Annotated in this window: 103 protein-coding genes, 2 tRNA genes and 3 rRNA genes (2 of these 108 only partly in view); 43 read left to right on the top strand and 65 right to left on the bottom strand. The window is 63.2% G+C overall.

The features are described 5' to 3' along the window. Nucleotides 1-802, bottom strand: partial view of an iron-containing redox enzyme family protein gene (locus QEN71_RS21515; RefSeq protein ID WP_201660467.1) — the 5' portion only. Its footprint begins 185 nt before the window's first position; 802 of the gene's 987 nt are visible here — the first part of the coding sequence; the start codon lies at nucleotides 800-802; its stop codon lies beyond the left edge, outside the window. Nucleotides 803-851: 49 nt separating this feature from the next. Continuing rightward, a complete protein-coding gene (locus QEN71_RS21510) occupies nucleotides 852-998 on the bottom strand; it encodes a hypothetical protein (RefSeq protein ID WP_201660470.1) in 147 nt (48 codons plus the stop codon). A gap of 752 nt (nucleotides 999-1,750) precedes the next feature. Here QEN71_RS21510 and QEN71_RS21505 point away from each other — a divergent pair. Continuing rightward, nucleotides 1,751-3,157: an aminotransferase-like domain-containing protein gene (locus QEN71_RS21505; protein ID WP_201660473.1), complete on the top strand. Its 1,407-nt coding sequence runs from the start codon at nucleotides 1,751-1,753 to the stop codon at nucleotides 3,155-3,157. A 48-nt stretch (nucleotides 3,158-3,205) separates the two neighbouring features. Here QEN71_RS21505 and QEN71_RS21500 read toward each other — a convergent pair whose 3' ends face one another. The 8 genes from QEN71_RS21500 to QEN71_RS21465 all read right to left on the bottom strand — a co-directional run bounded on the left by QEN71_RS21500 (nucleotide 3,206) and on the right by QEN71_RS21465 (nucleotide 10,766). Next, nucleotides 3,206-3,910, bottom strand: coding sequence for a carbonic anhydrase (locus QEN71_RS21500; RefSeq protein WP_201660476.1), 705 nt, complete (start codon nucleotides 3,908-3,910; stop codon nucleotides 3,206-3,208). 443 nt (nucleotides 3,911-4,353) lie between these two features. Next, a complete protein-coding gene (locus QEN71_RS21495; RefSeq protein ID WP_201660479.1) occupies nucleotides 4,354-4,821 on the bottom strand; it encodes a Fur family transcriptional regulator in 468 nt (155 codons plus the stop codon). 132 nt (nucleotides 4,822-4,953) lie between these two features. Further along, complete coding sequence (locus tag QEN71_RS21490) at nucleotides 4,954-5,997, bottom strand: lysylphosphatidylglycerol synthase domain-containing protein (protein WP_201660481.1); 1,044 nt, start codon at nucleotides 5,995-5,997, stop codon at nucleotides 4,954-4,956. A 14-nt stretch (nucleotides 5,998-6,011) separates the two neighbouring features. Further along, nucleotides 6,012-6,872 (bottom strand): hopanoid biosynthesis-associated protein HpnK, encoded by an 861-nt coding sequence (gene hpnK, locus QEN71_RS21485; protein ID WP_201660484.1) that lies wholly within the window; start codon nucleotides 6,870-6,872, stop codon nucleotides 6,012-6,014. Beyond that, nucleotides 6,869-8,293 carry a hopanoid biosynthesis associated radical SAM protein HpnJ gene (gene hpnJ, locus QEN71_RS21480; RefSeq protein ID WP_201660488.1) on the bottom strand — a complete coding sequence of 475 codons (1,425 nt, stop codon included), beginning with the start codon at nucleotides 8,291-8,293 and terminating at the stop codon, nucleotides 6,869-6,871. Before hpnJ ends, hpnK begins: the two co-directional genes overlap by 4 nt. Nucleotides 8,294-8,361: 68 nt before the next feature. After that, nucleotides 8,362-9,582 carry a bacteriohopanetetrol glucosamine biosynthesis glycosyltransferase HpnI gene (gene hpnI / locus QEN71_RS21475; RefSeq protein ID WP_201660491.1) on the bottom strand — a complete coding sequence of 407 codons (1,221 nt, stop codon included), beginning with the start codon at nucleotides 9,580-9,582 and terminating at the stop codon, nucleotides 8,362-8,364. Nucleotides 9,583-9,665: 83 nt separating this feature from the next. Next, complete coding sequence (locus tag QEN71_RS21470; RefSeq protein WP_201660494.1) at nucleotides 9,666-10,025, bottom strand: hypothetical protein; 360 nt, start codon at nucleotides 10,023-10,025, stop codon at nucleotides 9,666-9,668. A gap of 201 nt (nucleotides 10,026-10,226) precedes the next feature. Then, on the bottom strand, nucleotides 10,227-10,766 hold the full coding sequence (locus QEN71_RS21465) for a cytochrome b (protein ID WP_201660497.1): 540 nt from the start codon (nucleotides 10,764-10,766) through the stop codon (nucleotides 10,227-10,229). Nucleotides 10,767-10,971: 205 nt separating this feature from the next. On the opposite strand from QEN71_RS21465, the gene QEN71_RS21460 reads away from it, so the two are divergent. The 3 genes from QEN71_RS21460 to QEN71_RS21450 all read left to right on the top strand — a co-directional run bounded on the left by QEN71_RS21460 (nucleotide 10,972) and on the right by QEN71_RS21450 (nucleotide 13,525). Then, entirely contained in the window at nucleotides 10,972-11,631 is a 660-nt protein-coding gene (locus QEN71_RS21460) for a response regulator (protein ID WP_201660500.1), read from the top strand. Between the two features lie 2 nt (nucleotides 11,632-11,633). Beyond that, nucleotides 11,634-13,070, top strand: a complete 1,437-nt coding sequence (locus tag QEN71_RS21455; protein WP_201660581.1) for an ATP-binding protein — start codon at nucleotides 11,634-11,636, stop codon at nucleotides 13,068-13,070. A 248-nt stretch (nucleotides 13,071-13,318) separates the two neighbouring features. Beyond that, nucleotides 13,319-13,525, top strand: coding sequence for a hypothetical protein (locus QEN71_RS21450; protein WP_201660503.1), 207 nt, complete (start codon nucleotides 13,319-13,321; stop codon nucleotides 13,523-13,525). An 88-nt stretch (nucleotides 13,526-13,613) separates the two neighbouring features. On the opposite strand, the gene QEN71_RS21445 is transcribed toward QEN71_RS21450, so the two are convergent. From QEN71_RS21445 to QEN71_RS21435, 3 genes are all read right to left on the bottom strand, one after another. Further along, entirely contained in the window at nucleotides 13,614-13,880 is a 267-nt protein-coding gene (locus QEN71_RS21445; RefSeq protein ID WP_201660505.1) for a hypothetical protein, read from the bottom strand. A 76-nt stretch (nucleotides 13,881-13,956) separates the two neighbouring features. Further along, nucleotides 13,957-14,415, bottom strand: coding sequence for an SET domain-containing protein (locus QEN71_RS21440; RefSeq protein ID WP_201660508.1), 459 nt, complete (start codon nucleotides 14,413-14,415; stop codon nucleotides 13,957-13,959). Between the two features lie 111 nt (nucleotides 14,416-14,526). Continuing rightward, entirely contained in the window at nucleotides 14,527-15,423 is an 897-nt protein-coding gene (locus QEN71_RS21435) for a nitrilase-related carbon-nitrogen hydrolase (RefSeq protein WP_201660510.1), read from the bottom strand. A gap of 98 nt (nucleotides 15,424-15,521) precedes the next feature. Here QEN71_RS21435 and QEN71_RS21430 point away from each other — a divergent pair, with 98 nt between their 5' ends. Beyond that, nucleotides 15,522-16,433 carry a LysR family transcriptional regulator gene (locus tag QEN71_RS21430; RefSeq protein ID WP_201660513.1) on the top strand — a complete coding sequence of 304 codons (912 nt, stop codon included), beginning with the start codon at nucleotides 15,522-15,524 and terminating at the stop codon, nucleotides 16,431-16,433. Here the strand turns inward: QEN71_RS21430 and QEN71_RS21425 are convergent. The 11 genes from QEN71_RS21425 to QEN71_RS21375 form a co-directional block, all read right to left on the bottom strand. After that, nucleotides 16,423-17,733 carry a sensor histidine kinase gene (locus QEN71_RS21425; protein WP_201660516.1) on the bottom strand — a complete coding sequence of 437 codons (1,311 nt, stop codon included), beginning with the start codon at nucleotides 17,731-17,733 and terminating at the stop codon, nucleotides 16,423-16,425. The two genes, QEN71_RS21430 and QEN71_RS21425, sit on opposite strands and share 11 nt — an antisense overlap. Before the next feature lie 41 nt (nucleotides 17,734-17,774). Next, nucleotides 17,775-18,521: a response regulator gene (locus QEN71_RS21420; RefSeq protein ID WP_201660518.1), complete on the bottom strand. Its 747-nt coding sequence runs from the start codon at nucleotides 18,519-18,521 to the stop codon at nucleotides 17,775-17,777. Between the two features lie 35 nt (nucleotides 18,522-18,556). After that, nucleotides 18,557-18,928 carry a GFA family protein gene (locus tag QEN71_RS21415; RefSeq protein WP_201660521.1) on the bottom strand — a complete coding sequence of 124 codons (372 nt, stop codon included), beginning with the start codon at nucleotides 18,926-18,928 and terminating at the stop codon, nucleotides 18,557-18,559. A 154-nt stretch (nucleotides 18,929-19,082) separates the two neighbouring features. Next, a complete protein-coding gene (locus tag QEN71_RS21410) occupies nucleotides 19,083-20,309 on the bottom strand; it encodes a hypothetical protein (RefSeq protein ID WP_201660524.1) in 1,227 nt (408 codons plus the stop codon). A 9-nt stretch (nucleotides 20,310-20,318) separates the two neighbouring features. Continuing rightward, complete coding sequence (glmS, locus tag QEN71_RS21405; protein ID WP_201660526.1) at nucleotides 20,319-22,148, bottom strand: glutamine--fructose-6-phosphate transaminase (isomerizing); 1,830 nt, start codon at nucleotides 22,146-22,148, stop codon at nucleotides 20,319-20,321. A gap of 46 nt (nucleotides 22,149-22,194) precedes the next feature. Further along, nucleotides 22,195-22,650, bottom strand: coding sequence for a hypothetical protein (locus tag QEN71_RS21400; protein ID WP_201660529.1), 456 nt, complete (start codon nucleotides 22,648-22,650; stop codon nucleotides 22,195-22,197). Nucleotides 22,651-22,722: 72 nt separating this feature from the next. After that, a complete protein-coding gene (gene pgaC, locus QEN71_RS21395; protein WP_223959055.1) occupies nucleotides 22,723-24,024 on the bottom strand; it encodes a poly-beta-1,6-N-acetyl-D-glucosamine synthase in 1,302 nt (433 codons plus the stop codon). 67 nt (nucleotides 24,025-24,091) lie between these two features. Beyond that, nucleotides 24,092-26,134 (bottom strand): poly-beta-1,6-N-acetyl-D-glucosamine N-deacetylase PgaB, encoded by a 2,043-nt coding sequence (gene pgaB, locus QEN71_RS21390; RefSeq protein ID WP_201660535.1) that lies wholly within the window; start codon nucleotides 26,132-26,134, stop codon nucleotides 24,092-24,094. A 6-nt stretch (nucleotides 26,135-26,140) separates the two neighbouring features. Then, on the bottom strand, nucleotides 26,141-28,186 hold the full coding sequence (gene pgaA / locus QEN71_RS21385; protein WP_201660538.1) for a poly-beta-1,6 N-acetyl-D-glucosamine export porin PgaA: 2,046 nt from the start codon (nucleotides 28,184-28,186) through the stop codon (nucleotides 26,141-26,143). 868 nt (nucleotides 28,187-29,054) lie between these two features. Continuing rightward, nucleotides 29,055-30,392 carry a TldD/PmbA family protein gene (locus QEN71_RS21380; RefSeq protein WP_201660540.1) on the bottom strand — a complete coding sequence of 446 codons (1,338 nt, stop codon included), beginning with the start codon at nucleotides 30,390-30,392 and terminating at the stop codon, nucleotides 29,055-29,057. Then, nucleotides 30,389-31,825, bottom strand: coding sequence for a TldD/PmbA family protein (locus QEN71_RS21375; protein ID WP_201660543.1), 1,437 nt, complete (start codon nucleotides 31,823-31,825; stop codon nucleotides 30,389-30,391). Before QEN71_RS21375 ends, QEN71_RS21380 begins: the two co-directional genes overlap by 4 nt. A 387-nt stretch (nucleotides 31,826-32,212) precedes the next feature. Here QEN71_RS21375 and QEN71_RS21370 point away from each other — a divergent pair, with 387 nt between their 5' ends. Then, nucleotides 32,213-32,656: a hypothetical protein gene (locus tag QEN71_RS21370; RefSeq protein ID WP_201660546.1), complete on the top strand. Its 444-nt coding sequence runs from the start codon at nucleotides 32,213-32,215 to the stop codon at nucleotides 32,654-32,656. Nucleotides 32,657-32,698: 42 nt separating this feature from the next. Here QEN71_RS21370 and QEN71_RS21365 read toward each other — a convergent pair whose 3' ends face one another. Continuing rightward, nucleotides 32,699-33,469, bottom strand: a complete 771-nt coding sequence (locus QEN71_RS21365) for an EAL domain-containing protein (protein WP_223959060.1) — start codon at nucleotides 33,467-33,469, stop codon at nucleotides 32,699-32,701. A 481-nt stretch (nucleotides 33,470-33,950) separates the two neighbouring features. Here QEN71_RS21365 and QEN71_RS21360 point away from each other — a divergent pair, with 481 nt between their 5' ends. After that, complete coding sequence (locus QEN71_RS21360; protein WP_201660552.1) at nucleotides 33,951-34,274, top strand: DUF1330 domain-containing protein; 324 nt, start codon at nucleotides 33,951-33,953, stop codon at nucleotides 34,272-34,274. Nucleotides 34,275-34,356: 82 nt separating this feature from the next. Here the strand turns inward: QEN71_RS21360 and QEN71_RS21355 are convergent, their stop codons facing one another. After that, nucleotides 34,357-34,695 carry a DUF4148 domain-containing protein gene (locus QEN71_RS21355; RefSeq protein ID WP_201660555.1) on the bottom strand — a complete coding sequence of 113 codons (339 nt, stop codon included), beginning with the start codon at nucleotides 34,693-34,695 and terminating at the stop codon, nucleotides 34,357-34,359. Nucleotides 34,696-34,914: 219 nt separating this feature from the next. Between QEN71_RS21355 and QEN71_RS21350 the strand changes: the two genes are divergently transcribed. Genes QEN71_RS21350 through QEN71_RS21340 form a run of 3 tightly spaced genes read left to right on the top strand, consistent with a single transcriptional unit; the run spans nucleotide 34,915 to nucleotide 37,153 of the window. Further along, nucleotides 34,915-35,985, top strand: coding sequence for a catalase family peroxidase (locus QEN71_RS21350; protein ID WP_201660558.1), 1,071 nt, complete (start codon nucleotides 34,915-34,917; stop codon nucleotides 35,983-35,985). Between the two features lie 12 nt (nucleotides 35,986-35,997). Beyond that, nucleotides 35,998-36,537, top strand: coding sequence for a cytochrome b (locus tag QEN71_RS21345; RefSeq protein WP_201660560.1), 540 nt, complete (start codon nucleotides 35,998-36,000; stop codon nucleotides 36,535-36,537). Nucleotides 36,538-36,577: 40 nt separating this feature from the next. Further along, a complete protein-coding gene (locus QEN71_RS21340) occupies nucleotides 36,578-37,153 on the top strand; it encodes a DUF1349 domain-containing protein (RefSeq protein WP_201660563.1) in 576 nt (191 codons plus the stop codon). Between the two features lie 52 nt (nucleotides 37,154-37,205). On the opposite strand, the gene xylB is transcribed toward QEN71_RS21340, so the two are convergent. Beyond that, nucleotides 37,206-38,672: a xylulokinase gene (gene xylB, locus QEN71_RS21335; protein ID WP_201660567.1), complete on the bottom strand. Its 1,467-nt coding sequence runs from the start codon at nucleotides 38,670-38,672 to the stop codon at nucleotides 37,206-37,208. Nucleotides 38,673-39,025: 353 nt separating this feature from the next. On the opposite strand from xylB, the gene QEN71_RS21330 reads away from it, so the two are divergent. Then, nucleotides 39,026-40,345 (top strand): MFS transporter, encoded by a 1,320-nt coding sequence (locus QEN71_RS21330; protein WP_201660570.1) that lies wholly within the window; start codon nucleotides 39,026-39,028, stop codon nucleotides 40,343-40,345. Nucleotides 40,346-40,582: 237 nt separating this feature from the next. Here QEN71_RS21330 and rrf read toward each other — a convergent pair. From rrf to phnS, 13 genes are all read right to left on the bottom strand, one after another. After that, nucleotides 40,583-40,696: ribosomal RNA gene (rrf, locus tag QEN71_RS21325) — 5S ribosomal RNA — on the bottom strand. 206 nt (nucleotides 40,697-40,902) lie between these two features. Then, nucleotides 40,903-43,783, bottom strand: a 23S ribosomal RNA gene (locus tag QEN71_RS21320). 305 nt (nucleotides 43,784-44,088) lie between these two features. Next, nucleotides 44,089-44,164: transfer RNA gene (locus QEN71_RS21315), tRNA-Ala, on the bottom strand. Nucleotides 44,165-44,223: 59 nt separating this feature from the next. Continuing rightward, a tRNA-Ile gene (locus QEN71_RS21310) sits at nucleotides 44,224-44,300 on the bottom strand. Between the two features lie 64 nt (nucleotides 44,301-44,364). Further along, nucleotides 44,365-45,895, bottom strand: a 16S ribosomal RNA gene (locus QEN71_RS21305). Together the 16S, 23S and 5S rRNA genes with 2 tRNA genes alongside form the textbook arrangement of a ribosomal RNA operon. Before the next feature lie 488 nt (nucleotides 45,896-46,383). After that, nucleotides 46,384-46,944, bottom strand: coding sequence for a phosphonate degradation HD-domain oxygenase (locus tag QEN71_RS21300; protein WP_201657222.1), 561 nt, complete (start codon nucleotides 46,942-46,944; stop codon nucleotides 46,384-46,386). Between the two features lie 4 nt (nucleotides 46,945-46,948). Then, nucleotides 46,949-48,406: a phosphonoacetaldehyde dehydrogenase gene (gene phnY / locus QEN71_RS21295; protein WP_201657219.1), complete on the bottom strand. Its 1,458-nt coding sequence runs from the start codon at nucleotides 48,404-48,406 to the stop codon at nucleotides 46,949-46,951. Beyond that, complete coding sequence (gene phnA, locus QEN71_RS21290; protein WP_201657216.1) at nucleotides 48,403-49,674, bottom strand: phosphonoacetate hydrolase; 1,272 nt, start codon at nucleotides 49,672-49,674, stop codon at nucleotides 48,403-48,405. Before phnA ends, phnY begins: the two co-directional genes overlap by 4 nt. Nucleotides 49,675-49,717: 43 nt before the next feature. Beyond that, nucleotides 49,718-50,479, bottom strand: coding sequence for a phosphonate utilization associated transcriptional regulator (locus QEN71_RS21285; RefSeq protein WP_201657213.1), 762 nt, complete (start codon nucleotides 50,477-50,479; stop codon nucleotides 49,718-49,720). 79 nt (nucleotides 50,480-50,558) lie between these two features. Then, nucleotides 50,559-51,419: a 2-aminoethylphosphonate ABC transport system, membrane component PhnV gene (gene phnV / locus QEN71_RS21280; protein ID WP_201657210.1), complete on the bottom strand. Its 861-nt coding sequence runs from the start codon at nucleotides 51,417-51,419 to the stop codon at nucleotides 50,559-50,561. After that, the gene (locus QEN71_RS21275) at nucleotides 51,419-52,342 is read right to left on the bottom strand and encodes a 2-aminoethylphosphonate ABC transporter permease subunit (RefSeq protein ID WP_201657207.1); all 924 of its coding nucleotides are present in this window, start codon (nucleotides 52,340-52,342) and stop codon (nucleotides 51,419-51,421) included. Before QEN71_RS21275 ends, phnV begins: the two co-directional genes overlap by 1 nt. Continuing rightward, entirely contained in the window at nucleotides 52,320-53,423 is a 1,104-nt protein-coding gene (gene phnT / locus QEN71_RS21270) for a 2-aminoethylphosphonate ABC transport system ATP-binding subunit PhnT (RefSeq protein WP_201657205.1), read from the bottom strand. Before phnT ends, QEN71_RS21275 begins: the two co-directional genes overlap by 23 nt. 121 nt (nucleotides 53,424-53,544) lie before the next feature. Next, nucleotides 53,545-54,642, bottom strand: a complete 1,098-nt coding sequence (phnS, locus tag QEN71_RS21265; RefSeq protein ID WP_201657202.1) for a 2-aminoethylphosphonate ABC transporter substrate-binding protein — start codon at nucleotides 54,640-54,642, stop codon at nucleotides 53,545-53,547. 361 nt (nucleotides 54,643-55,003) lie between these two features. Between phnS and QEN71_RS21260 the strand changes: the two genes are divergently transcribed. Continuing rightward, nucleotides 55,004-56,113, top strand: a complete 1,110-nt coding sequence (locus tag QEN71_RS21260; RefSeq protein ID WP_201657248.1) for a 2-aminoethylphosphonate--pyruvate transaminase — start codon at nucleotides 55,004-55,006, stop codon at nucleotides 56,111-56,113. A gap of 15 nt (nucleotides 56,114-56,128) precedes the next feature. Here the strand turns inward: QEN71_RS21260 and QEN71_RS21255 are convergent, their stop codons facing one another. After that, nucleotides 56,129-56,884: a DeoR/GlpR family DNA-binding transcription regulator gene (locus tag QEN71_RS21255; RefSeq protein WP_201657199.1), complete on the bottom strand. Its 756-nt coding sequence runs from the start codon at nucleotides 56,882-56,884 to the stop codon at nucleotides 56,129-56,131. Between the two features lie 295 nt (nucleotides 56,885-57,179). On the opposite strand from QEN71_RS21255, the gene QEN71_RS21250 reads away from it, so the two are divergent. Both QEN71_RS21250 and QEN71_RS21245 read left to right on the top strand, forming a co-directional pair. After that, nucleotides 57,180-58,736 carry an ABC1 kinase family protein gene (locus QEN71_RS21250; protein WP_201657196.1) on the top strand — a complete coding sequence of 519 codons (1,557 nt, stop codon included), beginning with the start codon at nucleotides 57,180-57,182 and terminating at the stop codon, nucleotides 58,734-58,736. A gap of 94 nt (nucleotides 58,737-58,830) precedes the next feature. Next, nucleotides 58,831-59,712: a DMT family transporter gene (locus QEN71_RS21245; protein WP_201657193.1), complete on the top strand. Its 882-nt coding sequence runs from the start codon at nucleotides 58,831-58,833 to the stop codon at nucleotides 59,710-59,712. A gap of 18 nt (nucleotides 59,713-59,730) precedes the next feature. On the opposite strand, the gene QEN71_RS21240 is transcribed toward QEN71_RS21245, so the two are convergent. Then, nucleotides 59,731-60,801 carry a L,D-transpeptidase gene (locus tag QEN71_RS21240; protein ID WP_233472039.1) on the bottom strand — a complete coding sequence of 357 codons (1,071 nt, stop codon included), beginning with the start codon at nucleotides 60,799-60,801 and terminating at the stop codon, nucleotides 59,731-59,733. 293 nt (nucleotides 60,802-61,094) lie between these two features. Here QEN71_RS21240 and nadE point away from each other — a divergent pair, with 293 nt between their 5' ends. After that, on the top strand, nucleotides 61,095-61,931 hold the full coding sequence (nadE, locus tag QEN71_RS21235) for an ammonia-dependent NAD(+) synthetase (RefSeq protein WP_201657190.1): 837 nt from the start codon (nucleotides 61,095-61,097) through the stop codon (nucleotides 61,929-61,931). A 27-nt stretch (nucleotides 61,932-61,958) separates the two neighbouring features. On the opposite strand, the gene QEN71_RS21230 is transcribed toward nadE, so the two are convergent. The 5 genes from QEN71_RS21230 to QEN71_RS21210 all read right to left on the bottom strand — a co-directional run bounded on the left by QEN71_RS21230 (nucleotide 61,959) and on the right by QEN71_RS21210 (nucleotide 67,041). Then, nucleotides 61,959-62,234 carry an RNA-binding protein gene (locus QEN71_RS21230; protein WP_201657242.1) on the bottom strand — a complete coding sequence of 92 codons (276 nt, stop codon included), beginning with the start codon at nucleotides 62,232-62,234 and terminating at the stop codon, nucleotides 61,959-61,961. 154 nt (nucleotides 62,235-62,388) lie between these two features. Beyond that, nucleotides 62,389-62,733, bottom strand: a complete 345-nt coding sequence (locus tag QEN71_RS21225; protein ID WP_201657187.1) for a hypothetical protein — start codon at nucleotides 62,731-62,733, stop codon at nucleotides 62,389-62,391. Nucleotides 62,734-62,840: 107 nt separating this feature from the next. Continuing rightward, nucleotides 62,841-63,458: a hypothetical protein gene (locus QEN71_RS21220; RefSeq protein WP_201657184.1), complete on the bottom strand. Its 618-nt coding sequence runs from the start codon at nucleotides 63,456-63,458 to the stop codon at nucleotides 62,841-62,843. Nucleotides 63,459-63,692: 234 nt separating this feature from the next. After that, nucleotides 63,693-65,357, bottom strand: a complete 1,665-nt coding sequence (locus QEN71_RS21215) for a S10 family peptidase (protein WP_201657181.1) — start codon at nucleotides 65,355-65,357, stop codon at nucleotides 63,693-63,695. Nucleotides 65,358-65,478: 121 nt separating this feature from the next. Continuing rightward, the gene (locus tag QEN71_RS21210) at nucleotides 65,479-67,041 is read right to left on the bottom strand and encodes a S53 family peptidase (protein ID WP_201657178.1); all 1,563 of its coding nucleotides are present in this window, start codon (nucleotides 67,039-67,041) and stop codon (nucleotides 65,479-65,481) included. Between QEN71_RS21210 and QEN71_RS21205 the strand changes: the two genes are divergently transcribed. After that, the gene (locus tag QEN71_RS21205; RefSeq protein ID WP_290468218.1) at nucleotides 67,040-67,228 is read left to right on the top strand and encodes a hypothetical protein; all 189 of its coding nucleotides are present in this window, start codon (nucleotides 67,040-67,042) and stop codon (nucleotides 67,226-67,228) included. The genes QEN71_RS21210 and QEN71_RS21205 overlap by 2 nt on opposite strands. A gap of 129 nt (nucleotides 67,229-67,357) precedes the next feature. After that, on the top strand, nucleotides 67,358-67,870 hold the full coding sequence (locus QEN71_RS21200; protein WP_201657175.1) for a DUF1993 domain-containing protein: 513 nt from the start codon (nucleotides 67,358-67,360) through the stop codon (nucleotides 67,868-67,870). A gap of 67 nt (nucleotides 67,871-67,937) precedes the next feature. On the opposite strand, the gene QEN71_RS21195 is transcribed toward QEN71_RS21200, so the two are convergent. Continuing rightward, a complete protein-coding gene (locus QEN71_RS21195) occupies nucleotides 67,938-68,258 on the bottom strand; it encodes a YnfA family protein (RefSeq protein ID WP_201657172.1) in 321 nt (106 codons plus the stop codon). A gap of 176 nt (nucleotides 68,259-68,434) precedes the next feature. Here QEN71_RS21195 and QEN71_RS21190 point away from each other — a divergent pair, with 176 nt between their 5' ends. Then, entirely contained in the window at nucleotides 68,435-68,608 is a 174-nt protein-coding gene (locus QEN71_RS21190) for a DUF1289 domain-containing protein (protein ID WP_201657169.1), read from the top strand. 37 nt (nucleotides 68,609-68,645) lie between these two features. Here QEN71_RS21190 and QEN71_RS21185 read toward each other — a convergent pair whose 3' ends face one another. Further along, nucleotides 68,646-69,275, bottom strand: a complete 630-nt coding sequence (locus tag QEN71_RS21185; protein WP_201657166.1) for a LysE family translocator — start codon at nucleotides 69,273-69,275, stop codon at nucleotides 68,646-68,648. A gap of 134 nt (nucleotides 69,276-69,409) precedes the next feature. Here QEN71_RS21185 and QEN71_RS21180 point away from each other — a divergent pair, with 134 nt between their 5' ends. The 9 genes from QEN71_RS21180 (at nucleotide 69,410) to QEN71_RS21140 (ending at nucleotide 77,566) form a co-directional block, all read left to right on the top strand. Then, nucleotides 69,410-69,874, top strand: coding sequence for an Lrp/AsnC family transcriptional regulator (locus QEN71_RS21180; RefSeq protein WP_201657163.1), 465 nt, complete (start codon nucleotides 69,410-69,412; stop codon nucleotides 69,872-69,874). A 98-nt stretch (nucleotides 69,875-69,972) separates the two neighbouring features. Then, nucleotides 69,973-70,206, top strand: coding sequence for a hypothetical protein (locus QEN71_RS21175; protein ID WP_201657159.1), 234 nt, complete (start codon nucleotides 69,973-69,975; stop codon nucleotides 70,204-70,206). 234 nt (nucleotides 70,207-70,440) lie between these two features. Continuing rightward, nucleotides 70,441-71,115 (top strand): histidine phosphatase family protein, encoded by a 675-nt coding sequence (locus tag QEN71_RS21170; protein WP_201657156.1) that lies wholly within the window; start codon nucleotides 70,441-70,443, stop codon nucleotides 71,113-71,115. Between the two features lie 24 nt (nucleotides 71,116-71,139). Next, nucleotides 71,140-72,168: a phosphotransferase gene (locus QEN71_RS21165; RefSeq protein ID WP_201657153.1), complete on the top strand. Its 1,029-nt coding sequence runs from the start codon at nucleotides 71,140-71,142 to the stop codon at nucleotides 72,166-72,168. A 40-nt stretch (nucleotides 72,169-72,208) separates the two neighbouring features. Beyond that, entirely contained in the window at nucleotides 72,209-72,973 is a 765-nt protein-coding gene (locus tag QEN71_RS21160; protein ID WP_201657150.1) for an SDR family oxidoreductase, read from the top strand. Between the two features lie 21 nt (nucleotides 72,974-72,994). Next, a complete protein-coding gene (locus QEN71_RS21155; RefSeq protein WP_201657147.1) occupies nucleotides 72,995-74,245 on the top strand; it encodes an acyl-CoA dehydrogenase family protein in 1,251 nt (416 codons plus the stop codon). Between the two features lie 81 nt (nucleotides 74,246-74,326). Next, complete coding sequence (locus QEN71_RS21150; RefSeq protein ID WP_201657144.1) at nucleotides 74,327-75,235, top strand: LysR family transcriptional regulator; 909 nt, start codon at nucleotides 74,327-74,329, stop codon at nucleotides 75,233-75,235. A gap of 177 nt (nucleotides 75,236-75,412) precedes the next feature. Continuing rightward, entirely contained in the window at nucleotides 75,413-76,720 is a 1,308-nt protein-coding gene (locus QEN71_RS21145; protein WP_233472038.1) for a sensor histidine kinase, read from the top strand. Nucleotides 76,721-76,810: 90 nt separating this feature from the next. After that, entirely contained in the window at nucleotides 76,811-77,566 is a 756-nt protein-coding gene (locus QEN71_RS21140; protein WP_201657141.1) for a COG4705 family protein, read from the top strand. Nucleotides 77,567-77,581: 15 nt separating this feature from the next. On the opposite strand, the gene QEN71_RS21135 is transcribed toward QEN71_RS21140, so the two are convergent. After that, the gene (locus QEN71_RS21135; protein ID WP_201657138.1) at nucleotides 77,582-77,833 is read right to left on the bottom strand and encodes a hypothetical protein; all 252 of its coding nucleotides are present in this window, start codon (nucleotides 77,831-77,833) and stop codon (nucleotides 77,582-77,584) included. A gap of 305 nt (nucleotides 77,834-78,138) precedes the next feature. Between QEN71_RS21135 and QEN71_RS21130 the strand changes: the two genes are divergently transcribed. From QEN71_RS21130 to QEN71_RS21110, 5 genes are all read left to right on the top strand, one after another. Then, entirely contained in the window at nucleotides 78,139-80,286 is a 2,148-nt protein-coding gene (locus QEN71_RS21130) for a TonB-dependent receptor family protein (protein WP_201657135.1), read from the top strand. Between the two features lie 35 nt (nucleotides 80,287-80,321). Next, entirely contained in the window at nucleotides 80,322-81,419 is a 1,098-nt protein-coding gene (locus QEN71_RS21125; RefSeq protein WP_201657132.1) for a PepSY-associated TM helix domain-containing protein, read from the top strand. Between the two features lie 309 nt (nucleotides 81,420-81,728). Then, nucleotides 81,729-82,556, top strand: a complete 828-nt coding sequence (locus QEN71_RS21120) for a MetQ/NlpA family lipoprotein (RefSeq protein ID WP_201657129.1) — start codon at nucleotides 81,729-81,731, stop codon at nucleotides 82,554-82,556. A gap of 11 nt (nucleotides 82,557-82,567) precedes the next feature. Then, nucleotides 82,568-83,545, top strand: a complete 978-nt coding sequence (locus tag QEN71_RS21115) for a sulfonate ABC transporter substrate-binding protein (protein ID WP_201657126.1) — start codon at nucleotides 82,568-82,570, stop codon at nucleotides 83,543-83,545. Between the two features lie 83 nt (nucleotides 83,546-83,628). Beyond that, entirely contained in the window at nucleotides 83,629-84,039 is a 411-nt protein-coding gene (locus QEN71_RS21110) for a hypothetical protein (protein ID WP_201657123.1), read from the top strand. A gap of 7 nt (nucleotides 84,040-84,046) precedes the next feature. On the opposite strand, the gene QEN71_RS21105 is transcribed toward QEN71_RS21110, so the two are convergent. Next, on the bottom strand, nucleotides 84,047-85,333 hold the full coding sequence (locus QEN71_RS21105) for a phthiocerol/phthiodiolone dimycocerosyl transferase family protein (RefSeq protein WP_233472037.1): 1,287 nt from the start codon (nucleotides 85,331-85,333) through the stop codon (nucleotides 84,047-84,049). Nucleotides 85,334-85,669: 336 nt separating this feature from the next. Between QEN71_RS21105 and QEN71_RS21100 the strand changes: the two genes are divergently transcribed. Beyond that, the gene (locus QEN71_RS21100) at nucleotides 85,670-86,770 is read left to right on the top strand and encodes a TIGR03118 family protein (RefSeq protein ID WP_307792576.1); all 1,101 of its coding nucleotides are present in this window, start codon (nucleotides 85,670-85,672) and stop codon (nucleotides 86,768-86,770) included. An 81-nt stretch (nucleotides 86,771-86,851) separates the two neighbouring features. Here the strand turns inward: QEN71_RS21100 and ilvD are convergent, their stop codons facing one another. The 6 genes from ilvD to QEN71_RS21070 form a co-directional block, all read right to left on the bottom strand. Then, the gene (gene ilvD, locus QEN71_RS21095; protein WP_201657120.1) at nucleotides 86,852-88,711 is read right to left on the bottom strand and encodes a dihydroxy-acid dehydratase; all 1,860 of its coding nucleotides are present in this window, start codon (nucleotides 88,709-88,711) and stop codon (nucleotides 86,852-86,854) included. 200 nt (nucleotides 88,712-88,911) lie between these two features. Further along, nucleotides 88,912-89,442 carry a cytochrome P460 family protein gene (locus QEN71_RS21090; RefSeq protein ID WP_201657117.1) on the bottom strand — a complete coding sequence of 177 codons (531 nt, stop codon included), beginning with the start codon at nucleotides 89,440-89,442 and terminating at the stop codon, nucleotides 88,912-88,914. A 22-nt stretch (nucleotides 89,443-89,464) separates the two neighbouring features. Continuing rightward, on the bottom strand, nucleotides 89,465-90,490 hold the full coding sequence (locus tag QEN71_RS21085; RefSeq protein WP_201657114.1) for an alpha/beta fold hydrolase: 1,026 nt from the start codon (nucleotides 90,488-90,490) through the stop codon (nucleotides 89,465-89,467). A gap of 234 nt (nucleotides 90,491-90,724) precedes the next feature. Further along, nucleotides 90,725-91,180 carry a cupin domain-containing protein gene (locus QEN71_RS21080; protein WP_201657111.1) on the bottom strand — a complete coding sequence of 152 codons (456 nt, stop codon included), beginning with the start codon at nucleotides 91,178-91,180 and terminating at the stop codon, nucleotides 90,725-90,727. 22 nt (nucleotides 91,181-91,202) lie between these two features. Continuing rightward, nucleotides 91,203-92,156 (bottom strand): AraC family transcriptional regulator, encoded by a 954-nt coding sequence (locus QEN71_RS21075; protein ID WP_201657108.1) that lies wholly within the window; start codon nucleotides 92,154-92,156, stop codon nucleotides 91,203-91,205. Between the two features lie 52 nt (nucleotides 92,157-92,208). Beyond that, a complete protein-coding gene (locus QEN71_RS21070; protein ID WP_201657105.1) occupies nucleotides 92,209-93,678 on the bottom strand; it encodes an aldehyde dehydrogenase in 1,470 nt (489 codons plus the stop codon). A gap of 493 nt (nucleotides 93,679-94,171) precedes the next feature. Between QEN71_RS21070 and QEN71_RS21065 the strand changes: the two genes are divergently transcribed. Then, on the top strand, nucleotides 94,172-94,579 hold the full coding sequence (locus QEN71_RS21065; RefSeq protein WP_201657102.1) for a sigma factor-like helix-turn-helix DNA-binding protein: 408 nt from the start codon (nucleotides 94,172-94,174) through the stop codon (nucleotides 94,577-94,579). Nucleotides 94,580-94,714: 135 nt separating this feature from the next. Beyond that, on the top strand, nucleotides 94,715-95,164 hold the full coding sequence (locus QEN71_RS21060) for a universal stress protein (RefSeq protein ID WP_233472036.1): 450 nt from the start codon (nucleotides 94,715-94,717) through the stop codon (nucleotides 95,162-95,164). A 51-nt stretch (nucleotides 95,165-95,215) separates the two neighbouring features. Here the strand turns inward: QEN71_RS21060 and QEN71_RS21055 are convergent, their stop codons facing one another. From QEN71_RS21055 to QEN71_RS21025, 7 genes are all read right to left on the bottom strand, one after another. Continuing rightward, entirely contained in the window at nucleotides 95,216-96,616 is a 1,401-nt protein-coding gene (locus tag QEN71_RS21055) for an amidase family protein (RefSeq protein ID WP_201657100.1), read from the bottom strand. Nucleotides 96,617-96,655: 39 nt separating this feature from the next. Further along, nucleotides 96,656-97,105, bottom strand: coding sequence for a DUF3331 domain-containing protein (locus QEN71_RS21050; RefSeq protein WP_201657097.1), 450 nt, complete (start codon nucleotides 97,103-97,105; stop codon nucleotides 96,656-96,658). A 106-nt stretch (nucleotides 97,106-97,211) separates the two neighbouring features. Further along, on the bottom strand, nucleotides 97,212-97,601 hold the full coding sequence (locus QEN71_RS21045; protein ID WP_201657094.1) for a BON domain-containing protein: 390 nt from the start codon (nucleotides 97,599-97,601) through the stop codon (nucleotides 97,212-97,214). A 211-nt stretch (nucleotides 97,602-97,812) separates the two neighbouring features. Further along, nucleotides 97,813-98,190, bottom strand: coding sequence for a response regulator transcription factor (locus tag QEN71_RS21040; RefSeq protein ID WP_201657091.1), 378 nt, complete (start codon nucleotides 98,188-98,190; stop codon nucleotides 97,813-97,815). 140 nt (nucleotides 98,191-98,330) lie between these two features. Next, the gene (locus tag QEN71_RS21035; RefSeq protein ID WP_201657088.1) at nucleotides 98,331-98,993 is read right to left on the bottom strand and encodes a response regulator transcription factor; all 663 of its coding nucleotides are present in this window, start codon (nucleotides 98,991-98,993) and stop codon (nucleotides 98,331-98,333) included. Nucleotides 98,994-99,104: 111 nt separating this feature from the next. Next, the gene (locus tag QEN71_RS21030) at nucleotides 99,105-104,201 is read right to left on the bottom strand and encodes a trifunctional serine/threonine-protein kinase/ATP-binding protein/sensor histidine kinase (RefSeq protein WP_201657085.1); all 5,097 of its coding nucleotides are present in this window, start codon (nucleotides 104,199-104,201) and stop codon (nucleotides 99,105-99,107) included. Between the two features lie 141 nt (nucleotides 104,202-104,342). Beyond that, complete coding sequence (locus QEN71_RS21025; protein ID WP_201657082.1) at nucleotides 104,343-105,614, bottom strand: epoxide hydrolase family protein; 1,272 nt, start codon at nucleotides 105,612-105,614, stop codon at nucleotides 104,343-104,345. Between the two features lie 305 nt (nucleotides 105,615-105,919). Between QEN71_RS21025 and QEN71_RS21020 the strand changes: the two genes are divergently transcribed. The 7 genes from QEN71_RS21020 (at nucleotide 105,920) to QEN71_RS20990 (ending at nucleotide 114,110) form a co-directional block, all read left to right on the top strand. Continuing rightward, complete coding sequence (locus QEN71_RS21020; protein ID WP_233472035.1) at nucleotides 105,920-107,575, top strand: FAD-dependent oxidoreductase; 1,656 nt, start codon at nucleotides 105,920-105,922, stop codon at nucleotides 107,573-107,575. 247 nt (nucleotides 107,576-107,822) lie between these two features. Next, nucleotides 107,823-108,866 carry an alpha/beta hydrolase gene (locus QEN71_RS21015; RefSeq protein WP_201657079.1) on the top strand — a complete coding sequence of 348 codons (1,044 nt, stop codon included), beginning with the start codon at nucleotides 107,823-107,825 and terminating at the stop codon, nucleotides 108,864-108,866. Nucleotides 108,867-108,914: 48 nt separating this feature from the next. Then, nucleotides 108,915-109,670, top strand: a complete 756-nt coding sequence (locus QEN71_RS21010) for a response regulator (protein ID WP_201657076.1) — start codon at nucleotides 108,915-108,917, stop codon at nucleotides 109,668-109,670. Nucleotides 109,671-109,855: 185 nt separating this feature from the next. Continuing rightward, nucleotides 109,856-111,613 (top strand): cytochrome c biogenesis protein DipZ, encoded by a 1,758-nt coding sequence (locus tag QEN71_RS21005; RefSeq protein ID WP_201657073.1) that lies wholly within the window; start codon nucleotides 109,856-109,858, stop codon nucleotides 111,611-111,613. Between the two features lie 308 nt (nucleotides 111,614-111,921). Then, on the top strand, nucleotides 111,922-112,251 hold the full coding sequence (locus tag QEN71_RS21000) for a DUF4148 domain-containing protein (RefSeq protein ID WP_201657070.1): 330 nt from the start codon (nucleotides 111,922-111,924) through the stop codon (nucleotides 112,249-112,251). A gap of 94 nt (nucleotides 112,252-112,345) precedes the next feature. Then, nucleotides 112,346-113,125 carry an alpha/beta fold hydrolase gene (locus tag QEN71_RS20995; protein ID WP_201657067.1) on the top strand — a complete coding sequence of 260 codons (780 nt, stop codon included), beginning with the start codon at nucleotides 112,346-112,348 and terminating at the stop codon, nucleotides 113,123-113,125. A 16-nt stretch (nucleotides 113,126-113,141) separates the two neighbouring features. Continuing rightward, nucleotides 113,142-114,110 (top strand): quinone oxidoreductase family protein, encoded by a 969-nt coding sequence (locus tag QEN71_RS20990; RefSeq protein ID WP_201657064.1) that lies wholly within the window; start codon nucleotides 113,142-113,144, stop codon nucleotides 114,108-114,110. A 130-nt stretch (nucleotides 114,111-114,240) separates the two neighbouring features. Here the strand turns inward: QEN71_RS20990 and QEN71_RS20985 are convergent, their stop codons facing one another. After that, nucleotides 114,241-114,609 (bottom strand): energy transducer TonB, encoded by a 369-nt coding sequence (locus QEN71_RS20985; RefSeq protein ID WP_201657061.1) that lies wholly within the window; start codon nucleotides 114,607-114,609, stop codon nucleotides 114,241-114,243. A gap of 174 nt (nucleotides 114,610-114,783) precedes the next feature. Between QEN71_RS20985 and QEN71_RS20980 the strand changes: the two genes are divergently transcribed. Continuing rightward, nucleotides 114,784-114,866 carry the beginning of a CHAP domain-containing protein gene (locus QEN71_RS20980; protein WP_201657058.1) on the top strand. It continues 289 nt past the right edge of the window, so 83 of the gene's 372 nt are visible here — the first part of the coding sequence; its start codon is at nucleotides 114,784-114,786; the stop codon falls past the right edge of the window.

Genomic DNA, 114,866 nt, shown 5'->3' with positions numbered 1-114,866 from the left:
GACCGCCATTCAGGTTGATGTCCGAATGCGCTTTCACAGGCTTGAGCAGCAAGGGATCGACGCCGATCCGGTACGCGGCATCGAGGAAAGAATCCTGCTTGATGTCCTTGCCTTCGAGAATGCCGAGCGTCGAAAAGAAGAACAGCGGATCGCTATGCGCCCAGTACGCGAGCGCATTGCACAGCGCCATGGTCTGCGCCAGCGGCACCGTGCGCGCGAGATCTTCGCGCGTCACGCCGAGCGTGTTCAGCGACTTCAACAGCAGTTCGTCGTGACCGTACTCTTTCGCGTAGAACTCGTTCATCGCGAGCCGCACGCCCGTATTCGCGACATACGACAGCACGGGCGCATCGAAATAACTTTCGCGGAACAGGAAATGGTAGTTCTCCACGATCATTCCGTGGATCACGTTGAGGGGAATGTCGTCGCGTGCACTTGCGGACGCGCACTTTTCCCAGAACACGTTCGTATAGAGCGTGCGATACAGAAGTTCGTTGGCGAGATCTTCGAGTTCGAGCAGCACGTCGAGGCCGCTGCGTGCCAGCGCGGGCCTCACCGCGCGCACCAGTTGCAGTTCCTTCAGACGGTCGAACAGTTTCTGTTCGTACGGCGAGTAGCGGGCCAGGACTTCTTCCGCCTTCACTCCCGAGCGCAGCGCGCTGATGAGGGACGCCGCGTCTTCACCGTCGACGGACGCCGGAAATTCGTATTGATGCTCGTCGTCTTCGATGACGAGCGAAGGCGACGTGCTGAGACACTTTCCCGCCAGCACAAACGCTTGTGGTTCAAAAATGTCGTCCATCACGACAGCCTCCGTTCGTGGCCGGCACGCAACGGTGCCGGCTGGTCGATTACAGGTGAACCGGAATGAGCACGGGCCGGGCTTTGCGCGGCTTGACCACGACCGTGATCTTCTTGTCGTCCTGCCGGTCCGACTGCGACTGGGCTTGCGATTGCTGTTGCGGCTGCATTTGCTGAACCTGCGTTTGGGTCGTCATTTCAATCTCCTTGGGTTAGCGTTCACTCTGCACTGCTTAACAAGCTGCCCACCAAAGTGGCCAGTTCTTTCACACCCGGAGCCAGAAACCCAGAGCCGTGCGGCGGGCAGCATCGCCTCGCCAATGGCGGCGGCCGATGAGCGCAACAGGCTTAACCATGTAGCCCCGTTCTCTGTCGTGGATCTATCACCCGTCACGGCTTCTCTGTCCGTTCCGGTGCAGTCAGACGCATGTGTTGTTTGTTTATCAGCCCGCTACCGCCCGCTGCGGCGCGCGCTGTTTGCCGAATGCGTGCCCGAGTGTCGCACTGACGCCCCAACCAGACGCTTTCGACGCGAAAACGGGCGCTCCCGCAAGGGGAGCGCTTCTGAAGGTCGATCTGGTCTGGGCGGTCCGGTCGGATTCTCGTCTATGGCCGCCGTTCGTTATGTCTCTCAGGTTCCGCCTGCTTCTGCTCTCTCAGGTTCTGCTGGGCCGTATCTTTTTTTGCACGGCCTCGAAAATTCTGTCGGTACAGTTGCGATTTTGCGCAATCGGTTAAAGTGTTCGCTCGTTTTTACCAGTGTTCGGCGAATTGCCCGAATGTTAAACAAGCCACTGATTTAACACGATTTTCGCTCGAAAATTCATGCAAACAAACTAACTCGTTGGGGCTATTGTTCCGGTAAACTGCGATAACTGGAATGAACACTTTCGATCAATTTGCGCGAAGTGTTCGGCGAAGTTGCGCGAACACTTTGAACGGGAGGCGAATGAAGATCACCCTCGACGTCGCAACGGCTACCCCGCTGACGGAACAGATCGTCGGTCAGGTCGAAGCGCTGATCCTCTCGCGCGAATTGCGCGTGGGCATGCGCCTGCCGTCCATCCGCAAATTCGCGGCCGAACACAACATCAGCCGCTTCCCCGTCATCGAGGCCTACGACCGCCTCGCCACGCGCGGCCTGCTTCAGCCGAAGCACGGCTCCGGGTATTACGTCGCCGAACAGTTCGAAAAAGCGCCGCGCGTGACACGCGGGCTCGACGCGATCCGCGCGACGTCCGAGTCCGATCAGATCCTGCGGCAGTTCGAGCGCCCCGACGAGGTGCTGAATCTGTCGATCGGCTTTATCCCGGAAGCGTGGCGCGACGTCGAAGGCATCGCGCAGGCGATCCGCCAGGCGTCGCGCACCGACGCGCGCAGCCTGATCGACTACGCAATCCCGCAGGGCGACCCGGTCTTGCGCGTGCAGATCGAACAGCGCCTCGCCTTCGTCGGCGTGGCCGCGGAGCCGCAGAACATCATGGTGACAAACAGCGCGAGCGAGGCGCTCGACCTCGTCGTGCGAATGCTGCTCAAACCGGGCGACACGGTGTTCGTCGAAGATCCCGGCTATTTCAACCTGTTCGGGCTGCTCAAGCTGCAAGGCATCGAACTGGTCGGCGTGCCGCGCCTGTCGACGGGGCCGGATGTCGACGCCGTCGAAGCGTTGCTGAAACAGCACCGGCCGAAGCTCTTTTTCGTCAACACGGTCTTTCACAACCCGACGGGTACGAACGTCGCGCCGCACGTCGGCTTCCGGCTTCTACAGCTGGCGCAGGAACACGACTTCATGATCGTCGAGGACGACGTGTACGCGGATTTCCAGGCGATTCCGACGCAGCGCCTCGCGTCGCTCGACCGGCTGACGCGTGTGGTGTATATCGGCGGATTTTCGAAGAGTCTGTCGTCGTCGCTGCGGCTCGGTTATATCGCTGCCGAGGCAGGATTGATCAAGCACTTCGTCGAAGTGAAGGCGCTCACGAGTCTGGGCGGGACGCGCTTCAGCGAGCGCGTCGTCGCGGCGCTGCTCGAACGCGGCACGTATCGCAAGCATCTGGAGCGGCTGCGGCGGCGCGTGAACGGCGCCATTTCGACAGCGGTGGAACTGCTCGCCGATATCGGCTGGCAGGTGTTCGACGAGCCTTGCGGCGGCACGCTCGTGTGGGCGCGCGTGCCCGGCGTGCCGAATTCGGATGTGTTCGTCGCCGAGGCGGCGCGCGCCGGCATCACGGTGCAGCCGGGCAGCTACTATCGGCCGCACGGCGAGCCTACGCCGTGGGTTCGGTTCAATACCGCGTATCTCGACAACGAGCGCGCGATGGGATTTCTGCGGCGCGCGGCGGCGATGGGCGAATAAACGCTGCCGCGCCCTTCATCCGTCCTCCATCCGTCCTCCATCCGTCCTCTAGCCGCCCTGCTCCCGCTGCAGCCTCCCGCGCGCTTCGCCGAGGCTTTCGAAGCGGTCGTCGTCCTCGTTGAACACGGAAATGCGGCCGTGCCCAATGTCGTACACCCAGCCGTGCACATCGAGCCGTTTTTGCGCGAGCCGTCCCGCGACGGAGGGATGCGTGCGCAGATGCATCAGTTGCAGCCGGATATTTTCTTCGACGAGCGCCTGCACCTGATGCTCGCTATCGACATTGCGCGCCTGCACGACGCTGCGCGCCGTTTCGGCATTGCGCAGCCATGCGTTGACGGTCGGCATCTCTTCCGCTGTCATCGGCGCGGTGCCGGCGAGGCCGCGCATCGCACCGCAGTCGCTGTGTCCGCAGATCACGATCTGCCGCACGTTGAGCGCGAGCACCGCATATTCGACGACAGCCGACACGCCGCCCAGCATCTCGCCGTAAGCCGGGACGATATTACCGATATTGCGGCACACGAACAGTTCGCCCGGATGCGTTTGCGTAATCATTTCCGGCGACACGCGCGAATCGGCACACGTGATGAACAGCGTATGCGGCGCCTGGCCGGAGGCGAGGCTTTCGAACAAGGCCTGAGTGGCGGGAAACACCTCGTCGCTGAACTGCTCGACGCCGTCCAGCAGATGTAGCAGATCCGACTTCGCGGGATCGCGAGGCCGCCTGGTGTTGAGCATATCGTCCGACATGGAGCTGTCCTCTTCGCAGCGATTTGGGATGATCGACGAGGGAAAGTGTACGACGGGAATGCGTCAGCGGTCAGTCACGCTCACGCCGCGATCCGCTGAACGACGCTGAGCGCGATCGGGAAAACCATAAAAGAAGCCCCGGCCGGACGTGATCGGAGCGGCGCGGGGCTTGATAAAAAGCTCGCCTGTTCTCAAGAGGCAGGATCACGTTACCCGCGTCAAAAAAACGGAGCAATCGAAAAAAACCCCGGGCGCCGGGTGCGGCGACCGGGGGAAGCTCTCTCGCGCGCGAAGGGAACCACCGCGCACGTGAGTTACTTTAGCCGTTCGCGCGTCGGCGATTAAGCAGCCGCGCGGAAACACTCCTTTCCAGCGCGCACAAGTGGGAACACGCGGGAACAAGCGGGAGCAAGCGGGAACAAGCGGGAACAAGCGGGAGCAAGTTACTTGGCGCGCGGCCTCGTCGGATGGGCGCGCGCCGTGCAGTCCGCGCACACGCCCTGCAACGCCAGCGTCTTGCCGACAAAGCGCTTACCGAACTTCTTCGCGATCGCGACACGCCGCCTGTTGATCGTCGGGTCGGAGAACTCTTCGACACGGCCGCACACGACACACACGAGATGATCGTGCACTTCGCCCGTATTTAGTTCGTAGAGGCTGTGATGCTTGCCGAGCGGGACGTTCGCGACGAAGCCTGCGTCGACCAGCTGACCGAGCACGCGATACGTCGTCGACAGATTCATCCGGTCGCCGCCCGCCGCGATCCGCCGATGAATTTCCTCCGCGCTGAAATGCCCGTGCTCCGTGCGCTGCAGATAGTCGAGCACGGCGATCTGCGCGGCCGTGCCGAGCAGACCGGCGCGTTTGAGCGCGTCGAGCGCAGGAACAGGTGAATGTGAACGAGGCGGCATGCGCAGCCGTTGGAGACGAATCGAAGGAACCGGCTTCCAGCCTATGACATCGGCTCGCACATTTCCGGAACCTAGTTGATTGCGATTCGCATTCGTTCAGACGCGCGGCATTGCCTGTAAAAGAACTGGAAATCAGCGCGAGCGACGTCTGTCGTCGGAGTCCGCACGGCGCTGTTCGACGGGTCTGAGCATGGGCTCGTCGCGCCACGCGTCATGCCGGTTGCGCGCGATCTCGGCTGCTTGCCACGACGCAAGCGCGAGACAGCCGAACACGACTTCGCGCATCCGCTTGACGAGCGCCAGCGAGAACGCTGTCTGCTCGTCGACGCCGAAGAGCCGCGCGAGCAACACGACGACGGCCTCCTGCACGCCCAACCCCGAAGGCACGAAAAACGCGGCGTGGCGCGCTGCCTGCGTGAGCGCCTCGACGGCGATCGCGCCGCCAATCGACACAGGATGCCCGAGCATCCACAGCGCCAGATACACCTCCGACGCGCCGATCAGATACCCGGCAAACTGCCAGGCAAACGCACGCAGCAAAAGGAACGGCTCGCACAGCAGCGTATCGATCGCGGCATCGAGCTGCGCGCCGCCGATGCGCTCGACGCCCCAGTGCGCGCTCATCGGTAAACGCGCAGACCAGCGCTCGATCTTGTGGAAGAGCCCGCCTCGCCGCAGCAGCACGAACACGACGACGGGCAGCGGCAACGACAGCAACAGCGCCGCGCCGATCGTGAACAGCAGATCGTCGTGCCCTGTCTGCGCGACGATCATCACGAGCCCGAGCGCGGCGAACACATACTGCACGGCCATCGTCACCAGCACTTCGACGATCACCGATCCCGCGACCACGCTCGTCTCGTCGACCTTCCAGCGCGCGAGCCGCACGCCGACGAACTCGCCGCCGATGCTCGCCACGGGCAACAGGCGGCTCACGGCCTCGCGCACCGTCGCGACCCACCACAAATACGGCAGCGACGCGCGCTTGCGAAGCAGCAGCCACCACGCCTGCGCGTCGAGCAGCAACGGCAGCGCGTGCAGCGGCACGAGCCACAGCAGCGCGAAGCCCGCCGCGCCGATCGCGTGCAGCACGTCGTTCATGCCGCCGTGCAGCGCGAGTGCGATCAGCATCGCGATGCCGGCAGGCAATCCCAGCCATTTGAGCCACTTCATCATCGATAAACGCTTTGTCACATGTATGCGCGTTGTGCGAACACATCCGCAAAACCGCCCGTGATCGCGCCGCTCGCCGCGAGCGCCGAGGCGACACGCTCGGACACCAGCGCGTCGAACTCGTCGGTATGCCGGTAGGTCTGCATCGTGGGCGTAATGGCGCCGACGCCAGCCACTGCGGGATGACAGTAAATCTCGCCGACACCTTGCGGCAGCCGCGCGAGCGCGGCGAGCAGCGCCGCTTCGTCGAGTTTTCCCGTCTGCGACAAACCGATCACGTAGTCGTTGTGCGCGATCCCTGCATTATCCAACTGCTTGCGCACGCGAGCCATCCACGGTCGGATCCACGCGGGCGAGCCCGGTTCGTACGGCAGACGCATTGCGTTCAGGCCATATTCGCTGCCCACTTCGATGATCAGCGCGAGAACGGTAGGATGCAGATGAAAGTGCTTGTGCGTATTCACGTGATCGAGCGCGAGACCCGTGCGCGCGAACGCCTGAAACTGCGCGCGGATCTCCGCCCTCAACTGACGGCGCACTTCGGGCAGCAGGAAAAAACGGAAGCCGTCGCGCACCATCCTGTCGCCGAGCCGTCCATGCCGGTCGACGAGCGCGGGAACGAGATGCGTGGCGAGCATCGGCACGCCGTCGGCCAGCACGAGATGCAGGCCGACGCGCAAGCTCGGATACTGCCGCGCGCGGTGCACGGCATCCGCCGTGGCCGGCGCGGACACCATCAGGCTCGCCGAGGTCAGGATGCCATGCAGATGCGCGCGCTCGACGGCCTCGTTGATGCGTACGTGCAGGCCGAAGTCGTCGGCGGTGACGATCAGTGCCCGTCGCGGTATGGCCTTCGTTTGCGTGACACGTTGCGTCATGCCTCATGAGCCCGCAGGAAGCGGAAAAATTCGACGCCTTCGCGCAGACGGCGCTTCATCATCTCCCAGCTCACCAGCATTTCGCGCACGATTTCCCAGATCTTCGACGGCCGGAAATAGAACTGCCGGTAGAACTGTTCGAGGTGGTGATAGATCTCTTCGCGCGACAGATGCGGATAGCCGATCGCCGCCAGCTGCACGCCTTCCTTGCTGACGAGATTGATCACCTTGTTCTCTTCAAGCCAGCCGTTGTCGACAGCCTGCTTGTAGAGCGTCGTGCCCGGATAAGGCGCGGCGAGCGACACCTGGATGGTGTGCGGATTGATGTCCTTCGCGTACTCGATGGTCTTCGCGATCGTCTCTTTCGTTTCGCCCGGCAGGCCGAGAATGAACGTGCCGTGAATCTTGATGCCGAGCTTGCGGCAGTCTTCGGAAAATCGCCGCGCGATATCCGTGCGCAAGCCCTTCTTGATGTTCAGCAGGATCTGGTCGTCGCCCGATTCATAGCCGACCAGCAGCAGACGCAGCCCGTTTTCCTTCATGATCTTGAGCGTCGCGTACGGCACGTTCGCCTTCGCATTGCACGACCACGTCACGCCGAGCTTGCCGAGACCGCGCGCGATTTCCTCAACGCGTGGCTTGAAGTCGGTGAAGGTGTCGTCGTCGAACATGATCTCCTTCACTTCGGGCATGTTGTCGCGAATCCACTTCACTTCTTCGAGCACGTTCTCGACGGAACGCGTGCGATAGCGATGCCCGCCCACCGTCTGCGGCCACAGGCAGAACGTGCAGCGCGAACGGCAGCCGCGTCCCGTGTAGATCGATACATACGGATGCTTCAGATAGCCGATGAAATAGTTGTCGATCTTCAGATCGCGCTTGTAAACGGGCGCGACGAACGGCAGCTCGTCCATGTTTTCGAGGATCGGGCGCGCTTCGTTATGTTCGATCGAACCGTCGGCGGCGCGATAGCTCAAGCCCTTGATCTGCGCGAACGGCACGCCTTCGGCGATTTCCTTGCACGTGAAGTCGAATTCCTCGCGACAGACGAAGTCGATCGCATCGCTCGCCGTAAGCGAGTTATGCGGATCGACGGCGACCTTCGCGCCGACCATGCCGACCAGCACCTTCGGCGCGCGCGCTTTCAGCTGCTCGGCGAAGAGCGCGTCCGTCGGAAACGATGGCGTGCTCGTGTGGATCACGACCACTTCATATTCCTGCGCGATGGCGAGCGATGCGTCGACGGACAAACCGTCAGCGGGCGCATCGAGCACACGGCTGTCGGGCACCAGCGCAGCGGGCTGCGCGAGCCACGTCGGATACCAGAACGAGCGGATCTCGCGCTTGGCCTGATAACGCGACCCCGCGCCGCCGTCGAAGCCGTCATACGACGGCGCCTGCAAAAATAACGTCTTCTTCATCTTCGCTTTCCACGAGTTTTTGATTGAGCCGAGCGCTTCCGGTTACAGCTTCCGGATACATCGGGCGCTCAGCGGCCGTCGGATACTTCAAGTGCCTTGACCGGCTCGTGCCGGAAAACCGTTGCCGGGCTGTCGGCATCCTCGACGGGTATGCGCACGCCGCGCCACACCACCGTCGAACCGAACGACCCCGCCATCCATTGTGCAAACAGAAACGCATCGCGCACGGGCATCAACGCGAGATCGCGCCGGAACAGGGTGCGCCCGCCGCTCGTCATCGCATGCAGGATGACACGCGCGGCCACGCCCGTCGCGGCAGCAGCCACGAGCGCGATGGACACGGCGGGATGCACGGCCATGCCGCGCAACGCGAAGGCGAGCCACGCGCCGCACACGATCCACGGCAGCGTGATCGTCACGAACAGAAACGCGAAGCCCACGCGATTCACCGAGCGGATCGTGCGTAACCAGCGTGTCTCGCGATCCCATAGCGCGGCCAGCGTACTTTCCGTCACGTCCGTTTCGACGACCACGGGCGACAGCACCGTGTTCAGTCCCAGTTCGCGAACGTGTTCGGCGAGCCAGAAGTCGTCGGCGAGCGTGTTGTTCAGCCGTTCGAAGCCGCCCATGCGTTCGAGCGTCGCGCGCCGCAGCGCGAGCGTTGCGCCGAAGCCGAAGCGCGTGGAACCGAACGTATGCGCAATTCGTACCGACGGCACGAACCATTCGTTGATGAACTGTGCGCCCACGCGCGACCAGAAACCCGCAATGCCTTTCGCGCGATACAAACACGTGACGATGCCCGCCTGCGGATCGGCGAGCGGCGCGCATACGCGTTCCAGATAGTCGCGCTCGACGGCGATGTCGCTGTCGGCGAGCACGAACACGCCATGCCGCGCCCAGTGCGCGAGATTGATCAGGTTGCTCACCTTCAGGTTGGTGCCGTGAATGCGCGGATCGACCACGAGCGAAATCCGGCAATGCGGATAGGCGGCCTGCAACCGATGCACGACCGCGATGGCGGGATCGTCCGAACGCGACACGCCGCAGATCACTTCGAAGCATGGATGCGTCTGCTCGCAGAACGTCGCGAGGTTTTCGAAGAGCCGCGGCTCGGCGCCGCATAGCGGCTTGAGCACGCTGACGGGCGTCGGCGCGGCGCTCCGCTCGCCCGCGGCGGCACGCACCGTCGACACGCGCGACGCGATCACGGCCACGACGGCATAGAGCGCGGCGCCGAATGCCAGCGCCATCGGCAGCCAGTAGATGTGCAGCAACGCGTCCTGCATGGTTTCGATTGCTCCGGCTGAAAACCTGAAGGCTGTGCGTCCCGTCGACGTCGCAGCCACGTACTCACAAGCGGCGGCGACTGTTACCAACCCGTCGCATGGACGGGAACGTAAGGCATGCCGGTGAAATGCAGATGAAGGATGACGAGCGGTCGCGCCGGACAGAACGCGGATACGCATACGGCATCGCGTCGTGGTCCGATAAAACGCGCGTGATGCCGCTTCACGGCCGCGCGAAACGCGACGCTGGCCGCATGACGTGTAATGAGAACGGCAGCCACCAGCAATGCGCCTGTCAGCACGCGGAACGTCGTCGTCTCGAACAGCGTCTCGGGAAACTTGCAGATGAAGAGCAGGCTGACGACGAATACGTCGATCGTCGTGGCGGCCACGGAGGCCGTCACGATGTGCGCGCGAATCATTTGAACGGTGGTTTGCTTCATCTCCCGACCAGCCTCACATGGTGCGCAGCCGTCGGTGTGCGTACTCCACCAGGATGAAGTCAGCGTGACGGTGCGACGGATTTCAACGTGTCCACATTCGCTGGATACGACGCACCGATGGTAGCGAGGCGATTCTGAAGAGAATATTAAGCCGCTAAAACAAGGGTTTTTTCAGCTTGCTTGCATCAGATTGCTGATGACTTACGGAAGCATCCGTTGCAATACACCGTCTTTCAGCACGACGCGATGAAACACGGCAGCGCATACATGCAGCACGATCAGCGCGAGCAGTACCCAGGCGAGAACGCTGTGCACGTCGCCGAGTGCATGGCCCGTCGGTGAGCCGGACTGCGTGAGATCGGGATACCGAACGATGCCGAACAGTTTCACCGCCCAGCCGCGCGACGACGCATTCGCCCAGCCTGCCAGCGGCACGGCGACGAGCAGCGCGTACAGCAGCGCATGCGTGAAGTGCGACATCAGCGTGAGCGCGCGTGAAAGCTCGGCGGGTTGCGGCGTATGTGTCGCGCGCCACACGATGCGGCACGCGACGGCGGCGACGATCGCTGCGCCGACGCCGAGGTGCCAGGCAATCAGCCCGTTGGGCAAGGTGTCGCGATGCACATCGGGCATCGTCCAGCCGATCACGAACTGCGCGACGACGAGCAGCGCGATCAGCCAGTGCAAGAGGCGCGCGATGCCGTCGTAGGCGGGGCGTCGGGCAAGGGTGTTCTGGTTCATGTTCGATCCCGGTGAGAGTGGCGCCGCGTGAAAAGCCTGGAATGAGCCCCGCAAAAAAAGCGCGCAGGACGCGGCGATGCTAACGGGGCAAACCTGAAGACAAGCTTAACGCCCCCGGAATGGCGGAAAGCGCATATACATATGCGGTAACCGCGCTAGACTGCCAGTCGATACGATATGCTCAGACCAGTCAGATAACGACACCATGCGCATTCTTCTCGTTGAAGACGATGACCTGATCGGCAGCGGACTGGAAGTCGCGCTTCGCAACGCGGGCTTTACCGTCGACTGGGCGCGCGACGGTCAGCATGCGGAACTGGCGCTCGCGACCACGCACTATCTGCTCGTCATTCTCGATCTCGGCTTGCCGAAACTGTCCGGCATGGATCTGCTGAAGTCGCTGCGGCTGCGCGGCAACGACATTCCCGTGCTCGTGCTCACCGCGAAGGACACGGCCGCCGACAAGGTGCGCGGCCTCGACGCGGGCGCCGACGACTATCTCGGCAAGCCGTTCGACCTCGCCGAACTCGTCTCGCGCTGCCGCGCGCTGATCCGCCGCTCGCAGGGCCGCAGTGCTGAACTGATCGCGTGGCGCGGCCTCACCGTCGATCCCGTCGCGCAGACCGTGTCGAAAGACGGCGCGCGCGTGCCCCTCACCGCGCGGGAATGGGCCGTGCTGATCCATCTGCTCACGCATGCTGGGGTGCCGCAGCCGCGCGCGCGCATCGAGGAAAGCCTGTACGGCTGGCATGAAGAAGTCGAGAGCAATGCCATCGAAGTGCATGTGTCGAACCTGCGCAAGAAGCTCGGCGGCGACGTGATCCGCACCGTGCGCGGCTTCGGCTACGTCGTGGACAAGACATGACCATGCCGCGTCCGAGGCCGACGTCGATCCGCCGCCGGCTGATGGGGCTGATCCTCGTCAGCGTGGGCGCGGTGTGGGCGGTGATGTTCGCGTGGAGCTTCAGCAACGCGACGCGCGAAGTCGACGCATGGGACGACGCGCGCCTGATCCAGCTCGCGCATCTGCTGATCCAGCTCGACGGCGCCAATCTCGCGAAGCTCGCCGCCGCAGGCATCGACGTGCGCAACGAGTACACGCGCGCGTCGCCCGCCGTCGACGACGACTCCGATGCGCAACCCCGCTATGCGCTGTTCGAAGTGCGCGATTCGGCAGGTCAGGTGGTGGGCGCGAGCGCCGGCATCGCGGCGCTGCGTCACTCCGCGAATCCGGGCGAAACGGCGGAAAGCGTGCACACCCTGACCGTGGACGGCCAGCCGTGGCGGGCTTACGCGCTGAACGACAGCGCGACGGGCCGCAGCGTGCGCGTGTTCGCGCCCGCCAACCAGCACAGCGACCTGACGACGGGCGTCGCCAGCCGGATCGCCCGGCCGGTGGCGCTCGCGCTGCCCGTGCTCGCGCTGCTCGTGTGGTTCAGCATCGGCCACAGCTTCCGGCCGCTGTCGACGATCTCGAAGGCCGTGCGCATGCGCGACAGCCGCAATCTCGAACCGATTCACGTCAACCCGTCGCCCGCCGAAGTCCGGCCGCTCGTCGATGCGATCAACCAGCTGCTCGCCCGTCTGCAGCAGTCGATCCTGCGCGAGCGCGCCTTCACGGCCGATGCCGCGCACGAACTGAAGACGCCGCTCGCCGCGATCAAGGTCCAGGCGCAGGTCGCGCTCGCCGCGCACGACGGCGCGCAACAGCAGCAGGCGATGCAGCGCGTGGTTCAGGGCGTCGACCGCAGTGCGCATCTCGCCGAACAGTTGCTGCTGCTCGCCCGTCTCGACGAACGCGACACGGTGACGACCGCGCGGGTCCGGCTGCACGACATCGCTGGCGAGGCGATCGCGTTCCGCGCGCCGCATGCCGAAGAGAAGTCGATGAGCGTCGTGCTCACAGGCGACACGAACGCCGAGATCTACGGCGACCGCGTGCTGGCGCGCACGCTGATCGACAACCTGCTCGACAACGCGATCAAGTACGGCGACGAAGGCGGACGCGTGCATATCAGCGTGCTCGCCGACGAGCAGACGGTCTCGCTCACGGTTTCAGACAACGGCCCCGGCGTCTCCGACGAAGAACGCCTGCGCCTCACCGACCGCTTCTTTCGGGGCGCATCGGCGACACAGAGCGGCAACGGCAGCGGACTCGGGCTGTCGATCGTCGCGCGCATCGCCGCGCATTTCAACGCGCAGATTCACATCGGCTCGGGCATCGGGCGGCGCGGCCTCGCCGTGCAGATCGCGTTTCCGCGTGTGCCGGAAGTGCGTGTGAACGAGCTGACGCTGGCGTCCTGACGCCGTCCTGACGCCGCCCTGTCGGCGCATGTCCAACACTCGTGTCAACGATGACGGGTGTATGACAACGTTGCGTGGTCCACCTTCCGATGCGGACACGCCGCGAAGCCTGTTCCGACGCCCGCTTCTCGCCCTCTCCTCACCCGCTTCTCCCGCAATGAACACATGGCACGAGATTCGCACTGTCTGGCACAAGCGCGCCGGCCGCTTATCCGATCCAACTACCATTCCGCTCAAGGAGACACATCATGAAGACGTTGACCATTCGCGACCTCAGCGCATCGACCGAACTCGACAGCAAGACGATGGCCGATATTCACGGCGGCCGTATGAAGCTGCCCGGCCAGCACAACAACGGCACCATCCTCATCTCGCCCGATGGCGAGCCGGTGGATGTGTACGTCGACGGTGTGTTGCAGAACTCGGTGACCGACGGGTTTTATCACACGCACTAAATGCGTGCGCGAGGCGAGGCGCGGTCGAACGCGTCTCGCTGCGTGCGAGCGCATCGACCCAGCGCGGTAATCCGTTACGAAGAAAAGATCAGGGAAAGAGCGGTAGCGACATCGGCATATCGACGCTCACTGCCTTGGCGCGTGCCGTCCGCGGTGCGCGGGGCTTGCGTTGGCGCATCTCGCGCTGGCGCATCGGTGCGCCGACGCGCTCCAGGCCGCGGCAGACGCGCGCAAGCGCCGTCGAAATGGAAGCCGGCTGCGTCATCAGCGACGGCAGCGATGCTTCGAGTTCCATCAGCAACATCGGCAAGGTCGGTGCCGGGGACTGCAGGGTCTTCCGTGGTCGGTTTGTCATGGACGCCTCTCTGGAACGCTGCGGGCACTGTATCACAGGCGGGCAGCCGCCCTTCCCGAACCCGGCTGTCCAGGCATCACACCTGAAAGTGCGCGTCGTCCGTCCCGGCCAGCATCGTGCCGCGACACGCCGCCGAGCCGCAGCGGCATATGTATTGACGGCGCGTTTCCTCGTCTTGCGGATCGTCGACGGCGAGGCCGTACGTGATCAGCAGTTCTTCGCCGATCTGGATATCGACGGCGGCCTCGATGAACACGCGTCCGTCGATCTCGACCGCCTCGCAATTGGCCTTGCACGCATGATTGAGCCAGCGCGCGCTATTGCCGCCGACGCTGCCGTCGATCACGCGCCCATCCGACAGACCGAACACGAACGTATGCCCGTACTCGCCGTCGCGTTCGATGCGCCGCGCGGCGCGTCGCCATGACGTCACTTCGCCTTTATATTCGATGATGCGTTCGCCCGCCGCGAGCGAGCACAGCGCAAACACACCTTTGCCGTGAATCGGCGACCGCCTGACGGATAAACGACGCATGGCCTGCTTTCGAAGAGGATGGATCGATTCAGTATAGGGCGCGAAAAAAATGCGCTGTTATCGATCTGCGTATGTTGATCCTCTTCTGTGAATCTAAATCGTGACGACGCGCTAACCGTTGCGTCTCACGACCGCGAAACTCACCGCGACGGCGCCGCGTGCGCCCGCATTGCGCGGTTCGAACGACGGCATGCCTGCACGCGATTCGTGCGCGAGCCGCGCATACAGATCGGGGCGCCGCGTGTCGAGCCAGCGGTGCGCGGGACTGGTGCCGAGCAGCGCCGGATCGAGTTCCGCCGAGATCGTCTCGTCGCCACCCGCGCGCTGCGCGACGACCTGTCCGCACGGATCGACGATTGCGCCTTCGCCGTGTTCGCAATAGACGACGAACAGGCCGTTATCGAGCGCGCGCGCCGGCAGCGCGCGGCGCATCCACGCGTCTGTTTCATGGGAAGCGTGCGGCGCGACCAGCAAGCCTGCGCCGAGCAGCGCGGCCATTCGCGCGTTCTCGACCGGATAGTTGTCGCCGCCGACCAGCACGGCCAGCCGCCAGCCTCCGCGCATCTCGAACACCGTGAAGCGGTCGCCGCTAGCGAGATGCGGCTGCCCGTCCGCGTGCAACTTGCGATGCACGTGCCGCTTGCCGCCCGGCAGACAGACGACGTAGCTGCTGTACAGCGCGCCGTCCGCGGCACGCTCGATCAGGCCGACGCCCGCCGCCACGCCCGTTCGTTCGACGGCATCGGCGACAGCTTGCACATGCTCGCCGTCGACGCTCGCCGCGAGCGCTTTCATCTGCGCGCGGCGCATCGTGCGCGTCGGCGTCGACATGCCTCCGCCGATGCCGCCCGTCAGACACGCTTCGGGAAACACCGCGAGGCCGATGCGCTCGCGTGCGGCCCGCTCGATCCGCGCGACGACGCGCTCGGCATTCTGTTCGATCTCGCCGCGCTGCGCAGCGAGGGCAATCGACGCGACGCGCAGCGGCACAACAGGCAACGAAAACATGGCGACTCCTGCGATGACTTCAATGCAATGACGCCATTGGACCGCTCGCGCATCGATAAGTAAAATGAATAATCCGATCGATACGATAACCTTGAAGAATGGAAATCCGTCTGCTGCGCGCGTTCCTGACCGTGACGAATCTGCGCCATTTCGGGCGCGCCGCCGAAACCCTGCATCTGAGCCAACCCGCGCTGAGCAAGCAGATCGTCGCGCTCGAAGAGAGCCTCGGCGGACGTCTTTTCGAGCGCGGCCGTCATGGCGCGGAACTGACCGCGTTCGGCGAAGCGTTCCTGCCGGATGCCGAAGCGCTGGTGCGCGATGCCGACGACGTGCTCGCCCGCGCGCGCGAAGCGAGCAGCGGACGGCGCGGTCATCTGCGCATCGGGCTCTGTCTGTCGACGCTCACGCTCGCGCCACCTTTGATCGCCGCCTACCGCGCGGCCAATCCGCAGATCGGCGTCACGCTGAACGATCTGTCGTCGGCGGAACAGACGCGGCGCATGTTTGCCGGCAAACTCGATGTCGGATTCGTGCGCCTGCCTGCCGCCGACGGCCTGTCGGCGTTTGCCGTGATCGACGAATCGCTGGGACTTGCGCTGCCGCCGCACGCCAAGTGGAAACGCCTGCCTGCAAAGCTGGATGAATTCAACGAGTTGGGCTTCGTCGCGCTCGCGCGCAGCCGCGGGCCGGGAACGGCGGCGATGATCGATGCGTGGTGCGCGGAGCGCGGTTTCGTGCCGCGCGTGATCCAGCAGGCCGACGATATCCAGTCGGTGCTGGCCGCCGTCGCGGCAGGAGTCGGCGTCGCGTTCGTGCCGTCGCGCGCCGAACATCTGCTGCGCGACGCGAGAGTGTTGAGACTGAAGGATGCGTCCGCGCAGTGGCGCGTCGGACTCGCGTGGCAGACGGAGCGCGACGATCCTGTCGTGGCGCGCTTCGTCGACTACGTACGCGACCACTTGCGGGCCGCGGCGAAACATAAAGCGGGAACGGACGACGTTACAGCGTGAGACGCGCTTCGAGTCCGCCGCCTTCGCGGTTGCGCAACGTGAGCGTCGCGTTCATCGATTGCGCAAGCTGCTTCGCGATGGCAAGCCCCAGACCCGTGCCGCCCGTCTCACGGTTGCGCGAGTTTTCGACGCGATAGAACGGCTGGAACACGGCATCGAGCAGTTCCTGCGGAATGCCCGGACCGCGATCGAGCACGACGATCGACCAGCGCTGCGTACGTGCGTCGTCGACGGAGACTTCGACGTTCACCTCTTCGCCGCCCGAGTACTTCAGCGCGTTGTCGACCAGATTGCCGAGGATGCGCCGCAGCGCCTGCGGCCGCGTGGTCACGGCCACGCCGACACGCCCTTCGAGCGTCACGTGGTCGCCCGCATCCGCATAGTCGTTGACGATGCTTTCGATCAGCGCGTCGGGATTCACACGCACCGGTTTTTCGTCGGCGCCGTGCAGCGTGCGCGCATACGCGACGCCTTCGCGCACCAGCAGCTCCATCTCCTTCAGATCCTTTTGCAGACGTGCGCGCTCAGTCTCGTCTTCGAGCATGTCGGCGCGCAGCCGCATCCGCGTGATGGGCGTTTGCAGATCGTGCGAAATCGCCGCGAGAATCTGCAGCCGTTCGCGCATATAAATACCGATGCGCGCCTGCATCGAGTTGAACGCCTTCGACGCGCGCGCCACTTCTTCCGGGCCGTCTTCGGGCAGCGCGGCAGGTGTGAGATCGGGGCCGAGCGTGTCGGCGGCACGCGCGAGACGTTCGAGCGGCCGCGTCGCGAGGCGCACGGCGAGCCACGCGCAGCCCGCCAGCAGCGCGAGTTGCGCGACCAGCACGAGAGGGAGCCACGGCGACAGCGGAATGCCGTGCATCGGATGCATGTCGATGGTGAGCGGCGTGCCGTCGCTCAGCGTCAGATGTACTTCGAGATGCTCGCCCTCGCCCGGCACGGCATTGGCCGTCACCTTGTATTTCGAGCCGATGTCCTTCGCGATCGACGCGCCGATTTCCTGCGACAGCTTCGCGTCCGGCGGCATGCCGCTCGTGCCCGGACCGAGCTCGAAGCGATAGCTGCGCCGCCCGAGCTTCGGCAGCCATTCCTCGCGTTCGGCGGGCGTCAGACGGTCGAGCAGCGCGACGGAACTCGTCACTTCCTGGCCGATGTAACCGACCATCACGTGCATGGTCGCTTCGTTGCGCTCGGTCATCGTGAGCCAGAACGACAGCGTCTGCGCGGCGAGCAGCCCCGCGACGAAGATCAGCGACAGCCGCATGAACAGCGTGCGCGGCCGCCACAGGCCGCTCATCGGACCGCTCCTGGGCCCACTCATGAGGCCGCTGTGCGCGTTCATCCGCCCTGATCCTCCGGCGTGACTAGCGACGAGAACACATAGCCCTCGTTGCGCAACGTCTTGATGTAGCGCGGCTCTCGCGCGTCGTCGTTCAGACGCTGGCGCACGCGGCTCACGAGCAGATCGATCGAACGGTCGAACGGTTCCGTCTGCCGTCCTTGCGTGAGCGTCAGCAGCTGGTCGCGCGTCAGCACGCGCTGCGGATGATCGACGAACACGCGCAGCAGCCGGTACTCGGCGCCGCTCAGTGCGACCAGCGTGCCGTCGGTGTCGATCAGATTGCGGCCGATCGTGTCGAGGCGCCAGTCGCCGAAGCGCAGGAAGTGTGCGCCGCCTACCTGCTCGGTATCGTTGCCGGGCGGCATCATGCGGGCGCGGCGCAGAATGGCGCGGATGCGCGCGAGCAGCTCGCGCACGGCGAAGGGCTTCGCGAGGTAATCGTCGGCGCCCATTTCCAGTCCGACGACGCGATCGGTCTCCTCGCTCAGCGCCGTCAGCATCAGGATCGGCACGGTCTGAAATTCGCCTGCGCGCAGCTCGCGGCACAGGTCGAGGCCGCTCTCGCCCGGCAGCATCAGGTCGAGCACGATCAGGTCGGGCCGCTCGTCGGCGAGCGCCGCGCGCATCTGCCGGCCGCCCGACGCGAGCGTGACGCGCACGCCGTTACGCGTGAGGTACGTGCCGACCAGCTCGCGAATGTCGCGGTCGTCGTCGACGATCAGAACGTGATCCGTTTTATCCACACAAGGCTCCTTCGCCTGCCAAGGGTTCGCTTATCTTACGCGTCCTCGACCACGGACAGGCTCGCGCCGTCCGACACCGACGCCTCCAGCGCATACGGATCGACGCCATCGAGGCAGCCGATATTCACGCGCCACAGGTTCGGATCCTTGCGTGTCTGATGAAACGGATAGATGCCGCAGTGCTTGCAGAAGTAATGCTTCGCGACGTGCGTATTGAACTGGTAGAGCGTCAGGTCGTTCTGGCCGGACAGAATGCGCAGCGCGCCGGCGGGAAAGAACGGCGACATCAGCGCGCCCTTGCGGCGGCACAGGCTGCAGTTGCAGCGCGCGGCGGGCGTGACGGGCGTTTCGACTTCGAATTTGACGGCGCCGCAGTGACACGAGCCTTGGTGGAAATGGGTGGTCATGACAGTCTCCTGAATACGATGACCGCATTTATACCCCGGCGTCGCGCGAGCTTTGTGTCCCAATGTATCCGGCGCGTACAGCGATACAAAATGGGGCGCCAGCGGGCGTTTAAGAGCCCTTTTACGAGCCTGCTGGCGCCCCTTTCGACGGCGCTCAGCCCTTGCAGAGATCCTTTGCGTCGGGCGCCTTCGCGGCCTTCAGATCGAAGTCCGCTTCCTGCAGCCCTTTCGGGCTCGTCGCGACCCAATGCAGCTGGGTCGGCGAGCGCACCAGTCCGACGCTGCCCGTGTACGTCCACGCAATCGGCGACGGCTGTACTGCCGCCAGTTCGATCGAGTTCGGCGTGAGCTTCAGGTGCAGCAGCCGACCGTCCTGCGCCGGCGCGAACGCCCGCTCGCCGATCACCGCGACGCCTGCCTCGCGCACGGACGCCGGCATGCAATCGAGCGTCGCCGTGGTCTGGCCGTTCGCGTCGATCAGTTGCGCGAAGCCTTTGCCCTTGTCGTCGGTGGCGACGACGATGAAGCGGTCCACAGCGGGCACGTACGCGGCGGAATACGTGTAATACAGCAGCCGCTCGCCGATCACGCGCGGCTCGCTCAGCGCGCCCGTCGACGGATCGAAGATCGCCGCCTTCAGCCGCGCATACGTCTCGCCGCTCACGTATTGCTGCCACACGAGTAGCGCGCGCGTCGGCGAACCGGCGATCATCGGCCACCACTCGCGCGTGCGCGGCGCGACGTCGACGGCCTGCAACAGCGCGCCGTCGGCGTCGTAGGTTTTGACGTAGACGCCGTTGCCCGTGCCGAGGTTGTCGACGCCGCCGCCGTTCACCCAGTCGTTCGAATAGAACACGACGAAGCGCGAGCCGACGGCGGCGGCATGCCCCGAGTGTCCGCCCGACAGCACGTCATTCGGATAAGGCTTCACGTCCTTCAGATCGGACGTATAGACGCCGTAGCGCTGGCTCACTTCGTTCGGCGTATTCCAGCCGTCCTCGAACGACACCATCACGCGGCCCGTGTCGTTCTGCGCGACGGACACGGGTTCCTGCGCTTCGGGACGGCTGATGAACACGCGCGGACGGTCGAGCTTCGGCTGCTTCGGCGTCCAGCGCGCGACGTACACATCGTGCGTCCAGTTGCGGTCGCGCCCGGCGCCGCGCGGCGGCAGGCCCGAACTGCTGAAGAACACGGTGGTCACGCCCTGCGCATCCGTGATCGCGCCGATGCCATGCATGTAGGCACGCAAATCGCCCGTCGGCACGGCGGCTTTCGCGGCCTTCGCCGCCTTCGTTCCGCCCGCATGCGCGGGCGGAACGAGGCAGAGCGCGGCCGCCGCAGCCGTGACCACGGCGAGTACTGCGAAGATGGTCCGCATGAGCGCCCTTCACTCCACCGTGACCGACTTCGCGAGGTTGCGCGGCTTGTCGACATCCGTGCCGCGCACGCAGGCCGTGTGATACGCGAGCAATTGCAGCGGCACCACATGCAGGATCGGCGACAGTGGACCGTAGTGCTCCGGCAACTGGATCACGCGCAGACCTTCGCTGTTTTCGATCTTCGTGCCGGCATCGGCGAGCACGTACAGCTGGCCGCCGCGCGCGCGCACTTCCTGCATGTTCGACTTGAGCTTTTCGAGCAGCGCGTCGTTCGGCGCGATCGTGATGACGGGCATCTCGTTCGTGACGATGGCAAGCGGCCCGTGCTTCAGTTCGCCTGCCGGATATGCTTCCGCGTGCACGTACGAGATTTCCTTGAGCTTGAGCGCGCCTTCGAGTGCGATCGGGTAATGCACGCCGCGCCCGAGGAAGAGCGCATGATCCTTGCGCGCCAGCGCCTGCGCCCACGCGACGATCTGCGGCTCCAGCGCCAGCACGCTATTGAGCGCGGCGGGCAGATGATGCAACTGCTTCAGCGCGTCGGCTTCCTGATCGGCATTCACGCGGCCGCGCTCCTTGCCGAGCGTCAGCGCGAGCAGATATAGCGCGACGAGTTGCGTCGTGAAGGCCTTCGTCGATGCGACGCCGATCTCCGGTCCCGCGCCCGTGGCGTACTGCAGTTCCGTGAGACGCATCATCGAGCTATGCGGCACGTTGCAGATGGCCAGCGTGTGATGATGACCGAGTTCCTGCGCATGCTTCAGCGCGGCGAGCGTATCGGCCGTTTCGCCCGATTGCGACACGACGACGACCATCGCACACGGATTCACCACGCTCTCGCGATAGCGGTATTCGCTGGCGATTTCGACTTGCGTCGGAATGCCCGCGATCGATTCGAGCCAGTACTTCGCCGTCAGCGCGGAGTAGTAGCTGGTGCCGCACGCGAGCAGCAGCAGCGAATCGATCTCGCTGAACGCGCGCTGCGCGTTCGCGCCGAACAGTGCGGGCGTGATGGCGCGCACGCGCTCGGTGGCGTCGGCGACCACGTCCGGCTGCTCGAAGATTTCCTTCTGCATGTAGTGACGATACGGGCCGAGTTCAGCCGTATAGTGGCTCGCCTGATGCGTCTGCACTTCGCGGCGAGCGGTCGCGCCGTCGCGGTCGACGATATGCACGCCGTCGCACGACAGCACGGCGACATCGCCCTCTTCGAGAAAGATGAAATGTTCGGCCGTGCCCGACAGCGCCATCGCGTCCGACGCCAGATACGTGCCGCGCTCGCCCACGCCGATCACGAGCGGCGAACCGACGCGCGCACCGATCACGCGATCCGGCTCGTTGCGCGCGAACACGGCGATCGCGTATGCACCGCGCAGACGCAACAGGGAGCGCTGCACAGCCGTCAGCAGATCGCGCGACGGATCCTGTTCGCGTGTGTGATGAATCAGATGCGCGATCACTTCCGTGTCGGTATCCGATTCGAACGTGTAGCCGAGCGCTTTGAGTTCGTCGCGCAGCGGCTCGTGATTTTCGATGATGCCGTTGTGCACGAGCGCGATTTCGTCGCGCGAGAAGATCGGATGCGCGTTGTCGGTGACGGGCGCACCGTGCGTCGCCCAGCGCGTATGCGCGACGCCGATCGTGCCCGACAGCCGCGCTTCCTGCACCTGCTCGGTGAGATTCGCGACGCGTTCGATGCTGCGCACACGGCGCGGCGCGCCGTGCTGCAGGACGGCGACGCCGCACGAGTCATACCCCCGATACTCGAGCCGGCGCAGCCCTTCCGTCAGCACGCCGACGACGTCGCGCTGTGCCACTGCTCCTACGATTCCGCACATGGTGGTCTCCGTGAGTGCGTGTGTTTGTCTGTGTGAGCGGTTTCGCTCAGGCTGCCTGACGTTCGAACTCGGGCACGCTCATCACGTGCGAGATCATGCCGTCGTCATCGTGATAGGCGACGAGGCAGCGGCCTGCATCGCCTTCCGGAATTTCATGCGCCGTGTGCGACTGCTGTGCGACTTCGCTCGTCTGCGGCATGCGGCGCACGCGGTGTTCGTTCATCGCATCCATCTGGCGGCCGAAGGTCCACAGCACCATCGACAGCACGACGATAGCGATACCCATGATGCCGGGCATGAACGCGTCGAGCGACAGCTCTTCCTCGCTCGCATTCGCGAGACACCAGCGGATATACAGCGCGGCGAGCACCCACGTGCCGAGCACGAGCGTCGGCCGCACGAAGCGATACCACGCGACGGCACGCACGGCCTTCGCCTTGCTGGAATCCGAAGCGAATTGCGCAACGGACTGCTTCGAAACATCGATGATCGGGTATTCCATGTTTGTGTTCCCCTGAGAGGCTGTTGACTTGCGTTGTCAATTCGAGTGCTTCATTTCACGTGCTTCAATGCTTCATTCCGGCTGCTGTGCACCAGCTTGCGCGAGCAATGCCGTCGATGCATCCGCCGCCACCGCGCCGCTCGAGCGGATGCCGCGATCGGGACTGACCCAGCGTGCGCGCTTTCTGCGGCGCTGGCTGATCACGCCCGGCAGCGCGATCACGGACGCAATCATGCTGATCGCCCAGAACGCAGCGGGATACCAGACGGTGTCGATGAAATAGCGCAGCAGGTTCTTGTCGTAGCGGCGGTCGATCAGGCAGCCGAGCAGAATCTGCGCACAGCAGGTGGCGAACAGCAGCACACCCGTACCGCGCGGCACGAACGCGAAGCGCCAGCTTTCGGGCAGCGTGAAGAGCGCGGTGGCCGCCATCATCACGAGCGTGAAGAGCATGCAATACGCCCATACGATGCTGGTCGCGTACTCGACGAAGATCGGCCACATCATCATGTTGCGGCGGGACAGCACTTCGCCTGCGTACTTGAAGAGCACCTGGATGCCGCCCTTCGCCCAGCGCAGACGCTGCTTGTAGAGGCCGCGGAAAGTTTCGGGCATCAGGATCCAGCTCAGCGCGCGCGATTCGAACTGCACGCCCCAGCCTTGCACCTGCAGCTTCCAGCTGATGTCGATGTCTTCCGTCAGCATGTCGGAGCTCCAGAAGCCCACTTCCTGCAGCGCGCGCTTGCGGAACATCGACACCACGCCCGACACCGTCAAGAGACGCCCATACATGTGCTGCGTGCGCTTGATGAGACCGACGATCGACGAGAACTCGCCCACCTGCATGCGGCCGAGCAGCGACGAACGCGTGCGGATACGCGGATTGCCCGTTACGGCGCCGACAGAGGCGTCGTCGAGGAAATGACGCAGCATCCAGCCGATCGCTTCCTTGTCGAGCAAAGAGTCGCCGTCGATACACATCAGGTACTCGGCATCCGACAGCATCGCGGCCGTCGTCAGACCGATCGCCTTGCCTTCGTTCTGGTGCTGATGCACGACGACGAGCTTCGGATACACGTTGACGAGCTGGTTCAGGATCGCGCCCGTTTCGTCGCGGCTGCCGTCGTTGATCGCGATGATGTTGTAGTTCGGATAGTTCAGCTTGTCGAGACACGCGATCACTTCGCGCACGTTGTCGGCCTCGTTGTAGCAAGGCACGACGACGGACACCTTCGGATACGACGACAGCGGCGGCGCGACCTTGCGCCCTGCGTCGCGACGCTCGATCAGCAGGTAGTGCAGCAGTCCGCCCACCATCCACAGATACGCCATCAGCAATGGATAGTAGAAGACGAAGTTCGAGATGACGCTCATTACGTTTTTCATTGTGGTCCCCTGGTCCGGGCTCGCATCGCGCGGGTTCGAGACCCGCGCGCGATGCTCAGCCCAACATCCCCTGATTCGATCGCAGCGTGCTTTGCACCGACATCACGTCGCGCAGCACGGTCGTGTCCGGCCGGTTCTTGAGGAAGTCGTCCGGCCCGTAGCCCAGATGCACGACGCCGCCTGCATTGAGCCGCTTCATCTGCGCGCGCAGCACGGCTGCCTCGACGGGCTGTTGCGTGTCGCGGTTGATCGCGGGCAGTTCGAACACGGTCTTCGCTGCCGCGCCGTGCTGCTGCAACACGGTTTGTCGAAGGTTATCGAGCCACGCATCGTTCACGCGTTCACCCGCCGCATGCGGCGCGGCCGTCAGCGCAACGAAGTCGTAGTTCCCGAGCGACGACGCAAGGCTCAGCGAGAAATTGCGCTCGGCGTTCGCGTCGAACACGGCTTCGGCAGGCACGGTGCGCGCCGTCAGCACGTTGCCGCCGCCCTGATAGGCACGCACACGCTCTGCAAGCTGGTTCGTGAACGTGTTCAGATACGCGGTCTTGCCCTTCGCCCAGCGCTGCATCAGATCGTCGGACGCGTGAATCTGCGCGACGTCGGAGGGCAGGCCCCACGAGCGGTACACGGCCATCGCGGCGGGACTCGTGTCTTCGTACGCATTCAGCGTCGCGTCCGAACCGAACACGACACCGTTGAAGCTCGAATAGCGCGTGAGATCGTCGTAGATGTCCTGGATGGTTTGACGCGCGATGGGATCGAACGGACTCAGGCGCGGCGTGCGGCCATGTTGTGCATCGCTCGGACTGTTCGAAGCGACTTCGACGAGACGCCCTGCTGCCGCATGCCCCGTCGGCAATCCGAAGGCGAGGAGCGGCATGCGTGCATAGACCTGCACGCCCGCGCGCGTGATCAGCTGCCATGCGGTGCGGTTGAACAGATCGGCGCGCATCGGCATGTGACGGTTCGGGTAGTACAGCGCGCGCGCAACGCCTGTGTTGTCGGGATCCCAGTACGCCTTCAGATACACCGACTTCGGTTCGAGATCCTTGATGCGGTCGAGCAGACGGCCGAGCTTCTCTTCGCTCTTGTTCGCATCGATGTCGTAGATCTCGTCGAGCGACACGTTGACCACGCGCTCGACGGGGTTGTGCTCGCCGCGATACAGACGCGACGAACGCATCTGCGCGATCAGCGTGCCGACGTCCCAGTCGTACGAGACGAGCAGCCGGCGAATCTGCGTGAGCGGCACGTCGGGCGTATTGGGGCCGTCGTCGAGCGTGAAATGCACGGACATGCCGAGCGCCTGCGATGCCTTGATCAGCGCTGCGTTATACATCCCGTACGGCCACACGGCCGAGCGCACCGCGACGCCCGTGCGGTCCTGAATCATATCGACGCTCTTCTTCAGGTCGTCGTGCACGCGCGCCTGGTACTCTTCATCCGTCTCGTAGCGTTCCAGTTGCGGGTAGTAAAGATGCGCGCTTGCAGCGGGCAGCTCGTTGCCTTGCGGATTTGCGAGCGCACCGTGATGCATGTCGTGCGTGTGCGAGGCGACTTCGACGAGACCGGAGTTCGCCATTTCGCGCAGATCGTCCCAGCTCATGAAGTAGCCCGGCGGCATCACCGACTTGTGGCTGATGCGCACGGGGTCGCCTGCGGGCGTATCGGTCCAGCGCGTGACGACACCGATCAGCGCGGGATAGCCGTATTGCTGCAGCAGCGGGAACGCGTGCGTGAACTGGCTCTTGTATGCGTCGTCGAACGTGAGCAGTACGGCGCGCGGCGGCAGACGCGGCCCGCCGTTGCGCGACGCGACGATCTGATCGACGCTCACGGGACGGAAGTCCTTCGCCTTCAGCCAAGCGAAGATCGTGTTGAGCGTGGCCGTGCTGATCGCGCACGTATCCGCGACGGTGCCGACATCGGCACGCAGATCGTCGCGGATGTCGTGAATGGCGAGCACGCGGAACGTGAGGCCGTCGTCGGCGTCGGGCGGCGGCAGACGGTCGAGTGCGATGCGGGCCTGCGCGGCGGGCACAGCGGCGAGACCGGCCGCGAAGGCGAGAAAACGTCTACGGTTGAGCTTGTCCATGATGTTTTACAGGGGAACGTTCAGGTTCAGGTAGATGAGCTTGCTGGTCTCACGCGTGTGATCGAGGCGCTGGCTCGAGAGCCCGATGCCATACGCGAGCGACGCGTGCGCGCTGAATTGCCATTGCTGTTCGAGACGCACTTCCCACAGCATGCTGTTGCCGATATCCGTTTGCCGGTAGCCGCCGACCGTCGCATAAGCGCGGTTTGCGAGCGACTGATCCGCATTGCGCCACGACGTCCATTGGTACATCGCCGTGAGTTGCGCCGTCATGTCGCGATGCGGCGCGAAGTACGCGGTATTCGCGAGCGTGTTGCTGCTCGTGTTCAACTCGACCCACGTCGCGACGAGATGGCTCGGCGTGTTGATGAGGCGCTCGTACCACGTGCCCACCCACGCCTGGTTGAAGTTCGTGTCGCTGTAGCGCGATGCGCCGTAGCTGAGATCGAAGTAGCGATAATCGTCGACGCTGTAGCGCACGCCGCCCGTTGCCGCGCGGCCCGTCACGCCTGCCTGATACGCCTTCCACGGCAGCGTGTTGACGTTGCTGTCCACACCCGCCGAAAAGCGCCAGCGGTCGTCGGGCGCATAGCTCAGGCTGCCTGCGCCGCCCGTCTTCGCCTGCGGTCCCGTCGAGTGATCGACTTCCGCTGCGGCGTCGATGCCATGAAAACGGAAGTCCGCGCCGATACCGTTACGGATGCGGCTCACGCTGTCGCCGTCGCCCGTATCCGCGCGACCGCTGAACTGGTGCGCGAATACGCGCCAGTAGTTGAAAAGCGGCATCGAATAAAGTTGCGTGTCGACGCCCCAGTTGTTGTCCGCAAGAACCGAATTGCCCTTCTGCCCGTTCGCCGCGATGATCAGCTGCGGGCTCTTGTACGCCTCGTAGTCGCGTTGAAACGTCTTCACCGTGTTGTTGTCCGGGAAGCGGTCGGAGAACGTTGCGTTGACGTCGGCGGCGCGGTCGTACTGGTTCAGTTCGAGCGCGGTGCGCCCGAGTCCCGCGAGCGTTTCGATGTCGCCCGGGTGATCGACGAGCGTGCCTTCGTAGACCTTTTGCGCTTCATGCGGACGCTGCTGCACGAGCGATGCATCGGAGCGAGCGCTGATCAGCGCGGGATCGAACGGCGCTTCGTGACGCAACTCGTCGAGTGCCGCGACGCCTTCACGCGTGCGGTCGGTGTAGAGCAGGTACTGCGCCTGCAGCTTCTTCACGCGGCCGTAGTCTTCGTTCACGTCTTCCGGGTGTTCAGACAGATCCGCGCGAATCGGCGTGCTCGCTGAAATTTCCTTCAGCAGTTGCTGCGCGTTGTCGTAGCGGCCCGCATCGAGGTACGCGAAAAAGAGCCCCTCCTGCACGTCGATGCGCTTCAACGCATGCGGTTCGACGGAAGGCGTGAGCGGCTCGACGGGGGTCTGCAACGCGCGCTCATATGCGGGCGCGGCCTTGCGCGGCTGATCGATGTACGTGTACGCATCGCCGGCCGCTGCGTAGGTACGTGCCGGCATCGGCTGGTTCGAGCGCGACAGGTCTTCGTACAGCACCGTCGCTTCCTTCATGCGGCCCACGCCCTGCAACGCAGCGACTTTCTCGACGAGCACCGAGCGGCGCACATCGGCGTAATCGTCCGATGCAGGCATGCGAGCGAGCATGTCGTCGATGTGCGCGAGCGCCGTCTTCGTCTGCGCGAGGCGATCGGGTTCATCCGATGCGAGCGACTGCTGACGGCCCCAATGCACTTCCGTTTCGACGACGAGCGCTTCGATCTGAAAGAGATCGTGATCGGAGAACGCATCGCGGCTCGCGTGCGCCTCCTGGAGCGCAAGCTGCGCCGCGCCGGCGCCTGCTTCCGCGAAGATGCGTCTGCGGAGCTGGTCGCGCTCCGTTTCTACCTTGCCTTCTGCGACTTGTCCTTCTGCGACTTTCCCCGTGGTTTCGGACGCAGTGGTCGGCTGCGCGGCGCAGTAGTCGCGCGCAAGCAGCACCAGCAGCAAGGCGGTCGCCTTGACTGCGGCGTGCTTGTGTCGGCTAGAGCGTTTGGTTTTCATGGTTCCTCGCTTGTCGATGCCAACCTCCAGACAAAGCGAGTCCCCGCACCATGCGAATGGTGCATGGGGAGTAACAACGTCGCATGGCCTGGCGAAAGGCGTGGAGTTCAGCGTCTTGTTTCGATGGCCGGTTGCTGCATTGCGCACCGGCCTCGTCGTATTGCGCGGCGAGGCTTATAGCGAAGTCCGTACCAGCACCCCGCTTTTCCTTCTGGCTTAAAGGCCCGCGGCAAAAACAACGGTGCAAGGAAACCGTAAATCGTCAAAAACGTTTCATCGCTGAACTCGACAAGCATGACGAATCAAATTCCAGGCCATGCTTCAGGCACCGAAATAATCGTGCGAATTCGATGCAAACCCATGCTCAGCAAAGAACATGCTTGTGCGTCGCAACAGCTGCGCATCTTTGATTCAACGGTGAAACGGCATGCACTGCGAGCGCATTCGTCTGATGCGTGCGATACCGAACATGTTGCGCGAGCGACACGCCGCCAGCCTATGCGCGGCACTGCACAGCGATGCGCGACGGCTCGAGACAGTCGTGGTCAGTACGCGACGCAAGTGTCGCAACACGCGCGACGAATGTGCGCTGGCGCACACAGGCGTGTCGTGATTCCATGTGCGCCAGCGCACAGAGCGCCGCTCGCGGTCTCGGGTATTGTCTCGCTGCACAATCAAAGACGAAGAAAGACGCGGTCCGTGGATGGAACCGCTAGCGTCGCATCGACATGTGATTAGCGATGCTAAAGAACAGATAATGACGGGGTGATCGATGGATTCTTCATACCGCTCGGCAAGTGGCCGCAGCGCATTCGTGCGCCCGCCCGCCTGCCTCACGCAGGGACGCCCTTCAGTCAGGCAGTCCGCTTCATAACGTCAGCTCGAACGAACGCACCAGCAGGCCCGGCAGCTTCATGCCGCCCGTTGCGCGCTCGCCCCATGTCCAGTCGTTCAGGAGCAGTTCGGGCGCTGCGCCGATGCGTTCGAGTTCGCTGCCGAGCAACCGGTACAGGCTGTCGTCGAAGCGCATCGCATCGACGGGCGCAACGATGCGGCCGTGCTCGACCCAGAAGGTCGCGAAGCGCGTCATGCCCGTCATCCGGCAATTCATTCGGTCGGAAAAGTTCACGTACCACAGGTTACCGATGTAGAGACCGGTATCGAGCGCGCGCAGCACATCGGCGGCTTCCAGATCGCCGCCTTGCATCGACAGCGCGGCGGGTGCTTCACCTGCCGTCGCGCCGTTTGGCGTGAGACCGTATTCGCGCGCGGTGCGAGCGTTGGTCAGCTGTGACACGGCGTGCCCCGCTTCGACGAGCTTGACACTTTGCCGTTGATAGCCGTCGCCATTGAAGCGCGGCGTGATGTCGAGCGAAAGATCTTCCGTGAGCGTGACGCGCGGATCGAGTGACACTTCGCCGGTATTCAGACGATAGAACTCGTTGCGTGCGGTGGCCTGCATGCGAGCGGAGAACGCGCTGAGCGATGCCGTCTCCATCAGTTCCTGCAACGCGGCGGGCGCGAAGTAGGTGCGATATCGGCCCGGCGTCAGGATGCGCGGTTGGCGCGTGAAAATCGGCAACCGTGCCGCCGCTTCTTCGAGCTTGCTGGCGAATACGGTATCGCTCCATGTGTCGCCTGCGTAGTGGCTCTTTATTGCGTGGCCGCTTGCGTCATAGAGCGACCAGCTGAAATTGAAGTTCTCGACTTCGTACCATCCGCGGCTGCCTAGCGACGACGCGAAACCGCGCGCCATCGTGCCGCCCGCATAGAAGCCGACGAAGTCGAGACCGCGCGAGCATTCCGCGACGACGAGCGGCAATATGTCGAGCGACGGCAGCGTGCCTGCGCGCTGTGTCGATTCCGACCACACGGTTGTATCGAACAAAAGATGCGGATCGTCAGGCGCATCGTGCAGGCCTTCGCGCAGTGCCGTTAGCGTTGCAGCGATCGATTGCGCGTCCGCTGACATATCGCCCGTTGGCGTAAGCGTCGCATAGGCCTGCCGTTGTCCGTCGATCAATCGAAGCGTCAGGCTCGCTTGCGATACGTGACCTGTCTGGCGCACCCTGCCTTCGTTGAAGCGGATGAAGTCCGATCGTTCGGATGAGTACGACGTCAGCGCAATTTCATGCGCGGCGAGCCGCTGTTCGATCTCGTTGGCGAGTGCGATGAAATGTTCGTGGGAACGGGAGGCCTGCATCATGCGCCTCCGAAAACGTCGACGTTGCGGAACACGCAGGCAGGCGACGCATGGCCGACGCGGATGATCTGCATCGGCTCGCCCTTGCCGCACACGGGCGTGCCATACACGCCGCGCGTCGCTTCGTTGCCGACGGCGACGAGGCTGCGCCAGAAGCTCGCTGAAATGCCGCGATAGTTCGGCTGACGCACGACCTGTGTGAGCTTGCCGTTCTCGATCAACTGGCCATACTCGCAGCCGAACTGGAACTTGTTGCGCTGATCGTCGATCGACCAGGACGTATTGCTACGCATCAGGATGCCGCTTTCGATGCTCGCGATCATCTCGTCCAGCGTGCTCGTGCCCGGCTCGATGTTGAGGTTCGCCATGCGGTCGATGGGCGGACGGTTCCAGCTCGACGCCCGCGAATTTGCGACGCCCGCAAGCCGCGCACGCTGTTGCGACAGTGAGCCGCCGAGCGGGCGCATCAGCACGCCGTCGCGAATCAGATATTCGCGTCGCGCGCGTGTGCCGTCGTCGTCGAATGCATAGCTTGCGGCTTCCTGGCGCGGTTCGGGATCGAATGTGACGTTCAACAGTTCCGAGCCGTAGCGATACGAGCCGAAGTGTTCCCGCTTCACGAAACTCCAGCCCGCGAAGTTGCGCTCGTCGCCGAGTATCCGGTCGAGTTCGAGCGGATGACCGATCGATTCGTGGATCTGCATCATCATCTGATCGGGCATCAGCAGCAGATCGCGCGGGCCCGACGGGCAGTTCGGCGCGCTCACCAGCTGCAGCGCTTCGTTTGCAATGCGCGCGCCCGCACCGTCGAAGCCGAAATGCCCCAGCACGCCGATGCCGCCTTGCGCTAGCGTGCCGTAATCGCCGCCGAGCGTCCGCACTTGCGTCACACCCGCGGCGTGGGCTGTCACCGAGAGCTGCGGCATCATGAAGCGAAAGCGCTGATCGATACGGATGCCGTCGCTCGTCACATAGGTCTGCTCGCTGTGCGTAATCTGCACGGCGGCCATCCGTTCGACGATACGAGCGTCCATGTTCGCTGCCGCGCATTCGTGCTGCAGACGTTCGAGCCATTCGCGCCGTGTGGGCAACGTATCTGCTACAGCAGGTGATTCGTAGCTGCCGCTCTCGACGGGCCGCGCAATCTGCGTGTGATCGATCAGCGAGACAGACGCGCTTGCCTTCGCGCGTTGCGTGGCGATGTCGAGCGCGGCCTGCAAACCGCTCTCCGACAGATCCGCGGTGGCCGCATAGCCCGCGCCCTTTCCGCACCACGCGACCAGCATCGCGCCGCGATCGCTCGCGATACGCAGCGGTTGCGCGACATCGTTGCGCACCATGTGATCGTCGGTCCGTTCGTCGACGACACGTATCGACCAGAAATCCGCTTCACTGCGCAACGCACGGGCCAGGCGATTCAACAACGATTCGAGCATAGGCTGCCTCACGAATGTCATGCACGTGTGCGACGATCGACGCGCCCCTGAGGCGCATCGACAAGCACGCGAATGCCCTATCGTACGCGATGCGCCGAACGCAAGCGGGCAAGGTGCGTCGTTCTCTTCCTGATCATCCTCGTCTCGCGCTGTGCTCTCGCACACATTCATCGCATCCGATTGTCTGCCACTGCACATTCATTCACGCGCTTGCGTATGACGCACATGCGTTTTTCACGTGCTACGCGTGTGTTTTGCAGGTTTTTCTCCAGCGTTCGCGCGCACAAATTGATGCATTTCTGAACGCGGGCATGCCTCAAGAACATGCGGCCATCTGCCGATATCACAGATACGCCGTTTCCATTTCAACAAAAAGAGGCTCAGCCCATGCAAATCCAGAACGATCTTTCAGGCAGCACCGCGATCGCCAGCGCGCGGACCACGGACACTTCTGCGGATACGTCGGGCACTTCTGCGCCCACGAGTACGAGCAAGAGCACGAGCCCGGCTTCCAGCGCTCATCCCGCGCAAGGTGCAGCGCCCGCGGCATCGTCGAGCGGCGACAGCATCACGCAAGCGGCCGTCAAGCAGCTGAAGGCGCTGATCGAATCGTTGCAGAAGAAGCTGGCGGCGTTGCAGCAGCAGATGGCGCGCGCGCAGCAACAGGCCACCAGCGACAGCTCGGGCGCTGCTGCCGCAATGGTTGCTTCGCTCGGTGCGCAGGCGACGACGGTTTCGGCGTCGCTGCAAACGGCCACGGCCGAGCTTGCCCAACTGCTGCTTTCTTCTTCGGGCAAGTCGACGGGCGGCATCGTCGATACGCAGGCCTGAGGCCAGGCGGTCGTCACATGTGAAGCAGCATCGCGCCGGACCTTACGCGACGTATCGCTCCTGAACGGGGACGTCGGCATAGTCGAAGGTCGGGCGCGCATAGAAGAAGCCCTGCGCGAGCACCTTGGGCCATTGCGCGAGCCAACGCGCAAGCGCCTTCGTTTCGACGCCCTCCACCACCACCGCGACATCGAGCCGTTCGAGCAGAGACAGCACGCCCGACGCCACGGCTGACGCGCGCGGACAGTCCGGCACGCCATCAAGCATTTCCCGCGCGACCTTCACGGTATCGACGTCGATCGTGCTCAACAGCGCGAGCGACGAATAGCCGGTGCCGAAGTCGTCGATGGCGAGACGCATGCCCGCTTCGCGCAGCGGTTTCGTCAAAGGTGGCGCTGCAAGCAGACGCGTCGAGTCTTCCGTCTCGACGAGTTCGAGTTCGAGCAGATCGGGCTCGACGCGATGCATGCGCGCGATCTGCATCACCGTCGCGGGAAAATGCTCGTCGGCGACGACGCGCGGCGGCACGTTGACAGCAATGGGACACACGCGTTGGCCATTGCGCTGTGCGAGTGCAATCGCTCTGCACGCACCGTCGATCACGTGATAGGTCAGTTGCAACGCGACGACGGGATGATCCAGTGCAACGAGAAACGCATCGGGCAACAACATGCCGTAGTCGGGATGCATCCAGCGAATCAATGCTTCGACGCGCGCGAGCTTGCCCGTCTTCACGTCGTAAATGCCCTGAAAAGCGAGGCGGAATTCGCCGCCGAGCAGACCTTCGCTCACGCGTCGTTCGAGTGTGTTCATCGATCGCGGTGTATGCGTATTATTCGGGCCCGTTGTCGCACAGGCGTTATCCTCGCGATTGGCCGCGGTAGCGTGACGAGCATCCATCGTATGGGAAGGACCGTAGTTATTGGTGTGTGGTTGGGTTTGGTTTTCCCCTTAACGATGCACGTTTCATACCATGATCCCGACGAACACAGCGGATCGCGCTGCAAGCCGCATGGCGTCTCGTTCTGCGCATCCGTGTTCGACATCCCGCACCTGAACAGAAAGCGCAACAACGTTTCGTACACGAAACATTCACGCGGCGCGCGACGCATACGAAGATCGCCATTCCGCACGCTTTCCAGCGGCTTTCGCTGCGCATGGCCGCATGGCGTATCGACTGTCAAAAGTGCTTCACGCGCGAATCGCGCGACTCCCGGCATTACCTCAGAGGTAATCGATTCGCTTCGAAGCCGACGCTATGCTGGTCTCATTCGTCAACGACCGGGAGAGCAGCATGTCGACGTTTGCCGTTGCGCATCTGCGCGAAGTGAAGATGGGTGTGGAGATTGTCGAGTACCTGAAGCGCATCGATGCGACGCTTGCGCCGTACTGCGGGCACTTCGTGCTGCATGGCGGACGCTATGAACGGCTCGAGGGCGAATGGTGCGGCGATCTGATTGCCATCGAGTTCCCGAATCGCGATCTCGCGCGCGCATGGTACAGGTCCGATGCGTATCAGACGATCCTGCCGTTACGCACGGAGAATTCGATTGGCGATGTGATTCTGATCGATGCAGTGCCCGCGTCGCATGTGGCGACGGATGTGTTGTGCGGATGAAGCAAAGGATGAAGCGAAAAACGGATGCTGCCAGCGGGGGCGTTTCATCGCGCGGAAACGCGCCCCTGTGCCGGCATCGCGCTTAACTTCCGAAGTACACCGAGCAATAGCTGACGGGGCCGACGCACGACGACATGCTCGCGTTCGTTCCCGCAGCCGGCATGCGCGATCCCGCTGCGTGCGTGCCCGACATGCCTGCGCCTTCGCTTTCCTGCGCGGTCTTTTGACGTGCAACCTGTTGCTGGTAGATGGGTGCGACATCGGGATACGACGCATCCGTCACGAACTGCGAGCCGTTCTGTTCGGCCTGGATCAGTTCCTGGCGAACTTCTGCACGCGTCTTCTCCTGTGCGAATGCGCTCGATGCAAATGCCGTCGAAACGAGTGCGATCGAAACGGTGAACAGTGCAAGCTTTTTCATTTCCAGCTCCTTGGGATGAGAGATCGTGTCGATGCGTCGCAGGATGTGCGACGCTTCACGGTGATGAACAAAGCGACATCGAAATCTATTCCCAACTTTTTTTCATTCGCGGATCGGCGCTCGCAAACAGAGAATTTCTTCATACGACTGGAATAATCCGCACGGCTCCTTGTTGACGCTCTATGCACGTCACAAACAGAAACGAAAGGAGCATCCGTGATGAATTCAAGATCCCGGGCGTCGGCGCCACGCTGCATGCCGTGCAGATTCGCTGCAATCGGCGCAGCCGTCGTTGCGCTTGCCGGCACGTTCGCTTATGCAGCCGGCTGGCTCACGCCTTCGCGCCTCACTACCTATCGCATCATCGATCAGTTTCAGGCGAATAGCGGTTCGCATCCCGGTTATCGCCGCAATCACGCAAAAGGCCTCTGCGTAGAGGGCTATTTCGACAGTAATGGCAACGCGGCGTGGATCTCGCGGGCACAGGTTTTCGCGGCGGGCCGCACGCCTGTGATCGGCCGCTTTGCGATTCCCGGCGGCAATCCGTCAGCGCCCGATGCCAGCGTGCCCGTTCGCAGCTTTGCCCTGCTTTTCAGGCAACACGATGGCGAGCAATGGCGCACGGCTATGAATTCGACGCCTGTTTTTGCGGTGCGTACTCCCGAGCAGTTTTATCAACAACTCGTCGCTGCACGACCCGATCCGCAAACGGGCAAGCCTGATCCCGCGAAATTAAAGGCGTTTTATGCGGCGAATCCGGACACGCGGCCGTTTCAGGAATGGGTGAAGACGCATCCCGCGTCGTCGGGTCTCGCCAATTCGGCGTACTACAGCATCAACGCTTTCCGCTTCGTCGATGCAGGCGGACACGAGCGTGCGGTGCGCTGGTCCGTCGAACCGGAGATGCCGTATGCGCCCGTCGATCCGCAGGAAAAGAGCGATCCCGACTTTCTGTCGGATCAACTGGGCCAGCAACTGCAACACGGCAACGTGCGCTGGCATCTGATCGTCACCGTCGCCAATGCGGGGGATCCGACCAACGATGCAACGCTGCAATGGCCTGCCGACCGGCAACGTATCGATGCGGGCACCGTCGTGCTCGAACGCACGTCGCCGCAATCCGATGGCGCGTGTCGCGATGTCAATTTCGATCCGACCGTATTGCCCGACGGCATCAAGACTTCCGACGATCCGCTGCTCGCAGCGCGTTCCGCTGCCTATGCCGTCTCGTATCAGCGGCGCACGCGCGAAGAAGCACTGCATGGCGCTGCCGCCACACAGCAACCCTGAACGGAACGCATCATGACGAACACTTCTCGCCATTTCTCGCCGCTCGCGCGCTTTTTGCACTGGACGATGGCCGCGCTGATTCTCGCGATGCTGTTTATCGGCGTCGCGATGGTCGCGACTGTTTCTCACGCGCACGCCACGTTGATCGCATTGCATCGGCCGCTTGGCGTCGCATTGCTATTGCTCGCCCTGCTGCGCGTGGCCGTGCGGTTGAAAAACGGCAGCCCGGCATTGCCCGACGATATGCCCGCCTTGCAGCGCTTCGCCGCCAAGGCGTCGCATCTCGTGCTTTATGGACTATTCATCGCGATGCCGTTGATCGGCTGGGCCATGCTCTCGGCGGGCGGCTATCCCGTCACGCTGTTCGGCGCATGGCATCTGCCTTCGATCGTGCCGCAAAACGTCGACCTGTTTGCGTTGCTGCGCGCGCTGCATACGTGGCTCGCATTCGCGCTGTTCGCCACCGTACTCGTGCATCTCGCGGCGGCCCTCTTTCATGGACTCGTTCGCCGCGACGGCGTATTCTCCAGCATGGCTCGCGGCGAACGTTAGACCTCGGTGCGCTGCGCTGGCCGCATACGGGAGACAGCGCGTGTTCGAACAATGCGAATGGTTCAATGAGCCGTCTGTATGGTCGCTGGACGGCGATACGCTCAACGTGACCACCGATCCGAAAACCGACTTCTGGCGCAAAACGCACTATGGGTTCACGCGCGATTCAGGCCACTGCTTCGTCGTCCGCACACAGGGCGACTTCACTGCGCAAGTGCGTGTGCGCGGTCAGTTTCATGCGCTCTACGATCAGGCCGGATTGATGGTGCGCGTCGACGAGTCGACGTGGATGAAGGCAGGCGTCGAATTCACCGACGACGTGTTGATGATGAGCAGCGTGTTAACCGTCGGCCAGTCGGACTGGGCGATCGGTTCGCCAATCGTGTCAAAAGACGGCTTCTGGATGCGTGCCACCGTTGCGCAAGGTGTGCTGCGCATCCAGTACTCCATCGACGGGAAAACATGGCCTCTACTGCGGCTCGCGCCTTTTCCCGTTGCCGCGCACTACTTTGTCGGGCCCGTGTGCTGCACACCGGAGCGAGGCGGATTGCAGGTCCAGTTCTCCAGCTTCAGCGTTAGCGCACCGCTGCAGAAAGATCTGCATGACCTGAGTTGAAATACGTCGTCATCGCGCGGCGCACCCGTTGCGGCACGCCGCGCTGCACACGTCATGCGGATTCCGCAAAGCCCGCTTTGAGCGCCTGATAGATGCTGCGATAACGCGCGAGCCTTTGCGCAAGCAACGGCGCTTGCGCGCGATCGGGCTCGCATGATTCGAGTGTCGGCGGAGCGAGGCAGACTTCGTTGATGGCTTCACCCGTCACTGCGAGTCGCGCGAGACGTGCCGCGCCGAGCGCGGCACCCACATCGCTGCCTTCGTGCCGATGCATCGTGATACCCGTTGCCGTCGCGCACAGATTCGCCCAGAAGGGACTGCGCGAGCCGCCGCCGATAAACGATGCACTCTTCAACGTCGTGCCCGCGCTTTGCAGCGCCGCGTAGCCGTCTGCCATCGCGAACGCAACGCCTTCCATCACGCTGTACGCGAGATCGCCCGTGCTGTGCGAGCCCGTCAAGCCCCAGAACACACCGCGCGCATTCGCGTCGTTATGCGGCGTGCGCTCGCCGCTCAGATACGGCAGAAAGATCGGCGCCGTTGCGGGATTGGCCGTGCTCGCAAGCTCGGGCAAGCTGCCGACCTCGCGACCCACGACCTTCGACAGCCAACCGAGACTCGATGCCGCGGACAGGATGACACTCATCTGATGCCAGCGCTCCGGCAGACAGTGACAGAATGCGTGCACGCCTTGCGCGGGATTCGGTGCAAAGCGATCGGTGCCCGCGAAGAGAACCCCCGACGTGCCAAGCGACAGAAACGCGCTGCCCGCTTCCGCCACACCCATGCCGATTGCGCTCGCTGCGTTGTCGCCTGCGCCGCCGCACACGGTGACAGGTCCAGTGATGCCCCAGTCGCGCCGCAACGCGTCGCTCAACTGTGCAGCAGGCGCGCTGCCTTCGACGAGCCTCGGCATATGCGCGCGCGTCAGTCCTGTTGCCGCAAGCATGCGGTCGGACCAGTCGCGCTTTGCCACATCGAGCCATAAGGTGCCTGAGGCATCCGACATGTCCGACACGAAATCGCCCGTCAGCTTCCACGCGAGATAGTCTTTCGGCAAAAGCACCTTGGCTGCGGCGCGAAACACTGCAGGTTCGTGCTTCGCGAGCCAAAGCAGTTTCGGTGCAGTGAAACCGGGCATCGCGAGATTGCCGGTGATGTCGCGTGACTCGGGCACGAGCGCTTCCAGCTCCGCGCATTCGGCGAAGGCACGCGTGTCGTTCCAGAGTATCGCGGGCCTGAGTACTTCGCCATTCGCATCGATCAGCGTCGCACCGTGCATCTGCCCCGAGAGCCCGATGCCGCGCAGCGCCGCGAATGCAGCGGGATTCGCGCTGCGCACGGCCGCAACGGCGTCGAGCGTGGCCTGCCACCACGCTTGCGGATCCTGCTCCGACCAGTGCGGATGCGGCTGCGCCACGTCGAGGCGCGCGCCGCTCGTCGCGAGCGTCGCGGATGCGTCATCGGTCAGAATTACTTTTACCTCAGAGGTGCCGAGGTCGATTCCAAGGAAAGTCACAGCACGTCCTCACTATTGGGCATGAGTGGACGCCGCATGCTGAACATCGACGACACGCCAGCGCGCGGCTACGCGTTCACGAAACCGTACGGGAGGCGCACATGCCGAGGCCGCGCGAATGCGGCGCTGTGCCTGGACGCATGTCTCCTCCTTTCACGCCGGCTCGTGATGGCCGGCAACTGTTCTCGTTGAAACGTGACGTTACCACGCCGCACTTTGCGCAGACGACTTCGAACGTTTCGTCCCACATTTGCGCGGCTGATGACGTCTCCCTTTTTCGATGAATTTGACCGATCGATATGCGCGGCCGACACTCGATGCCACGATCCCCACTACATAGAATGCGCACCAATATGGCTTCCATCGAAACCACGCACGCCTCCGGCCGCCTCGACGCCGCCCGGCCTCTCGAAGACAGAACGCTGCGCAAGATCGTCATCGCATCCGTCGCGGGCAACGCGATGGAGTGGTACGACTTCTTCGTCTATGGCACGGCTGCAGCGCTCGTATTCGGGCAGTTGTTCTTTCCTGCGGGAGCCGATCCGCTGATCGGCACGCTCGGCGCATTTGCGGCGTTCGCGATGGGTTTCGTCGCGAGACCGGTGGGCGGCATCGTGTTCGGGCACATCGGCGACCGCTATGGGCGCAAGGCATCGCTCGTATGGACGCTGCTCATCATGGGCATCGCAACGTTCGCGATCGGCCTGCTACCGACGTATGCGCAGGTCGGCATCTGGTCGCCAGTCGCGCTCGTCGTGTTGCGGCTGCTGCAAGGCATTGCATCGGGTGGCGAATGGGGCGGCGGCGTATTGATGATCAGCGAGAGTGCGCCGCCCGAAAAACGCGGGTATTACGCGGCGTGGAGCCAGCTTGGCGTAGGCGGCGGCTTTGTGTTGTCGTCAGGCGCATTTCTCGCGGCGCAATCTTTGCCACACGACGCATTCATCAGCTGGGGATGGCGGCTCCCGTTCCTTGCGAGCATCGTGATCTTTGCTATCGGCGTTTATATCCGGCACAGCCTGCCGGAAAGCCGCGATTTCGAACAGACGGAAAAGCGCGGAGAAAAGACGCATATGCCCGTGGTCGAAGTCATCAGGCGGCATCCTAAAGAGATCTTGATGGCGATGGGCTTGCGCGTAGCGGAAAACGGCGGCGCCTATATCTTTCTCGCGTTTTCGCTGGTGTATGGGAAGTTTGCAGGTATCGCGAGTTCGGTGATGTTAACGGGCGTGATGCTGGCGATGGTCGTCGAAATGGCCGCCATGCTCGCGTGGGGACGACTGTCCGACCGTATCGGCCGAAAGCCGGTGTATATGATCGGCGCAGCCGGTCTGATCGTGATGGCGTTTCCGTTTTTCTGGATGCTCGATACGCACCAGGCGCCGTGGATTTATCTCGCGCTCATTCTCGGCACAGCGGTCTGCCACGGAGCGATGATCGGTACCTTGCCCGCGCTCGTCGGAGAACTTTTCAGCACGGAAGTGCGCTATTCAGGCGTGGCCCTCGGGCATGAAGTGGCATCGATTTTCGCGGGGGGACTGTCGCCGTTGATTGCTACGGCTCTGCTCGCCCACTATCACGCTTATTGGCCGGTCTCGGTCTTTCTGATGATTTTGGGTGCGATCACCGTCTTCACGCTCAGGTTTACGCATGAGACGCGGGCGAGACGATAACGGATTTGTTGTGTTTTGCCAGTGATTGCTCTGGCTGTTTGAGACTATGGCAGGATCGGATGCTACGTTTTTGTGGCGACGATCCTGCTTTTTGTTTTTGATGGGTTTGAGCGGCGCGATGATGTTTGCGCAGCACCGATGCGCAAGAATCGTTCGTTGGTAAGCGTGGCGCCAGAACTTCGTCTGTAGAAGCGGCAAGACCCCGCTTTTGAGGGCGGGGTCTTGTCTGGGTAAGGAGCCTGACGATTACCTACTTTCACACGGGCAATCCGCACTATCATCGGCGTGGAGTCGTTTCACGGTCCTGTTCGGGATGGGAAGGGGTGGTACCGACTCGCTATGGTCATCAGGCATGACGGGTTGCTGCGTCGCGCGGGTTGGAGTCAACCTGGCGCCACAGCCAATCTGGAAGAAGCGTAAAGAGTGTGGGATGTGTTGTTTATGTTGGCACAACATCGATCTCAAACCTGAGTGTGCTTCCGAGACCCTGCGCGCAGCGCAGGGTGGGGCATCCATAAGTGCTGAAGCACTAACGGCTGCCGACACACACCTGTTATAGGATCAAGCCTTACGGGCAATTAGTATCAGTTAGCTTAACGCATTACTGCGCTTCCACACCTGACCTATCAACGTCCTGGTCTTGAACGACCCTTCAAGGGGCTCGAAGCCCCGGGGATATCTCATCTTAAGGCGAGTTTCCCGCTTAGATGCTTTCAGCGGTTATCTCTTCCGAACATAGCTACCCGGCGATGCCACTGGCGTGACAACCGGTACACCAGAGGTTCGTCCACTCCGGTCCTCTCGTACTAGGAGCAGCCCCCTTCAAATATCCAGCGCCCACGGCAGATAGGGACCAAACTGTCTCACGACGTTTTAAACCCAGCTCACGTACCTCTTTAAATGGCGAACAGCCATACCCTTGGGACCGGCTACAGCCCCAGGATGAGATGAGCCGACATCGAGGTGCCAAACACCGCCGTCGATATGAACTCTTGGGCGGTATCAGCCTGTTATCCCCAGAGTACCTTTTATCCGTTGAGCGATGGCCCTTCCATACAGAACCACCGGATCACTATGACCTGCTTTCGCACCTGCTCGACTTGTCGGTCTCGCAGTTAAGCACGCTTATGCCATTGCACTATCAGCACGATTTCCGACCGTACCTAGCGTACCTTCGTACTCCTCCGTTACACTTTGGGAGGAGACCGCCCCAGTCAAACTGCCCACCATGCACTGTCCCCGACCCGGATCACGGGCCAAGGTTAGAACCTCAAACAAACCAGGGTGGTATTTCAAGGACGGCTCCACGGAAACTGGCGTTCCCGCTTCATAGCCTCCCACCTATCCTACACAGATCGGTTCAAAGTCCAATGCAAAGCTACAGTAAAGGTTCATGGGGTCTTTCCGTCTAGCCGCGGGGAGATTGCATCATCACAAACACTTCAACTTCGCTGAGTCTCGGGAGGAGACAGTGTGGCCATCGTTACGCCATTCGTGCAGGTCGGAACTTACCCGACAAGGAATTTCGCTACCTTAGGACCGTTATAGTTACGGCCGCCGTTTACCGGGACTTCAATCAAGAGCTTGCACCCCATCATTTAATCTTCCGGCACCGGGCAGGCGTCACACCCTATACGTCCACTTTCGTGTTTGCAGAGTGCTGTGTTTTTATTAAACAGTCGCAGCCACCAGTTTATTGCAACCCCTTCACCCTTCGCCCGCAGGGGCGTCAAGCTACAGGGGCGTACCTTATCCCGAAGTTACGGTACCAATTTGCCGAGTTCCTTCTCCCGAGTTCTCTCAAGCGCCTTAGAATACTCATCTCGCCCACCTGTGTCGGTTTGCGGTACGGTCAATGTGAAACTGAAGCTTAGAGGCTTTTCCTGGAACCCCTTCCGATTGCTTCGCTCCCGAAGGAGCTCGCGCCACGCCCTTGAATCCCGTGCCCGGATTTGCCAGAGCACCTTCTCCAACGCAGCGACCGGGACTTCCAACACCCGGACAACCTTCCGCGATCCGTCCCCCCATCGCATTTCACACTGGTGCAGGAATATTGACCTGCTTCCCATCAGCTACGCATTTCTGCCTCGCCTTAGGGGCCGACTCACCCTACGCCGATGAACGTTGCGTAGGAAACCTTGGGCTTACGGCGAGGGGGCCTTTCACCCCCTTTATCGCTACTCATGTCAGCATTCGCACTTCCGATACCTCCAGCACGCTTTTCAACGCACCTTCGCAGGCTTACGGAACGCTCTCCTACCATGCACATAAATGTGCATCCGCAGCTTCGGTATATGGCTTAGCCCCGTTACATCTTCCGCGCAGGACGACTCGATCAGTGAGCTATTACGCTTTCTTTAAAGGGTGGCTGCTTCTAAGCCAACCTCCTGACTGTTTTAGCCTTCCCACTTCGTTTCCCACTTAGCCATATTTGGGGACCTTAGCTGGCGGTCTGGGTTGTTTCCCTCTTGACACCGGACGTTAGCACCCGATGTCTGTCTCCCGTGATTGCACTCTTCGGTATTCGGAGTTTGCTATGGCGACGTAATCCGCAATGGACCCATCAACCATGACAGTGCTCTACCCCCGAAGGTGATACACGAGGCACTACCTAAATAGTTTTCGGAGAGAACCAGCTATTTCCAGGTTTGTTTAGCCTTTCACCCCTATCCACAGCTCATCCCCTAACTTTTCAACGTTAGTGGGTTCGGACCTCCAGTACGTGTTACCGCACCTTCATCCTGGCCATGGATAGATCACCTGGTTTCGGGTCTACACCCAGCGACTGAATCGCCCTGTTCGGACTCGCTTTCGCTACGCCTGCCCTAATCGGTTAAGCTCGCCACTGAATGTAAGTCGCTGACCCATTATACAAAAGGTACGCCGTCACCCCTTGCGAGGCTCCGACTGTTTGTATGCATGCGGTTTCAGGATCTGTTTCACTCCCCTCCCGGGGTTCTTTTCGCCTTTCCCTCACGGTACTGGTTCACTATCGGTCGATCACGAGTATTTAGCCTTGGAGGATGGTCCCCCCATCTTCAGACAGGATTTCACGTGTCCCGCCCTACTTGTCGTACACCTAGTTCTTCCTCGCTGTTTTCGCCTACGGGGCTATCACCCACTATGGCCGCACTTTCCAGAGCGTTTGGCTAACAACGAAGATAAAGAGTACAGGCTGGTCCCATTTCGCTCGCCACTACTTTGGGAATCTCGGTTGATTTCTTTTCCTGCGGTTACTTAGATGTTTCAGTTCACCGCGTTCGCTCCACACAGCCTATGTATTCAGCTGCGGGTGACCCATTCGGGCCGGGTTTCCCCATTCGGATATCGGAGGATCAAAGCTCGTTTGCCAGCTCCCCTCCGCTTTTCGCAGGCTACCGCGTCCTTCATCGCCTGTGATCGCCAAGGCATCCACCACATGCACTTGTTCGCTTGACCCTATAACGGGTGTGTCTCCCAATGATTGCTCACTGCAAGATCATCCGCTACAGGTTGAGTTTTCGCGTTGTGCCGTATTCCAGGTTCGTCTTTCGATGAACTCAAAAATACTTTCGATACAATCACAACCCTGATTCACCTACTCATGCACCCATCTCTAAGTACACTTTCGTGAATCTCTTTACTACTTCTTCCTGATTGTTAAAGAACGACAGCCGATATCCGCTACTGCCAGATACCGCTCTGACTGGCTCAATTGCCAATGCGAAGTCTTCTGCTTCAGCAGAACACTGTGCATTGGGAATTGGTGGAGGATGACGGGATCGAACCGACGACCCCCTGCTTGCAAAGCAGGTGCTCTCCCAGCTGAGCTAATCCCCCAGTCATACAGCGCACAGAGGAATGTCAGCGGGTTATCATCACCACACCAGACAAGGCGTTGGTGGGTCTGGATGGATTCGAACCATCGACCCCCGCCTTATCAAGACGGTGCTCTAACCGACTGAGCTACAGACCCCTGAGCCTGTCTTCAAACAACAGCCGACAAGTGTGAGCGCTCAACTTTGAAACGCTAGCTCTGGAAAGGAGGTGATCCAGCCGCACCTTCCGATACGGCTACCTTGTTACGACTTCACCCCAGTCATGAATCCTACCGTGGTGACCGTCCTCCTTGCGGTTAGACTAGCCACTTCTGGTAAAACCCACTCCCATGGTGTGACGGGCGGTGTGTACAAGACCCGGGAACGTATTCACCGCGGCATGCTGATCCGCGATTACTAGCGATTCCAGCTTCACGCAGTCGAGTTGCAGACTGCGATCCGGACTACGATCGGTTTTCTGGGATTGGCTCCACCTCGCGGCTTGGCAACCCTCTGTTCCGACCATTGTATGACGTGTGAAGCCCTACCCATAAGGGCCATGAGGACTTGACGTCATCCCCACCTTCCTCCGGTTTGTCACCGGCAGTCTCCCTAGAGTGCTCTTGCGTAGCAACTAGGGACAAGGGTTGCGCTCGTTGCGGGACTTAACCCAACATCTCACGACACGAGCTGACGACAGCCATGCAGCACCTGTGTTACGGCTCCCTTTCGGGCACTCCCACCTCTCAGCAGGATTCCGTACATGTCAAGGGTAGGTAAGGTTTTTCGCGTTGCATCGAATTAATCCACATCATCCACCGCTTGTGCGGGTCCCCGTCAATTCCTTTGAGTTTTAATCTTGCGACCGTACTCCCCAGGCGGTCAACTTCACGCGTTAGCTACGTTACCAAGTCAATGAAGACCCGACAACTAGTTGACATCGTTTAGGGCGTGGACTACCAGGGTATCTAATCCTGTTTGCTCCCCACGCTTTCGTGCATGAGCGTCAGTATTGGCCCAGGGGGCTGCCTTCGCCATCGGTATTCCTCCACATCTCTACGCATTTCACTGCTACACGTGGAATTCTACCCCCCTCTGCCATACTCTAGCCCGCCAGTCACCAATGCAGTTCCCAGGTTAAGCCCGGGGATTTCACATCGGTCTTAGCGAACCGCCTGCGCACGCTTTACGCCCAGTAATTCCGATTAACGCTCGCACCCTACGTATTACCGCGGCTGCTGGCACGTAGTTAGCCGGTGCTTATTCTTCCGGTACCGTCATCCTCCATCCGTATTAGGAACGAAGTTTTCTTTCCGGACAAAAGTGCTTTACAACCCGAAGGCCTTCTTCACACACGCGGCATTGCTGGATCAGGGTTGCCCCCATTGTCCAAAATTCCCCACTGCTGCCTCCCGTAGGAGTCTGGGCCGTGTCTCAGTCCCAGTGTGGCTGGTCGTCCTCTCAGACCAGCTACAGATCGTCGCCTTGGTAGGCCTTTACCCCACCAACTAGCTAATCTGCCATCGGCCGCCCCTTGAGCGCGAGGTCCGAAGATCCCCCGCTTTCCTCTCCCGAGCGTATGCGGTATTAATCCGGCTTTCGCCGGGCTATCCCCCACTCCAGGACACGTTCCGATGTATTACTCACCCGTTCGCCACTCGCCGCCAGGGTTGCCCCCGCGCTGCCGTCCGACTTGCATGTGTAAGGCATGCCGCCAGCGTTCAATCTGAGCCAGGATCAAACTCTTCAGTTCAAACCTGTTACTGTTTTTCGGGCTCTTTCGAACCCGGTCGCTCACTCAAAATCACTGACAGATGATTCGATCAAGTCTTTCGACTCCATCAAACCTTCCTCAATTTCTTCCGTGTGAGACTCGATTACTTTCGCTATTCAGCGACCCGAAGATCGCCGCGCGCCGCCATCGAGCACCCACACTTATCGGCTGTTAGTTTTTAAAGAACATCCGCAGGAAGCGCCTTGCTTTCACCGCGTTGCTGCGTCAGCAGCAGAGAAACGAGATTATGAAGAACCTTTTTCGTCTCGTCAACCGGTTTTTTTAACTTCCTGACCCGCCGACTTAACTGGAAAGCCCGTCAATGCTAGCTTTCCCGCCCTTCCTCGTTTCTCCCGCGCCGCGTTGTCCGCAGCGCGAAAGAGCGGAATTCTAGGCGCTTGCACGGGCACTTGCAAGCGCTTTTTTTATATGCGTAAAACGCATGTCATATGACGCGGCTACCGCTTTCACACAGCAGCATGCCGCTCCATCACACGCGACACGACGCTCATATAGTGATCGAGGTCCGGCGTCTCGCGATTCGCCTCCTTCGCGAGATCGTCCCAGCGACGCAACCGCAGCGCATCCTCCGCAAACGGCTTGCTCAGAAAATCCTGCGCCTCGTCGTCGTTGAAAATGCCGCCTTGCAGTTCGAGACTGCGTACGGAATCCGACGACAACTTCCCAAAGTATGCGTCATCGATTGCGCACAGACAGCGTTTCGCGTCGACGTGCAAACGGATCGGCTCCAGCACCGCTTCCGGCAGCACCGGCCGCAGAAACGGCAGCGCGAAATACTGATGCAGATCGTCGATACCACGCGCGGTCGGCGTCTCGCCCTGCCGGTTCAGCAGATGCCCGAGGTCGTGCAGAAACGCCGCCGCGACCAGCTCTTCGGACGCGCCTTCCGATTCGGCCAGCGCGCCGCTTTGCAATGCATGCTCGAGTTGCGTGACCGGCTCGCCGCTATAGGCCAGTTGGCCGTGCGACTCGAACAGTCCGCGAATATCGTCCAGACTCAATGCCACAGCATCACTCCCATGGAAGAGAAAACGTCTTGAGATTCGTGAAGCTCTTCATCGCTTCCTGCACGCCTTCCTTGTAACCGAGGCCGGAGTCCTTGATGCCGCCGAACGGCGTCAGTTCGACGCGATACCCCGGCACTTCCCACACGTTCACCGTGCCGACGCGCAATTCGTTGATGAAGCGCGGAATCGCGTCCTGCCGGTTCGTGCACAGGCCGCACGACAAACCGAACGGCGTGCCGTTGCTGATGCGGATAGCGTCGTCGATCGTATCGAAGGTGATGATCGGCGAGACGGGGCCGAAGGTTTCCTCGCGGATCAGCGTCATCGACGGATCAACCTGATCGACGACCGTCGGCGCATACAACGCGCCCTTGCGCTGATTGCCCGTCAACAAACGCGCGCCCTGCGCGACGGCTTCGTTCACGCGTGATTCGAACAGCCGCGCCGCTTCGACGTCGATCACGGTGCCCATCTGGTTCGACTCGTCGAACGGATCGCCGTACGTCCATTCGCGCGTCTTCTCGACGACCAGTTCCGTGAAGCGCGCCGCGATGCTCTTCTGCACGATCATCCGTTTGACGGCCGTGCAGCGCTGCCCCGAATTCTTGTACGAGCCCTGCACGGCCAGCGTGGCCGCGCGCTCGAGGTCGGCGTCCTCGAGGACGATCAGCGGATCGTTACCGCCGAGTTCGAGCACAACGCGCCGGTAGCCCGCGCGCTCGGCGATATGCTTGCCGATCGCCACGCCGCCCGTGAACGTCACGAGTTCGGCGAGCGGATTCGTGATCAGTTCGTCCGCGATTTCGCGCGGATCGCCGGTCAGCACCTGCAGCATCGGCGCGGGCAAACCGGCTTCATACAGAATGTCTGCGAGAAAGTAAGCCGACAGCGGCACTTTCTCGGACGGCTTCAGAATCACGCGATTATTCGTCGCAATCGACGGCGCAATCTTGTGCGCGACCTGGTTCATCGGGTGATTGAACGGCGTAATCGCGACGATCACACCCGCAAGCGGATCGCGCTGCGTGAACACGCGACGCTTCTTGCCATGCGGCGTAAGATCGCACGAAAAGCTTTGGCCGTCGTCGCGCAGCGCTTCGATCGACGCGAACTTCAGCACGTCGGCGACACGACCGATCTCGTAGCGCGAGTCCTGCTTCGACAAACCCGATTCGAGCGTGATCAGATCCGATGCCTCTTCGAGCCGCTCGCGCAGCAGAATGCCGGCGCGCTCCAGAATCTGCGAGCGCTCATAACGCGTGAGCTTCGCCTGATAAGCCGACGCGTATTCGAACGCGGCGCGCACATCGTCGACGCTCGCCAGCGGCACCGTGCCGACGCGCATGCCCGTGTACGGATCGAACACATCGAGCGTGCGCGAGCGCGCCGCGCGCTCGCCCTTCAGACGCAGCGCTTCTGCGCGAAACGCGGGATGATCGTTGGACTGCATGATTGCGTTCATGACGCCGCCACGTGATTGAGCGCGAGATCGAACACGTCGAAATTGCGCAGACGCTTGCCCGCGACGCGTGCTTCGTCGATGCGTCGATTGAAGATCAGCGGCACCACCTGCTCGGAAATACCGCCGTGCGAACGCAGCGGCACGGTCAGTCCCGACAGGTCATGTTCTTCGCGACGCGTGCCGAGCGCCGTATTCTTTTTGCTCACCACGACGATGTCGCCCACGCGATCGTTCGGCAGCTCGAAGCGCTCGCACGCTGCCTTGTTGTCGAGCACGACTTCGATGTCGTCCAGGCCGCTGAGCCGTTCGATCACCTGGCGCGCATTCGCGTCCGCCGGCAGATAGATCGTCGCGAACGAACCGAGCGCGCCGTGATGCACGACGTAGGGATCGGTGATCGGCAGAATCACGCGGGCCGCGCGCGCGCCGAGCCATTCGTCCATCACGTCCTGCAGATAGATCACGTTCGGCTCGCCCGTCTGCGGATCGTGCTTCGCGTTCATGCCGTGGTCCGCGGTCAGGCCGATCACCCAGCCGAGCGCGTCGAGTTGCGCAAGGTAGCCGTCCATCATCGCGTAGAACGCATTCGCGCCTTCCGTGCCGGGCGCCCACTTGTGCTGGATGTAATCGGTGGTCGACAGATACATCAGGTCGAGCTTGCGCGTCTGCGCGAGCCGCACGCCCGCCGCGAACACGAATTCCGACAGCCCCGCGCTGTACACGTCGGGCACGGGCAAGCCAACCAGATCGAGCACTTCGCCGATACCGTTTTCTTCGAGCGTCACCTTGTCGGCCTTTTCCGCCGAGAAGCAGATGCCCGTCATCTTGTTGCCGAGCAGGCGACGCAATTTGTCTTTAGCCGTGACGACGGCGACGGCGGCGCCTGCATCGGCGGCAGCGGCGAGCAGCGTCGGCGCGCGCAGATAGGCGGGGTCGTTCATCATCACTTCCGCGCCCTTGCCGTCATTGGCCTGCGGATCCCAGAAGTAATTGCCGCAGATGCCATGCACGGACGGCGGCACGCCGCACACGATCGACAGGTTGTTCGGGTTCGTGAACGACGGGATCACGCAGTCGGCCTTGAACGCCGCGCCGTCGCGCAGCATCTTGCCGATGAACGGTGCGACGCCCGCTTTCACCGCGGCTTCGAGATAGTCGTACTCGCAGCCGTCGACGCACACAACGACCGTCGACTTCGCGGGCAGCCGGTAGCTGCGGCCATTCACTTCAACATTACGTCCGGACTGGATTGCGGATTCGTTCACCATTGCACTCTTCCCTACGCGTCGCCGACGCGTGTTCTTCATTCGTTCAGGCGAGCAGCGCGCTCAGCCCGTTGTCATCGTCATCGCTTTCGTCCGACGCGGCCGACGCGTCCGATACACCCGGCTCGACCGCCTCATGCGCGCGCCGCCTGCCGCCGTCCACATGCGCGAGCATGCGTCGCGCGGCTTCATCTGCGTCACGCGCGGCGAGCGCAGACAAGATCGCGCGATGCTCGGCGAGCGACTGCTCCATCGCATCGCCACGCACGCTGAGCGCCGCGCGCCGGAACAGACTCAGTTCGCCGACCAGCCTGCGATACGTCTCATACAGCTTGGCGTTGCCCGCCGTCGCGACGATCGCATCGTGAAACGCCACATTCGAGCGCGTGTACGCATCGTGATCGCCGGCATCGAGCGCGGCGCGCATCGCTTCGACATGCGCGCGCAGTACGGCCAGTTGCGCGGCATCGATGCGCGGCGCGAGCATCCGGCACGCTGCCTCTTCGAGCACGGCGCGTACCGCGTAGATCTCGTCGGCTTCCGCCAGCGACACCGTCCGCACGAACACGCCGCGATTCTTCTCGTTGCGCACGAGCCCCGCCTGCTCCAGCGCGCGAAACGCCTCGCGCACCGGCCCGCGCGACACCTGCAGACGCGCGGCCCATTCGGCTTCGTTCAGTTTGTCGCCGGGCGTGAGCTTGCCGTCGACGATGTGGCGCTCGATCTCGTCGCGCACCAGCGCCGTCAGCGAATGCCGCCTGACCACCTCGATTCTGTCGCCCGACTCAATTTCCATATTTTCGGTCATTTCGACAATATTTGCCACATCAATATGCGCGGCGCGCCGACGTCGGCACACCTCACGAAAAATCAGGAAACGTCGTGGATCAGTCCACGCGGCGCCGCGGCACGCGGGCGGCAATCAGGAGCAGCGCGGCCAGCGACGCGATCAGCAGAATCAGCGAAAGCGCCGATGCCGGCAGGTAGTAGCCGCGCTCCACTTGCCCGACGACGACGATCGGCACAGTTGCAAAGCCAGGCGGATAAACAGTGAGCGTCGCGCCGAGTTCGCCGAGCGACAACGCGAAGCCCAGTGCGAGCGACGCACGGATCGCGGGCACGAGTTGCGGCAGCACGACGCGGCGCAGCACCATCGACGGCGGCGCACCGAGGCTCGCGGCCGCTTCGCGCAACACGGTCAGTTCGGGGCGCAGCGCAGCCGCCGCGCAGCGATAGCAGAACGGCAGAACGAGCGCGAGTTGCACGAACACGACGATCGCGGCGGAACTCGACAGATCGACGGGCTTCTTGTGATACGCGATCAGCACGGCCAGCCCGAGCACGACGCTCGGCACACCGTTGGGCACCATCGCGATCGTATCGACGAGCGCGCCGATTCCGCGCCGGTCGCGTCCTTCGAGCGCCAGCGCGAGCCACAGTCCGAGGATCGTGCCGAGAATCGCGACGCCGAAGCCAATCTGCAGACTGGTGACGAGCGCATCGAAGTCACTGCCGCCGAGGCGCTCGAACCAGCGCATGCTGAAGCCGTCGGGCAGGATCGTGCCCGACCAGTGCGCGGCGACGCTCGACAGCGCGACCACGATCACGGGCAGCACGAACAGCCAGAAACACAGCAGCGCAGCGAACGCCATGAACAGCGCGCCCGCGGCACGCGCGAAGAGTCCGTGCTGAACGGGCCGCGCGCGATGATGCACGGCGGGCAGCACGGTTTGATCGACGTCGGACATTACTTCGCTCCTCCCACCTTGCGCCTGTTCACCTGGCGATACAGCGCGTACAACGACAGCGACATCGCCAGCATCACGACGGCGCCCGCCGCCGCCGTCGGCAGATCGAGATCGACGGTGGCCGAACTGTAGATCGCCACGGGCAGCGTGATCAGATGCGCGCTGCCGAGCACGAGCAGAATGCCGAACTCATTGAGCGTCAGCAGAAAACACAGGATCGTGCCCGCCGCGATGCCCGGCCACGCAAGCGGCAGGATCACGCGGAACGCGACCATCAAGCTGTTCGCGCCGAGACTGCGCGCCGCCTCGATCAGACGCATGTCGAGCAGCGCGAACGACGCGAGCGTCGGACGCACGACGAACGGCGCGTAGAACACCACTTCCGCGAGAATCACGCCGCCGATGCCGAACAGGAAATCGAGCGGCGGCGCTTCGAGATGGAAGAGCCGTTGCAGGCCGATACTCACCGAGCCTTGCGAGCCGTACAGAAAGATCAGCGTGAACGCGACCAGAAACGACGGGAACGCGACGAACAGCTCCAGAAAACGCGTGACGAGGCGCGCGCCCGGAAACGGCTTGAAGAACAGCAGCGACGCGAGCGCCACCCCGAGTATCGACGCGAGACCCGCGCTGGCGAACAGAATCCACAGCGTCGTGCCGATCACGCCGCTCGTTTCCGGGTTCTGGAAGAACGCCGCATACGCGTGGAACGTCAGGCCATGCGCGCCCGTCAGGCTGAGCAATACGAGACGGATCAGCGGATAGATCACGAGCGGCCCGAGCACGACCACCAGCAAAAACAGCAGATGCCATTGCGACAGCCGCTCGCGGCGGCGCTTCGCGGCCGCGTGCGAAGCCGCCGTCGCGGCGCGCTGCGCATCTCGCGACGCGGCGATCGAATCAGGGCTTGATAAGGACGACATCGTCTGCCTCGTAACGCAAGGAGATTCGCACGCCCTTTTCAGGCGTCACGCCGGTGCCGCGCTGCATCGACACCTGCACAGGGTCGTTGGGCATCGCGTCGAGGGCGACCTGCACGGCCAGCACCGAGCCGTACCATTCGACCGTCGAGATCGTGCCGTGCAACTGGCCTTCGCCGAGCGGCACGATCCGCATCGACTCCGGGCGCAGGCACGCGACGCGGTCGCGCTCACCGTAGCGCGCATCGCCGATCGGAAACGCGACGTTCGGCGGCAGCAGATTGGCCGCGCCGAGATAGCGCGCGACGAACGCATCGTTCGGCTGGTCGTACAGTTCCTGCGGCGTGCCGAGTTGCGCGATATGACCTTCGCGCATCAGCAGCGTGCGGTCGGACAGCACGAGCGCGTCGTCCTGATCGTGCGTCACGCAGACGATCGTCAGATTGGGAAGGCGCTCATGCAGCGCCTTCAGTTCGGAACGCACCGACGCGCGCAGATTGGCGTCGAGCGCGGAAAGCGGTTCGTCGAGCAGCAGCACGTCGGGCTCGATCACGAGCGCGCGCGCCAGCGCCACGCGCTGCTGCATGCCGCCCGACAGTTGCGCGGGCATCACGTGGCCGGCATCGCCGAGCTGCACGAGCTTCAGCGCATCGGCGACACGCCGCGCGATTTCTTTTGCCGAGATGCGCCGCGCGCGCAGACCGAACGCGACGTTCTCGAATACGGACAAATGCGGAAACAGCGCATAGCTCTGGAACAGCAGACCCAGATTGCGCTTGTGCGGCGGCACGTGCGTGAGATCGCGGCCCGCGACCGTCAGCGTGCCGGCCAGCCCGTCAGCCTCGATGAACCCGGCGATGAAGCGCAGCAACGTCGTCTTGCCGCAGCCGCTTCGTCCGAGCACGGTCAGCAGTTCGCCGCGCTCGATCGTCAGCGACAGATCGTCGAGCACCGTGCGCGAGCCGAAACGCACGGTCAGGTGATCGATCTGCACGCCGCCTGGCGCGCCTGTCTGCGCGACGCCTTCCGCCCGCGGCGTGACGTCGAGCGCGCCGGAACCGGCAAGAGTTGTTGCAGTGTTCACCGGGACCATCCTCCTACATTTGGTGACTTGGATTGGCGCGTCACCGCGCCAGCAAGCTGGTCGCGCGGCATGACGAAACCCAGAAGACCGTCGCGCCGCGCATTTTCATCAGACGCCGGAATTATTTCGGCTTGACGACTTCGAGCTGCTTGCCCGAATTGCCGATCACTTCGCTCTTCCAGCGAGCCGTCCAGTCAGCCTTCTTCGCCATCACCTGATTCCAGTCGACGGGGATCAGCTTGACGCCGGAAATCGCCTGCTTGACGGCCGCGCCGTTCTTGCCCGACAGCGCCACGTCCGTGCGGCCCGGAATGCCGAAGATGTCCGGCACCTTCGACTGCACTTCCGTCGACATCAGATAGTCGATCAGCTTCTTGCCTGCCGCCTGGTTCGGACCGTTCTTGATCAGGCCGATCGCGTACGGCAGCTGGAACGTGGTCGGCTGGCCGCCCGCATCGGCTGCGAGGAAGATCGGCTTGAGCGAGAGGCCGCCGTTGGCTGCGTCGTCGAGATCCATCTGCAGATCGCCGTTCGCCACCGCGATTTCGTTACGCGAGAGCAGCACGTCGAGGTAGCCCGTCCCCTTCGTGTGGAACTTCGCGCTCTGCTCGAGCTTCTTCAGGTAGTCGAACGCCTTGTCTTCGCCCATCAGCGACGTCGTCAGGATGATCACGGCCATGCCGTCGCCCGCCGTCGCCGGATTCGAGTAAGCGACCTTGCCACTGTAGTCCGGGTGCAGCAGGTCGGCGAACGTCTTCGGCTGGTTCTTCACGACTTCCGGGTTGATCGCGAACGAGAAATAGTTGTTCACGAACGTCGCCCACGCGCCGTCGGACGCCTTCGCGATGGCCGGCACGTTCTTGTAATTCACGCTCTGATAGTTCTGCAGCAGGCCGCCTTGCGCCGCCTGCTGGATGAACGGCGGCAGCGTGACGAGCACGTCTGCCTTCGGTGCGTCTTTTTCGACCGTGGCGCGGTTCACGACTTCGCCGCTGCCAGCCGTCACGATGTTGACCTTCACGCCTTCCTGCTTTTCGAACGCGGGCAGCACGTCCTTATAGAGATTCTCGAGGCCGTCAGCCGTGTACAGCACGACTGCGCCTGCTGCGTGCGCGGACATCGCGCCGCCGAACGCGGCCGCCGCGACCAGCGCGGGCAGCAGCTTGCGCGCATGGCGAGCGATATGACCCGTCGAGCGATGGTGATCCGTCTTCTTCATGTCGTTCTCTCCGAAAGGCAAAAAACCTGTGGGTAACCCGATAGTGGTGGTGTCCGGACGGCGCTTCGGGGGCGCTATCCGCCTGACGTCGCAGCCGAAGCCGCACAGATTGCAGATTGCTGACAACTTTTTTTGCGGCGTTTCTGCCAAGGCATCCCTCCGACCATTACACGTTGCCGGCCGCCTTGCCTGAACGGGCACGGCAAGGATCGTCTTTTTTTGTGACACCGACGTGAAGATTCTGTCGATTTCCACAAAATGACACAATTAGCCAATAATATGCAAAGCCATCAGCAACGCAACAAGCGATGCTTTGTGCGCCCGCCACGGCGCACCCGATCCATACGAAGGAGGCTGTGTGATTCCTGAAAACGACCCGATCCTGCTCACGCCGGGACCGCTGACGACCTCGCCCGCCACGCGTCAGGCGATGCTGCGCGACTGGGGTTCGTGGGACGCCGCGTTCAACCGCATGACGCAAAGCGTCTGCGCCGATCTCGTCGAGATCGTACATGGCGAAAATGAGTACGTCTGCGTGCCGCTCCAGGGCAGCGGCACATTCGCCGTCGAAGCCGCGCTCGGCACGCTGGTGCCGCGCGACGGCCGCGTGCTCGTGCCGAACAACGGCGCGTACTGCGCGCGCATCGTCAAGGTGCTGCAGCGCATGGGCATCGCGTATGTGGAATTGCCGTTGCGCGAAGACGAACCCGTGAGCGCCGCCGCAATCGAAGACGCGTTCAACAGCGATCCGCGCATCACGCACGTCGCGCAGGTGCATCTGGAAACGAGCGCGGGCCTGCTCAATCCGCTCGACGAGATCGCCGCCGTCTGCAAGCACCACGGCAAAAGCCTGATCGTCGACGCGATGAGTTCGTTCGGCGCGCTGCCCATCGACTTGCGCGCGGGCGGCATCGATGCGCTCGTGTCGGCGAGCGGCAAGTGTCTGGAAGGCGTGCCCGGCATGGGCTTCGTGATCGTGCGGCGCAGCGTGCTCGAAGCGTGCGAAGGACGTTCGCCGTCGCTCGCGCTCGATCTGTACGACCAGTTCGCGTACATGCAAAAAACCACACAATGGCGCTTTACGCCACCGACGCACGTGCTCGCCGCGCTGCGCACGGCCCTCGACCAGTTCATCGCGGAAGGCGGCCAGCCGGCCCGCGGCGCGCGTTACGCGCGCAACTGCGCGGCGCTTGTCGACGGCATGAAGGCGCTCGGCTTCGAGACGTTTCTCGCGGCCGACGTGCAGGCGCCCGTGATCGTCACGTTCCACGCGCCGCGCGATCCGAAGTGGCAATTTGCGGAGTTTTATGCAGCCGTGCGCGAGGCCGGCTATGTGCTGTATCCGGGCAAGCTCACGCAGGTGGAGACGTTCCGCGTCGGCTGCATCGGTTCGATCGACACGAACGAGATGCACAACGCCGTCGCGGCGATCGGCCGGACGCTGGCGAACCTCGGGATCAGCGTGAAATGAGCTGGAGCGCGACACTCACGCGATCAGGATTTCGGGGCCGCGTGCAGTGATCGCCTTCGCGAGCGCACGATCCGGCGCGAGTTCCGTAACGACGTAGCGCGCCAGCTCCAGCCCTTCGATGCGCACGGGCGTCACGCGGCCGAACTTCGAGTTGTCGGCGACGATGATCACGGTCGCGCCGGCGCCGATCATCTTGCTGCGCACTTCGGCTGCCATGCGCGAGTAGTCGGACAGCTGCGCGTCGGGCGTGATGCCGCCCGCGCCGATCAGCGCGAAATCCGCGTGGTAGTGCGACAGCTGCGTGATCGTGTCGAGGCCGAACGCGGCGTCTTCGTTGTCCGACAGCTCGCCGCCCAGGAGCGTCACGCGATTGTCGTTGCGGCGGCCGAGCAGCAGCGCGATGCGCCAGTCGTTCGTGTAGACGGTCAGGCGGTGGCGGTCCGTGAGCGCGCGCGCGACGGCGTGCGTCGTGCTGCCCGAATCGATGATCACCGATGCGCCGTCAGGCACCAGTTGTGCCGCGCGCTCGCCGATCGCGCGCTTCGCGCTGGCGTTCGCGGCATCGCGTGTATCGAGATCCGGCTCGCGCCGGTCGCTCGACAACGCGCCGCCGTGCGTCGTCACGATCAGGCCGCGCTCGGCCAGTGCGTTCAGATCGCGGCGGATCGTTTCGCGCGATACGTTGAGTTCGCGAACCAGCTCGGCGACCGATAGCGCGCCCGTCTTTGTGACCTTAGCCAGTATGTATTGGTGACGTTGTTCTGCCAGCATAGGTTGTGTTGGCCGCCGTCATGCGGCGAGCATGTGTTCAGATATAGAGCAAGCCCGCAGTATTGTATTACGCATGCGTGGCCGGCGCGGAACTTGGACGTCCCTGGCTCGTTGCCGGTTGTGAGCGGCTTGTGGGCGGACCGTTAGCTCCACGTTGGTTCGACGTTAGCTGCGGTCCCCGCGTACGTCGACGGATGCAGCGCCGTCTCCGTGCCAGTGTTCCGCGCGCCTCATCTTTGCTAATCTGAGCGGTCTTCTCACGCATCGCCGATGCGCCCCGTCGAACGACCCGCCGATGCCGCCTCTGTTTCGCCGACTACGACTGCTGTTTCACGCGCTGCGCTACGGCGCGCGCCTCATCTGGCTCGCCGCGCCCGAGCATCACAAGCTGCACTGGATCGTCACGCTTGCTTCGCGCGTGCATGAATCGCCGGGCGGCCGCGCGGGCGTGCACCGCGCGCTGCCCAATCTCGGACCGCTGGCGAGCGCCTTCGCGGAATCGCTGGCGCGCCGCCCCGAACTCGCGACGGGCACGCTGCACGACGCCATCGACGCCGTCAGCCACCTCGAAACGCCGTTGCCGCCCGACCAGGTCGAACACGCGATCGCGGCGGCGCTCGGACGCCCCGTGTCGACGCTCTTCGCCGCGATCGACCTGACGCCCGCGAAAAACGGACTGGCCGAACAGACGCACGTCGCGCGGCTCATCGAGCCGGTCAACGGACATCGCGATCTCGCGATCAAGCTCATACGTGCCCAGCAAGTCCAGGAAATCGCCGACGAAGCCGCCTTGCTACGCTGGGTCGCGCGCTGGATGGAAAAGCTGTCGAAGAACGCGCGCCGTCTTAAGCTGCGCGAACTCGCCGAGACCTTCACGCAAGAGATCCTGCGCCGCTTCGATCTGCGCGCCGAGGCCGCGAACCTGAGTCAAACCGCGCATCATTTCGACGGCGACAAGCGGCTCGCGATTCCCGCCGTGATCTGGGAGCTGTGCACGGACCGCACGCTCGCGATGCAGCATATCGAGTCGCTGCCCGCGCTCGACCTCGGCGGTCTGTCGGCACGCGGCGTGAAACTCGTGCCGCTCGCCGAGCACATCATCGAAGTGGTCACCGAACAGGCCTTCGAGCACGGCTTCTTCCACGCGACACTCGACGCCCGGCGCGTGCGCGTGAGCATAGAGCCGGACACGCTGGGACGCATCGTGCTGGCGGACTTCGCGGTGATGTCGAGTCTGTCGTCGCAGGAGCGAGAGTTTTTCGTGCATGGCGCGACGGCGCTGTTCGATCAGGACTATGGACGTCTCGCGCATCTGCATCGCGATGCCGGACACGTGTCGCAGGACACGCGCCCCGAGAAGCTCGAAGCCGAATTGCGCACGCGCGCCGAAGGGCATTTCGCGCCGGAGTCGCACGAGCGCTCGGCGGGCGCGCTGTTCCATCATCTGCTTTTCGCCGTGCATCCGTTCGGCGGCGCCGTGCCGGCGCGTCTCGCAGCCGCGCAGCGCGCGTTCGGTCAGGCGGAAATGCTGGCAAACGCGCTGCATCCGGGCGTCGATTCGTGGAAGATCGCGCGCTCCGTGCTGGCGACGCTCGCGCGCCGCGAACGCGATCATCGCGGCTGGGTCAAGCATCTCGCGCAGGAATTGCCGCATCTCGCGCATCTGGTGCCGCGCATTCCGCAGCTCGCGGTGCGCTATCTGCAGCATCAGCACGAGGTGACTCACGTCAGGCAGCAGACGCAACTCGTCAGCGACGTGCTGCTCGAATACCGGCGCACGCGCACGCTGCTGTGGGCGTGCACGGTCTGCGGCGGGCTGCTCGGGGCGATTGCGGTGCTGCTGGCGTACTGATCGGGCTCGCTGCGGCAAGTGCAGCTTCGAACAAGACAGCCGCATGCACTTGCGCCGATACTGCGGACTTCGTGTCCGTGGTTCGGGTCGTCCGATGCTGGTTGTCTTCAATGCCGTTGTCTTCGTCGTTCTCTGGTCGACGGGTTTCGTGGTCGCGCGCGCGATCAAACCTTTCGCCGATCCCAATCTCTTCCTGCTCGCGCGTTTCGGCGGCACGGCGCTGCTGTTCATGGCGGCGGCGCTCGTCGCGCGCGTCGAATGGCCGACGGGCCGCGCGCTCGGCAAGCATCTGATCGCGGGCGCGCTGCTGCAAGGCGTCTATCTCGGCGCAGGATACTGGGCTGTCGCGCAAGGCATGAGCGCGGGCATCATGGCGCTGCTCGGCGCGCTGCAGCCGCTGCTGACGGCCGCCGTGGCCGCGCCGCTGTTCGGCGAACGTCTGTCGGGGCGCGGCTGGACAGGCATGATGCTCGGTCTCGTCGGCGTCGCGCTGGTGCTCGAACCGAAACTCGTGGCAGCGCCCTCGCCCGTCGTGCAAGGCCATGCGGGCGACGTGCCGCAATGGCTGGTGATCGGCGTGTCGATTCTGGCCGTGTGCGCGATCACGGCGGGCACGCTGATCCAGAAGACGTCGCTGTCGAAAGCCGATATCCGCAGCGCGAGCGCCGTGCAGAACTTCGGCGCGGCTGTGGTCGTGCTGGTGTTCGCGCTGGCGCTCGGCGAGCACAAATGGATTCCGTCGCCGACGCTCTGGATGTCGCTCGCGTGGGGCATCGTGATGCTGTCGGGCGTGAGCGTCACGCTGCTGGTGTGGATGGTGCGGCGCGGCGACGCGTCGCGCGCGACGGCGCTGCTATTTCTCGCGCCGCCGCTGGCCGCGCTCGAAGGCTATGTCGGCTTCGGCGAAACGCTGACGGCGATTCAGGTGGCGGGCTTCGTCGTCGCGCTGATCGGAGTTTTGCTGGCGCGGTCGTGACCGCGCTTGACCGCGCTGCTAGTCGGCCGTGTCGGCGTTGGCCGGCACCTTCGCGCGCGCCTTGCCGCTCGGCGCCGGCGACCACGCGGGCCGCGCCTTGCGCTGCGAATCGACGACGACGATATAGCGCCCCGCCCACGGCGTCGCGACGCGGTTCGAATGCAGCACCCACAGCGAGCGCCCTTCGGCGACGAGCGCCTCGTAATCGCGATCGAGAATGCCGTAATGATCGAGGAACACGTTCAGCGACGCCGGAATCCGCACACAGCCTTTCGAGTGGCGGATGCCGAGAATCGGTTCGAGCCTGTCGGGGTCGGTGGCGTGCATCTGAAAGCGCATCTGCGACATGCCGCCCTTGCCCCAGCCGCGCTCGCCTTGCGCCCAGCCGAGATCGAAGATGCGCATGTCGTGATTGCCGTAGCCGCGGATGCCGTTCTGGTTCATCGTGCCTTCCGCGCGGAAATCCATGTTGTCCGGCGTGTGCTCGAACACGCCGAGCGGCGTGATGAAGTGATCGTACTGACCGGGACGGCCCGTCGCGACGGGCGACGCGCCGATCATCTGCCAGGCGTCGGACGGCGTCGCGCGAAAATAGATGAAAAGCGCCTGCACGTTCTCGCTGCGATCGACGAGCACCACATATTCGGCCGACAGGTTGCCCAGATCGTTCTGCGCGAGCGCCTGCTGCAGACGCTCGCCGTACGCGCGCTGTTCGGCGGCGGGCACTTTCAGACGACGGGTGACGCTGCTCGCGAACACATCGCGCATCAGGAACGCGCGGCGCGGATCCATTCCGCCGACGGCATCGTGCGTCGCGACACCGGATGCATCGACGGCAGGATTGGCGGCGTCTTGCGGTGAGGTTTGCGGCGCAATTTGCGGCACATTCTGCGCGAACGCGGGCACGGCGAGCGCCGCGGCAAGCGCAACGGACAGCGATAACGCCCGCCGACGCAAGCATGCACGCAGCGCCGATGCGATCCTGTCGCCGCGCAACTCCCCGTCATCGATGCGCAGATTACCGATCTGCGAATCCGCCGTCTCTCGTGCAGGCGGAATAAACATGTTGTTGTCTTTTTTGCTAGTCATTTTTGTTCGAACATCACTGCATGTCGCCCGTCCGCGCAGCTGCTCGTGACACGCTGCCGGACGTCTTCCGGCGACGAGACGTCGCTCGCGCACCGGGCTGATGATGATGACAAACCCATGCTTCCACTGTCCGATGTTCGGCGGAACTGCGTCCGTCGAATTAACGCGCCAATCGGTCAGAATGGAATATAGGTTTGCATCATTAAACCAGACAAAGCATGACAGCGCACCGAATCCGGCAGTTCATGCAATCATCGAAGCCGAAATCACCGCGTCTTGCGAGGAGAACGCCGATGGACCAGCAGCAACGCGCCGTGCGTCAGCGGCAGATTGCAGCAGAATTGCACGTCGCAGACACATTCGATGCCGCGCGCGAAATCGAGCGGCGCGTCGCGTTTCTCGCCGACTATCTGCGTGCGAACGGATTGAGCGCGTACGTGCTCGGCATCAGCGGCGGCGTCGATTCGTCGACGGCGGGCCGGCTCGCGCAACTTGCCGTCGAGCGTCTGCGCGACGCCCGGTACGACGCGCGCTTTGTCGCGATGCGTTTGCCGTATGGCGTGCAGCACGACGAAGCCGATGCGCAGCAGGCGCTCGCGTTCATCCGTCCCGACGAAACGCTGAAGGTCGACATCCGTCCCGCCGCCGACGCGATGCTCGCGTCGCTCACAGCCAGCGGCCTGCCCTTCGCCGACGAGTCGCAGCAGGACTTCGTGCACGGCAACATCAAGGCGCGCCAGCGGATGATCGCGCAATACGCGGCGGCAAGCGCGCGGCGCGGCGTTGTGATCGGCACGGACCACGCGGCGGAATCGGTGATGGGTTTCTTCACGAAATTCGGCGACGGCGGCGCCGATGTGCTGCCGCTCGCGGGACTGACCAAGCGGCGCGTGCGCGAACTCGCCACGACGCTCGGCGCCAGCGATGCGCTCGCGCACAAGGTGCCGACCGCCGACCTCGAAATGTTGCGCCCTCAACGTCCCGACGAGGACGCGTACGGCATCCGTTACGCGGACATCGACGATTTTCTCGAGGGCAAGCCCGTGAGCGATGCGGTGTTCGACACCGTCATGCGCTTCTATGACAGCACGCGTCACAAGCGGGCGCTGCCCTACACGCCTTTCGATTGAACGCGCGGCTGCGCGCTGCGGCGTGAATTACGGACGAGGCCGCGGCGGGGCTTCGTCGCCACCGAACGGCACGGCGCTCACCTGCAGCGACACGCCGCCCAGCTGCTTGCCGTTGAATTGCTGCGCGATGACGTCGGCGACATAGGCGTCGTCGGCATCGACATCGACCTTGGCGTACGCGTTCGACGTGCCCTGCTCGAACACTTCAATGTCTTTCGCATAATGGCCAAGTTCGTGGCCGAGAAAATCACGCACTTCCTGCTCCGAGCACGACTCGGGGATGTTCCACACGATGATCTTCATACGCACCACGCTCTCTGTTGATGGTGGTCATACTGCTCTGATACCGCACTGACACCGCCTTGACACCGCATTGACAACAACCCTCAGCGTAGCCAGAAACGTGCCCCGCGGCAACGCAGAGTGCGACATACCGCCTGCGTTTGACTTGCTGAACTTAATCCGCGTTCTCGACGTTCGCCGCGCTGACCCACCACGCCATCTTGCCTTGCGGCACGTGCACGAGCACGGCGGAAGGATCGGAGACACCGTCGTCGGCGATTTCACAAACATCGAGTCCGTCGGGCAGACGTTTGACAGTGCCTGCGTCCTGAAAGAGCGCAAGGCGATGCACGTCGAGCGGGCGCAGCTGACGGTACACGTCGTAGCTGATCGCGCCCGGCGTGTCGCCGCGAATTTGCAGCGCGTCGTCCTTGCCGCACGGCGATGCCGCCAGTGCCGCCTGGCTCGCCGCAAGGCAGCCGAGCGCGGCCAGGGCGATAGCGATGAATGATTGCTTCATGTCGGTTCTCCAGAATGTGACGGTTGGCCGCGTACTTCGATGTATCGCGGCGTCCGGGAAGGCGGACCGGATGCGGGCCGAATGCGAACCAGTCGTCGCGGTATGCGTCAGGAGCCGTCGTCGCCGATCGACGCCACGCCGCCAGCGCTGTCACTGTCGCACGGTGCGCTGCCGAAGCCCGCATAGTGCGCCGACCAGTTTCCGGCGATCGCAGTCTGCGCCTCGCTCAGACTCATGCGCCCTTCGCACACGCAGCGCTTGAGCTTCGCCGTCAGCAGTTCCTTGCGGCGCTCGCCTTTGTGCCCGCCCCACGGCAACAGATCCAGGTTATCCGGTGCATCCGGCGATCCGCCCAGCACGATCGGCACGCGACGGTCCAGCGCGTAGCGCGTGCCATGTTCGCTGTCGATACCACGCTCGGCGAGCAGCCGGTCCTTGTGCTCCATCATGTCGTCGAACGGTGGCGAAACGGTGTCGGCGTAACCGGGCCGGCAGATCGTCGCGGTAATGTTCTGCTGCGTCACGCGGTCGTCGAGCATCGACGCATCCTGCGCAAACGACGACGCGGCATGCAGAGACAAGCCAGCACACACGATTACGAGCGCGACACCGCGCCTGCGCATCGCTCGCGCGCGGTCCACGACACGACGTGCATCGCGGACAATGGATTCGATTCGATCAACGCCATGCGCCTGAGCGGGCGCGTTCACCTTCCCTGCATTCATTAATCAGCGCGCCTTCGAACAGCGCGGAAGAGTTAATTCGCAAGGCAATTAAAACACATCCGGGACGCATGACGTAAATACCGACCGATTTGCGGTCCGTTTTGCGCCCCGTTTGAATCGCTTGACAATCTCGATGCTGAAGGCATCGAGGGCATCGCAATGTACATGCGATGCCCTCGATGGCGGCATTTTCAGGGCAGACGCGTCCCGAATCTGACGCGTGAAAAAAAGCGTTCAATGCATCTTCGCAGCCGTGAGCGCCTGCAACTCCCGCACGCGCCCGAGCGCGGCCGTGTTGGTGACCGCTGCCTCGTACATCGACGCGAGATCGGCCTTCAACGCAGTGCGCGAGCCCCCGTCGAGATACACCATATGGCCCGACGGATAAAAGCGCGCTGACAGGTTGTCGCGCACGTGCTGGCTCAGCAGCGGCATCTGCTGCAAGTCGATCACGGTCTGATAGAACGGCGTGACGAAATCGTAGAAGCCGTTCGCCGACAGCACTTTCAGATCGACATTGAGCGCCATCACAGCCGCAAGATCGCCCGCCGTGTACAGGATGATGTTGCCCTTGCTGTCGAGGCCCTTCTGTTCGCCCGTCGGATCGATATGGCCGAAGTCCCAGAACTTGAACGCCTGATCGTTGAGGTCCGTGAACGCCGAGTTCGACGTAAACTTCAACTGCTCGTTGAGGTAGACGTTCCACATCGTCGTGTAGACGCCTGTGACGGCCGTCATGGTCGGATCGTTGCCGCCCGAGTTCGGATCGATCTTGCCCGCGATGCCCGTTTCGATCGCCGTCACGCGGCCGTCGTACGCGCCGAGCGCGAGCCCCTTCGACTTGAGCAGCGTGGTCAGAAACAGCGAATTGCCGCGGCTGTCGTAACCGGCAATATCGAGGCTCCACGCCAGAAGCGTGGTCTTGTCGATGCCCGTGTACTCGCTCAGCTTCTCTACCACGGCGTTGTCGGTGGTCGGGAACTTGCGCAGCGCGTTCAGGTAGTCGGTGCGCGCGAACTGAGCGACCTCTTCGACGAACTGGCCGAGATCCGTGGGCCTCGGCGCGACGCCGAGTTTCTTGTGATACCACGCGTCGGCGGCGGCCGTGGGCAATGCGCCGATGGGATTGCCCGCCTGCGTGTAGTCGAGAATCGACGACTGCAGCGTAATGCCGTTCAGATCGACGCCGTCTTCGTGCAGCTTGTAGGCGAGCACGCAGCTGCGCGCCGTGCCGTACGACTCGCCGAACAGAAACTTCGGCGAGTTCCAGCGATTGTTCTTCGTCAGATAGCGCTTGATGAACTGCTTGATCGAATCGGCGTCCTGATCCACGCCCCAGAAATCGCGGTTCTTGCGTGGCGCGACGGCGGCCGAATAGCCCGTGCCGACCGGGTTGATAAAGATGAGATCGCTCTTGTCGAGCAGACTGTCGGGGTTATCTTCCATCTGATACGGCGCGGGCGGCGTGAAGCTCGGCATCGACGTCTTGATGCGGCGCGGCGCGAATGACCCAAGCAGCACGAACACCGACGACGAACCCGGCCCGCCGTTATAGAAGAACGTGAGCGGCCTCGTCTCTTCCTTCTGGTTGTCCTGCGTGAAGGCCACATAGAAGAACTTGGCCGCGGGTTGCGAGCTGGAAGGATCGACGGTCACCAGATGGCCGGCTGTGGCCGTGTAGTTGATCTTCTTGCCACCGATCGTGACCGAATGCTTCGTGATCGCGGCGTTCTCGCTCGTGTCCGTAACCGAGTCGTCGGGGCCGTTGCCGTATGCGACGGGATCGAAGAACGGCTGGTCGCCGGCCTTGTGCGACCCGCTCGCGGCGGACGCTTCCTGCGCGGCATGTGAATTGTGAGGCGACTGCAAACTGCCGGAAGCCGATTCTGTGTTCGTCATGATCGCTCCATCGAATGCCTGTTGTAATGCCCACTGTTGCGATGCGTTGATCGCCGCCTTTATGCCAACCGGGTGCCATTTGCGTGACACCTGTTACCACCCAAACCGTCCGCTGCTCAGACTATAAAGCTGCCGCGACCTTCACACCATTGGGGCTGCCCAATCCCGTGCAGGCGTCCCAGCCCGTGGTCGCCGAATAACTGCCGTTGTTACCCTGCGTGATGTCGTTGCAGGCGCCCGACGCCTTGTACAGCTTCGGATTGACGAAGCCGACGGGCGCACCCTTCGCGCCGTTGATGCGTGCGATCAGCGCGGCCCACAGCGGCGCGACGGCGCTGGTGCCGCCCACCACCGTGTTGTTGCCGTCGACGATCACGTCGTAGCCCGTGAGCGGCGATGCGTCGCCCGCCACGTCCGGCACGCCGCGCCCCGTCAACGCGCGCTTGCCGCCTTGCGCAGCCGATGTCGACAGTCCTTCCTGCCATGCCGGCACGGGAAACGTGGCGCTCACGCCGCCGCCCGTCGCGCCGCCGTTCGAGCCGTCGTTCCACACGACTTCATGCGAAACGGATTGCCCGGAGCCTTGCAGACTGGTGCCGCCGCATGCGAGCACGTAGGGACTCGACGCCGGAAAGTCGACGTGATCGCTGCCGTCGCCGACACCGTCGCTGGAACCGCTGTCGCCCGATGCCGCGCACACCGTCACGCCGATCGCCGCAGCGGATTGCAGCACGTCGTTGAACGCGTTCATTGACTGCGCGGTCCACACGCTTTCCGGCGCGCCCCAGCTGATCGAAATCACCGACGGCTTGTTGGTCTTGTCGTGCACGGCCTGGCTGACGGCGTCGATAAAGCCGGCGTCGCTATTGGTCGTGAAGTACACGGCGATGGTCGCGGCAGGCGCAATGGCGCCTGCGATCTCGATGTCCAGCGTCACTTCGCCGTCGGGTCCGTTCGGATCGCCCGTGGGGTGATTGTCGCCCTGATCGACGCCGACGGAGACCACCTTCGGCGTGCCCACGCCGAGGCTCGAAAAGTAGCTGTCGAGATCGGCTGTGCGGTAACCGCCGCCCAGTTCGACGATGCCGATGCACTGGCCGCTGCCGTCGCCCTGCGGGAACTGGTACAGCGATGCGAGTTGCAACGGCGTGAACGACGACGCCGGCTGTGCTCTCGCCGGCTGGAACGGCGGCCGGATGCGGAAGTGCGGCCGCGCCTGCGGACGATCGTCGAGACCCAGCACGGCCATGACGATGCCATGCAGATCATCGGGCACGCTGATCGCGCCCGTGCGGCCGCGGAAACGTCCCATGGACTGATGTTCGTAGTGCTGCAACTGGACGTCGAACGCCTTCTGGAACTGCTCGATCTTGCCGCTCAGCACGACAGTGCGCGCCGACGCGTCTTCGCGAACCACCGTCAGACCATGTTGTGTGGCAAAGGCTTTCAGTTTCGCAATGTCTTCCGGCGAAGCGCCGAAGCGCTGTTCGAGTTCGTCACGCGTGAGCGGCTTCGCGTCCGCCGCGCCCGACTCGATTTTCTTCATCATCTGGGCAAACTGCTGCTCGTCCTTGCGACGCAGCACGACCACGATCTGAATCGTTTCCGACGGGTCGCACTGTGCGACCACCTTCGAACCGGGCGCAAGCTGGCGCTCGCTGCCGGGCAATGGATGCTTCGTCATGGTTGCGATTCTCCCTGTGCATGGCGCGAAGCCACGCGTTAGAAACACGGCGCACGCAGGGTGCAGCAAAGCGTCGGCGCGCTACAACTCGCTTGCGTCACGACGCTGGTCACGAGCCAACGACAACCATCCGACCAATCCATTCGAACACAGTTCCGGCCCGCCCGACACCTGGCCGGATGGCTAACCGAACGGCCAGCTTTTGTCGCGAACGGGATTCGCGTTACGCTGCTCCAGCAGCATTTGCGCTGTTGCGTTACGCTATGCGACCGCGTGGCCAGGAGCGCGCGCGACCCCATGAATTCGAGGACCCTCCATGACCATCTCGATGTTTCAGGCATCAGTTCCCGTGCTGATCCGCGGCCTTACCAATTTGCAGGCCATTCTCGGCAAGGGACAGGCGCACGCGGCAGAAAAGCAGATCGATCCGTCCGTGCTGACGGGCGCGCGCCTCTTTCCGGACATGCATCCGCTGGCGCGCCAGGTGCACATCGCGACGGATACGGCTAAAGGTTGCGCGGCGCGTCTGGCCGGTGTCGAAGCACCGAAGTTCGACGATGTCGAATTCACGTTCGACGAACTGCACGCGCGCATTCAGAAAACGATCGATTATCTGAAGGAGTTCAATGCCGCACAGATCGACGGATCGGAAACGCGCGAGGTGACGTTGAAAATGCGCAGCGGACCCGTCGAGTTCAACGGCTTGTCTTATCTGCTCGGCTTCGCCATGCCGAACTTCTATTTCCACATCACGACGGCTTACGACATCCTGCGTCATAACGGCGTCGAGCTGGGCAAGCTGGATTTCCTCGGCAAGCCGAATAGCTGAAAGCGGCGGAATCACCGCCAGATGAAGCGCGAACCGGCCTTAGACGCCGGTTCGCATGCACGAAAAATCACACGCGCGGCTGGAACGCGATGATGCTCATGCCAGCCAGCGTCAGCGCGACACCGGCAAGATCCCACGCGCTTGGCCGCACATGGTCGACGCACCAGAGCCAGAGAATCGCGACGGCCACATAGACGCCGCCATATGCAGCATAGACGCGGCCCGCCGCCGTGCCATGAAAGGTCAGTAGCCACGCGAACAGCGCGAGACTCAGCGCGCCCGGCAGCAGTAGCCAGGCGGAGCCGCCTTCCTTGAGCCAGCGCCACGGCAGATAGCAGCCGACGATTTCGGCGATGGCGGTCACGACATAGAGCAACAGGGTTTTCATCGGCAGAAGCGAAGTGATCAGGTGATCGATAGATGCGCGTCAGCGTTCAAGGCCGACACGCCAACACGCGGCCCTGAAGTCTATCGTCTTTATAAACACAATCACTTGGCTCGAGGCAGGCGCGGCATGCGACAGTCGCCTTTCACCCGCTACCCAACCTTTGCGAGCACGCCAGCATGAGTGTCAAATCGCCCTGTATCGACGTCTGCAAGTTCGACAGCAAGACCGGCTATTGCGTCGGCTGTCTGCGCACTCGCGAAGAGTGCAAGGGCTGGAAGAAGATGAAGGACAAGCATCGCCGCAAGGTCATCGACCAGAAGCAGGAACGCGTGGCGATGATCCGCAAGTAATCACATCGCGGAGAGCGGCGCGGCGGCCGCCCATCCATCAATCGAGCGAAAGCCGCACCGCGAAGCCGATCAGTGCCGCCGAGAACGTCCAGCGTTGCAACGTCTGCGCAAGCGGATGCGCACGTACCCAGCCGGCGATCCGCGCCGCGCCGATTGCATAGATCGCGTCGAAACAGGCGCCGAGCGCAACCAGCACCACACCCAGTTCGATCATCTGCCACGCGACAGGTCCCGCTTCCGGACGCACGAACTGCGGCAACAGCACCGAACAGAACAGCAGCGCCTTCGGGTTCAGCAGATTCGTGAACAGCCCTTTGACGAAGGCCGTGCGCAGCGCGCCGTCGTCGCTCGCGGGCGCGCTGCCCGACGGCAACGCGAACACGGGCGAGCGGAAAATCTGCACTGCCACCCACGCGAGATAAATCGCGCCGCCATAGCGCACCACTTCATAGAGCCACGGCGCATTGCGCAGCAGCGCCGCCACGCCGCACGCGGACAGCGTCACGTGCGCCGCGCGCGAGATGCTGAGCCCGAGCGACGCGGCGAAACCGTGGCGCGCGCCGCGCCCGATGCTCGTCTGCAGCACGAGCGCCATGTCCGGCCCAGGCAGCGCAAACACCACGACCAGCGCCGTGACATACAGGATCAGAAGATGAGCGGAAATCATGGAAACCTCACGTGTCGGGGCATTCATGATGCATTGACCCCGTTAGCGAATGCTGGCGATTTTCGATCGACTTTCGCAAGGAGTTAGCGGATTGACCTAAAATCCATCACATCACTAACGCTTTCCCCTCTCGAATGAACGAACTCGACAAAACCGATCGCGCGATCCTTGCCGCCCTGCAATCGGACGGCCGCATGTCCAACGCGAAACTCGCCGAGACGGTCGGCCTCAGCGAAACGCCCTGCGCGCGCCGGCTCAAACGGCTCGAAAGCGATGGCTATATCGAGCGATACCGCGCGATGCTGTCGCGTTCGGCGCTCGGGTTCGGCGTCGTCTCTTTCGTGTATGTGCGCTTCGCCGTGCACGACCGGGCCACCGCGACGCGCTTCGAGCGCGAGGTGCTGGCCATCCCGCGCATCCTGTCGTGTCACAACGTGTCCGGCAGCGCCGACTACGTGCTGCAAGTCGTCGCGCGCGATCTCGACGATTACGGCACCTTCATGCGCGACGAGTTGCGCAGCTTGCCGGGGGTGACATCGGTGGAATCGTCGCTGTCGCTGCGCGAAGTGAAGGCGAACGGCGGCTTGCCGCTCATCTGACCCATCCGCGACATGCAGCGTCGAAGACGAAATCGCGCGCGACTCGTGGCATAGTGTGCGCCTCGCCCACACGGCACGACGAAACACGGAGCATAGGCATGGATCACGCAGCGGCACGAGCCGAAGAAACCAGCGCGATGGAGCGCGTCCTGAACGCAACGAAACAGGTGCAGACGGCCTTCGCCGCGTTGCAATCGCAATTTCCGCCCGCGGGCAGCGGCCGTCCTTCGCAGATCGCGCTGCAGACTTTCGACGCCGCGCTTCAGGAACTCGAAGACGCCCAAGCCGCGTTCGACACGATGCTCAACGATCTGCTTGACGGCAACCGCTGAGCCGACTACGCGCCGGATGCTGATGGCGCCCGGCGCAACGCGCGGCGTGAGCGGCTAAACGCCTGACGCGTATGCCGCGGATATGGGCGGAGATGCACGAGGCAGACAGTTAGTTGCGATTCAGATACCCTCAAGTCATCATCCCAATGAATACCCACAGATTCATCAAATAAACTTCAGGAATGCCCTGGCCACCGCTAAGCTGGCTTCACCTCTTCCCTGGCGAAGCATGCGATGGCGGAACTCTTTCTGGTACGGCACGGCCAGGCGTCGTTAGGCACTGACGACTACGACCGGCTTTCGCAAGTCGGCGAGCAGCAAGGCATCTGGCTCGGCGAATACTTCGCGCAACGCGACATCCACTTCGACCGCGTGATGACGGGCACGCTGCGCCGTCACGCGCAAACCGCCGACGCAATCTCGCAAGGCCTCCGCGCCCCGCCGTTCAAAACCGAGATCCATCCCGGTCTCGACGAATACGATTTCCACGCCCTCTTTCGCGCGCTGGGCGATGAACACGCCGCGCTCGCCGAACGCGCCACGCGCAGTCCGCGCGATTTCTTCAAGGCTTTGCGCGAAGTGCTGCAACTGTGGACGGAAGGCGCGCTCGACGGTCGCGCGCCCGAAACATGGCAAGCGTTCCAGCAACGCGTCGCCGATGCGCGCCGCGCGATCCAGCATGGCAGCAGGCAGCGCGTGCTGGTCGTCAGTTCGGGCGGCGTGATCGCCGCGCTCACGCAGCAGATCCTGCAGGCGCCCGCCGCGACGGCCATTGCGCTGAACATGCAGATCCGCAACAGCAGCGTCAGCCATTACTTCTTCAATCGCGACACGCTGCAACTGTCGAGCTTCAACGGCATCGGCCATCTCGACGATCCGCAGCGCCGCGCCTTTCAGACCTACGGTTAATCCGCGAACGACGCCTCGAACGATATGACCAGCGATCAACACGACACCACGCTCGATCTCGAACGCCTCACGCCTTATCTGGAGCAACACGTTGCCGGCTTTCACGGCCCGTTGCGCGCGACGAAGTTCGCGGGCGGGCAGTCGAACCCGACTTACCTGCTCGACGCGCAAAGCGGCCGCTATGTGCTGCGCCGTCAGCCGCCCGGACAACTGCTGAAGTCCGCGCACGCCGTCGATCGCGAATTCCGCGTGCTGAGCGCGCTCGCCGATACGCCCGTACCCGTCGCGCGCGCATGGCATCTGTGCGAAGACCGCGATGTGATCGGCAGCCTGTTCTATCTGATGAGCTACGAGGAAGGCCGCATCTTCTGGAACCCGGCGCTGCCCGAAGTGGAGCGCGATGCGCGGCGCGATTACTACGCGTCGATCGTGAAGACGCTCGCAGCGCTGCACGACGTCGATCCGCAAGCCGTCGGACTCGGCGATTACGGACGCGCAGGCAATTACTTCGAACGTCAGATCGGCGTGTGGACCAAGCAGTATCGCGCCGCCGAAACGCAGCGCATCGACGCGATGGAAGCGCTGATCGACTGGCTGCCCGCGCACTGCCCCGCCGATACGCAACAGGCGTCGCTCGTGCATGGCGACTTCCGCATCGACAACCTGATCTTCGCGAGCGACACGCCGCAAGTGCGCGCGATTCTCGACTGGGAACTGTCGACGCTCGGCAATCCGCTCGCCGATCTCGCGTACTTCTGCATGTGTCTGCGGCTGCCGTCGCAAGGTCATATCACGGGATTGCGCGGACTAGACCGAGCGGCGCTCGGCGTGCCCGAAGAAAGCGAAATCGTCGCGCAGTACTGTGCGTTGCGCGGCCTGCCCGCCATCGACAACTGGCCGTTCTATCTCGCGTTCAGTTTCTTCCGGCTCGCATCGATTGCGCAGGGCGTGAAGGCGCGTGCGCTGCAAGGCAATGCGTCGAGCGCGGAAGCGCATGAAGTCGGTGCGATGGTCGAGCCGCTCGCGCAACTCGCGGTCGAAGTCATCGCGTAGGCGCCAAACACATTCACGACAAAACATGAAGGAGACAAGCTTGAGCACGAACCTTTTCGACCTGACGGGCCGTATCGCACTCGTGACGGGCGCGAGCCGCGGCATCGGCGAAGCAATCGCAACATTGCTCGCGCAACAGGGCGCGCATGTGATCGTATCGAGCCGCAAGATCGACGAATGCGAGCAGGTGGCGGCGACGATTCGCGCCGCGGGCGGCAGCGCGGAAGCGTTCGCATGCCACGTCGGACGCATGGAGGATATCGCCGCGACGTTCGCGCATATCCGCGAGAAGCACGGCAAGCTCGACATCCTCGTCAACAATGCGGCGGCCAATCCGTACTTCGGCCATATCCTCGACACGGATCTCGCCGCGTACAACAAGACCGTCGAAGTGAACGTGCGCGGGTACTTCTTCATGTCGGTCGAAGCGGGCAAGCTGATGAGAGAGCAAGGACGCGGCGCGATCGTCAACACGGCGTCCGTCAATGCGCTTCAGCCCGGCGACCAGCAAGGCATCTACTCGATCACGAAGGCGGCCGTCGTCAACATGACGAAGGCGTTCGCGAAGGAATGCGGGCCGCTCGGCATCCGCGTGAACGCGCTGCTGCCCGGCCTCACGAAAACGAAATTCGCGGGCGCGCTGTTCGAGAACAAGGACATCTATAACCACTGGATCAACAACATTCCGCTGCGCCGTCACGGCGAGCCGCACGAAATGGCGGGCACGGTGCTGTACCTCGTGTCCGATGCGGCGAGCTATACGAACGGCGAATGCATCGTCGTCGACGGTGGCCTGACGATCTAGCAATACATCAAGGAACACATCATGAATTTCGGCTACAGCCCCAAGGTTGAAGACTTGCGCCGCCGCGTGCGTGCGTTCATGGACGAGCACATCGTGCCGCGTCATCGTCAATGGCTCGACGAGGTGCATGCGGGCCAGTTTCCCGCCTCTTTCATGGAAGATCTGAAGGCGAAGGCAAAAGCCGAAGGCCTGTGGAATCTGTTCCTGCCGCATCTGAAGGAGGACGAGCCCGGCACGCGCCTGACGAACCTCGAATACGCGCCGCTCGCGGAAATCATGGGCCGCATTTCGTGGGCGCCCGAAGTCTTCAACTGCAATGCGCCCGACACGGGCAACATGGAACTGCTGCACATGTTCGCGACGCCCGCGCAGCGCGAGCAATGGCTCGTGCCTTTGCTCGACGGCACGATCCGGTCGGCGTTCGCGATGACCGAGCCGGACGTGGCTTCATCGGATGCGACGAACATCACGACGTCGATCCGCCGCGACGGCGACGACTACGTGATCAACGGACGCAAATGGTTCATCACGAACGCCGCGCATCCGAACTGCAAGCTCTTCATCGTGATGGGCAAGACCGATCCCGACGCGGAAACGCACCAGCAGCAAAGCATGATTCTCGTGGCCGCGAATACGCCCGGCCTGAAAGTGGTGCGCAACATTCCCGTGATGAACCACATCTCGCCGGAAGGCCATTGCGAAGTCACGTTCACGAACGTGCGCGTGCCCGCCACGAATCTGCTCGGCGAAGAAGGCAGCGGTTTCGCGCTCGCACAGGCGCGGCTCGGACCGGGACGCATCCACCACTGCATGCGCTCGATCGGCGCGGCGGAACTCGCGCTCGAACTGATGATCGAGCGTTCGCAGAAACGCAAGACATTCGGCAAGTATCTGCATCAGCACGGCGCCGTCGGCGAATGGATCGCGAAGTCGCGCATCGAAATCGATCAGGCGCGGCTGCTCGTACTGAAGACGGCGTGGCTCATCGACGAAGTGGGCGCGAAGGCCGCGCGCAAGGAAATCTCGATGATCAAGGCGCTGGTGCCGCAACTGCACACCACCGTCTGCGATCGCGCGATGCAGGTTTTCGGCGCGATGGGCGTGAGCCCCGACACGCCGCTCGCCGATCACTGGACCTGGGGACGCGCGCTGCGTTACGCGGACGGCCCCGACGAAGTGCATTTGCAAGCGATCGCGCGCATGGAGATCGGCGCGAGCAAGGAAACGCTCGGCGCGGCGGCTGCGTATCTCACTCCGCCGATGCGCGACTGATCTTCCTCGCGCAAAGCCGACACAAGGGCGCGTCGCCATAAAAGCCCTCGCTTATGATGTCGGGCGAAAGGAGACTGTGCGATGCGTCCACCGAAGCTCGATCTGAACCTGTTCGTCGTATTCGAAGCGATCTACGACAAGCGCAACCTGACGCGCGCGGCCGAAATGCTGTTCATCACGCAGCCCGCCGTCAGCAACGCGCTCGCACGCATGCGCAAGGCGTTCGACGATCCCCTCTTCGTGAGCACGCCGACGGGCATGGTGCCAACGCCATTGTCGGAGAACATCATCGGCCGGGTGCGCGAGGCGCTGCAACTGCTGGAGACGAGCGCGACGGAAGGCGACGTGTTCGTGCCCGCCGCGTCGGAGCGCACGTTCCGGCTGAGCATGCCCGATCTGACGGAAGCGATCCTGTTGCCCGCGCTCGGCGAAGTGCTGCAGCAGCAGGCGCCCGGCATGCGCATCGAAAGCTATTTCACGCCGCGCAACGAAGTGCCCGCCGCGCTCGCGACGGGCAAGATCGATTTCGCGATCGACGTGCCGCTGATCGACGATCCGCAACTGCATCAACTGCCGCTCGGCAGCGACCGTTACGCGTGCATGCTGCGTCACGATCATCCGTTCGCGGGCGACACGCTGACGATGGACGACTATCTCGCGCTCGGCCACATCCAGGTGTCGAGCCGCCGTCAGGGCAGCGGACTCGTCGATGCCGAACTGCACAGGCTCGGCAAGCGCCGGCAGATGCAGATGCGCGTGCAGCACTACATGGTCGCGCCGCTGATCGCGCTGCGCACCGACCTCGCGCTAACCGCGCCCGTGCAACTGCTGCAACGCTACGACGCACGCATTCTCGAACTGCCGTTTCCGCTCGCGAAGCTCGAATGGCATCTGTACTGGCATCGCAGCGGCGAGCAGGATCAGGCGAACCGGTGGGTGCGCGGCGAAGTCATCAGGTTGATGCAGGAAATGGGCGCGCAGCGCAAGTAGAAACATCTGGTAAGGAACGGCCTCTTTTCACGGCTGTTCCGCGAATTGGGGCTGGCCTCTTTCGGCGATCATCGCTTCAATCCGAAGGCACGCGCGCAGTTCGCAGGCAGTTTGCGCGCAGTTCCCAAGAAGACCTTCGCGACACGACCTGAGCGAAACATCGACGTAGAGAAAGACGTGAATACCTTGTTCGCACGAACGGTGCTGTTATCGGTGGCCATGTTGCTTGCCGTGCATATCGGTTATCGGCTGATCGAGTCCGTTTCTTTAACCGCCGACGAATCCCCTTTCAGCGCCACGCAGCCGGGCGCTGCGCCTGCCGCCTTCACCACTTTCACCACTCTCACCGCTTACGCATCGCGCGACGACGCCGCGCCCGATATCGACGACACGAACGGCATCGGCCCCGCCGTGTCGATCCGTCCGCATCTCGTCGATCTCGGCACACCGGTCGCGCCGAGCCTGCGCACGGCCGTCTGGTTGCCCGCCGCGTCCCTATCGATGCCGATGAACGCGCTCGCGCTCGCCGGGAGCGAATCGTCCGATAGGTGGGACGCCACATCCTTCCCGTTCGACTACGACACGCGTTTCGCGCCGTTGATCCTGTCGCTGCCGGCCGCGTTGATCGCGCTGTGCGCGTACTGGTTCTGCCAGATGCGGCGTCATCTGCGCGAGCTGGCGCAGATGGCGCGCGACGCGGACGCACATGGCAGCACACATGGCAGCGCACTGCGCGTGCCCGATCGCGGCACGTGCGACGTGCGTCTGCTCGCGCGTGCGCTGAACGATGTGATGGGCCGCCACAGCCAAGCGCTCGACGAACAGTCGACGGCGCTCGCGGCGTTCTCGCGGCAGATCGACGCGCGCGTCGCGCGGTTGCGCACGCGTGCGCTGAATGTCGCGCAATGGCACAAGCGCGTGGGTTTCATCGAGGACATCGATCTGTTTTCGAACGTCGCGCGTCAGTTCGTCGACGTGGTGGGACGCAGCGAGACGCAAGCCGCGCCTGTCTGCGTCGATGCGTGGCTGCACGATCGCTTCGTGCACGGCGCGGCGCTCGACGATGCAAAGATCGTGCTGCGGCTGAGCGCGGGCGCGGACTTCACGCTGCCGCGCAATGCGCTGGAGCGGCTGGTCGGCAATCTGGTCGGCAATGCGCTTGCGCACGGCGCGCCGCCCGTCGAAATCTGCACGCTGCGCGGCGTGCGCACATGGGTGCTGAGCGTGCGCGATCACGGCAACGGCATCAGCGAACACGATCTCGACGCGGCGATGCAGCCGTTCATGCGACTCGCGTCGAACGAGCCGCGCAGCGAAAACCCTGGCGAGCTTGAACAACATTGGGGACTCGGGTTGTCGATCGTCAGCCGGCTCGCGCAGCATTGCGGCGCGAAACTCAAGCTCGGCAATCATCCCGATGGCGGCTTGTGGGTGCGCGTGATCGTGCCGATGCACAAATCCGCCTCCCCTGTAAGGATCTCTTAAGGCGGCAACCCCTAGTCTGTGCGCTTTGTGCCGCGCGGCTGCCAGCAGGCAGCCGACGCGGCGTCCGTCACTCAATTGCGCACATACGTTATGGATAAAGCGAACCAGGCCCTCACCAAGGTACCCGAAGTCACGCTCGCCTTCTGGATCATCAAGATCGCCGCCACCACGCTCGGCGAAACGGGCGGCGATGCCGCTTCGATGTCGATGAATCTGGGCTATCTGATCAGCACACTCATTTTCGCCGTCATCTTCATCGTTGCCGTGATCGCGCAGATCCGCGCCGAGCGCTTCAACCCCGTGCTGTACTGGGTCACGATCATCGCGACGACCACCGTCGGCACGACACTCGCCGATTTCGCCGACCGCTCGCTCGGCATCGGCTACGCAGGCGGCAGCGCGCTGCTGCTGTTCCTGCTGTTCACGTCGCTGTTCGTCTGGTATCGGACGATGGGTTCCGTCTCCGTGGCGACCGTTTCGTCCGCGAAAGCCGAGATGTTCTACTGGGTGACGATCATGTTTTCTCAGACGCTCGGCACCGCGCTCGGCGACTGGACAGCCGATACAGCCGGTCTCGGCTATGCAGGCGCGGCGCTGATCTTCGGCGGCCTGCTGCTTGCGCTCGTCATCGCGTATTACGCGACGCAGTTGCCGCGCACGCTGCTGTTCTGGGCGGCGTTCATCCTCACGCGACCGCTCGGCGCAGTGGTCGGCGATTTCCTCGACAAGCCGATCGCAAATGGCGGCCTCGCGATGAGCCGTTATGGCGCGTCGATTGCGCTCGTCGCGTTCATCGTCGTGTGCGGGACGCTCTTCCGGCAGCGGCCGGCGAAGGTTTCGCACTAGCAGATCGCCGCGCGACTACTGACCCGTCTTGCGCCCGTGCGAGCAATCGTCCGGGCGCACCTTGCTCCCGCGTTCTGCGACGGGCACCTTGCAGTTGTCGACGCGCTGGTCGTCGCTGGCCTTGTCGCCGAGTCGTTCTTTTAGCGTTTTGGGCTCGCTGGCGGCGGAGTCCTGCTTAGCGTCGGCCGCTGCCGCTTGCGACGACGCAACACCCAACATCGCGACAAGCGCGGCGGCCGCATATCTGATGGCAAATGTTGACGGCACGACCCGCTCTCCCGTCTCGACTATTGCCAGATATTAGTTCAAGCCGCTGTCTCCAACATTGCCTTCCCATTCATCGGCGTCCCGGTAAGGAAGCGCGCGCCGCGCGCGCATGTCGCGAACCCCTTCCTTTCGCGCAACCCTACGAAAAACAAGGGAATCACTTTCAAATGATAGTGATTCTCATTATAATCGCGCCCGCCGTTGGAACAATACTTCGTAAAATTTCGGAAGGTTCGCTCCGCGCGCTCACACGCTTGCAGAGCGAATCCGGCGCGGCGTCCTCCAGAACAAGAATCAGGGGAAACATGGCCTTCGCCGTTCGCCGGAGCATCGATACAGTCAGCCGGCTCAACTGTTTTGCGGCCGTCGCCGCCCTCGCCTTTCTCGCGTCGCCGGACTACGCATCGGCTCAGGACGAGGAAGCGCAACCCGCGAAACCCGCCGCATCGAACGCATCAGGCGACAAGCAGACCACGCTCGATTCGATCACCGTCTCCGGCGACTGGCTCGGCTCCGGCCTGCAGAACAGCGTCAAGACGTTTCCGGGCGCGCGCACGATCGTCGACAAACAGGAAATCGAAGCGAGCGGCGCGACCAGCATCGGCGACGTGATGCGCCGCGTGCCCGGCGTGCAGGTCACCGACAACTCCGGCACGGCGGGCAGCCAGATTTCGCTGAACATCGGCGTGCGCGGCTTGACGGGGCGCTACTCGCCGCGCTCGACGGTGCTGCTCGACGGCATTCCGATGGCCGTTGCACCTTACGGACAGCCGCAGCTGTCATTCGCGCCGATCAGCCTCGGCAACATCGAATCGATCGACGTCGTACGCAGCGGCGGCGCCGTGCGCTACGGCCCGCAGAACGTGGGCGGCGTGATCAACTTCCGCACGCGCGACATCCCGGACAAGAAGGGTCTGACAGCCGATGCCTCCGTGCGCGAAAACATCTACACAGCGGGCGGCGGCAGCAACACGCAATACAACACGTTCCTCGGCACGCAACTCGACAACGGCCTCGGCGTCGCGTTGCTGTACTCGGGGATGACGGGCCGCGACTGGCGCGACGGCAGCGACGAACGCGTCAACGACCTCGCGCTCAAATGGCGCTTCGAACTGACGCCGACTTCCGAGCTGTACGGCAAGTTCTCGTACTACGACGTGAAGTCGCGTACGCCGGGCGGCCTGACGGTTGCGCAATACAACCAGGATCCGTTCCAGAACACGCGTCCGACGGACTACTGGCAAGGCGAACGCAAAGCCGTCGAAGTCGGCTACATCAACACGTTCAACGCGAATCAGGAATTCGAAGTCCGCGCGTGGTACAACGAGGCCAACCGCACCAGCGCGCTCATCAACGCCGCGGGCACGCAGCTGCAGTACCAGCCGCGCAACTACAACACGACGGGCGTCGAGCCGCGCTTCACGCAACGCTTCACGCTCGGGCCGCTGCAACAGGACATCACTGTCGGCTATCGCTACATCCGCGAACGCGGCGACGACAACAGCTACAACCAGTCGATCGCCACGGGCATCATCGGCCCGACTGCCACCTTCGAAAATTCCACCGACGCGCACTCCGTCTACATCGACGACCGCTTTGCACTCGGCCGCTGGCGCCTGACGCCGGGCATCCGCTTCGAGCACATCGAATCGACGCGCCGCGACGACACGCTCAAGCAGACCTTCGACACGCTCAACAACAAGGCGCTGCCCGCCGTGAGCCTCGAGTATTTGTGGAACTCGTCGCTGACGCTGTTCACGGACTACAGCGAGTCGTTCGGTCCCGTGCAGAATCTGCAGCTGAACTCGCAGTCGGCGACGAATCCGTTGCAGCCTGAAGTCGCGAAGACTTTCGAAGTCGGCGCGCGCTGGACAAGCAAGCGCATTCACGCGGAAATCACCGCGTTCAACATGCGCTTCGACAACCAGATTCTTCAGGTGCCGGGCGTCGTGCCGCCGACGTTCCAGAACATCGGCGCGACGCATCACCAGGGTATCGAAACCGCGATCGACTACGCGTTCGACGAAGACAGCGTGCTGCGCGGCCTCGATGCCTACGCGAACTTCACGTACACGAAGGCGATCCAGGAATCGGGCGCAACGGCGGGTCTCGACGTGCCGTTCTATTCGCGCATCACCGACACGATGGGTCTGAAGTACGAAACGCACGGCTGGACCTTCAACCTGTCGACGACGCATCAGACCTCGCAGTACTCGGACCTGCAAAACACGGTCAACGAGAACGCGGCGGCGACGACGGGCCGTGTGCCGGGCTTTCGCACCTACAACTTCCAGGCCGACTGGCAGATTCCGAACTGGAAGGGCAGCAGCCTGACGCTCGGCGTGAACAACTTCACGGACAAGCGCTACTACACGCGCAACGTCGACGGCAATCCGGGCCGTATGGTCGGCGCGCCGCGCATGGTCTACGTGCAAGGCCACTTCATCTACTGATGATGCAAGCGTCAACGCCCGCCGCCAGAGCCGCCATGCCGCGCCTTCGACATTACTGGGTCGTCGCGCATCGCTGGTTTGCGCTGTCGGTTGGCTGGGTGCTCGCGCTGATGGGCATTACGGGCGCGCTGCTGATGATCGCCGCGCCGCTCGACGAACAACTGCATCCCCGGTTGTTTCGCGTCGCCGCGCCTTCTGAAAACGCCACGACGGTTACGCTCGAAAGCGTACGTCAGCATCTCGCCAGCGAGTTCGGGCCGCGCGCCGCGTTGACGTTTCATCCGCCGCGCTCCGCAGTGCAAAGCCTCGAAGTAACCGTGCGCGGCAAATGGCAAGGCGCCGTTTATATCGATCCGTACACGGGTCGCGAACTCGGGCGGCGTGGACAGACGGAAGGCTTTTTCAACGTGCTGTTCAAGCTGCATAGTTCGTTGCTGCTCGATCAGACGGGCAAGCCGCTGCTCGCATGCGTCGCGCTGTGCTATCTGCTGATGCTCGTGTCGGGCCTCGTGCTGTGGTGGCCGCGCGCGGGCATCAAGGCGTGGCGGATCGAATTGCGGCGCGGACGCACGCGCGCACTGTACGACCTGCATCGCGTCGGCGGCGCGACGCTCGGGTTCGTGATCGCGGTGTCGGTGTCGACGGGCGCGTATATGGCGTGGCGGCCGCTCGGCGGATGGATCACGGCGCTTGCCGGTTCGCATCCGATGCGCGCACCTTCACTGTCCGCGCCGCCTTCGCATTCAACGCCGATGCTTCCCGTCGATACGCTCGTCGCGCGCGCACACGACGCGTTCCCGAACGGCCAGATCAACATCGTCCAGATGCCCGCGAAAGCCGACACGCCGCTGCGCGTGCGCATGCGTCTGCCCGACGATCCGCATCCGAACGGCCTGACCTCCGTGTGGCTCGATCCGTACTCGGGCAACGTGCTCGCCGCGCAACGCTGGGATCAGCTCGATCCGGGCGCGCGGGCCGTGTCGGTGATTTATCCGCTGCATACGGGCGAAATCGGCGGACCGGCGCTGATGACCGTGCTCGGTATCGGCGGCCTCGCGCTGTTCGGTCTCGGCGTGACGGGCATCTGGCAGTGGTGGAGACGACGCAAGGCACGCCACGCGCGCAGCCGCTGATCCCGTTCGCTCGAACGGCCGCGCTGCCATAGCGCCAGAACTGCTTTGATTGTGATCTTTAATTGGTTCGCTTGCGCGACGGGCTTCGCTACATTCGAAGCCTGGATCACACGCGACCATAAGGACAATCGGTGGAACGCTTTTCGGGCTTGGCATTCTTCTCTCACCACACGCGCGCACTTCGCGACTTCCTGACGACGACGGCAGCCGCTCTCGCGCTGTGTTACTTCGGCACCACGCAAGCTCCGCGTTGAGCGGTGCGCACTAACGGCGCGATCTGCGCATCTTCACCCAACGACTTTCCGAACCATGAAAACAACCAGAACACTCCAGGTCGCTTTTCTCTCCGTTTTGCTGACCTTCGGCATCGTAAGCGCGCAACCCGCGCTCGCCGCCGATAAAACCGTGCGCGTCGGCATCATGTCCGGCGAAGACGAGGACGTGTGGCGCGCCGTCGCGGCCAACGCGGCGAAGCATGGCATCACGGTCAAGATCACGACGTTCTCCGACTACACGCAGCCGAACGAAGCGCTTGCGCAACACGATCTCGACGCGAATTCGTTCCAGCACAAGCCATATCTCGACGCGCAGATCGCCGCGCGCCATTACGACATCGTGCCCGTCGGCTTCACCTATGTGCAACCGATCGGCCTCTATTCGCGCAAGGTGAAGTCGGTCGCGGCGCTGCCGCAGAACGCGACCATCGGCGTGCCGAACGATCCGAGCAACGAAGGCCGCGCGCTGCTGCTGTTGCAGGCCAACGGGCTCATCAAGCTCCGCCCGGACGTCGGCCTGCTGCCGACTGCGCGCGATATCGCCGATAACCCGAAGCACGTGCAGATCAAGGAACTCGACGCGGGCATCGTCGGACGCGCGATCGGCGATCTCGATGCAGCCGTCGTCAACACCGACTGGGCGATCAAGGCGGGCATCCAGATTCCGCAGGAACGCATCGCGCAGGAGAAGGTGCCGGGCAATCCGTATCGCAACTTCATCGCCGTGAATTCGAAGGATGCGAAAGCGCCGTGGGTGAAGACGCTCGTCGACAGCTACCAGCAGGCCAATGTCGCTTCGTCGATCCTGACCGTCTATCACGGCGCGACGCTGCCGGCATGGGACGGCGCGCCGCAACACTAAGCGATACAGCCATGTCCAACGTCAAAACATTTCACGGCCGCCGCACCTTCCTGAAACAGTCGCTCGGCATCACTGCCGCAGCGTTGTCGAGCGCCGTCGTGCCCGCTTCGTTTGCGCAAGGGTCGGCGCGCACGTTACGTATCGGCAATCAGAAGGGTTATCTGAATCTGCTCAAGGGACGCGGCACGCTCGAAAAGCGGCTCGCGCCGCTGAACGTTTCCGTGAGCTGGACGGAATTCGCAGCGGGCCCCGTGCAGCTCGAAGCGCTGAACGTCGGCTCGATCGATTTCGGCGACGTCGGCGAAGCGCCGCCCATCTTCGCGCAGGCCGCGGGCGCGCCGCTCACGTACGTCGCGGCCACCGTGAAGCGGCCGCAATCCGAGGCCGTGCTCGTGCCGCCGCAATCGGCGATACGCAGCGTCGCGGACCTGAAGGGCAAGCGGATTGCGCTCAACAAAGGCAGCAACGTCCACTACTTTCTCGTCAAGCTGCTGCGTCAGCACGGCCTGCAATACAGCGACGTGCACCCGGTTTTCCTCGCGCCCGCCGACGCGCGCGCTGCGTTCGAACGCGCATCGATCGATGCGTGGGTGATCTGGGATCCGTTCTTCGCGGCGGCGGAGAAGTCGCTGGGTGCGCGCGTGATCGCGGATGCGAGCGGCGTGGTCGGCAATCGGGCGTACTACTTTTCGTCGCAGACGTATGCCGCGAAAAATCCTGACGTGATCCGCATCCTGATCGAAGAACTCGACAAGGTCGATCAGTGGGGCAAGCAGAACCGGGATCAGCTCGCGAGCGAACTGGCGCAACTGTGGGGCTTGCCGAAGCCCGTCGTCGATGTGGTCGTGGCGCGCCAGCAGTTCGGCACCGAGCCGATCACGCGCGCGATTCTCGCCGAACAGCAGCAGATCGCCGATACCTTCCTCGATCTTGGCCTGATTCCGAAGCACATCGACGTGTCGAAGGCCGCGCCTCCGAATCTTGCCTGACGACGCGCCGCGTGTCGCGCGGACCCGTTTCGCGAGTTGCCGTTACAATCCAGCACTTCGATCGTACACAGGCAAATCGCGCGATGAAATTCCTTTCTGCATCGACATTTGTGGCGGCTGCTGCAGCCGCGCTCGCAGTCACGAGCACGGCTGCGCTGGCGGCGACGCCCGGCAATGGCGACAACCTCAGTTGTGCAATCGGCTACGTGACGGGCGTCGGCGGCGCGGCCGACAGCATGCGCGAATATCTCGCGACGCCGGACCGCGACCGCTTTCGCTACGTCGCCGATCATCCGCTCCAGTGCCAGGTATCCGACGATGGACGCGCCAAGGGCTGCACCGGTGTCGACAATCTGCGCAACGAGAAAGTGAGCGTGTACGACGACATCGACAGCGCGACGATCGCCGTCGTCGCGCGCGTCGAACTCGAACACGGGCAGACCTATCCCGCCATCATCGTCGTGCAGAAGAAGGACGTGCGCTGCGACAACTGAAGCTCTATCACGAGGCCTTGTTCAACGCCGCTCCGATTTCCACCACCATCCGGTCGAGCAGCCCGTGCATCGGCGCGTAACTCGTGTGCACGAGATGCAGCCGGTCGTCGTACGTGGCTGCGCCGATCACCTGCTCGCCTGCGACACCCACTGCGACCGACGGTCCCCACACGGCGTCGAGCGCCAGTGACCCAAAACGCTTCGGCAGATCGACGACGCCCAGATTCGTGATCACGGCATCGTTGCCGAACGCCTGGGCGAACACCGCTTTCGCATCGGCCGCGCCGTTCACCGTGTCCAGCATCGCGTGCGCGCCCAGCACCTGCGCAGCGAGACGCTCGGGCGACTGGATATCGGCGAACGCCTGCGCCGCAAGACGCGCACGACTCCACAGATCGGCATCGCGCGAATGATCGTCGGGATGCACGACGCCGCTTGCGCACATCGCCAGATGATCGCTGCCGCCCAGCAGCCGACGCCGCAAATCGACGGGCGACAGCACGCGCATCGGTTGGCGCGGCGCATCGGCCGTCAGCGAGCACACAGCCTGCGTGAAAGCCGCGACCAGCGCCGACTGAACCGACGTGCGCTCAGCGCGTGCACGTTCACGCAGCTCGTGCGTCACTGCTGACGTCAGACATAACGCTTCGACATGCGGCCGCGATCCATCCGGTTCGCGCATGACAACCGGCTCGCGAACGGGCGCAGACGGCGCATCTACTGCCGCAGGCGCAGGCGCGTTCGTATCGGTCTGCGGCGCGCCATGCGTGACTTCGATCAGACGCTCGACGGCCATCGTTTCCTGACTGCGCACGAGCGGCTGCCCCGCCATCGCGCGCAACAGATCGCCGAGCAGCGCGGTCAACGACAGGCCATCGCCGATCGAATGATGCGCGACCAGCACGATGATCGAACGCACTTCGCCATGCAGCAGCGTGGCGCGCATCAACGGCGGATTGAGTTCGTCGAACGGTTGCGCGACTTGCGCGGCGGCTTCGTCCGTCCAGTGCGACGAACCGTACGGCTTCACCTGCAACGGCACCGCGCCGTGCGCAACGGGCGCGAACATCGGCACGCCGTCGCGATTGCGCTCGATTCGCGACCAGACGAGCGGCGAATGATGCGCGACGAGATCGAGCGCATCCTGCCATTGATCCACGCGCGTCTCGCCCGAAACCTCGCCTGCCATGACGAAATGATTCGGATGACTCTGGCTCAGCAGATAAAAGAACTTTTCCATTGCGCCCAACGCGCGCGCGGTGCGGGAGATGACGGGTTCAACTAAGGAATTCATGACGTCCTTCCATGTTTGATTGACGGTTGCATATCGAACAACACCCGGCCCGTTTCGCTTATTCCTTCGCGGCGGGATTTTTCGTTTGCACGATTTCGTCGAACGCGATCAGTAACACGCGGCGCTCGTAAATGGACGTGAGTTGCGAAGTGGAAGCGCGCGAAACGAAGCGAATGCAGCAATCTCTTTCGTCGAAAAAACACTGGAATAGACGGGCAATCACAGTCGTTCTGAAGGAAGGTCCTGATGCAGACGGACCCTTCATATCGACAGGAAGACCCTAGATCGATTGATTAGCCATCCTATTGAAACGCATGACAACGAATGAGGAAGCTGATGATGAACACGTATAGATCGCTGATTGCAATCGCACTCGCCGGCGCAGTGGCGGGCGGCCTCGCAGCCTGTGGTGGCGGCAGTGATAACGCGCCGCCGCCGCCCGCAAGCCCCTTCGTTTCGACCGCGCTGGTGTCGGACGGCAGCACGCCCGCCGCGCACACCGATCCGAATCTGCAGAATGGCTGGGGCGTCGCGTTCAATCCGAAGGGCACCTTCTGGGTGTCGGACAACACGACGCACAAATCGACGCTCTACGACGGCAATGGCGTCGTGCAATCGCTCGTCGTGACGATTCCCGACGGCCAGAACGGTCCCGCCGGCCCGACAGGCATCATCTTCAACTCGACGTCGGACTTCGTCATCAATAGCGGCGGCAACAGCAGCAGCGCCGTGTTCGTCTGGGCCACCGATGCCGGCACGATTGCGGCATGGTCGCCGAAAGTGCTGCCGACGCAAGCCGTCACCGCGTTCGACGACGCCAGCGGCGGCGCGATCTACAAGGGCCTGACAGCAGCATCTCTGAACGGTCAGAGCCTGCTCTACGCCGCCGATTTCCACAACGGCAAGATCGACGTGTTCAACTCGACGTTCCAGAAGATCCAGCTCGACGGCCAGTTCAAGGACCCGAGCGTGCCCGCCGGCTTCGCGCCGTTCGGCATTCAGGCGATCGGCAGCAACATCTTCGTCACCTACGCGAAGCAGAACGCGACGGCGAATGCGCAGGTGGTCGGCGCGGGACTCGGCGTGCTCGACGAATTCGATCTGAGCGGCCATCTCGTGAGGCAGTTCGCAATGGCGGGCGGCGTGCTGAATGCACCGTGGGGCATCGCGCAGGCGCCTGCGAACTTCGGTCCGTTGAGCAATGACCTGCTGGTCGGCAATTTCGGCGACGGCACGATCGAAGCCTTCGATCCGAACACCGCGAAGGATCTCGGCAAGCTCACGCTGCACGACGGCCAGCCGTTCACGCAGAAGGGCTTGTGGGGCATCAGCTTCGGCAACGACGTCGACAATCAACCGAAGAACACGCTGTTCTATGCGGCAGGTCCGAGCAAGACGACGGGCATGTTCGGGCGTATCGACGCGTCGGCGAACTGAACGCCGCAAAAAAGGCAATAAAAAAGGCCGCTCGAACGAGCGGCCTTCTCAATGCACGCGGACGCAAGCCCGCTCGCGGAATCAGTCGTCGAGTAACGACAGGTCGCGCACGGCACCCTTGTCCGCCGACATGACGAGCTTCGCGTACGCCTTCAGCGCGGCCGACACCTTGCGCGGACGCGGCTTCGCAGGCTTCCAGCCCTTCGCGTTCTGCTCTTCGCGGCGGCGTGCGAGTTCTTCGTCCGACAGCAGCACGTCGATCGTGCGGTTCGGAATGTCGATGCGGATCTTGTCCCCGTCGCGCACGAGGCCGATCGCGCCGCCCGCCGCCGCTTCCGGCGAGCAGTGACCGATCGACAGACCCGACGTGCCGCCCGAAAAGCGGCCGTCCGTCAGCAGTGCGCATGCCTTGCCGAGACCCTTCGACTTGATGTAGCTGGTGGGATAGAGCATTTCCTGCATGCCCGGACCGCCCTTCGGACCTTCGTAGCGGACGATCACGATATCGCCGGCCTTGACCTTGTCGTTGAGGATGTTCTCGACAGCTTCGTCCTGCGATTCCGTCACGTGCGCCGAGCCTTCGAACACGAGAATGCTTTCGTCGACGCCCGCCGTCTTCACGACGCAGCCGTCGCGCGCGATGTTGCCCGTCAGCACCGCAAGGCCGCCTTCCTTCGAGAAAGCGTGCTCGTACGAGCGGATACAGCCTTCGGCGCGGTCGAGATCGAGACTCGGCCAGCGCGTGTCCTGGCTGAACGCGACCTGCGTCGGAACGCCTGCGGGACCCGCCATGTAGAACGTCTTCACGGCCGCGTCATCCGTGAGCACGATGTCCCACTGATTCAACGCGTCGCCCAGGGTCGGCGCGTGCACCGTCGGCACGTCCGTATGCAGCTTGCCCGCACGCTCCAGCTCGCCGAGGATCGCCATGATGCCGCCCGCGCGATGCACGTCTTCGATGTGGTACTTGTTCGTGTTCGGCGCGACCTTGCACAGCTGCGGCACGCTGCGCGACAGACGGTCGATGTCCGTCATCGAAAAGTCGATGCCCGCTTCCTGCGCGATCGCCAGCAAATGCAGGATCGTGTTGGTCGAGCCGCCCATCGCGATGTCGAGCGTCATTGCGTTTTCGAACGCCTTGAAGCCCACCGAACGCGGCAGCACGCGCTCGTCTTCGTTCTCGTAGTACTGGCGCGCCAGTTCGACGATGCGGCTGCCCGCGCGCTTGAAAAGCTGCTCGCGGTCCGCGTGCGTCGCGACGACCGTGCCGTTGCCTGGCAGCGACAGGCCGAGCGCTTCCGTCAGGCAGTTCATCGAGTTGGCCGTGAACATGCCCGAGCACGAGCCGCACGTCGGGCACGCGGAGCGTTCCACTTCGGCGACGTCGGCGTCGGAGTAGGACTGGTCGGCGGCGATCACCATCGCGTCGACGAGGTCGAGCTTCTTGAACTCGATCGTGCCCGTCTTCGGATTCGCGAGGCGCGTCTTGCCTGCTTCCATCGGGCCGCCCGACACGAAGATCACGGGGATGTTCAGGCGCATCGCGGCCATCAGCATGCCGGGGGTGATCTTGTCGCAGTTCGAGATGCACACCATCGCGTCGGCGCAATGCGCGTTGACCATGTACTCGACGGAGTCCGCGATGATGTCGCGGCTCGGCAGCGAATACAGCATGCCGTCGTGGCCCATCGCGATGCCGTCGTCGACGGCGATGGTGTTGAATTCTTTCGCGACGCCGCCCGCTGCTTCGATTTCGCGCGCGACGAGCTGGCCGAGGTCTTTCAGGTGCACGTGACCCGGCACGAACTGGGTGAACGAGTTGACGACCGCGATAATCGGCTTGGAAAAGTCTTCGTCTTTCATGCCGGTAGCGCGCCACAGCGAGCGCGCCCCAGCCATGTTGCGGCCGGCGGTGGAGGTTTTGGAACGGTATGCGGGCATCGTGGTTGTGGGAGAGTTATCGCAGAGAGAAAGCGGGCCACGCGAATAAGGCCCCTCGTGCGCCCGTGCGAACAACCTCGTGAGTCGCGCCCTGGGCAAACCCGGCGATTATCCCACACAGCCTTTGGGTGTGTTGTAAACGCATAAAAGCGGCCGGCTGTATGCCGGCCGCTCTTTACCTCCGCCCGACGCGTGTGCGCTTAGGGTGCGTAATGAGTGAAGATGTAGTCGCGGTCTTTGACTCGCGCCGCGTGGCACGCGAAGCACGTCTGATGCTGCGCGAGATCGGCGGGCTGTCCATTGATGAAGCGCCCGTAACCCCAGCCGCCCGACGACGCATAGCGGCGCGAATCCTTCACCATGACCTGCACGGTCGTCGGCTGGCCCGGCACGGTCGCCGATTCGAAATCCGGCGACTGTTTGCGCTTGTACGCGAGCTTCACGAACGTCGCACCGTCGGGATACGGCAGCGTCGAGTTTTCGATCGCCTTCACGGCAGCGGGATTGCCGAGCACGACGCGCAGTTCGTCGAGGGGCGCGCCCTCTTCGGCCGGCGCGATCACCTGCCACTTGCGGTAGCCCTCGGGAATCGTGACGCCGTATATCGGCGACGCCGCTTTATTAACGGCCTGCGCAGGTTTGGCCGACTCGGCGATCGCCTGATCCGCCGACACGGCGCCGACCAGCAGCGCCGCGCTGAGGATGACATACGCGGTCCGGATGGCTCGCATTGAATGGCTCCTCATTCGTGCGTCAGAAACGCGCGACGTCGATGATCGCGTCGGCGAAGGCCTTCGGCGCCTCTTGCGGCAGGTTGTGCCCTATGCCGCCGCCGATGTTCCGGTGCGCGTACTTGCCCGTGAACTTCTTCGCGTACGCTTCCGGCTGCGGATGCGGCGCGCCGTTCGCGTCGCCTTCCATCGTGATGGTCGGCACGGCGATGGTCGGCGCCGTTGCGAGACGCTTTTCGATGTCGTCGTACTTCGCCTCGCCGCGCGACAGGCCGAGACGCCAGCGATAGTTGTCGATCACGACGGCGACGTGGTCCGGGTTGTTGAACGATTCGGCCGAGCGGTCGAAGGTCGCGTCCGAGAAATTCCACTTCGGCGACGCGAGTTGCCAGATCAGCTTGTTGAAGTCGTGGCGATTCGCGTCGTAACCGGCATAGCCGCGCTCGGTCGCAAAGTAGAACTGGTACCACCACGCGAATTCCGCTTTCGGCGGCAACGGCGCATGGTTCGCCGCCTGGCTGCCGATCAGATAGCCGCTCACCGACACCATCGCCTTGACGCGTTCCGGCCACAGCGCGGCGACGATGTTCACCGTGCGCGCGCCCCAGTCGAAGCCGCCCAGAATCGCCTTGTCGATCTTCAGCGCGTCCATCAGCGCGATCAGATCGACAGCGATCACGGCCTGCTGGCCGTTGCGCGGCGTATCCGACGAAAGAAAGCGCGTGCTGCCGTAGCCGCGCAGATACGGCACGATCACGCGATAACCCGCTGCGACGAGCAGCGGCGTCACTTCGGCATAGCTATAGATGTCGTACGGCCAGCCGTGCACCAGAATCACAACCGGTCCGTTTTGCGGACCCGCTTCCGCGTAGCCGATGTTCAGCGTGCCCGCATTGATCTGCTTGATCTCCGCGTACGAACCGACGCTCGACACCGTCTTCGTGGTTTGGGCCTGCGCGAGTTCGCTCAGGCCCATCTGCAGCAGGCCGATGCCCGCAACGGTCGTCCCAAGCAGACGACGGCGCCGAGTGTTGATCTGATCCGACATGGTGAGTTTCCTTAGGTACGGTTGCTTAAGTGACATCTGCGCGCGCTTGCGGGAGACGCAATCGGCTGGCATGGATGTATTAAACACGTCGGACGTATCTGCGTTGTGTCCGCAGTGTCTGCGATTGAGTCGGTATGTATCAGATGGCGGCGCAGATACATTGGGATACAAAAAGGGCCGCGAAAACGCGGCCCTTTTCTTTCAGCGGGAAATTGACGGATGCGAACGTTCGCGCTACTGCTTCGCCTTGTTCGCTTCGTCGGAATCGTAGGTAACGTAGAGCTTGGTGTAGCCCCTGGTATCGAACTGTCCCGTCCAGCCTTTGGGAAGCGTGACGCCTTCGCCCGTATTCACGACCATCACCTTACCGTCCGACGACGTCAGCTTCACGCTGCCCGACAGAAAATACAGAAACTCGGTATACGGCAGCCCCTGCGGGCCCTTGATCTCTTCGTGCAACGGGCCCGACTTGTAGACACCCGTCTGATACGCGTTATCCGGCGACGTGTACGTGACGGCGTCGCTGCTTCGATGGCCGTTTTCATCCTTCGTGACGGCATCTTTGCGATTGAATATCGCGCCCGCCAGATCGGCTTTCGACACCTTGACGGGTTGGATCGTTTCCGCGTGCAAACCCGTCGATGCGATTGCACCCGTCAAGACGGCTGCCGCGAATAGAGCCTTATACATCGATGATTTTCCTTATGACTGACTATGACTGAACCTCAACGCCCGCAAAGCGGAAGTCCGATGGCGACACGCCGTATTGACGCCTGAAAAGTCGGCTGAAATGCGCGGCAGTCGTGAAGCCGCACTGCCAGCCGATTTCCTGAATCGAACTGCTGCGGGTTGCGCCCGCGCGCAGCAGCAGCGCCGCGCGCTCGAGCCGCGCCTGCCACACGTAACGCATCAGCGAGATGCCCTTCGTGCGAAACAGACGCTGCAGATGTTGCGACGACACGTGCACGCCGCCCGCAATCGCAGCGACGTCGAGTGCAGTATCGCCGAGATGTGTGTCGATGTAACGCTTCGCCTGATGAATCAACGCTTCGGGACATCGCCGTTTCGAACGCGCGCCCGGATCGATCATCGAAAATTCGATGAGTTCGAGCAACTGCTCGCCCATCATGTTCCGCGCGATCGCACTCGGCGCAGTGGACTGACTTGCAATGCACTGAATCAGGTCGCAGGTTGCGCGCACGTCGGGCGAGCGCGGATCGCCCACCAGCGGCCCAGCACCCGAATGATGCACGCCGCGCTCGCGCAGGCTCGCTTTCGGAACACGCAGCACCGTCATCCGTGCGCGGTCCGGGAAGCTTTCCGCGAACGGATAGACGGGGTCGATGATAAACATGCTGCCCGCGTCGAAACGTTGCACGAGGCCGCGCCATTGCACGTGCACATGCCCCGCCGTCACGAGCTTGACGAACGTCCAGCCGCCTTGCCACGACGGCCACGCTTCATCGACGGGCGACAGCGTCTGCACTGCGAGGTCGGCAAGCGACACGCCGACTTCGCCCAGCTTCCAGCTCTTCACCGTCGAATCGGCCGACTGCTGCGCGTCGAAAGCGCAACGCAGGCCGTGACTGTTGAGCATCACATCCGACCATCGCTCGCCCGCACTCAGGCCGGAATCGAAAGTCATTTCGTGCGTGTCGAAATGCATGAAAACGCCTCATGAATCTGAAACGGACAGGCACGGCACGCGCGATTACGCGTTACCCTGCTGCCGTCGGCATGAACACTGCCTTGGTTTCGAGGTAGGCCTCCAGTCCCTCGCGACCGCCCTCGCGGCCGACTCCTGATAATTTGTAGCCGCCGAACGGCACATTGGCCGCCAGCTCGACGCCGTTCACGCCGATGTTGCCGGCGCGCATGCGGCACGCTAGCGCGTAGGCCTGCTCCGGATCGCGGCCATACACCGAGCCGCTCAAGCCATACGGCGTATCGTTCGCAATGCGCACGGCGTCGTCGATGTTGTCGTAAGGAAGAATCGACACGACGGGTCCGAAGATTTCTTCCTGCGCGATGGTCATGTCCGGCGCGACGTCGGCAAATACCGTGGGCTCGACGAAATAGCCCTTGTCGAAGCCTACGTTGCCGCTTCCGCCCAACGCGAGCCGCGCGCCTTCTTTCACGCCGCGATCGATATAAGCACGCACGCGATCGCGCTGCACCGCATTGAGGAGCGGCCCGATGCGCGTATCGGCATCGTGCGGATCGCCCACCTTCAGCTTCGACACAATCTCAGCGTACGCGCTCACCACTTCGTCATGCCGCGCGCGTGGCGCAAGAATGCGCGTCTGCGCGAAGCAGATCTGCCCTGAAAACGGCATCGTGAACGGCGTCAACGCGGCCAGCGCCGAAGACAGATCGACATCGTCGAGCAGGATCGCTGCCGACTTGCCGCCGAGTTCGAGCGTCACGCGCGCCATTCTGTCGACGGCCGCGCGCGCGATCCATTGGCCTGTTGCCACGCTGCCCGTGAAGCTGATCTTGTCGACGTCACGCGACTGCACCAGTTGCGCACCTTCGTCGCGGCCCGCCGTGATGACATTCAGCACACCAGGCGGAAGGCTCGCAGCGGCCGCACATTCGGCGATGATCAGCGCATCCAGCGGACTCTCAACCGGCGATTTCACCACGACCGTGCAGCCCGCCGCCAGCGCCGCAGCAATCTTCTGCGACACGATCGGGAACGTCGCATTCCACGGCGCGATCAACGCGGCGACGCCGACAGGCTCGCGGCGCACGCGCGCATGTCCGCGCCGCGTCGGCCGCGCGTCCTCGAATTCATAGGTCTTCGCCAGTTCCGAAAAGAACTCGAAGCGCGTAATGCCGACGGGCAGCAGCCCGTTTGCAAAGGTGATCGGCGCGCCCACCTGCTCCGTCCACAACTGCGCAAGCAGCGGTAGCCGCAGCCGGATTTCCTCCGTCAAACGCTGCAAATACACACTGCGCTCCGCGCCCGACATCTTCGGCCACGGACCGCTATCGAATGCGCGGCGCGCGGCTGCTATCGCACGTTCGACATCCGTGGCGTCCGCGAGCGGAACCGACATGAACGGCTTTTCCGTCGCCGGAGAAACGAGAACATGGCGCGCGCCGGAATGGCTTGCAACCCATTCGCCATCGATGAAAAACCGCTCGCGAACGTTCGACGACAGTGCAGTGGAGTACTCGATCATAGTCATCCCGCCAAAAAGTCTTCTACAGAGAAAAGGTGTGATCTTTCAGTGTAGTGATTCGACTCTTTCGGGAATTGTCCAGAGCGGTTCGACGCTTGTCCAAAACGCGCTTTATGAAAACGTCCCTTTATAGCGCATTCGACGCGCCGGAATATGTCTGAATGTATCTGGCGCAGCGCGGGAAACAAATCGTTTCAAAGCGATGTCGCCGAGTACTTTGCGCAAGCGACGCTGCAGATTGACCGCGCGAAATGCGCGTCACAGACAAGACAAACGCGCCCCATGGACAAGGCATCCGGTGCATTGAAGCGATACAGTATGAGGCTCCTTGCGCTACCCACAGCAGGGACGTTTTCTGTTCAGCTTCACGATTGCGATGCAGTGTATCGATCTCCCACTCGTTCTGCCAGCCATGCTTCCGCGGCTCTGGTCATTTGCATTAAGGCTAGCCGAAAACGAATGCAAAGCGGAAGCACTGGTTCAGCAGGCTTGCATGCGCGCACTCGAAAACGAAAACAAGCTTGCACGCGATGCTTCGCCGCTGCACGGCATGTTCTCCATCATCTATTCGCTATGGCGTGACGATTCGCGTGGCCGCATGCAGCGTCATTGCGTCCATGCGGCCTCGAGCGTCATGTGCAGCGATGCGAAATTCGATCCAGCTACGCGAATGAATGAAGTGATCGGACACGCAATCAGTGCGATCGAACAGCTCACGCGAACACAGCGTATCGCGATGCTGCTGGTCAATGCGGAAGGTCTCGACTACGAAGAAGCCGCCGGCGTGCTCGGCGTCGATGTCTCCGTCGTCGTCGAACGATTGTGCACGGCACGCAAGGTTATCGGCGCATCGTGCGCGGCACGACAGATCGGCACACACCGGCACATGCGCGCGGAATAGATCCGTCTAGCGAAGTGTTGTCGAATCAGGCATCCGAAATTTCGCATCGGATAGAGCCGGACAAAGGCCCTGCTCAACTCTCTCTTTCAACCGGAATACGACGATGCGCGTATTCCGTTACTGTCCTGATCGAACATGTCATCCTTCTCGAGAATGCTGCTGGTGTACGACGATAGTGCCGAAGCGCAAGCTGCGTTGAATCGTTGCTCACAACTTTCACTGGCGTTGTCGGCACACGTCGACGTCGTTTCCGTCGTGGATTCGGTGACGGCGAATGTGTCCTGTGCGGGCATGCTGTCGGACCTCGCGTGCAGCAGCATTGAAGAACATGCTCGACACGCGCTCGACACAGCAGTAGAACATCTCGCGAATCAGGGCGTCACCGCATACGGCCATCTCAAGTACGGACGCCCCGCCGATGTGATTTCACTGCACGTGGCCGCCTTTCACGCCGATATCGTGGTGATCGGCCATCGCGTGCAAAGAGGATTCGCGCGCTGGTGGGGCGAGCGCCCCGTTCATCTGGATCTTGCCGAACGCCTGCGCGGCTCGACGATCGTGACGGTGACGCCGCCGCTTGTGTAGTACGGCATGCCGGGCGGCAACGAAAGCCGCCCGGCATGCACAACGGGAAGTTCAAACGATCGGATCGACGGGCGAAACCGGCACGCCGCGCGCCTCGATCGCTTCGCCCGCGAGCAGACACAAGTCTTCGCGGAAATGCGCGGCAACGATCTGCACGCCGACGGGCACACCGTTCACCAGTTGCGTCGTCACGGCGAGCCCCGGCAAACCCATCGCGGGCAGCGCGCGCATCGTGAGTTGCGCATCCCATACGCGCTCGAAGCCTTCCGGTCCGCGCTGATCGAGATCGTCGGGAAACGGCAGTTCGCCGGAGACGGGCATCAGCACGACAGCATACTGATCGAGGAACAGACGCCACTGACGCACCAGCGTGGTACGTCGCACCAGCGACCGGCTGATCACATCGGCGGGCAGATCCTTCACCTTCAGACGCGCCGCCGCAACGACGGCAGCCGCGCCAGGATCGCCGTCACGCGCGACATTGTCGGCGAGCGCGTCGAAGCCGTCGCCGAGCCATAGACGCTCCTGCAATTGCCCCGCTTCCTGCAGCGAAGGCACGTCGTCGATCTGTTCGACGCTCCAGCCTGCATCGACGAGCCGCCGTGCCGCATCGTGCAGCGCGTCCTCGACTTCCTTAGCGATCTGCATGCCGCCCGGACGCAGGCACAGCGCTGCGCGCAACGGCACCGCGCGCCCTTCGAGCGGCATCGGCATGTACCACGGATCGCGCAGATCGGGCGCAGCCATCGCGAGCAGACCGAGGCGCAGATCTTCGATCGTGCGTCCGATCGGTCCCGTCGCCGACATCAGCTGCGCGCCGATCGGACGTTCGGGCGATGACGCGTTAAAGGCGGGCACGCGTCCGAAGCTCGGCCGCAGTCCATGCACGCCGCAAGCGTAAGCCGGATAGCGGATCGAGCCGCCGATGTCGGTGCCGAGTGCAAGCTGTCCGATGCCCGCGGCGACGGCCGCCGCCGCGCCGCCCGACGATCCGCCCGGCGTCAGCGACGCGTCGCGCGGATTGAGCGTGCGGCCATGCACCTGATTCGACGTGAACCAGCGCAACGCAAAGGTCGGCGAATTGCTGCGGCCGAGCAGCACGGCGCCCGCTTTCGACAGATTGTCGACGGCAGGGCTGCTCGCTTCGGCCATCAGGTTTTCTTGCAGACGCGTGCCGTTCGTCGTCGGAAAGCCGGCCTGGTCCGTGTTGATTTTCACGGTGACGGGCACGCCCGCGAGCGGCCCCGGATCTTCGCCGCGTGCGATCGCGCGATCGATGTCGTCGGCCTGCTGGAGCACCCACTCCGGCTTGTGCGCGACGACCGCGTTGATGACGGGATTCACCGCGTCGAGACGTGCGAGTGCGGAGCGCGCCGCGTCGCGCGCGGAGACTTCGCGCGATCGGACGCGCCTCGCAAGTTCAGCCGCGGACAAACGCCATAGTTCGCTCATGTTGTCCTCGATAGGAATTCGGACTGTCAATGATGCCGCTCAAGCAACGGACACATCGGCTTCGGCGTGCCCGTCGACGGTCGCGGCGAGGATCATCTGATGCTGGTTGGACGGTACATGGAAGTCGTGCGCGCGCGGCCGAAACACGGCGTCGCCACGGCTGATCGCGCGGCCCGTCAGCGCGCACACGGCAGCATCGCGCGCCAGGCCGCTGCGCCATATCTGCTCGGTGTATCGGCCGGTGCACGGATCGCTCCACGATACGCTGATCGTGCACGACGAGAGCCTTTCCTGCACGACGATATGCGCGGGCTTCGGCTGCACTTCGCGCACTTCGGATGCGGGCGTCGGTATCGTGACGCGCAGTTTCTTCAGCGCTGCATAGCGGTTTTTCGTGCACGCGTTGCGCTGTTCCGCCGAGGGATCCAGCACATTCAGCAGCGTGCGCAGCACGATATTGTGTTCGGATAGTTCGGATAGCGCGTTCATCGACTTATCTCCCGTCACTGTCGCGGCTATAGCGTGAAAACGTGATTGGTTCGGCTGGCGCTCTCGCGCGTTTTGCATGAGAGCGCCATCGCGGGTCGTGCAGCGATCAGCCGCCGCCTTGCTCGCGCAGCGTCAGCTTGCTGGTGACGGACGTCACGCCGTGCACCTGCTTCGCCGTATCGACGGCGAGATGATCCTGGTCTTCGCTCGTGATCTGGCCGGCCAGCGTGACGGCGCCCGTCTTCGCGTTGCCGAACACGGTGATCGACGCGTCTTCCAGACCCTTCGTCTTCGAGATCGACTTCTGCACGGTCTTGGAGAATGCGCGATTAGCCGCGCGAATCTGCTTCTTCGACGTGCCGGCTTGCGCGGCAGGTTTGGTCGTCGCGGCTGCGTCCGTTGCCGATGCTGCGGAATCCGCAGCGAAGACGGGTGCGCACGAGAATGCGACCGCTGCGGCGAGGCCGCTTCCGATCAGAAATTGGCGGAGTTTCATTGTCTTGTCCTTGTCGTTGTGAAAACTGAGCTGCAGGCCGCCAGATGATCTGACTCCGACGCCTGCCGATAATTAGAAACGCGCAATGTATCGTCTGTGTTTCCTCGACGTATCCAAATGTATCGGGCTGACGGTTGCATTGCGGCTTCGCTCATTGCGCCGTTTCAGCCAGCGCAATCAGAGGCGATGTTAGCGCCGCCACAATCTGACGTCAGCGATGGTGTAGCGCGCGGCGGATCCACGTTTCGAGCTCCGCTGCGACGATGGGTTTTTCGATCAGGCATAGCGCCGCGCCCGCCTGCACGCGCTCGCGAATGCGAACCGTGGCGAAGGCAGTGATGTAGATGGTGGGAATGAGGAGGCTCTCGCGTTCGAGCGCGTCCAGCAACGCGATGCCGTCCATCTCGGGCATCTGCACATCGCAGACGAGGCAACGCGTGCGTTCGAGCGTATCGGAAGCGAGAAACTCCGGAGCGGATGCGAAAACCCGCGCGTCCCATCCGAACGATCGCACCAGACTGCTGGTCGCGGCGCGCACGAGGGGATCGTCGTCGACGATGGAGACTAGCTCGTTATTGTGCAGGGACAAGGACACTCTCGCTGATGACGAGGCAAGCGAATGAGCGGATCCCAAGCTTGCCCGGCAGCTTCAGGATAGAGCGCGACCTGCCGCGCCGCCATCATATGATCGTATATGTCGCGCCTGCATCCCGCAAAAAAAACGCGCCGTTAGCGCGGCACGTGCACGATCCCGAGCGCTTCCATTTTGCGCATCAGTTCGGCGACCGAGCGCGCGCTCATCTTGCGCATCGCCTGGCCTCGATGAATCTTCGCGGTGATCTCCGCGATGCCCATGTTCGCGGCGATCTGCTTGTTCAACAGCCCCGTTGCGACATGCTGCAGCACTTCGCGTTCGCGCGGCGTGAGCGACTCCCAGGCCGTGCGCATCGCGTGCAGCGAACGATCCGATGCGAGCCGCCGCTCGTCGCGTTCGAGCGCGGCGATGACGGCGTCGATCATGTCCTGATCGCGGAACGGCTTGGCGAGAAAATCCATCGCGCCCGCCTTCATCGCTTTTACCGACATCGCGATGTCGCCATAGCCCGTCATGAAGATGATGGGCATATGCAGCCGTCCGTCTTCGATCAGCGTCTGCTGCAACGCGAGTCCGCTCTGCCCGCGCAGCCGCACGTCGAGCACGAGGCACGAGGGAATGGCAGGCTTGTCGGCGGCGAGAAAATCTTCCGTCGACACAAACGTGCGGACATCGATACCGATCGAGCGCAGCAGCCCCGACAGCGCGCCACGCACGAGTTCATCGTCGTCGACGACATACACGAGGCGGGCATCGGAATCAGAGGAAGCTGTCTGGAAAGGCGTGGATTTGGACATCGTTGCTGTTGATGTTTTCGATGACGCGGATGGCCGCTGGAAAAAACGGCCGCTCATGGTAACAAATGGACCTGGCGCGGTCCACGAGGCTCAGCCGCGCACGCAAGGCAATCATACGATCGTATGCGGCGCTGGATTCGCGAAACACGGCAGCGTGAACGTGGCGCGCGTGCCCCGCACTTCGCGCGGCGTGAGCGTGAGTGTTCCGCCATGTGCTTCGACAATCGAATTGCAGATGGCGAGCCCCATGCCCATGCCGTTTTCTTTCGTCGTGAAGAGCGGTTCGAGCAGACGTTCCGCGATCTGCGGATCGATGCCGCTGCCGAGATCTTCCACCGACACGCAAACGGGCCCGCCCTCTTCCTGCGTGCAGATCAGCTTCAGCTTGCGTTCGTTCTGCGCGAGCGCCGCCATCGATTCGGCGCCGTTCGTCAGCAGATTGATCGCGACCTGCTGCAGCTGGATACGATCGCCGCGCACCGGCACGCGACAATCGAGTCCGCGCAGTTCGAGCCGGATCTTCATCGCGTCGAGCTGGCCCGCGACGAGTGCGGCCGCTTCTCGCAACGCGTCGTTCAGATCGAGCGTCGCGAACTGCGGCTCCGCTCTGCGCGCCTTCGCGCGCAACGCCTGGATGATCGCGCGCGCACGCGTCGCGCTCAGGCTGATGTGCGTGAGCATCTCGCGCGTCTCGCCGATGTTCGGGGGATTGCGATCGAGCCAGCGCAATGCCGCGCTCGCCGACGTATCGACGGCTGCAAGCGGCTGCCCCACTTCGTGCACGATCGATGCGACGAGTTCGCCCATCGCCTTCAGACGGCTTGCGCGTTCCAGTTCGCCGAGCGCGTTGCGCAACTCGTCTTCCGCCTGCGCGCGCTGCCGATTCTGTTCGAACAGTTCTTCGTAGAGACGCGCATTTTCGAGCGCGAACGCAGCCTGCGACGCGACGACTTCGAGCAAGGCCGCTTTCGCCGACGTGAACACATGCGCGGCGAGATGGTTCTCCAGATACAGCACGCCGACGAGCATCGCGTAACGCATCAACGGCACACACAGCACCGAGCGCGGACGCTGGCGGCGCACGTAATCGTCCTGTGCATAAGCAGGCGAATCGCACGCGTCGTCGAGCACGAGCTTTTCCTGCGTGCGCGCCACGGCATGCACGATCGATACGGGCAGCGTGTCCGACGAGAATGCGGCCGCGTCATGCGACACGACGATCGCGCCGCCGAGCACATGCGCGCGCGCCGGCACACGCCACACGCCGCGATGCAGCAGCACGAGCGCGCCCTGATCGGCGCCCGCGCTTTCGAGCGCAGTGCGCAACAGCGTTTCGACGAGACGCGCGGGCACGATGTTGCTCGCAAGCGCATTCGAAATGCGCAGCACCGCCTGCACGTCGAGTTCCTGCAAGCGGCTTGCGGCGGGCGCGCCGCTGTCCGCATGGACATAGCCCCGATAGTCGGCCTGCAACTGGCGCACCTTCGCCGTCGCGCCCCAGCGCTGCCACGCGCCGCGCGCATGATTCAGATAGGCTTGCGCGGGCACCTCTTCGCCGCGCGCGGCATGAAAGCGCGCGGCCAGTTCGGCAGCGAGCGCTTCGACTTGCGTGAAGCCGTTGCGGCGCGCGTGCGACAACGCCTTCGCATAGGCTTCGCCCGCTTCATGCGCAAGACCGTATGCACGCGCGTATTCGGCACGCACCAGTTCGCGCCGGCCGACGAAATTGATCGGACACGCTTGGGCCCATGTATCGAGCCGTTCCATATGACGGCGCAGCGCCGCTTCCTGTTGCGCGTCGCGCGCGGGCAGTGCGAGCAGCGTGAGCGCGCCGTAGTAAGGCAGTTCGGCGGATTCCGCAAACGAGCGCGCAACGTGCGAGCACGCCTCGGCCCGCCGACGCGATTCGAGCGCATCGGCGATATCGCCGAATAAAAACGCCCGTTGCATCCGATACACCCAGTACGCGAGATCGACCAGCGTCACGGGCGCGCCTTCGACGGGCTCGGGCGGCGGTTCTTCGTCGGCATCGGGCACGCCGTCCTGCAGCGCCGTCACGAGCGCCCACTTCGCGAGAAACGACTTGATCACCAGACGGAAATTCGCGTCGCGTACCAGCGCGAGTCCGCGTGCGACGGTCGCGCGCACGTCGCCGAGAAACTCGCCCGCGAACAGCATGCCCGTCACCTGGTTGCTCGGACAGTACATCGCGAACGTGTGGTCGCCGCTGGCAACGGCAACATCGAACGCGCGGCGAATGTAGTCGCGCCCGGTTCGCGCGGGCAACGCCCACGGCACGACCCATGTGCCGAACACCATATAGACCCGCGCGCGATATCGCGCGAGGCCGCGCTCGTCGACGAGATGCAATGCCAGTTCGCCGAACGGCAACGCGGCCGTATGGTCGCCGTAGCGCGCGGCGAAAATCTGGTGCATGCAGGTGTACACGTTCGCGGTTGCATCGGAATGTCCGTGCTCGATCGCGAGATTGACGGCGCGCAGCAGCATCAGGTCGACGAGATCCTGGTCCGTGTACAGCGCGGGCGGAATCAGGTCGGCGAAGATGTCGGTGATCGCGCGGCGCAACGGGTCCGCGACGAGAGGCAAACCGCGCAAGCCGTCGATGCCATGTTCGTCGAGCCACGCTCGCAGCCGCGCATATTCGCGGTCGACGTCGGCGGCCTGCGGATGCAAGGGCACGTCGATACCCGCTTTGCGCAGGAACGCGATGCCTACCTGCAGCGCGAGATCGTAGCGGCCGAGCGTCGTGTAGAGCGCCGCGCGCAGACGCGCGAGGTCCGCGCCGAAGATGTCTTCGCCCGCGACCGCCTCCAGCGCGGAAAGCCGCGCTTCGGCGGGTTCGAGCGCGCCCGTCATGAACTCCGCCTCTCCGCACAGCATGCGGGCCATCAGGCCGTCTTCGCTGGTGTCGTCGTCGCCGAGAAAGTCGAGCGCCGCGCGAAACAGCCCCAACGCCGAATGATGCGCGGTGGCCGCCTTCGCCTCGCGCCCGGCATCGAGATTGAGGCGCGCGAAGGTAATCCGCTCGTCGTGATCCTTTACGACGGGCCGCGCGAGATTGACCTGCGCGGCCATCGCGAAGATATCGGCCTGTGCGGCACGCTGCGCGAGCATACGACGCGCGATCTGCAAATGCAGCGGCGCGCGCTCCTCCGTCGGAATGGACGCATACGCAGCCTCGCGGATGCCGTCGTGCAGGAACAGCCAGTCCGCGCCGTCGCGCGACAGGCAGCCCGCACCGAGCGCCGCCTGCAGACCCTGCGCGGCCTCGCCCTCGGGCAGCGCCGCTGCGACGGCCAGCGCTTCGCCCGACGCGCGATCGCCGAGACAGGCCAGCACGCGCAACATGATCTGTGCGGCGAGCGGCAACTGTTCGAGTTCATGCGTGAGCAGATCGACGACATTGTCCGCGCCCCGATGGCTCATCACGCGTTCGAGATGCCATCCCCATGCGCCCGCATCGAGGTCGTATTCGAGCGCGCCTTCGTCGGCCAGCACGCGCAACAGATGACGGACGAAGAACGGATTACGCCCCGTCTTGCGGCCGATTTCCTCTGCCAGCGGCGCGAGCGCGTGCGCATCGCGATGCAGCGCCAGCGCGATCAGCTCGCGCAATGCATCTTCGTGTAGCGGTCCGAGTTCGATGTTCAGCGCGTCCTGCCGTGCCGCCAGCGGACCGCCATGCAACGGATGATCCGCGCCGACTTCGTTGCCCCGGAATGCGCCGATGAACAGCAGTGCGGCTTCCGCTTGCTGCTTCAACAGACGTTCGAGCACATGCAGCGTGCCGACGTCGGTCCATTGCAGATCGTCGAGCAACAGCACGAGTGGACGCGATGCCGTCGCGAAGCAGGCGATCAGCCGCGCCATGCCCTGCAGGACGCGCTCCCGTTCGAGCGAAGGCTGCGGGTCCGGCGCTTCCGACATGCCCGGCTGCGAACCGAGCACAGCCGTCAGCGTCGGCAGCAGGCCCGCGAGCGTGCGGCCCGCAGGACCGGCGGCTTCGCGGATACGGTTGCGCCAGTTCGCGAATTCATTGTCGGGACAACCCAGCACGTATTGCAGCAGCGGCTCCAGCGCCTGTATCAGGATCGCGTACGGGGCTGTGCGGCGGCCCTCTTCGCTCTTGCCGGCAGCGAGCAGTGGCGCGTGCGTGCGGCGTATGCGCGTGATCGCTTCCTGCAGCAGCGTCGATTTGCCGATGCCCGAATGGCCCGCGATCCACGCGACGCGCGCGCTTCCGCTCTGAGCAACGCTTTCGTACAGCGCCACCAGCGTGTCGAGTTCTTCGTCGCGCCCGAACACACGGTCGGCGCGACGCAGCGATTGCAGCGCGGCCTGCGTATCCAGCGCAAATGCCGGGATATGCCCGAGCCGCTCGTGCAGATCCGCACAGCGGCGCAGATCGGCCAACAGGCTCGCGGCATCGGCGTAACGCTGCTCGGGCGCCTTCTCGAGCAGTTTCATCACAATGTGAGAGAGTTGCGGCGGCACGTCTGCAGCGAGTTCGGCAGGCGGACGCGGACGATGCGTGGCATGCGCATGCACGCGCGCGGCGGCATCCGTCGCGCCTTCGAAGGGCAAGGCGCCCGTCAGCAACTCATAGAAGATGCAGCCCAGCGAATAGAGATCCGCGCGTTCATCGACCCGCACGTTCATCCGTGCGCCAAGCTCGGGTGCCATATAGATGAAGCTGGCCTCGCTCCATTCGAAGTCGGCAGCGGGCAAGCCCGCCGTGTCTTTGCACGCACACGAACCGAAGCCGAAACCCGTCAGATACGCGCGGCCGCCCTGATCGACGAGAAAGCTGCCCGGCGTCAGCGCACGATGCACGACGCCTGCCGCATGCATCGCGCTGACGGCGGCAGCAAGGCCCACGGCATGAGTAAGGAATGTGTTCAACCCGGCCGCGCGCCACATGTCGGCACGCAACGGCTCGCCGCCCGGATCGGCGAGAATCAGCAACACGCCCTGGCCGTGAGGCTGCATCGCCATCGGCACGGCGCACCAGGTTTCGTGCAACGCATCGCGCAGCGCGTACTCGCGCTGCAGCGCGGCCAGTTCGGCGGGCGTCGCGTTGGCGCGGCCCGCGACGAGAACGGGCGCCATGCCGCTGGCAACCGCCCTTTGCAGTCTGAGCGCTCCCGCACCCAGTTCAATGAAGCTTCGGTTAGAAAGATCGATCATGCAAACGACGTGACAGGCGCGGCAATAGGTGTAACAGGCCCGATACTGTACCGTGCCTGTTACATATCAACGCCTGTATGTGACGCGGGCCTCAGATTGCAAAATGCTCGGCCCGCGCGTGAACGATCGATCGGTCGTGCGTTAACGCAACGGCCTGAAGCCCGCCCGCACTTCCTGAGCGAACAGCTGCGGCTCTTCCCATGCCGCGAAATGGCCGCCCTTGTCGACCTCGTTGAAATAGATCAGATTGTGATACGCCCGTTCGGCCCAACTGCGAGGCGCCTGGTAGATCTCGCCGGGGAACACCGTGATCGCGGTGGGCAGAGAGATATCGACAGCATTGAAGTTGTTCGAGTGGTCTTCCCAGTAGATCTGCGCCGATGAAGTCGCGCTGTCGGTCAGCCAGTAGAGCGAGATGTCGTCGAGAATCTCGTCGCGCGTCAGCGAGCGCTCGGGAATGCCGCCGCTATAGGTCCACTGCGAAATCTTGTCGTACATCCATGCGGCCTGGCCTACGGGCGAATCGGCAAGCGCATAGCCGACCGTCTGCGGACGCGTGACCATCATCGCCGAATAGCCGCAATTGTCGCGATAGAACACGGCGAGCTTGTCGTACGCGTTCTTCTCTTTCGGCGACAAGCCTGCGGGCGCGGGCGCATCGAGCGCCAGCGAACGCGCGATATCGGGTGGCACCGTCGCGGGCATGTTCACGTGAATGCCGATCAAGCCCTTCACGTGCTGCATCGCCATCCGGTGCGAGACCACGGAGCCGCAATCGCCGCCTTGCGAGACGAAGCGCGTGTAGCCGAGCCGCTCCATCAGCACGCCCCATGCACGCGCGATGTGGTCCGAGCCCCAGCCGGGTTTGGTCGGCTTGCCCGAGAAGCCGAAGCCAGGCAGCGACGGCACGACCACGTGGAAGGCGTCGTCCGCGCTTGCGCCATAGGCGGTCGGATTCGTGAGCGGGTCGATGGCCTTGACGAGTTCGAAGATCGAGCCTGGCCAGCCGTGCGTCATGATCATCGGCATCGCGTTCTTGTGCCGCGAGCGCACGTGAATGAACTGGATATCCAGCCCATCGATTTCCGTCACATACATCGGCAACGCATTGAGCTTCGCTTCGCCCTTGCGCCAGTCGTAATCGTTGCCCCAGTATTGAACCAGTTGCTGCATGCGTTCGAGTCGAACGCCTTGCGATTCGTCGGCGACGGTTTCCTTACCCGGCCAGCGCGTATTGGCGAGTCGCTGGCGTAAATCGGCTAGCAGGCTGTCGGGAATATGGGCTTTAAAAGGCCGGATATTCTCCGCGTCACTGGCGGCATAAACCGCTTCGGGAAATAACGCGAATGCGCCGGCCGCGACGGTGGCGGCGAGCACGTTACGCCGCATCGGCGAAAACGGTGTTGAAGACATGCTGTGTCGTCCTGTTTCCAAGGAGTGGGCACCTGTGTGCACGATTGGCAGGGCAAGGCTCGATCGACTTGCGGAGCCGATTAATCACAGCGTCCGAAGCGTCCCACTCATTAGAAGCGACGAATGTATCTCGCGTTTGTCCGCGATGTACTTATTCGTAACACGCGCGCTTTAAACTGGATGAATAACGTAACGTTGCGCGAGAGAACAGTTAAATTAACAGGCGCGCCTATCATACTTTCGTTTGGATTGACCCTGATCCGCATAAACGCGATTATTCCCGCGCACGCAAAACAAGGAATCCGATGAATCAGCAGCGACATGACAACGCTTCGGCGAACGACCGTTATCCGCGCTTCACCAAAGCCGAGGTCGAAAAGATGATGCGCTTCGGCATCATTGAGCGCTGGCGTGCAGGCGATGTCATGTTTCGCATCGGTCAGCCGGGTCTCGGCATGCGCGTGCTGTTGAGCGGCCGCGCGAGGCTCTCGCGGCGCGATGGGCTCGGCCGCTCGCAGACCATCGTCGAACTCGGCGAAGGGCAGTTCCTCGGCGAAGTCGCGCAACTCACAGGCAAGCCCGCGCTTGCCGATGGCCTCGCACTCGACGACGTCGAAGCGCTGATGATTCCGCCCGAACAGATACGCGAGATGCTCGTAGCCGAAGCGCATCTGGGCGAACGCATCATGCGCTCGCTCGTGCTGCGCCGCTTCGGTCTCGTACGCGAAGGCGCGGGCCCCGTGCTGATCGGACGCTCGGGCGACCTGCGGCTGCTCGCGCTCGAAGGCCTGCTGCACCGGCTCGATCATCCATACACGGTCGCCGATCCCGCAACCGATTCCGACATCCGCGCGCTACTCGAAGATTGGGGCGTATGGCGAGACGACGTGCCTGTCGTGATGCTCGCGGACGGCACGCTGCTGCGCAATCCCGACGCACGCGAGCTGGCCGCGCGGCTCGGTCTGCTGCCCGAACTCGACTCGGCGCGCACCTATGACGTCGCCGTAGTGGGCGCGGGGCCCGCCGGTCTCGCGGCGGCCGTTTATGCAGCCTCCGAAGGACTCTCCGTGATCGTCTTCGACCATCATGGTCCTGGCGGACAGGCGGGCGCAAGCGCGCGGATCGAAAACTATCTCGGCTTTTCGACGGGCGTATCGGGCCGCGAACTCGCGGCCAACGCGTTCGCGCAAGCCGTGAAGTTCGGCGCCGAAGTCGTGATCCCGACGCGTATCGACCGGCTCGATTGCGCGCAGATGCCGCTGCAACTCGAACTGGAAAGCGGCCAGCGCATCGCGTCGCGCACGGTGGTGATCGCGACGGGCGCGGCCTACAGGCGGCCCGCCATCGAAGGCCTCGACGATGTCGCGGGCCGTGGCGTCTATTACTGGGCATCGTCTGTCGAAGGCCGCTTGTGCCGCGGCGCGGAAGTGGTGCTGGTCGGCGGCGGCAATTCGGCGGGACAGGCAGCCGTGTATCTCGCTTCGCAAGCGAGCCGCGTCCACATGCTGATTCGCGCCGACAGCCTCGAGAAGAGCATGTCGCGCTATCTGATCGACCGCATCGCATCGCTCGGCAATGTCACGCTGCATACGCAGACGGTCATTACGTCGGTCAGAAGCGATCAATGGGGACTCGAGGCCGTGATCTGCAACACGCCTGAAGGCGAGCGCGTGTTCGACACGCGGCATCTGTTCCTCTTCACAGGCGCCGATCCGAATACGCAGTGGCTGCGCGATTGCAGCGTCGAGATCGACGAACGCGGCTTCGTGAAGACGGGACTGGCGGCAGGCGTGCGCGCCGATACGGCCTGCTTCGCGTTGCAGACGAACGTGCCGGGCGTGTTCGCGATCGGCGATGTGCGCAATGCATCGGCGAAACGCGTGGCGGCGGCAGTGGGCGACGGCGCGGCCGTCGTCGCGGAGATCCATCAGTTTCTGAGCGCACCCTCACCTGTCGCCTGAGCCCGCTCCGCGCGGCATACAAGGGGAATGCCGGCCCGCACCTATACGAACGTATGCGGTCGCCCATCCCTTGGAGTCAACTGCCTAGCTGCAGATTGTATGGAACACATGCACCCCGCAGTCTAATCTTTGCACATCGATGATTTAAGGCGAAAGTCGCTTGAAACGCTCTATGAAGCAAACGATAGCGAACGATCGTCCGAACGGCTCTGACAAGAAAATCTGTATGACAAAAAAGGAGAACGCAATGCAAGACACGGTGAACCTGCGTCGCCGCCGGCTGATGGGTACGACAGCGGCCGGCCTCGGACTGCTCGAACTCGGGCTGCACAATCTAGCGTTCGGGCAGACGCCGAAGAGCACGCATGCCGCGAAGAAGGCCGCGCACCATACGTCGTTCGATGCGATCGAACAGATCGACGCGGGCCTGCTGAACATCGGTTACGTCGACACGGGCCCGAAGGATGGCCAGCCCGTGATCCTGCTGCACGGCTGGCCGTACGACATCTATGCGTTCGTCGATGTCGCGCCGATTCTCGCCGCGCAGGGTTATCGCGTGATCGTGCCGTATCTGCGTGGTTATGGTTCGACGCGCTTCCTGTCCAACGAAACGATGCGCAACGGCCAGCAAGCCGTGGTCGCCGTCGACATCATCGCGCTGATGGATGCGCTGAAGATCGATCAGGCCATCTTCGGCGCGTTCGACTGGGGCGCGCGCACGGCCTGCATCATCGCGGCATTGTGGCCGCAGCGCTGCAAGGCGCTGGTATCCGTGAGCGGCTATCTGATCGGCACGCCCGAAGCGAACCGCAAGCCGTTGCCGCCGAAGGCCGAGTTCGAATGGTGGTATCAGTTCTACTTCGCGACCGAGCGCGGCGAAGCGGGCTACACGGCCAATCGCAACGACTTCAACCGGCTGATCTGGGAACTCGCGTCGCCGAAGTGGCATTTCGACGACTCGACGTATCAGCGCACGGCGGCATCGTTCGCGAATCCCGATCACGTGGCCATCGTGATTCACAACTATCGCTGGCGTCTCGGCCTCGCACCGGGCGAGTCGCAATACGACGAGATCGAAAAGCGCCTCGCTGCGCTGCCGACCATCTCCGTGCCGACCATCACGATGGAAGGCGACGCGAACGGCGCGCCGCATCCGCCTGCCGCCGCCTACGCGAAAATGTTCACGGGCAAGTATCAGCATCGCGACGTGAGCGGCGGCATCGGCCACAACCTGCCGCAGGAAGCGCCTAAGGCGTTCGCCGATGCCGTCATGCAAGTCGTGCGGCTGTGATCGCGTTCGACCCACGCCACGCAATCCGTCGCATTTTGAGCTGACATCATGGACAAACCCGACCACGTGCTGATCGTCGACGAGGATCGCGGCGTACGCGAATTCGTCGCTGCCTATCTGGAGAAAAACGGCATGCGCGTCACGCTCGCGTCGAGCGGACGCGACATGCATGCCGTGCTCGAGCGCGACACGCCCGATGTGATCCTGCTCGACCTGATGCTGCCCGGCGAAGACGGTCTCGCGCTGTGCCGCTGGCTGCGCGCGGGCCGTCATCGCGCGGTGCCGCTCATGCTGCTCACGGAGCAATGCGACGAGATGGACCGCATCATCGGTCTGGAAATGGGCGCCGACGACTTCCTCGCGAAGCCGTTCGCCGTGCGCGAGCTGCTGGCGCGCATCCGTGCAGTGCTGCGCCGCACGCGCATGCTGCCGCCGGGCATGCTGATCGCGGAGGCATCGGAGATGCTCGGTTTCGGCGACTGGCGGCTCGATACGACGGCGCGTCATCTGCTCGACACCGACGACGCCGTGGTCGCGCTGAGCGGCGCCGAGTACCGGCTGCTGCGCGTGTTTCTCGATCATCCGCAACGCGTGCTGACGCGCGACCAGTTGCTCAACCTGACGCAGCGGCGCAATGCCGAACCGTTCGACCGTTCGATCGATCTGCTGGTCAGCCGGCTGCGTCAGCGGCTCGGCGACGTCGCCCGCGTCCCGCGCTACATCAAGACGCTGCGCAACGAAGGCTACGTGTTCTCGTCGACCGTCAAGGCCGTCGAGGAAATGCGCGAACGGCAGCACGCCTGAGGCGCAAGCGGCCGTCCTTCATTTGTATCGCCATGTATCCGGCGCCCGCCGCGATACATCGCGATACGCAAACCCTACCTTCCTGAAATTCGCCGGATACATGCGCGGACTCTAATCCTGCATAACGGCACGCGCTTCGTGTGCCAACCGGTTGAAGCCATCCATCGCGGATCAGGAGGTTGTTCATGTTACTCATCGTCATCGCGTTTCTCGGCGGGGTGCTCACGATACTGAGCCCCTGCATCCTGCCTGTCGTGCCGTTCGTCTTCGCGCGCTCCGACAGGCCCTTCGTCACGGACCGGCTGCCGCTGCTGATCGGGCTCGCCGTCACGTTCTCGGTCGTTACGGGCGTCGGCATTGCGGGCCTCGCGGGCGCCGCGCAGTTGAGCCACTACGGACGCTGGGTGTCGCTCGCGCTGTTCGCCGTGTTCGGCCTGTCGCTGCTGTTTCCGGCATTGTGGACGCGTGTGTCACAGCCGTTCTTCAGCATCGGCAACCGCGTCGAAGCGTTGTCGCATGCCAAAGGCGCGCGCTTCCAGGTCGTCTCCGCGCTGTTGCTCGGCGCAGCGACGGGCTTGCTGTGGGCGCCCTGCGCCGGCCCGATCCTCGGGTTGATCCTGACGGGCGCCGCGTTGCATGGCGCAAGCTGGCAGACGGCGGCGGCGCTCACCGCCTATGCGTTCGGCGCGGCCAGTTCGCTCGCGGTGATCTCGGGGCTCGGCAAGCAGGCCTTCGACAGTCTCAAGCGTTCGCTCGGGTTCGGCGAGCACGTGCGCCGCGTGATGGGTGCCGTCGTGCTGCTGAGCGTCGTGGGCATCGGCTTCGGCTTCGATACGCGAGCCCTCGCTCACGTGCCGTCGACTTCGACGACGGGTGTCGAAAGCCGCCTGGTCGGTCTGCTTTCCACTAGCCATAGCAGCAACCACGACGATCGTCCGCATCTGCAACGCGTCAGCCTGCAGACGCCGTCGAAGCTGCCCGTCGAAGGCAAGCTGCCCTCGCTCGATGGCGCCGAAAGCTGGATCAACTCGACGCCCCTCACGGCCGATGCGTTGCGCGGCAAGGTCACGGTCGTCAACTTCTGGACGTATTCGTGCATCAACTGTCTGCGCACGCTGCCGTATCTGAAGACCTGGTCGGACCGCTACGGCAAGGACGGTCTCACTGTGGTCGGCGTGCATACGCCGGAGTTCGCGTTCGAGCACGATCCGTCGAACGTAAAGCGCGCGGTCGCCGATCTCGGCATTCACTATCCCGTCGCGATCGACAATGGCTACAAGATCTGGCAAGCGTTCGGCAACCAGTACTGGCCGGCGTTCTATATCGTCGATGCACAGGGCCGCATCCGTTATCACCACTTCGGCGAAGGCGGCTATGGCGAAGCGGAAAAAGTCATCCAGCAACTGCTCGCCGACTCGGGACACACGATGCAGGCAGGCGATCTGCCCGCCATCCACGGTTCGGGCGCGCAGGCGGCGGCGGATACGTCGGACGTCGAATCGGGCGAGACGTATGTCGGCTATCAACAGGCGCGCGGCTTTGCTTCGCCGCAAAACGTCCGTCCCGACGATGCCGCTTCGTACACGATCCCGTCGCAATTGCCGCTCAATAGCTGGGCGTTCGGCGGCAAGTGGATCGTCGGCGGCGAAGCGGCTGTGCTTGATCAGGCGAATGGGCGCATCGCGTATCGCTTCCATGCACGCGACCTGCACCTCGTGCTCGGACCGGCTGCGAACGGCAAGCCCGTGCGCTTTCGCGTGACGATCGACGGCGCCGCGCCCGGCGAGTCGCACGGCGCCGACGTCGCCGCCGACGGCAGCGGCGTCGTGACGAGCGCGCGGCTGTATCAACTCGTGCGCCAGCACGACGGCGTGCGCGACCGCACCTTCACGATCGAATTCCTCGATCCGGGCGTGCAGGCGTTCTCGTTCACGTTCGGCTGATTGCTGACCGCCAGCTTCTCATATGACGCCACTGCGCCATCACAGCGCAGTGGCGTTTTCATTTGCCGGGATCGGAAAACCCGCGAAAGCGTGGCGATTTGTACCTCAATGTATATATCGCCGATCGAGAAATACTGGCTTACATTCCGGCGCGTTCTGGAAACAAGCCAGATACGTCGGCGGGTTCAAATAACGACACGCAAGGTTGATTCATGACAGTGCGAACTGACCGGGAAATCAACACATCGCAAACGCGATGACCGCCCGGGTGATGTCAACGCAATCCATTCATCTACTGGAGAAATCTCATGAAATTCGTTCAATCGCTCGTCGTCGCTGCATTGCTCGCCGCTCCCGCTTTGTCGTTCGCACAGTCGAACCAGCCCGTGACCCGCGCGCAGGTTCGCGCCGAACTGGTTCAACTGCAACAGGCCGGCTACAACCCCGCCAGCGACAACACGCAATACCCGAAGAACATCGAAGCTGCGCTGTCGCGCATCCAGGCTCAGCAAGGCGCGGCATACGGCGGCGTTGCGGCAGGCCAGTCGAACTCGGGCGCGCGTCGCGATACCGCGCAAACGCCTGCGCCGCAGCAACAGGATGTGCTCGGTCTCGAACCGATCTACGCGCACTCGTGATAGCAGCGGCTCCGTTGCGAACAGCTAGCCGTTCGCAACGGAGCAGCAAATCAAAAAATCGTTCATCGATAACGCGGTACTCAGGGGCAAGACAATGACAAGAACCATCCGGACTTACCTCGCGTTCGCCATGATGTTGTGCGGACTCTTCGCGATCCAGACTTCGCAAGCGGCATCGCAAGCCGATCTCAAAGGCACCAACGTCGTGCTCGTGCATGGCGCATTCGCGGACGGCTCCAGCTGGAATCGCGTGATTCCGCTGCTCGAAGCGCATGGCCTGCATGTCGTCGCCGTGCAGAATCCGCTTAGCTCGCTCGCCGACGATGTCGCGGCAACGAAGCGCGTGATCGATCAGCAGAAAGGACCTGTCGTGCTGGTCGGCCATTCGTGGGGCGGCGTCGTGATCAGCCAGGCGGGCAACGACGACAAGGTCAAATCGCTCGTGTACGTCGCTGCGTTTGCGCCGGATGCGGATCAGTCGATAGCCTCCATCACGCAAGGCATGCAGGCGCCCGCATGGGCCAACGAGTTGCAGAAAGATGCAGCCGGCTATCTGACGCTGTCGGACAAGGCCGTGCGCGACGACTTCGCGCTCGATCTGCCCGCCGGCCAGCAACGCATCGTCGCCGCGACGCAAGGACCGTGGTTCTCCGGTTGCGCCGCCGACAAGGTGACGCAGGCCGCATGGCACGAGAAGCCGTCGTACTTCGTGATTCCGGCACGCGACAAGATGATCGATCCGCATCTGCAGGAAAAGATGGCGACGAACATCCACGCGCAGGTGACGCATGTGAACGCGAGCCACGTCGCGATGCTCAGCCAGCCCGAAGCCGTCGCCAACGCGATCATCGCCGCGGCCCGCAACGCGCACTGACCCGGGAGCGCACGACATGAAGACGATCGTGATGGACGGCCCGGGCGGGCCGGAAGTGCTGCGCCTCGTCGAACGCGACGAGCCCGTGGCAGGACCGGGCGAAGTGCTCGTCGAAGTGGATGCGGCGGGCGTCAACTTCATGGATATCGGCGTGCGACGCGGCGGCATCTGGTCGACGATGCCGAATCCGAAGACGCTCGGTGTCGAAGGCGCGGGCCGCGTGCTGAGCGTCGGCGAGAACGTGACGGATATCCGGCCGGGACAACGTGTGGCATGGGTCTACGCGCCGGGCAGCTACGCGCAGCGCATCGCGATTCCCGCTGCGTCGCTCGTGCCCGTTCCCGACGCGATCGATCACACCACCGCCGCAGCCGTGATGATGCAAGGCCTCACGGCGAGCCACTTCGCCACCGACTTCTATCCCGTGCGGCAAGGCGATATCGCGCTGGTGCATGCGGCGGCGGGCGGACTCGGCTTGCTGCTGACGCAGATCATCCGGCTGCGCGGCGGCATGGTGATCGGCCGCGTGTCGCATGAGGGCAAGATCGAAGCCGCGCGGCAAGCGGGCGCGGATCATGTGATCGTCGACAGCGAAGGACGTTTCGCCGATGAAGTGATGCGTCTCACCGACGGCGAAGGCGTGCATGTCGTGTACGACGGCTCGGGACCGGCGACGTTTCAGGGCTCGCTCGCGTCGCTGCGCCGCTCGGGCACGTTCTGCTGGTACGGACCTGTGCTCGGCGATGCGGGGCCGATCCACATCATGAGCCTGCCGAAGAGCATCAAGATCGGCTACGCGACCTTTGCGGATCACATTCACACGACAGCGCTACTGCGCGCGAAGGCGAAGCAACTGTTCGACTGGATCGTCGCGGGCGTGCTGGATGTGAGGATCGGCGGTGTGTATCCGCTTGCGGATGCGGCGCGGGCGCATGCGGATATGGAGAGTCGGAAGACGACGGGGAAGCTGTTGCTGGTGCCATAGCGAGGTTGTTTGAAATATCCCTTCGACGGCGGGCGTCACAAGGGACCGGTCTGGCTGCACTTTGCACATCGGCTGCTTACCGCTCCCTATCGCCGGACAAAACCAACATCCAGCGAAGTACCGACACGGGCTATTTCTGCAGCACCGTAATCTTGAAATGCGTTGGCGTATTGCCATTGACGTCGGACGGCATCGGGTCCGAGCGTTGGACCGCAGCGCTATCCCACGCGGGATTACCACTTGCACGGTAGATGGTTGCTGACAGCAGCTTGCCATCCGTCGCGCATTGCACTTCGATTACCGTAGAGATCGACTTATCAAAAGGTCCCGACCAGACGAGGTTGCCGCGCACCAGGCGTCGAATTTCATTCGCGAACGAATTCCGCGCAGCATAGGAACTAAAGCCGGCGAACACAGCTCGCGGCGATGCCTGCGCGTGCGCTCCATTGAGCGTAGTCGCTGCTATTGCGAGCGCCAGAATTCTAATGGTGCGTGTCATGCCCGGTTTCCCGCTGTGAAGGAACGGCAATCCTACCGGTGGCCGCCATTAGCAGATGTCAAGAAATGTCGTGATGCATGTTGGACGAGACGAAGCAAGCTTGACATTTTTCGACACTTTTATTCGCTCGTCGCGGTTAGCATCTTTTCTCCTATCTGATATGGAGTCCAAATAATGCCATTTGATAAGCTGGCCGCCACGCATTACGCCGACAGTCATGCGCACCGACACAGTACCGGGAACTGCGCACGGTACGT

The sequence above is a fragment of the Paraburkholderia sabiae genome, from assembly GCF_030412785.1.
Lineage (GTDB): Bacteria > Pseudomonadota > Gammaproteobacteria > Burkholderiales > Burkholderiaceae > Paraburkholderia > Paraburkholderia sabiae.
The sequence above is the reverse complement of the archived record's forward strand: the minus strand, read 5'-3'. Positions and strand labels throughout refer to the sequence as shown.

Bases quoted from the DNA above. Each gene is read 5' to 3' on its own strand.
- phnA (WP_201657216.1), bottom strand. From the start codon at position 49,674: ATGGTGAACGAATCCGCAATCCAGTCCGGACGTAATGTTGAAGTGAAT.
- QEN71_RS21360 (WP_201660552.1), top strand. From the start codon at position 33,951: ATGTCGACGTTTGCCGTTGCGCATCTGCGCGAAGTGAAGATGGGTGTG.
- QEN71_RS21510 (WP_201660470.1), bottom strand. From the start codon at position 998: ATGACGACCCAAACGCAGGTTCAGCAAATGCAGCCGCAACAGCAATCG.
- QEN71_RS21345 (WP_201660560.1), top strand. From the start codon at position 35,998: ATGACGAACACTTCTCGCCATTTCTCGCCGCTCGCGCGCTTTTTGCAC.
- hpnI (WP_201660491.1), bottom strand. From the start codon at position 9,582: ATGCAGGACGCGTTGCTGCACATCTACTGGCTGCCGATGGCGCTGGCA.
- QEN71_RS21350 (WP_201660558.1), top strand. From the start codon at position 34,915: ATGAATTCAAGATCCCGGGCGTCGGCGCCACGCTGCATGCCGTGCAGA.
- QEN71_RS21465 (WP_201660497.1), bottom strand. From the start codon at position 10,766: ATGAACCAGAACACCCTTGCCCGACGCCCCGCCTACGACGGCATCGCG.
- QEN71_RS21075 (WP_201657108.1), bottom strand. From the start codon at position 92,156: ATGCATTTCGACACGCACGAAATGACTTTCGATTCCGGCCTGAGTGCG.
- QEN71_RS21045 (WP_201657094.1), bottom strand. From the start codon at position 97,601: ATGAAACTCCGCCAATTTCTGATCGGAAGCGGCCTCGCCGCAGCGGTC.
- QEN71_RS21100 (WP_307792576.1), top strand. From the start codon at position 85,670: ATGATGAACACGTATAGATCGCTGATTGCAATCGCACTCGCCGGCGCA.
- QEN71_RS21080 (WP_201657111.1), bottom strand. From the start codon at position 91,180: ATGTATAAGGCTCTATTCGCGGCAGCCGTCTTGACGGGTGCAATCGCA.
- QEN71_RS21400 (WP_201660529.1), bottom strand. From the start codon at position 22,650: ATGGAATACCCGATCATCGATGTTTCGAAGCAGTCCGTTGCGCAATTC.
- nadE (WP_201657190.1), top strand. From the start codon at position 61,095: ATGGACCAGCAGCAACGCGCCGTGCGTCAGCGGCAGATTGCAGCAGAA.
- QEN71_RS21205 (WP_290468218.1), top strand. From the start codon at position 67,040: ATGGTTGCGATTCTCCCTGTGCATGGCGCGAAGCCACGCGTTAGAAAC.
- hpnK (WP_201660484.1), bottom strand. From the start codon at position 6,872: ATGACGCAACGTGTCACGCAAACGAAGGCCATACCGCGACGGGCACTG.
- QEN71_RS21070 (WP_201657105.1), bottom strand. From the start codon at position 93,678: ATGATCGAGTACTCCACTGCACTGTCGTCGAACGTTCGCGAGCGGTTT.
- QEN71_RS21215 (WP_201657181.1), bottom strand. From the start codon at position 65,357: ATGACGAACACAGAATCGGCTTCCGGCAGTTTGCAGTCGCCTCACAAT.
- QEN71_RS21380 (WP_201660540.1), bottom strand. From the start codon at position 30,392: ATGATGCAGGCCTCCCGTTCCCACGAACATTTCATCGCACTCGCCAAC.
- QEN71_RS21445 (WP_201660505.1), bottom strand. From the start codon at position 13,880: ATGACAAACCGACCACGGAAGACCCTGCAGTCCCCGGCACCGACCTTG.
- QEN71_RS21035 (WP_201657088.1), bottom strand. From the start codon at position 98,993: ATGTCCAAATCCACGCCTTTCCAGACAGCTTCCTCTGATTCCGATGCC.
- QEN71_RS20985 (WP_201657061.1), bottom strand. From the start codon at position 114,609: ATGACACGCACCATTAGAATTCTGGCGCTCGCAATAGCAGCGACTACG.
- QEN71_RS21285 (WP_201657213.1), bottom strand. From the start codon at position 50,479: ATGACCGAAAATATGGAAATTGAGTCGGGCGACAGAATCGAGGTGGTC.
- QEN71_RS21125 (WP_201657132.1), top strand. From the start codon at position 80,322: ATGCCGCGCCTTCGACATTACTGGGTCGTCGCGCATCGCTGGTTTGCG.
- QEN71_RS20990 (WP_201657064.1), top strand. From the start codon at position 113,142: ATGAAGACGATCGTGATGGACGGCCCGGGCGGGCCGGAAGTGCTGCGC.
- QEN71_RS21220 (WP_201657184.1), bottom strand. From the start codon at position 63,458: ATGAATGCAGGGAAGGTGAACGCGCCCGCTCAGGCGCATGGCGTTGAT.
- QEN71_RS21245 (WP_201657193.1), top strand. From the start codon at position 58,831: ATGCTGGTTGTCTTCAATGCCGTTGTCTTCGTCGTTCTCTGGTCGACG.
- QEN71_RS21190 (WP_201657169.1), top strand. From the start codon at position 68,435: ATGAGTGTCAAATCGCCCTGTATCGACGTCTGCAAGTTCGACAGCAAG.
- QEN71_RS21180 (WP_201657163.1), top strand. From the start codon at position 69,410: ATGAACGAACTCGACAAAACCGATCGCGCGATCCTTGCCGCCCTGCAA.
- QEN71_RS20995 (WP_201657067.1), top strand. From the start codon at position 112,346: ATGACAAGAACCATCCGGACTTACCTCGCGTTCGCCATGATGTTGTGC.
- QEN71_RS21250 (WP_201657196.1), top strand. From the start codon at position 57,180: ATGCCGCCTCTGTTTCGCCGACTACGACTGCTGTTTCACGCGCTGCGC.
- QEN71_RS21155 (WP_201657147.1), top strand. From the start codon at position 72,995: ATGAATTTCGGCTACAGCCCCAAGGTTGAAGACTTGCGCCGCCGCGTG.
- QEN71_RS21240 (WP_233472039.1), bottom strand. From the start codon at position 60,801: ATGACTAGCAAAAAAGACAACAACATGTTTATTCCGCCTGCACGAGAG.
- phnS (WP_201657202.1), bottom strand. From the start codon at position 54,642: ATGAAGAAGACGGATCACCATCGCTCGACGGGTCATATCGCTCGCCAT.
- QEN71_RS21150 (WP_201657144.1), top strand. From the start codon at position 74,327: ATGCGTCCACCGAAGCTCGATCTGAACCTGTTCGTCGTATTCGAAGCG.
- hpnJ (WP_201660488.1), bottom strand. From the start codon at position 8,293: ATGAAGAAGACGTTATTTTTGCAGGCGCCGTCGTATGACGGCTTCGAC.
- QEN71_RS21115 (WP_201657126.1), top strand. From the start codon at position 82,568: ATGTCCAACGTCAAAACATTTCACGGCCGCCGCACCTTCCTGAAACAG.
- QEN71_RS21130 (WP_201657135.1), top strand. From the start codon at position 78,139: ATGGCCTTCGCCGTTCGCCGGAGCATCGATACAGTCAGCCGGCTCAAC.
- QEN71_RS21255 (WP_201657199.1), bottom strand. From the start codon at position 56,884: ATGCTGGCAGAACAACGTCACCAATACATACTGGCTAAGGTCACAAAG.
- QEN71_RS21015 (WP_201657079.1), top strand. From the start codon at position 107,823: ATGCAAGACACGGTGAACCTGCGTCGCCGCCGGCTGATGGGTACGACA.
- QEN71_RS21055 (WP_201657100.1), bottom strand. From the start codon at position 96,616: ATGAGCGAACTATGGCGTTTGTCCGCGGCTGAACTTGCGAGGCGCGTC.
- QEN71_RS21090 (WP_201657117.1), bottom strand. From the start codon at position 89,442: ATGCGAGCCATCCGGACCGCGTATGTCATCCTCAGCGCGGCGCTGCTG.
- QEN71_RS21210 (WP_201657178.1), bottom strand. From the start codon at position 67,041: ATGACGAAGCATCCATTGCCCGGCAGCGAGCGCCAGCTTGCGCCCGGT.
- QEN71_RS21225 (WP_201657187.1), bottom strand. From the start codon at position 62,733: ATGAAGCAATCATTCATCGCTATCGCCCTGGCCGCGCTCGGCTGCCTT.
- QEN71_RS21170 (WP_201657156.1), top strand. From the start codon at position 70,441: ATGGCGGAACTCTTTCTGGTACGGCACGGCCAGGCGTCGTTAGGCACT.
- QEN71_RS21430 (WP_201660513.1), top strand. From the start codon at position 15,522: ATGGAAATCCGTCTGCTGCGCGCGTTCCTGACCGTGACGAATCTGCGC.
- QEN71_RS21500 (WP_201660476.1), bottom strand. From the start codon at position 3,910: ATGTCGGACGATATGCTCAACACCAGGCGGCCTCGCGATCCCGCGAAG.
- QEN71_RS21010 (WP_201657076.1), top strand. From the start codon at position 108,915: ATGGACAAACCCGACCACGTGCTGATCGTCGACGAGGATCGCGGCGTA.
- QEN71_RS21470 (WP_201660494.1), bottom strand. From the start codon at position 10,025: ATGAAGCAAACCACCGTTCAAATGATTCGCGCGCACATCGTGACGGCC.
- QEN71_RS21195 (WP_201657172.1), bottom strand. From the start codon at position 68,258: ATGAAAACCCTGTTGCTCTATGTCGTGACCGCCATCGCCGAAATCGTC.
- QEN71_RS21505 (WP_201660473.1), top strand. From the start codon at position 1,751: ATGAAGATCACCCTCGACGTCGCAACGGCTACCCCGCTGACGGAACAG.
- QEN71_RS21275 (WP_201657207.1), bottom strand. From the start codon at position 52,342: ATGTCGTCCTTATCAAGCCCTGATTCGATCGCCGCGTCGCGAGATGCG.
- QEN71_RS21365 (WP_223959060.1), bottom strand. From the start codon at position 33,469: ATGAACACACTCGAACGACGCGTGAGCGAAGGTCTGCTCGGCGGCGAA.
- QEN71_RS21165 (WP_201657153.1), top strand. From the start codon at position 71,140: ATGACCAGCGATCAACACGACACCACGCTCGATCTCGAACGCCTCACG.
- QEN71_RS21435 (WP_201660510.1), bottom strand. From the start codon at position 15,423: ATGTTTTCGTTGCCTGTTGTGCCGCTGCGCGTCGCGTCGATTGCCCTC.
- QEN71_RS21065 (WP_201657102.1), top strand. From the start codon at position 94,172: ATGCGCGCACTCGAAAACGAAAACAAGCTTGCACGCGATGCTTCGCCG.
- QEN71_RS21370 (WP_201660546.1), top strand. From the start codon at position 32,213: ATGCAAATCCAGAACGATCTTTCAGGCAGCACCGCGATCGCCAGCGCG.
- QEN71_RS21120 (WP_201657129.1), top strand. From the start codon at position 81,729: ATGAAAACAACCAGAACACTCCAGGTCGCTTTTCTCTCCGTTTTGCTG.
- glmS (WP_201660526.1), bottom strand. From the start codon at position 22,148: ATGTGCGGAATCGTAGGAGCAGTGGCACAGCGCGACGTCGTCGGCGTG.
- QEN71_RS21005 (WP_201657073.1), top strand. From the start codon at position 109,856: ATGTTACTCATCGTCATCGCGTTTCTCGGCGGGGTGCTCACGATACTG.
- QEN71_RS21200 (WP_201657175.1), top strand. From the start codon at position 67,358: ATGACCATCTCGATGTTTCAGGCATCAGTTCCCGTGCTGATCCGCGGC.
- QEN71_RS21085 (WP_201657114.1), bottom strand. From the start codon at position 90,490: ATGTCGGATCAGATCAACACTCGGCGCCGTCGTCTGCTTGGGACGACC.
- QEN71_RS21490 (WP_201660481.1), bottom strand. From the start codon at position 5,997: ATGATGAAGTGGCTCAAATGGCTGGGATTGCCTGCCGGCATCGCGATG.
- QEN71_RS21440 (WP_201660508.1), bottom strand. From the start codon at position 14,415: ATGCGTCGTTTATCCGTCAGGCGGTCGCCGATTCACGGCAAAGGTGTG.
- QEN71_RS21375 (WP_201660543.1), bottom strand. From the start codon at position 31,825: ATGCTCGAATCGTTGTTGAATCGCCTGGCCCGTGCGTTGCGCAGTGAA.
- QEN71_RS21460 (WP_201660500.1), top strand. From the start codon at position 10,972: ATGCGCATTCTTCTCGTTGAAGACGATGACCTGATCGGCAGCGGACTG.
- QEN71_RS21105 (WP_233472037.1), bottom strand. From the start codon at position 85,333: ATGAATTCCTTAGTTGAACCCGTCATCTCCCGCACCGCGCGCGCGTTG.
- QEN71_RS21025 (WP_201657082.1), bottom strand. From the start codon at position 105,614: ATGTCTTCAACACCGTTTTCGCCGATGCGGCGTAACGTGCTCGCCGCC.
- QEN71_RS21330 (WP_201660570.1), top strand. From the start codon at position 39,026: ATGGCTTCCATCGAAACCACGCACGCCTCCGGCCGCCTCGACGCCGCC.
- QEN71_RS21450 (WP_201660503.1), top strand. From the start codon at position 13,319: ATGAAGACGTTGACCATTCGCGACCTCAGCGCATCGACCGAACTCGAC.
- QEN71_RS21230 (WP_201657242.1), bottom strand. From the start codon at position 62,234: ATGAAGATCATCGTGTGGAACATCCCCGAGTCGTGCTCGGAGCAGGAA.
- phnV (WP_201657210.1), bottom strand. From the start codon at position 51,419: ATGTCCGACGTCGATCAAACCGTGCTGCCCGCCGTGCATCATCGCGCG.
- QEN71_RS21495 (WP_201660479.1), bottom strand. From the start codon at position 4,821: ATGCCGCCTCGTTCACATTCACCTGTTCCTGCGCTCGACGCGCTCAAA.
- QEN71_RS21020 (WP_233472035.1), top strand. From the start codon at position 105,920: ATGAATCAGCAGCGACATGACAACGCTTCGGCGAACGACCGTTATCCG.
- QEN71_RS21060 (WP_233472036.1), top strand. From the start codon at position 94,715: ATGTCATCCTTCTCGAGAATGCTGCTGGTGTACGACGATAGTGCCGAA.
- QEN71_RS21425 (WP_201660516.1), bottom strand. From the start codon at position 17,733: ATGAGCGGCCTGTGGCGGCCGCGCACGCTGTTCATGCGGCTGTCGCTG.
- pgaB (WP_201660535.1), bottom strand. From the start codon at position 26,134: ATGGACAAGCTCAACCGTAGACGTTTTCTCGCCTTCGCGGCCGGTCTC.
- phnY (WP_201657219.1), bottom strand. From the start codon at position 48,406: ATGAACGCAATCATGCAGTCCAACGATCATCCCGCGTTTCGCGCAGAA.
- QEN71_RS21455 (WP_201660581.1), top strand. From the start codon at position 11,634: ATGCCGCGTCCGAGGCCGACGTCGATCCGCCGCCGGCTGATGGGGCTG.
- pgaC (WP_223959055.1), bottom strand. From the start codon at position 24,024: ATGAGCGTCATCTCGAACTTCGTCTTCTACTATCCATTGCTGATGGCG.
- QEN71_RS21175 (WP_201657159.1), top strand. From the start codon at position 69,973: ATGGATCACGCAGCGGCACGAGCCGAAGAAACCAGCGCGATGGAGCGC.
- QEN71_RS21355 (WP_201660555.1), bottom strand. From the start codon at position 34,695: ATGAAAAAGCTTGCACTGTTCACCGTTTCGATCGCACTCGTTTCGACG.
- QEN71_RS21110 (WP_201657123.1), top strand. From the start codon at position 83,629: ATGAAATTCCTTTCTGCATCGACATTTGTGGCGGCTGCTGCAGCCGCG.
- QEN71_RS21030 (WP_201657085.1), bottom strand. From the start codon at position 104,201: ATGATCGATCTTTCTAACCGAAGCTTCATTGAACTGGGTGCGGGAGCG.
- QEN71_RS21050 (WP_201657097.1), bottom strand. From the start codon at position 97,105: ATGAACGCGCTATCCGAACTATCCGAACACAATATCGTGCTGCGCACG.
- QEN71_RS21185 (WP_201657166.1), bottom strand. From the start codon at position 69,275: ATGATTTCCGCTCATCTTCTGATCCTGTATGTCACGGCGCTGGTCGTG.
- pgaA (WP_201660538.1), bottom strand. From the start codon at position 28,186: ATGAAAACCAAACGCTCTAGCCGACACAAGCACGCCGCAGTCAAGGCG.
- QEN71_RS21140 (WP_201657141.1), top strand. From the start codon at position 76,811: ATGGATAAAGCGAACCAGGCCCTCACCAAGGTACCCGAAGTCACGCTC.
- QEN71_RS21415 (WP_201660521.1), bottom strand. From the start codon at position 18,928: ATGACCACCCATTTCCACCAAGGCTCGTGTCACTGCGGCGCCGTCAAA.
- QEN71_RS21000 (WP_201657070.1), top strand. From the start codon at position 111,922: ATGAAATTCGTTCAATCGCTCGTCGTCGCTGCATTGCTCGCCGCTCCC.
- QEN71_RS21410 (WP_201660524.1), bottom strand. From the start codon at position 20,309: ATGCGGACCATCTTCGCAGTACTCGCCGTGGTCACGGCTGCGGCGGCC.
- ilvD (WP_201657120.1), bottom strand. From the start codon at position 88,711: ATGCCCGCATACCGTTCCAAAACCTCCACCGCCGGCCGCAACATGGCT.